This window comes from Pectobacterium jejuense (assembly GCF_026800125.1).
In the GTDB taxonomy this organism is placed as follows: Bacteria; Pseudomonadota; Gammaproteobacteria; order Enterobacterales; family Enterobacteriaceae; genus Pectobacterium; species Pectobacterium jejuense.
The window spans coordinates 1-115,343 of record NZ_JAPQKX010000001.1; the positions used below are offsets into that span (position 1 = coordinate 1).

Annotated in this window: 88 protein-coding genes, 1 tRNA gene and 2 pseudogenes; 37 read left to right on the forward strand and 54 right to left on the reverse strand. The window is 53.0% G+C overall.

Going from position 1 to position 115,343, the window contains the following annotated elements; genetic code table 11:
- Positions 1-5,084 (reverse strand): non-ribosomal peptide synthetase (locus NXT09_RS00005; RefSeq protein WP_268578421.1); only part of this gene is annotated, 5,084 nt, incomplete at its 3' end.
- Positions 5,085-5,731: 647 nt separating this feature from the next.
- On the reverse strand, positions 5,732-6,355 hold the full coding sequence (gene dsbA, locus NXT09_RS00010) for a thiol:disulfide interchange protein DsbA (RefSeq protein ID WP_268578422.1): 624 nt from the start codon (positions 6,353-6,355) through the stop codon (positions 5,732-5,734).
- A 218-nt stretch (positions 6,356-6,573) separates the two neighbouring features.
- On the opposite strand from dsbA, the gene NXT09_RS00015 reads away from it, so the two are divergent.
- The 3 genes from NXT09_RS00015 (at position 6,574) to NXT09_RS00025 (ending at position 9,454) form a co-directional block, all read left to right on the forward strand.
- The gene (locus NXT09_RS00015) at positions 6,574-7,983 is read left to right on the forward strand and encodes an MATE family efflux transporter (RefSeq protein WP_268578423.1); all 1,410 of its coding nucleotides are present in this window, start codon (positions 6,574-6,576) and stop codon (positions 7,981-7,983) included.
- 92 nt (positions 7,984-8,075) lie between these two features.
- Entirely contained in the window at positions 8,076-8,678 is a 603-nt protein-coding gene (locus NXT09_RS00020) for a TetR/AcrR family transcriptional regulator (RefSeq protein ID WP_268578424.1), read from the forward strand.
- Positions 8,679-8,737: 59 nt separating this feature from the next.
- Positions 8,738-9,454, forward strand: coding sequence for an SDR family oxidoreductase (locus tag NXT09_RS00025; RefSeq protein WP_268578425.1), 717 nt, complete (start codon positions 8,738-8,740; stop codon positions 9,452-9,454).
- A gap of 356 nt (positions 9,455-9,810) precedes the next feature.
- On the opposite strand, the gene NXT09_RS00030 is transcribed toward NXT09_RS00025, so the two are convergent.
- Entirely contained in the window at positions 9,811-10,332 is a 522-nt protein-coding gene (locus NXT09_RS00030) for an NAD(P)H-dependent oxidoreductase (RefSeq protein ID WP_268578426.1), read from the reverse strand.
- 26 nt (positions 10,333-10,358) lie between these two features.
- Complete coding sequence (locus NXT09_RS00035; RefSeq protein WP_268578427.1) at positions 10,359-11,267, reverse strand: nuclear transport factor 2 family protein; 909 nt, start codon at positions 11,265-11,267, stop codon at positions 10,359-10,361.
- A 207-nt stretch (positions 11,268-11,474) separates the two neighbouring features.
- On the opposite strand from NXT09_RS00035, the gene NXT09_RS00040 reads away from it, so the two are divergent.
- From NXT09_RS00040 to brnQ, 6 genes are all read left to right on the forward strand, one after another.
- Positions 11,475-12,392: a LysR family transcriptional regulator gene (locus tag NXT09_RS00040; protein WP_268578428.1), complete on the forward strand. Its 918-nt coding sequence runs from the start codon at positions 11,475-11,477 to the stop codon at positions 12,390-12,392.
- Positions 12,393-12,568: 176 nt separating this feature from the next.
- Positions 12,569-13,726, forward strand: coding sequence for an NADH-dependent flavin oxidoreductase (locus NXT09_RS00045; protein WP_268578429.1), 1,158 nt, complete (start codon positions 12,569-12,571; stop codon positions 13,724-13,726).
- A 152-nt stretch (positions 13,727-13,878) separates the two neighbouring features.
- A complete protein-coding gene (locus NXT09_RS00050; RefSeq protein WP_205551283.1) occupies positions 13,879-14,868 on the forward strand; it encodes an LLM class oxidoreductase in 990 nt (329 codons plus the stop codon).
- A 198-nt stretch (positions 14,869-15,066) separates the two neighbouring features.
- A complete protein-coding gene (locus NXT09_RS00055; protein WP_268578430.1) occupies positions 15,067-15,798 on the forward strand; it encodes an AzlC family ABC transporter permease in 732 nt (243 codons plus the stop codon).
- Positions 15,795-16,085, forward strand: a complete 291-nt coding sequence (locus NXT09_RS00060) for an AzlD family protein (protein WP_240584903.1) — start codon at positions 15,795-15,797, stop codon at positions 16,083-16,085. Before NXT09_RS00055 ends, NXT09_RS00060 begins: the two co-directional genes overlap by 4 nt.
- 36 nt (positions 16,086-16,121) lie before the next feature.
- On the forward strand, positions 16,122-17,438 hold the full coding sequence (gene brnQ, locus NXT09_RS00065; protein ID WP_268578431.1) for a branched-chain amino acid transport system II carrier protein: 1,317 nt from the start codon (positions 16,122-16,124) through the stop codon (positions 17,436-17,438).
- A gap of 325 nt (positions 17,439-17,763) precedes the next feature.
- Here the strand turns inward: brnQ and NXT09_RS00070 are convergent, their stop codons facing one another.
- Complete coding sequence (locus NXT09_RS00070) at positions 17,764-18,219, reverse strand: Lrp/AsnC family transcriptional regulator (protein ID WP_268578432.1); 456 nt, start codon at positions 18,217-18,219, stop codon at positions 17,764-17,766.
- A 423-nt stretch (positions 18,220-18,642) separates the two neighbouring features.
- Positions 18,643-19,539, reverse strand: a complete 897-nt coding sequence (locus NXT09_RS00075; protein WP_268578433.1) for a LysR family transcriptional regulator — start codon at positions 19,537-19,539, stop codon at positions 18,643-18,645.
- A gap of 99 nt (positions 19,540-19,638) precedes the next feature.
- Between NXT09_RS00075 and NXT09_RS00080 the strand changes: the two genes are divergently transcribed.
- Positions 19,639-20,820, forward strand: a complete 1,182-nt coding sequence (locus NXT09_RS00080) for an MFS transporter (RefSeq protein ID WP_268578434.1) — start codon at positions 19,639-19,641, stop codon at positions 20,818-20,820.
- A gap of 118 nt (positions 20,821-20,938) precedes the next feature.
- Here the strand turns inward: NXT09_RS00080 and NXT09_RS00085 are convergent, their stop codons facing one another.
- A complete protein-coding gene (locus tag NXT09_RS00085) occupies positions 20,939-21,547 on the reverse strand; it encodes a short chain dehydrogenase (RefSeq protein WP_268578435.1) in 609 nt (202 codons plus the stop codon).
- 97 nt (positions 21,548-21,644) lie between these two features.
- Between NXT09_RS00085 and NXT09_RS00090 the strand changes: the two genes are divergently transcribed.
- Entirely contained in the window at positions 21,645-22,523 is an 879-nt protein-coding gene (locus NXT09_RS00090; RefSeq protein ID WP_268578436.1) for a LysR family transcriptional regulator, read from the forward strand.
- Positions 22,524-22,848: 325 nt separating this feature from the next.
- On the opposite strand, the gene NXT09_RS00095 is transcribed toward NXT09_RS00090, so the two are convergent.
- The 11 genes from NXT09_RS00095 to NXT09_RS00145 form a co-directional block, all read right to left on the reverse strand.
- The gene (locus tag NXT09_RS00095; RefSeq protein ID WP_268578437.1) at positions 22,849-24,132 is read right to left on the reverse strand and encodes a tyrosine-type recombinase/integrase; all 1,284 of its coding nucleotides are present in this window, start codon (positions 24,130-24,132) and stop codon (positions 22,849-22,851) included.
- Positions 24,133-24,293: 161 nt separating this feature from the next.
- A tRNA-Asn gene (locus tag NXT09_RS00100) sits at positions 24,294-24,369 on the reverse strand.
- Positions 24,370-24,511: 142 nt separating this feature from the next.
- A complete protein-coding gene (locus NXT09_RS00105; RefSeq protein WP_205551275.1) occupies positions 24,512-25,774 on the reverse strand; it encodes an MFS transporter in 1,263 nt (420 codons plus the stop codon).
- A 260-nt stretch (positions 25,775-26,034) separates the two neighbouring features.
- A complete protein-coding gene (locus tag NXT09_RS00110) occupies positions 26,035-29,166 on the reverse strand; it encodes a beta-galactosidase (protein ID WP_268578438.1) in 3,132 nt (1,043 codons plus the stop codon).
- Positions 29,167-29,513: 347 nt separating this feature from the next.
- Positions 29,514-30,590 (reverse strand): LacI family DNA-binding transcriptional regulator, encoded by a 1,077-nt coding sequence (locus tag NXT09_RS00115; RefSeq protein WP_268578439.1) that lies wholly within the window; start codon positions 30,588-30,590, stop codon positions 29,514-29,516.
- A gap of 277 nt (positions 30,591-30,867) precedes the next feature.
- The gene (fbpC, locus tag NXT09_RS00120) at positions 30,868-31,926 is read right to left on the reverse strand and encodes a ferric ABC transporter ATP-binding protein (RefSeq protein ID WP_174435808.1); all 1,059 of its coding nucleotides are present in this window, start codon (positions 31,924-31,926) and stop codon (positions 30,868-30,870) included.
- 5 nt (positions 31,927-31,931) lie between these two features.
- Complete coding sequence (locus NXT09_RS00125; RefSeq protein WP_268578440.1) at positions 31,932-34,010, reverse strand: ABC transporter permease; 2,079 nt, start codon at positions 34,008-34,010, stop codon at positions 31,932-31,934.
- 193 nt (positions 34,011-34,203) lie between these two features.
- Positions 34,204-35,238 carry an ABC transporter substrate-binding protein gene (locus NXT09_RS00130; RefSeq protein WP_268578441.1) on the reverse strand — a complete coding sequence of 345 codons (1,035 nt, stop codon included), beginning with the start codon at positions 35,236-35,238 and terminating at the stop codon, positions 34,204-34,206.
- Positions 35,239-35,274: 36 nt separating this feature from the next.
- The gene (gene uhpC / locus NXT09_RS00135; protein ID WP_014914787.1) at positions 35,275-36,600 is read right to left on the reverse strand and encodes an MFS transporter family glucose-6-phosphate receptor UhpC; all 1,326 of its coding nucleotides are present in this window, start codon (positions 36,598-36,600) and stop codon (positions 35,275-35,277) included.
- An 89-nt stretch (positions 36,601-36,689) separates the two neighbouring features.
- Positions 36,690-38,267 (reverse strand): MASE1 domain-containing sensor histidine kinase, encoded by a 1,578-nt coding sequence (locus NXT09_RS00140; protein WP_174871221.1) that lies wholly within the window; start codon positions 38,265-38,267, stop codon positions 36,690-36,692.
- Positions 38,268-38,270: 3 nt separating this feature from the next.
- Positions 38,271-38,900, reverse strand: coding sequence for a response regulator transcription factor (locus tag NXT09_RS00145; protein WP_010285873.1), 630 nt, complete (start codon positions 38,898-38,900; stop codon positions 38,271-38,273).
- Positions 38,901-39,285: 385 nt separating this feature from the next.
- On the opposite strand from NXT09_RS00145, the gene NXT09_RS00150 reads away from it, so the two are divergent.
- Positions 39,286-40,101, forward strand: a complete 816-nt coding sequence (locus NXT09_RS00150; RefSeq protein ID WP_268578442.1) for a MetQ/NlpA family lipoprotein — start codon at positions 39,286-39,288, stop codon at positions 40,099-40,101.
- 224 nt (positions 40,102-40,325) lie between these two features.
- Positions 40,326-41,270, forward strand: a complete 945-nt coding sequence (locus NXT09_RS00155; protein WP_205551263.1) for a pectate lyase family protein — start codon at positions 40,326-40,328, stop codon at positions 41,268-41,270.
- Between the two features lie 155 nt (positions 41,271-41,425).
- Here NXT09_RS00155 and cuyB (NXT09_RS00160) read toward each other — a convergent pair whose 3' ends face one another.
- Positions 41,426-42,142, reverse strand: a complete 717-nt coding sequence (gene cuyB, locus NXT09_RS00160; protein ID WP_268578443.1) for a cysteate racemase — start codon at positions 42,140-42,142, stop codon at positions 41,426-41,428.
- Positions 42,143-42,363: 221 nt separating this feature from the next.
- On the opposite strand from cuyB (NXT09_RS00160), the gene hypT reads away from it, so the two are divergent.
- On the forward strand, positions 42,364-43,263 hold the full coding sequence (hypT, locus tag NXT09_RS00165) for a hypochlorite stress DNA-binding transcriptional regulator HypT (RefSeq protein ID WP_240584940.1): 900 nt from the start codon (positions 42,364-42,366) through the stop codon (positions 43,261-43,263).
- Positions 43,264-43,350: 87 nt separating this feature from the next.
- Here the strand turns inward: hypT and NXT09_RS00170 are convergent, their stop codons facing one another.
- The 4 genes from NXT09_RS00170 to fdhF form a co-directional block, all read right to left on the reverse strand.
- On the reverse strand, positions 43,351-44,661 hold the full coding sequence (locus NXT09_RS00170; protein WP_268578444.1) for a dicarboxylate/amino acid:cation symporter: 1,311 nt from the start codon (positions 44,659-44,661) through the stop codon (positions 43,351-43,353).
- A 661-nt stretch (positions 44,662-45,322) separates the two neighbouring features.
- On the reverse strand, positions 45,323-46,216 hold the full coding sequence (locus NXT09_RS00175) for a GntR family transcriptional regulator (RefSeq protein WP_205551256.1): 894 nt from the start codon (positions 46,214-46,216) through the stop codon (positions 45,323-45,325).
- A 108-nt stretch (positions 46,217-46,324) separates the two neighbouring features.
- Positions 46,325-47,638 (reverse strand): CitMHS family transporter, encoded by a 1,314-nt coding sequence (locus NXT09_RS00180; RefSeq protein WP_268578445.1) that lies wholly within the window; start codon positions 47,636-47,638, stop codon positions 46,325-46,327.
- 815 nt (positions 47,639-48,453) lie between these two features.
- On the reverse strand, positions 48,454-50,604 hold the full coding sequence (gene fdhF, locus NXT09_RS00185) for a formate dehydrogenase subunit alpha (RefSeq protein WP_268578446.1): 2,151 nt from the start codon (positions 50,602-50,604) through the stop codon (positions 48,454-48,456).
- A 532-nt stretch (positions 50,605-51,136) separates the two neighbouring features.
- Here fdhF and NXT09_RS00190 point away from each other — a divergent pair.
- From NXT09_RS00190 to NXT09_RS00225, 8 genes are all read left to right on the forward strand, one after another.
- Entirely contained in the window at positions 51,137-52,816 is a 1,680-nt protein-coding gene (locus NXT09_RS00190) for a methyl-accepting chemotaxis protein (protein WP_268578447.1), read from the forward strand.
- Positions 52,817-53,359: 543 nt separating this feature from the next.
- Positions 53,360-55,264: an FTR1 family iron permease gene (locus NXT09_RS00195; protein WP_268578448.1), complete on the forward strand. Its 1,905-nt coding sequence runs from the start codon at positions 53,360-53,362 to the stop codon at positions 55,262-55,264.
- A 120-nt stretch (positions 55,265-55,384) separates the two neighbouring features.
- The gene (locus tag NXT09_RS00200; RefSeq protein WP_010285198.1) at positions 55,385-55,912 is read left to right on the forward strand and encodes an iron transporter; all 528 of its coding nucleotides are present in this window, start codon (positions 55,385-55,387) and stop codon (positions 55,910-55,912) included.
- Between the two features lie 154 nt (positions 55,913-56,066).
- A complete protein-coding gene (locus NXT09_RS00205; protein WP_268578876.1) occupies positions 56,067-57,464 on the forward strand; it encodes a Fe-S-containing protein in 1,398 nt (465 codons plus the stop codon).
- Positions 57,465-57,466: 2 nt separating this feature from the next.
- Positions 57,467-58,756, forward strand: a complete 1,290-nt coding sequence (locus NXT09_RS00210; RefSeq protein ID WP_268578449.1) for an ABC transporter permease — start codon at positions 57,467-57,469, stop codon at positions 58,754-58,756.
- Positions 58,746-59,885: an ABC transporter permease gene (locus tag NXT09_RS00215; protein ID WP_306417416.1), complete on the forward strand. Its 1,140-nt coding sequence runs from the start codon at positions 58,746-58,748 to the stop codon at positions 59,883-59,885. Before NXT09_RS00210 ends, NXT09_RS00215 begins: the two co-directional genes overlap by 11 nt.
- A gap of 4 nt (positions 59,886-59,889) precedes the next feature.
- Complete coding sequence (locus NXT09_RS00220) at positions 59,890-60,606, forward strand: ABC transporter ATP-binding protein (protein WP_268578450.1); 717 nt, start codon at positions 59,890-59,892, stop codon at positions 60,604-60,606.
- The gene (locus NXT09_RS00225; protein ID WP_174869314.1) at positions 60,593-61,090 is read left to right on the forward strand and encodes a TlpA family protein disulfide reductase; all 498 of its coding nucleotides are present in this window, start codon (positions 60,593-60,595) and stop codon (positions 61,088-61,090) included. Before NXT09_RS00220 ends, NXT09_RS00225 begins: the two co-directional genes overlap by 14 nt.
- A 36-nt stretch (positions 61,091-61,126) precedes the next feature.
- Here the strand turns inward: NXT09_RS00225 and NXT09_RS00230 are convergent, their stop codons facing one another.
- On the reverse strand, positions 61,127-62,122 hold the full coding sequence (locus tag NXT09_RS00230) for a DMT family transporter (protein ID WP_268578451.1): 996 nt from the start codon (positions 62,120-62,122) through the stop codon (positions 61,127-61,129).
- 248 nt (positions 62,123-62,370) lie between these two features.
- Complete coding sequence (locus NXT09_RS00235; RefSeq protein ID WP_268578877.1) at positions 62,371-63,204, reverse strand: AraC family transcriptional regulator; 834 nt, start codon at positions 63,202-63,204, stop codon at positions 62,371-62,373.
- A gap of 486 nt (positions 63,205-63,690) precedes the next feature.
- Between NXT09_RS00235 and cbl the strand changes: the two genes are divergently transcribed.
- A complete protein-coding gene (gene cbl / locus NXT09_RS00240) occupies positions 63,691-64,644 on the forward strand; it encodes an HTH-type transcriptional regulator Cbl (RefSeq protein WP_010285215.1) in 954 nt (317 codons plus the stop codon).
- On the opposite strand, the gene NXT09_RS00245 is transcribed toward cbl, so the two are convergent.
- Positions 64,632-64,838 (reverse strand): hypothetical protein, encoded by a 207-nt coding sequence (locus NXT09_RS00245; protein WP_268578452.1) that lies wholly within the window; start codon positions 64,836-64,838, stop codon positions 64,632-64,634. The two genes, cbl and NXT09_RS00245, sit on opposite strands and share 13 nt — an antisense overlap.
- A 300-nt stretch (positions 64,839-65,138) precedes the next feature.
- On the opposite strand from NXT09_RS00245, the gene gltP reads away from it, so the two are divergent.
- A complete protein-coding gene (gltP, locus tag NXT09_RS00250) occupies positions 65,139-66,455 on the forward strand; it encodes a glutamate/aspartate:proton symporter GltP (RefSeq protein WP_039287555.1) in 1,317 nt (438 codons plus the stop codon).
- A 75-nt stretch (positions 66,456-66,530) separates the two neighbouring features.
- On the opposite strand, the gene NXT09_RS00255 is transcribed toward gltP, so the two are convergent.
- The 4 genes from NXT09_RS00255 to NXT09_RS00270 form a co-directional block, all read right to left on the reverse strand.
- Positions 66,531-67,634 (reverse strand): iron-containing alcohol dehydrogenase family protein, encoded by a 1,104-nt coding sequence (locus tag NXT09_RS00255; protein ID WP_268578453.1) that lies wholly within the window; start codon positions 67,632-67,634, stop codon positions 66,531-66,533.
- Positions 67,635-67,751: 117 nt separating this feature from the next.
- The gene (locus NXT09_RS00260) at positions 67,752-68,618 is read right to left on the reverse strand and encodes an ABC transporter permease (RefSeq protein WP_268578454.1); all 867 of its coding nucleotides are present in this window, start codon (positions 68,616-68,618) and stop codon (positions 67,752-67,754) included.
- Positions 68,578-69,444 carry an ABC transporter ATP-binding protein gene (locus NXT09_RS00265; protein ID WP_268578455.1) on the reverse strand — a complete coding sequence of 289 codons (867 nt, stop codon included), beginning with the start codon at positions 69,442-69,444 and terminating at the stop codon, positions 68,578-68,580. The genes NXT09_RS00260 and NXT09_RS00265 overlap by 41 nt, the downstream gene beginning before the upstream one ends.
- A gap of 54 nt (positions 69,445-69,498) precedes the next feature.
- Positions 69,499-70,521, reverse strand: coding sequence for an ABC transporter substrate-binding protein (locus NXT09_RS00270; RefSeq protein WP_240585697.1), 1,023 nt, complete (start codon positions 70,519-70,521; stop codon positions 69,499-69,501).
- A gap of 319 nt (positions 70,522-70,840) precedes the next feature.
- Here NXT09_RS00270 and NXT09_RS00275 point away from each other — a divergent pair, with 319 nt between their 5' ends.
- The 6 genes and pseudogenes from NXT09_RS00275 to cuyB (NXT09_RS00300) all read left to right on the forward strand — a co-directional run bounded on the left by NXT09_RS00275 (position 70,841) and on the right by cuyB (NXT09_RS00300) (position 76,282).
- Positions 70,841-71,863 carry a malate/lactate/ureidoglycolate dehydrogenase gene (locus NXT09_RS00275; RefSeq protein ID WP_268578456.1) on the forward strand — a complete coding sequence of 341 codons (1,023 nt, stop codon included), beginning with the start codon at positions 70,841-70,843 and terminating at the stop codon, positions 71,861-71,863.
- Positions 71,864-71,927: 64 nt separating this feature from the next.
- Positions 71,928-72,941, forward strand: a complete 1,014-nt coding sequence (locus NXT09_RS00280; RefSeq protein WP_268578457.1) for a taurine ABC transporter substrate-binding protein — start codon at positions 71,928-71,930, stop codon at positions 72,939-72,941.
- A 6-nt stretch (positions 72,942-72,947) separates the two neighbouring features.
- Positions 72,948-73,721: an ABC transporter permease gene (locus NXT09_RS00285; protein ID WP_268578458.1), complete on the forward strand. Its 774-nt coding sequence runs from the start codon at positions 72,948-72,950 to the stop codon at positions 73,719-73,721.
- On the forward strand, positions 73,718-74,521 hold the full coding sequence (locus NXT09_RS00290) for an ABC transporter ATP-binding protein (protein WP_240584954.1): 804 nt from the start codon (positions 73,718-73,720) through the stop codon (positions 74,519-74,521). Before NXT09_RS00285 ends, NXT09_RS00290 begins: the two co-directional genes overlap by 4 nt.
- Positions 74,522-74,542: 21 nt before the next feature.
- Positions 74,543-75,556 (forward strand): D-cysteate sulfo-lyase, encoded by a 1,014-nt coding sequence (cuyA, locus tag NXT09_RS00295; protein ID WP_268578459.1) that lies wholly within the window; start codon positions 74,543-74,545, stop codon positions 75,554-75,556.
- Positions 75,553-76,282, forward strand: a pseudogene (gene cuyB, locus NXT09_RS00300) (cysteate racemase). The gene cuyA and the pseudogene cuyB (NXT09_RS00300) overlap by 4 nt, the downstream one beginning before the upstream one ends.
- A gap of 119 nt (positions 76,283-76,401) precedes the next feature.
- On the opposite strand, the gene NXT09_RS00305 reads toward cuyB (NXT09_RS00300), so the two are convergent.
- The 4 genes from NXT09_RS00305 to NXT09_RS00320 form a co-directional block, all read right to left on the reverse strand.
- Positions 76,402-77,742, reverse strand: coding sequence for an anaerobic C4-dicarboxylate transporter (locus NXT09_RS00305; protein WP_039516117.1), 1,341 nt, complete (start codon positions 77,740-77,742; stop codon positions 76,402-76,404).
- A 740-nt stretch (positions 77,743-78,482) separates the two neighbouring features.
- Positions 78,483-79,838: a TolC family outer membrane protein gene (locus NXT09_RS00310; protein ID WP_268578460.1), complete on the reverse strand. Its 1,356-nt coding sequence runs from the start codon at positions 79,836-79,838 to the stop codon at positions 78,483-78,485.
- A 2-nt stretch (positions 79,839-79,840) separates the two neighbouring features.
- Complete coding sequence (locus NXT09_RS00315; RefSeq protein WP_268578461.1) at positions 79,841-81,199, reverse strand: HlyD family type I secretion periplasmic adaptor subunit; 1,359 nt, start codon at positions 81,197-81,199, stop codon at positions 79,841-79,843.
- Positions 81,200-81,263: 64 nt separating this feature from the next.
- Complete coding sequence (locus tag NXT09_RS00320; protein ID WP_268578462.1) at positions 81,264-83,123, reverse strand: type I secretion system permease/ATPase; 1,860 nt, start codon at positions 83,121-83,123, stop codon at positions 81,264-81,266.
- On the opposite strand from NXT09_RS00320, the gene NXT09_RS00325 reads away from it, so the two are divergent.
- The gene (locus NXT09_RS00325; RefSeq protein WP_256462096.1) at positions 83,122-83,250 is read left to right on the forward strand and encodes a hypothetical protein; all 129 of its coding nucleotides are present in this window, start codon (positions 83,122-83,124) and stop codon (positions 83,248-83,250) included. The genes NXT09_RS00320 and NXT09_RS00325 overlap by 2 nt on opposite strands.
- An 81-nt stretch (positions 83,251-83,331) precedes the next feature.
- Here NXT09_RS00325 and NXT09_RS00330 read toward each other — a convergent pair whose 3' ends face one another.
- The 4 genes from NXT09_RS00330 to NXT09_RS00345 all read right to left on the reverse strand — a co-directional run bounded on the left by NXT09_RS00330 (position 83,332) and on the right by NXT09_RS00345 (position 88,568).
- Positions 83,332-83,949, reverse strand: a complete 618-nt coding sequence (locus NXT09_RS00330; protein WP_240584960.1) for a heme acquisition protein HasA — start codon at positions 83,947-83,949, stop codon at positions 83,332-83,334.
- A 117-nt stretch (positions 83,950-84,066) separates the two neighbouring features.
- Positions 84,067-86,745: a TonB-dependent receptor gene (locus NXT09_RS00335; protein ID WP_268578463.1), complete on the reverse strand. Its 2,679-nt coding sequence runs from the start codon at positions 86,743-86,745 to the stop codon at positions 84,067-84,069.
- A 260-nt stretch (positions 86,746-87,005) separates the two neighbouring features.
- Positions 87,006-87,959: a FecR family protein gene (locus tag NXT09_RS00340; protein WP_268578464.1), complete on the reverse strand. Its 954-nt coding sequence runs from the start codon at positions 87,957-87,959 to the stop codon at positions 87,006-87,008.
- A 99-nt stretch (positions 87,960-88,058) separates the two neighbouring features.
- Positions 88,059-88,568 (reverse strand): RNA polymerase sigma factor, encoded by a 510-nt coding sequence (locus NXT09_RS00345; protein ID WP_268578465.1) that lies wholly within the window; start codon positions 88,566-88,568, stop codon positions 88,059-88,061.
- Positions 88,569-88,825: 257 nt separating this feature from the next.
- Between NXT09_RS00345 and NXT09_RS00350 the strand changes: the two genes are divergently transcribed.
- The 3 genes from NXT09_RS00350 (at position 88,826) to ygjG (ending at position 92,275) form a co-directional block, all read left to right on the forward strand.
- The gene (locus NXT09_RS00350; protein WP_205551207.1) at positions 88,826-88,996 is read left to right on the forward strand and encodes a hypothetical protein; all 171 of its coding nucleotides are present in this window, start codon (positions 88,826-88,828) and stop codon (positions 88,994-88,996) included.
- 120 nt (positions 88,997-89,116) lie between these two features.
- On the forward strand, positions 89,117-90,541 hold the full coding sequence (patD, locus tag NXT09_RS00355; RefSeq protein WP_268578466.1) for an aminobutyraldehyde dehydrogenase: 1,425 nt from the start codon (positions 89,117-89,119) through the stop codon (positions 90,539-90,541).
- A gap of 327 nt (positions 90,542-90,868) precedes the next feature.
- Entirely contained in the window at positions 90,869-92,275 is a 1,407-nt protein-coding gene (ygjG, locus tag NXT09_RS00360) for a putrescine aminotransferase (protein ID WP_205551203.1), read from the forward strand.
- 137 nt (positions 92,276-92,412) lie between these two features.
- Here ygjG and NXT09_RS00365 read toward each other — a convergent pair whose 3' ends face one another.
- Entirely contained in the window at positions 92,413-93,957 is a 1,545-nt protein-coding gene (locus tag NXT09_RS00365) for a carboxylesterase/lipase family protein (protein WP_268578467.1), read from the reverse strand.
- 340 nt (positions 93,958-94,297) lie between these two features.
- Positions 94,298-95,284: a class I SAM-dependent methyltransferase gene (locus NXT09_RS00370; protein ID WP_268578468.1), complete on the reverse strand. Its 987-nt coding sequence runs from the start codon at positions 95,282-95,284 to the stop codon at positions 94,298-94,300.
- A gap of 66 nt (positions 95,285-95,350) precedes the next feature.
- On the opposite strand from NXT09_RS00370, the gene NXT09_RS00375 reads away from it, so the two are divergent.
- Both NXT09_RS00375 and proP read left to right on the forward strand, forming a co-directional pair.
- Positions 95,351-96,343, forward strand: a complete 993-nt coding sequence (locus NXT09_RS00375; protein WP_306417417.1) for an AraC family transcriptional regulator — start codon at positions 95,351-95,353, stop codon at positions 96,341-96,343.
- 274 nt (positions 96,344-96,617) lie between these two features.
- Positions 96,618-98,120 carry a glycine betaine/L-proline transporter ProP gene (gene proP, locus NXT09_RS00380; protein ID WP_268578470.1) on the forward strand — a complete coding sequence of 501 codons (1,503 nt, stop codon included), beginning with the start codon at positions 96,618-96,620 and terminating at the stop codon, positions 98,118-98,120.
- 62 nt (positions 98,121-98,182) lie between these two features.
- On the opposite strand, the gene NXT09_RS00385 is transcribed toward proP, so the two are convergent.
- From NXT09_RS00385 to NXT09_RS00440, 12 genes and pseudogenes are all read right to left on the reverse strand, one after another.
- Positions 98,183-98,422 (reverse strand): hypothetical protein, encoded by a 240-nt coding sequence (locus NXT09_RS00385; RefSeq protein ID WP_127157699.1) that lies wholly within the window; start codon positions 98,420-98,422, stop codon positions 98,183-98,185.
- A gap of 107 nt (positions 98,423-98,529) precedes the next feature.
- Positions 98,530-99,990, reverse strand: coding sequence for an AMP nucleosidase (locus NXT09_RS00390; RefSeq protein ID WP_119889462.1), 1,461 nt, complete (start codon positions 99,988-99,990; stop codon positions 98,530-98,532).
- Positions 99,991-100,280: 290 nt separating this feature from the next.
- Positions 100,281-102,059 carry an ABC transporter permease subunit gene (locus tag NXT09_RS00395; protein WP_268578471.1) on the reverse strand — a complete coding sequence of 593 codons (1,779 nt, stop codon included), beginning with the start codon at positions 102,057-102,059 and terminating at the stop codon, positions 100,281-100,283.
- Positions 102,060-102,096: 37 nt separating this feature from the next.
- A complete protein-coding gene (locus tag NXT09_RS00400) occupies positions 102,097-103,608 on the reverse strand; it encodes an ABC transporter substrate-binding protein (RefSeq protein WP_268578472.1) in 1,512 nt (503 codons plus the stop codon).
- A 10-nt stretch (positions 103,609-103,618) separates the two neighbouring features.
- Positions 103,619-104,866, reverse strand: coding sequence for an MDR family MFS transporter (locus NXT09_RS00405; RefSeq protein ID WP_039508944.1), 1,248 nt, complete (start codon positions 104,864-104,866; stop codon positions 103,619-103,621).
- 83 nt (positions 104,867-104,949) lie between these two features.
- Complete coding sequence (locus NXT09_RS00410; protein ID WP_268578473.1) at positions 104,950-105,786, reverse strand: ABC transporter ATP-binding protein; 837 nt, start codon at positions 105,784-105,786, stop codon at positions 104,950-104,952.
- A complete protein-coding gene (locus tag NXT09_RS00415; RefSeq protein ID WP_268578474.1) occupies positions 105,783-106,616 on the reverse strand; it encodes an ATP-binding cassette domain-containing protein in 834 nt (277 codons plus the stop codon). Before NXT09_RS00415 ends, NXT09_RS00410 begins: the two co-directional genes overlap by 4 nt.
- Before the next feature lie 183 nt (positions 106,617-106,799).
- Positions 106,800-107,168: pseudogene (locus tag NXT09_RS00420) on the reverse strand (Rpn/YhgA-type helix-turn-helix domain-containing protein); the annotation flags it as partial.
- Positions 107,169-107,280: 112 nt separating this feature from the next.
- Positions 107,281-107,448 (reverse strand): hypothetical protein, encoded by a 168-nt coding sequence (locus NXT09_RS00425; protein WP_268578475.1) that lies wholly within the window; start codon positions 107,446-107,448, stop codon positions 107,281-107,283.
- Positions 107,449-107,557: 109 nt separating this feature from the next.
- Entirely contained in the window at positions 107,558-109,351 is a 1,794-nt protein-coding gene (locus NXT09_RS00430; protein WP_268578476.1) for an aryl-sulfate sulfotransferase, read from the reverse strand.
- Positions 109,352-109,367: 16 nt separating this feature from the next.
- Positions 109,368-110,177 (reverse strand): ABC transporter ATP-binding protein, encoded by an 810-nt coding sequence (locus tag NXT09_RS00435; RefSeq protein WP_268578477.1) that lies wholly within the window; start codon positions 110,175-110,177, stop codon positions 109,368-109,370.
- Entirely contained in the window at positions 110,174-111,787 is a 1,614-nt protein-coding gene (locus NXT09_RS00440) for an ABC transporter permease (RefSeq protein ID WP_268578478.1), read from the reverse strand. The genes NXT09_RS00435 and NXT09_RS00440 overlap by 4 nt, the downstream gene beginning before the upstream one ends.
- Before the next feature lie 237 nt (positions 111,788-112,024).
- Here NXT09_RS00440 and NXT09_RS00445 point away from each other — a divergent pair, with 237 nt between their 5' ends.
- Positions 112,025-113,161, forward strand: coding sequence for an ABC transporter substrate-binding protein (locus NXT09_RS00445; protein ID WP_268578479.1), 1,137 nt, complete (start codon positions 112,025-112,027; stop codon positions 113,159-113,161).
- A 12-nt stretch (positions 113,162-113,173) separates the two neighbouring features.
- On the opposite strand, the gene NXT09_RS00450 is transcribed toward NXT09_RS00445, so the two are convergent.
- Together NXT09_RS00450 and NXT09_RS00455 are read right to left on the reverse strand one after the other, a co-directional pair.
- Positions 113,174-114,112, reverse strand: a complete 939-nt coding sequence (locus NXT09_RS00450; protein WP_039320420.1) for a LysR family transcriptional regulator — start codon at positions 114,110-114,112, stop codon at positions 113,174-113,176.
- A 331-nt stretch (positions 114,113-114,443) separates the two neighbouring features.
- On the reverse strand, positions 114,444-115,196 hold the full coding sequence (locus NXT09_RS00455) for a CDP-diacylglycerol diphosphatase (RefSeq protein ID WP_268578480.1): 753 nt from the start codon (positions 115,194-115,196) through the stop codon (positions 114,444-114,446).
- Positions 115,197-115,343 lie beyond the last annotated feature (147 nt).

Consider the following 115,343-nt stretch of genomic DNA (forward strand, 5'->3'; position numbering starts at 1 on the left):
CCCTGACCCCGAGGATTGGTCTCCGGGCAGGCGTCGAACAGGGCGGCGTTATCCAGCATCACGACTGGCAGCGAGTGTCGGAAAGCGTCACGCAGTGATGAGTGGGTCAGGAGCACAACCGGGGCGGCATCATCGAGCATATAGGCGAGGCGCTCGGCAGGGTAGCCGGGGTCCATCGGAACGTAGGCGGCGCCGGCCTTGAGGATACCGAGCAGGCCGATGACCATGTCAGGGCTGCGCTCGAGGCAGAGGGCGATGCGGTCATCGGGTTTGACGCCGAGTGAAAGCAGATGGTGTGCCAGCCGGTTGGCGCGGCGGTTGAGTTCCGCGTAGCTGAGCGACTGTGCTTCGAACACGACAGCGGTGGCATCAGGGGTCTGTGCGACCTGTTGTTCGAAGAGTTGGTGAATCAGCGTCTGTGGCAGGTCGACATCGGTGGCGTTGAAATCGACCAGCAGTCTTTGGCGTTCTTCTTCAGGTAAAATCGATACGCTGAGGATCGGGCGCTGCGGATCGGATTCCAGAGCGTCAACCAGTCCATGCAGAGCCGTTTCCAGATACCGGGCTATACGTGCGGGATCGACGTCTGCGATGGTCTGAGACAGTATCTCAATACCGTCACCTTGATCGTCCACAGAAAGATTAAAGGGATAGGTCGTGCGTCGGCTTTCAGCCAACAGCGTCATACCTGCCCACGTTGTCGCCGCCGTATTTGCCTGAGTTCGACGATAGTTGAGAAGAGTGCTGAAAAGCGGCATGGGAGGGGCGACACCGCTACAGCGTTGAGCGAGCGCCAAAGGTGCCTGCTCATGTTCCAGCAAGGACAAAAGCTCATTATTAGTGCTATGTACGATGTCTAACACGCTGCGATCGTCAAGGGTAATGCGCAACGGTAACGTGTTGACGAACATCCCCATTACACGATCGGCACCGCTGAAGCCTTGCAGGCGACCCAGCAGTACTGAACCGAAGACAACATCGCTACTGTCGCTGATGTGTGCCAAAACCTGCGCCCAGGCAACATGGAACAACACACCAGGGCTGACGCTGCATTGGCGGGCGTGGTGGTAAATAGCTTCTACTAAGCTGTGATCCAGAGAGAGTGTGGCTTCAGCCATTTCTCCGTCATAGTCCTGAACCTGTGCCAGGCCAAAGGGGATCGTGGGGGTGTCGACGTCGGCAAGACGAGCATGGAAATATTGTTCGTGAACGGCATTGGGGATGCTAAGAACATGAGCAATAAAGTTACGATAAGGCTGAGGTATCGGGAGTTCATCCGTTCTCCCCCACAGCATAAGGCGGACTTCCGCGATAATCAGGTCAAGCGTCATATGGTCGCTGACGAGATGATGGACTCTTAATGCCATCAGCCACTCACTGCGTGACGGATCGTAGACGATATCAGCGGCAAGCAACGGCGCCTGATTCAGATCGAGGCTGCGTGTCTGAGGGGAGATGTAAGCCCGTAATTGAGCGGCAATGTTCTCTGGCGATTCTGGTTCGAAAGTGTTCACCGGCAGCGGTGCATGACGCCAGACTACCTGTACTGGCTGGCTCAGACCTTGCCAGCAGATCGCGGTACGAAGGATATCGTGACGGTCGATAACTTTTTGCAACGTGTTCAGAAAGATATCGAGACGTTCTCGGGTATCGAAGGCAACTAACAGGTCTAACTGGTAAATATCGCCCGTTTGCTGATATAGCCGATGAAAGAAAATGCCTTCCTGTAACGGGGCGAGTGGGTAGATATCTTGTACATTGGTGACGCCACCCGGTACCGTGCTGGTGATAGTGTCTATTTCAAATTGCGAAAGTGCGATCAGAGGCAACTGATCCGGTGTAATGGTGGTGCAATCCTGACGAATGAGGTTAGGAGGAATGACCAAAACCGCGTCGCCTTGGTGTACCTGTATCGCCCGTGCCATTTCATACAATACTGGTGATGAGAACGCGCTGCGAACATCGAGTGTTTTCCCTTGATTACGCAGCCGTTCAATCAGGCTAACCACCATCAGTGAGTGACCACCGAGTTCGAAGAAATGGTCATAGCGGCTAATGCGATCCACCCCCAACAACGCTTGCCAGATAGTGGCCAGCATCGTTTCCATTTCTCCCTGCGGGGCTTCGTAGCGGCGTGTGACCATCGCTGACTGATCGGGTTCGGGGAGCGCCTTGCGGTCGAGTTTACCGTTGGGCGTTAGCGGGAACGTATCCAGTGCGACAAAGGCACTGGGGATCATGTATTCCGCTAACCGTTGTGAGAGCTGTAAACGCAGGTCGGCCGGCGTCGGTTGGGTATCCGGCTGAGCCTGAAAATAGGCCACCAGACGTTTATCACCGGGTATATCTTCGCGAACGATGACGACCGCTTCCTGAACCTCTGGGTGTTGCAGGAGGATTGATTCGATTTCACCGAGTTCAAGACGGAAGCCGCGCAGTTTGACTTGAAAATCATTACGTCCCAGATAGGCGATACTACCGTCATATTGCCAGCGGCCAAGGTCGCCTGTTTTGTAAAGTCTGGCATCCTGCTCATCGACAAAAGGATTGGCAATAAAGCGCTCTGCGGATAGTTCTGGGCGATTGAGGTAGCCGCGTGCTACGCCAGCTCCACCAATGTAGATTTCTCCGATCGCACCGATAGGAACAGGTTGGCCCTGTGCATCCAGAATATATATCTTCGTATTGGTGAGAGGGCGACCGATAGTCGGGGTCGGTTGCGAGGTATCGACAAGGCAGGCGGTAGCGTCGACGGTACATTCTGTCGGTCCATACACGTTGATAAATCGGGTCTCGGTAAGCTGCTGCAAGCGGGACCAGACCCCCTGTGAAATGGCATCCCCGCCGATTAAAACCTGTGCGGGTTGATAGTCAGGATCGGTGCCGAGGCCAGCGTCCAGCAACCATTGCAGTTGGACAGGGGTACAATCAAACAAATCCACGGCATGGTGGGAAAAATAGTGCCAGAGCTGTCGTGCATCGGTACGGATCGCCTCTGGGACGATCACAAGCGTGTGGCCTGACAGTATTTGGATCCAGTTTTTCACTGAGGCATCAAACACAATGCTGGCATTGAGGGCGATGCGGTTGGGGCGCTCGAACGCTAGCAGCGTTTTCAGACTGGTGGCGAGGTGGAGCACGTTTTTGTGTGCGACCATCACGCCTTTGGGCTTACCCGTGGAGCCGGAGGTATAAATTACATAGGCCAGATGTGTTGATGTGACACCCAGCGCCTGAGCGTCAGGATTCGAGGTGGGGTAAGCGTCAAATGTGTCCGTATCAAGCATGATTACCGGAATATCTGTGGTCTGGATTGCTATCTGGTTCGCTTGGGTCAGCAACGCCACAGGTTTGGCATCATCGATCATGTAGGCCAGTCGCTCAACTGGATAGGTCGGATCGAGCGGCACATAAGCGGCACCCGATTTCAGTATCCCCATCAGGCCAACGACCATTTCCAGACCGCGTTCAACGCACAGCGCTACCCGGTCATCTGGCTTAATACCTAAAGTAAGCAGGCGGTGCGCTAACTGGTTCGCACAACGGTTGAGCTCCGCATAGCTGAGTGACTGTTCTTCAAAGACAACCGCGATGGCATCAGGTGTTTGTTCAACCTGTTGCTCGAAACGCTCATGTATCAAGGTGTGTTGCGGGAACTCGGCATCGGTGGCATTGAAATCCACAAGTATTTGCTGGCGTTCTGTTGGCGGCAGGATAGGAGCATTCTCAACCGTCATATCCAAAGAAGTAATAGCTGCATCAACCAGCAGAGCCAGACGTGACTGGATGGCCATCACGTCTTCACGACTCAGGTAGCGAGTATCGAAATTGAACTCTACGGTAACGGGGCTGTTTTTATCTTCAAAATTATACTGATAAATACTGATAGCGAGAGGGAACTGCGTCGCGCGATGTGGTGTCAGGAAGGTGGTGTTAGTCCCTTCCATATGTACGTTAAACTCAAACCATTCAAGCGATAACGTAATATCAAAAAGCTGAGCGCGACCTGTTTTTTGTCTGATTCGTGTGTTCTGGTTAATTTCTGTGATGGGTAATCGCTGGTGTTTATAGCAACGGCGTAGTTCTGCCGCCACGTTACGCATGATATCAAGGAAAGAATCTTCTTTCTTAATACTTACACCGATAGGAATGACGGACGAAAACATCCCTATTGTATTCTTTTGTTTTGCATTTCTACGATTATGAATCGGAATGCCAATAACAATGTCTTCTGTTTCTGTCGTGCGGGAAAAATAACAGGCCAGAATGGCGTACATAAAATGGAGAACTGAGAGCCCTTGCTCCGCCGCAATATTTTCAATTTTATGAAAATACTCGCTTTTTAATTGCCAAAGATGAGGAGCAGGAAGCTCACTGGTAAGTTCCTGATCTTGGTTTGAGAGGGGAATCAGTGCTGGCGGTAGAGTGCTATAACGATCTAACCAGAATTTCAGGTCAGATTGATAATGTCTGGAATCAAGATAAATCAAATCCTCGGCGATATAATCAAGGTAGGCTGGAGCGACTTCACCTGAATTATCGCTTTTTTTCAATTGGTTGTAGGTAGCGACAAGTTCATTGACCAGTAATTTCAAACTCCATCCATCGGCTATCAGATGATGGCAGCAGAATTGCCAATAGCGGTGTGTATCGCTGACCCTCAAAAGATCGGAAGACCATAGCTTTCCACGGAGATCAAACGGACGCATAAATGTGGCATGGATATGCTGCTGTGCGCGTTCCTCAGCGTCATCATAGTGAGAAAAATCGTACACGTTTATTGATGTGGAGGAGGCATCCGTCAGCGCCTGTAAGGGGAGGCCGTTAGTGTGAATTAACTGCAAATGTAATGCATCATGACGCGAGACAAGCATTTCAAAAGCCTGACTAAAAAGCGTTTCATCCAGATGTTCATCGATACGCAGCCATGTACCAATGTTGTAATTAGGTGAGTCTGGATTAAGCGTCTGATCGAGCCAGACAACCTGCTGAGTGGAACTAAGGGGTAACTTGTTAGAGTCGGAGGAATGGTCGCTATTTAAGACGGATGGGTTTTTCAGAGAATTGTTTTGAATAGATGACATTGAGGCGCTCCAATTCTGATTCACTTAGGCTGTGTTTTTACTAAGTTCGCATTCCAACTAAATTTTTTATGACTTAATTTGCCTGCTATTAATTAATTTAATTAATATTTTATTTTTTGAGCATAGGTCGGCTAAGCGAAATAATTTCGCTCATTCTTTTGTGTTGATGTCATTAATTTGGTGGATTTTTATCTGTTTAAAATCAAATGTTACAGAATGTTTTTTGAGGGTTTGGGTTAAATATAGACGTGGATTTTGGTTTATCAATTAAAAATATTAATTAATTATCCGGGGTGAAAAAGTAATACGCAAAATATGAACCATCACGATGGATGGTATGACTTGCTCAGGATATGGAGAATCATGTGAGGCGCAGAGAGTAGAAGGTTTAACAGAAGGCTTGAGGGGGCGGATTTTGGCATCGTTAAGAAACATTTGGGGGTCACTCCGTCATCGAACCAATGTGACCCCGAATCTGACCACCAGAATGACCACTAATAGTGGCAGAGCAAATAAATCTGGTTCGAGCAACTCTCGGCTTATGGGGACCATGACTAAAGTGTTAATTGAAAAGAAGTCCTGACCGGATTGAGTACACTCACTATTTTAAGGTGTACCTTAAAATAGTGAGTGCAGACCTTGCTGCGCTACTTCGACTCTACAAGGTAACTAACTGTTGCCGAGTACTCTTTGACAAAATTATCAAGAGAGCTTGTATCCATACCCTGTGAGTTGAGCTGATACTGACCCTTGACAAACATAGCCGGCACCCCACTGAGTTCAACATCCGCAGCCGCTTTCTCCTGCTTAGCCACAAGGGCTTTAACTGCGAAACTGCTCCACGCACCGTCAAAGTCTTCTGCTTTAACGCCGGCACTAATAAAGACGCCACGGATATCATCAATACTCTGGATACGCCGTTCTTTTTGAACTGCCTCAAACATCGGAGATGTGATTTTATCTTCAACACCCAACGCCATTGCTACCGCCCACGCCTGTGTCAGCTCTTTACCTAACGGCGGAAGAAATTCGACGTGATACTTAACTATCTTTGTATTTTCCGGTAGTTTTTCAGCGACTTTTTCTGAAACGTGAATTACCTGCTCAAACTGGTAGCAATGCGGGCAGTTGAACGAAAAAAACTCCATTAACTCAGGAGCATCAGGCACCGTTTTGTTCAAAGCAACGTACTGTTTACCTTCATTAAACTGCGTTGCATTAGCGCTGGCTGTCAGAAAAGCCCATGTAAAAGCTGCGAATAAAATCTTCATGATGCGTAACCTCCCGTTCATAGTGTTGCAAAATAAAAATAATTCTCATTAAATTTCATAGTCATACAAGGTATTTCGGAGATCAGTAGCGATGAGGTTTCATAAAGCGCTTCCCTTTTTTCATCTCATAGTATTATGATCATAATATAAAGGAGCACGCTGGCGCAACTATGTCGAGCCAGCGTGCTTCTGAGTGTTCAAAGGCTCTGGAGATTTAGATGAAACCTGACAGTCGCGAGGCGGCCAAATTATCCCGGCAGGAAGCGATTCTCAACGGACCGGTGTTTACCACGATGATGCAACTCGCTCTACCAACGACTCTCGTCCTGATAGCACAAACGTTAGTCAACGTTGCTGAAACGTATTACGTCTCTTTTTTAGGAACGTCGGCGTTGATTGGTGTAGCTCTTGTTTTCCCGGTATGGATGTTGATGACCATGATGGCTGCCGGGGGAATTGGTGGCGGCGTGGCTTCAGCTGTAGCGCGCGCAACGGGAGCCGGTAAACATGATGATGTTAACGCGCTGATCCTGCACTCGGTTGTCGTGAGCATTGTCTTTGGGCTGGCTTTTACCGTTTTCTTTATCGGGTTCGGTGAGCACATCTATGCGGCTATGGGCGGGTCTGGTGAGGCACTGAGCGCAGCACATGAATATTCTGTCTATGTTTTTTTTGCATCAGTACCTATCTGGATTGTGAATCTTCTCTCTGCCGTACTGCGAGGTATTGGGAATGTCAAAGTGCCGGCTGCCGTCACGCTTATCGGAGCTTTGGTGCTCATCCCACTTTCACCGCTGCTGATTTTTGGTCTCGGACCTATTAAGGGCTTTGGACTGGCGGGAGCCGGTCTTGCGATCAACCTATTTTACTGGGTTGCTGCATTCGCTATGTTGCGTTACATGTCTAGCGGACATGCCGGCATCCGAATGACGTTAGTTCGTTTACGCTGGCCTCTTTTCCGCGAAATTCTTAAGGTGGGTCTGCTTGCGGCGCTGGGGACTATTCAGCTCAATGTGATGGTCCTTTTGGTCACCGGAGCTGTGGGTGTGTTTGGTGTCGATGCAATCGGTGGTTTTGGCACAGCCTCACGTCTTGACTATGTCCTGATACCGGTTCTGTTCGGTATCGGTACGGCGATTGTGACAATGGTGGGGATAAACGTTGGTGCTCGCCAGATAGACAGAGCGAAGCGTATTACCTGGGTCGGAGTTGCTGTCAGCGTAATATTCACTGAAGTTGTCGGCCTGTTTGTCGCAGTATTCCCTGACGTCTGGCTTGGTCTGTTCACACATGATGAGAGTGTTCGGGTTACTGGCGAACTGTATCTGCAGATTGTCGCCCCTTTCTATGCTGCTAACGGGATCTTATTCGCCCTCGGATTTGCTGCTCAGGGTAGTGGTTATATGTGGAGAATGTTCCTGGCCGGAACTGTTCGTTTGATCCTTGCAGCCGGTGGCGGATGGGTTGCCGTCGAGTTCTTCGGTGTAGGCCAGGCCGGACTGTTTGTTATCGTCATGGCCGCGATGGTGATTGCCGCAATCATGAGTATCGCGATAGATCGCTCAGGGGCAATGTGGCCCAAATACAGTAAGCTGAGCTCGTCAACGATCAGGACTACCCGATCTTAAGCGGACAGGTTAAAGGTAGGCATCTTAATCTTTGCCCTGAATAGCATTATGGTAATAATGCTATTCAGGAAATACAGGATGAGGACTTTAACATGAGATATTCCAAAGACCATAAAGAAGAGACGCGTAAAAGAATCGTTGATGCTGCCTCAAAAAGATTTCGTACAGAAGGAATTGAAAAAGTCGGTGTGGCGACCCTGATGGCTGATGCCAAGCTTACGGTAGGTGGGTTTTATAGCCACTTTAAGTCTAAAGAAGAGCTGATAAAAGAAGCGGTAGACCTTGCGGCAGATGAAACATTTTGCGCTGCATTCGGTGATCCGAAAGACGGTGAAGACCTCAGTATTGAACAGATACTGGACAGATATCTCAGCCCCGAACATCGGGATTCACCGGAGTTTGGATGCGTCATCGCGGCGCTCGCTTCTGAACTGAGGAACCGGCCGGAAGATACACGCGACCTGATGTCAGACAAGATAACCAGGATCATTGAGCGTATTTCAGACAGTCTTTCCAAAGAAGCAGATTCTGCAATACGCATGCGCGTTGCCGGATCTATCTGGGCTGCCATGATGGGAACATTGCAACTTGCACGGATAATCCCGGATAAGGAATTGTCTGCTCAGTTGCTTCGTGATGGCAAAGCAAACGCATTAATGCTTGCCGAAAAAATGGCCATACAGGAACACAGGTAAATATATCCCTAAGTGGATACATTTTCTGATGGTGAATCAACTAACTGGTAGGTAATAAAATGAATACTCAGGGTAAGACAATTTTAGTAACAGGTGCCAATCGCGGTATTGGTGCAGAACTGGTTCATGCTCTCATTTTGAATGGTGCAGGGAGAATTTATGCCGGCACCCGAGAATTGAGTAATTTACCGGATTTCGGTGATGACCGAGTTACTTTTATCAAACTTGATATTACTAAAACTGAAGATATCGCCGCAGCTGTTGAAAAAATTGGTGCGATTGATATTTTAGTGAATAATGCAGGTGCAATGCTGTCTAATAATATCGTCACTGCTACACAGGAAGAATTAGCTTCGGACCTTGATGTTAACTATTTTGGTACCATTAAAGTTATGCAGGCCTTTATTCCTGTGATGGAAAAAAATGGTGGCGGCGTTATTGCAAACGTACTGAGCGTGCTGGCTCTGGCACCAATGTCATTCACCGCAGGTTATGCAGCATCTAAAGCAGCGATGCACTCAGCAACACAGGCCGCAAGGGGCCTTCTTAAGACAAAGAATATCAAAGTTGTGGGTATTTATCCTGGCCCGATAGACACCCGACTTTCTTCTGAACTCATGGTTGATAAAACCCCGGCAAATGTTGCTGCAGAAGAAATAGTAAAAGGCCTCATTAACGATCTGGAAGATATTTATCCTGACCCTACTTCACAGCAAGTATCCGGCTTCTGGGGAAGTGATCCAAAAGGTCTGGAACATCATTTTTCCAATTTTTAGATAATCGCTTTTAGTTTTGTAGTTACTCTTAGACAAAACCAAGTAAATCTAATCTAATTAGAGCTGCATGGCTGTATTTTTTCAATCTCTCAGCAGTTTTTATACAACCATGCAGGATATGGTCATTGAATTTATAAGAGTGACATTACGATCCCTATTGAGATGGGTATTTCTATTAAAAATGCGATATCAGAGACACCTATACCCGAAACAGGCAGTCATGAGCAATCCATTTCAGCAGCATTAGTTGGAGATAATAAAATGGCGAATGCTCCTTAAGGATGGATTGCATTGACTGTCTGCTGAGCATAAATTTACCTTCGTATCTGTTCCTAAATTGTTGGCTTGATCTGGAATCAATGAACCAGCGCTTTTAATTCATCAACTGCGCGAAACATTCTCGTTTCAAATTCTCGGGAAGGTTGATGGCCATCAAAATCATTTGCAGTGGCAAACAGCGTTGTTGTCGCGACACGCGTGCGCAAATAGGTAAATAATGGCCGCAATTGATACTCGGGCATTAACGCGTGACGATCGGAGCCTCCCGTTGCGGATAATATTACGGGTTTATCGACCATGGCATCTGGAGGAATAAGATCGAACAAATGTTTGAACATTCCCGGATAACCCGCGTTCCAGGTGGGGACGCCGATGATAAGTGCGTCCGCATTCACAATATCATCAACAAAACTTCGTGCTTTCTGGTCGAGATCCTCGAGGGTTTTTGCTAATGGCAGACTCTCACCAAAGTCATTCAGGTTGATGAAAGAACGCGCATACCCAGTTTGTGAAACGAACGCTTCTGTTAAATGACTAACCAGTCCCTCGGTCCTTGAGGGAGTGGTTAAAACGCCAGTTAAACCTATTATCTTATTCATGATAGATACCCCTGCATAATGCAAGATTAACCCTTGTTTTTAACGGTGAACCATCCAGATAAATAATCCATGCGCGACATCCTCCATTCGCCATCTTCTTTTTTCAGCTCAATTTTATAATGCGCGCCGTACAAGGCTTCGCCGTCAGCCGTTTTATCTTGCTCCGGAATAATGCGGCCAAGTAAAAGCGAAGCAGACTGGCGATCTTCAGCGATGTCGATTTGCAATGGAACACCGTAATGCTGAATCCAGGGCCAGGGCATTCTGAAGGCCTTTAGCGTTGAGACCAGCATGCGACGCCCCTTTAGTTTTCCCATAGGTGGTAAGTCTGCATTCGCATCGTCGGAAAACGCGCCTTTAAACAAGCTAAAATCTGCCATATCCAGCGCCCATGCGTACTGGAACCAGGCTTCTGCAATCGCGTCTTCATCACTTAAAGGTGTGTGCGCTTGCTTGTAAGCGTGCCACGGAGCGTCAATTTCGCTGATCAGGGGAGAAACGCTGTCACCTGGTTGCCATTGGCGTTCATAGGGGAAGTGCCAGTGATGCACCATATTCTTGTTACCTTTTAGCCAGTTCAAATGAACGCGTACGCGTTCGACAGAACCGCTAAGGGTATTAATCACGATCATTCCGCCAAAATTGACGCTGTCGTTGTTCTGCAACCGAATATCCGCTGTATCCCCATAGAAATAGGCGGCGATAGTACTGGATTGGCTTTGTGATCTGACAACTTTATTGGTGGTGCTGACATGGACGGTCATTCCACCGGGAAAGTTATCTTCAAACAGTTGCCTGACGGCAAATTCTCCTGTAGCACTTCCCTGGTGATTACTTTCGTAAACGACATTATCACCCATAAATGTTGGCCAGTGGCATTTGCCCGCCCATGCGGTAATTACTTCATCAAGAATGACATTGGAATCTATTAACATAATGAATTTTATCACTTTATTGATATTTCTTCGCCACAATTATTGTGGGAAGTGTGTTAGTCAAACGTGCTGCATAGCAGATGTACGAAAAATAAAGCTTCTCTGTTAATGGCTTGTTGTTAAGCTAATGCGAAGAGTAATCGAAAATTTGGGGAATGTGATTCCCATATCACGGGAAGTAGACGCTTCCATGAAGAGAGTGAGCTGATGGAACTGAACCGTATTGGTGATATTGCCGCCTTCGTCGCGGCTGTTGACTCGGGAAGTTACACCCGTGCGTCGTCAAGCGTTGGCCTTTCACGGTCGGCTATTGGCAAGAGTATTACGCGACTGGAAGCGCAACTGGGGGTACGCCTTCTTAACAGGACAACACGACAGCTCAGCCTGACGGAGGAAGGGCGGATTATGTATGACCGGTGTAAACAGATTCTGGAAGATCTGGAAGAGGTCGATGCCACTATGGCGCTGCGGCGGGAAAAACCGACGGGCACGCTTCGCCTTACCGCGCCACTGTCTCTTGGGCAGCGGCATATACTCCCGGTTATCGACAGGTTCTTGAAAAAATGGCCAGAATTACGAGCCGATATCGTGTTCAGCGATCGCTATGTTGATTTGATCGAGGAGGGATTCGATATCGCCATTCGAATAGGTGAACCAAAAGATGACTCCAGAATATTAACCCGAACCATTGCCACCCAGCACATGGTGACCTGCGCGTCACCCGAATACCTCTCTTTACGCGGCGTACCCGTCATGCCCGAAGACCTCTCCAGGCATGACACCATCTTTTTCCGCAGCGCGGATAAACGACGGGTCTGGCGGTATCAAACACCTGATGGGTACTACCTCTACGACGGGCCTGGGCGAATGGATATCGATAGCTCAGAAGCAATGCTTTCTTCTGCGATTGCCGGGTTTGGCATTATTCAGTTGCCTGATTATCTGGCGTTCCAGTCACTGGAGCGCGGTGAATTGATCGCCATTCTGACGGAATTTAAAGTTGACCCTGAACCCGTGAGAATTATTTATCCCAGTAAACGCCATTTATCACCCAGAATACGCGGGTTTGTCGATATGATTGCCGAAGACTGGACGGAAAATGGCGTTCCCTGGAAGAAGCCATAAAACTAAACCTCGCGCTGTTATTTAAATCTTCAGATATTAATATTTAGCGTTAATGCCTGAGCTTAATCTGTGCCAGTGCTTCCCTGATGATGGGAAGCACTTTCCCGAATATTTACTCTAGTATGTGAAAACTTGATAAATCACGTTGTTGTTTTCACATTCATTCTGGAGTTGAAATGAAGGATTATCGTTTTTTAAAACCTTTCACGTTGCCTAATGGTGTCGTCATTAAAAACCGTGTTGTACTACCGCCAATGACTGAACAAATGTCATTTGAAGATGGGACGGTGACTCTCGAAGAAATTAATTATATGCAGCAGCGGGCAGGTGGCGTTGGGTTATTTATTACACCAGTGGCCTATATTAATAAAGAAGGGAAAGGCTTTGAAGGGCAATTAGGTGCCGATGACGACAGCAAAATCCCGGGACTTGCGAAGCTTGCCCATGCGATTAAAGCGCGCGGAGCTAAAGCCATTTTGCAAATTTTCAGTGCGGGTCGTATGACTAACCCATGGATCACCCGTGGCCTTCAGCCGGTAAGTGCCAGTGCTGTTGCTGCACCGCGTAATGGGGCGGCAATACCGCGAGAATTAAGTGCAGATGAAGTGGTAAACCTCATTAAAGATTTCGCCCAGGCTACACGCCGTGCCATCGAGGCCGGATTTGATGGCATCGAACTCCATGGCGCAAACACCTACCTGTTACAGCAGTTTGTCTCTCCACACTCAAATCGTCGTACCGATGAATGGGGTGGCAGCCTGGATAAAAGACTCAATCTGCCATTGGCGGTGATTGACGAAGTGATGAAAGTAAAAAATAAATACGCTTCACCGTCATTTATTGTCGGGTATCGTTTGTCGCCGGAAGAGCTGGAAGAACCGGGTATTACGCTGGATGACACTAAATATTTCATTGGCGAGTTACAAAAGACTGAGCTTGATTATATCCACGTTTCTATGGGATCGGTATGGCGTACATCGATGCGTGATAAAGAAAACATTGAGCCGATTATTACCCTGTGGAAAAAAGTCAGTCCGAAAAAGCCGATCATTGCAGTCGGCAATGTCCGCACGCCTCAGCAAGCCGAGGAGGTGTTACAGGCTGATATTGATTTTGTTGCGCTGGGGCACCAGCTTATTATTGAGCCTAACTGGGTGGAAAAAGTGATTTCCGGTGATGAAGATGCTATTCGTTATCAACTTCACGCCGCTGATCTAGATGATTTAGGGATTAAGCCACCATTCCTTGAATTCATACGCGACATGCCAGGGTTTGATATTCTTGGCCTCAATGACGATTCAAAACGGCAGATAGATAACGTCACTTATCTTTGATTATCAGTCCACTGAGCCCGCTCCAGTAGCGGGCTTTTTATTGCCCATTTATCCACTGAATAAATTCGTCCCGACACATGGGAAGCACATTCCCGAATATTTGTTTTATTGTACTGCAACAGACTTAATTAAATTGATCAGCAGGAATTAAAATGACTCAACTCACATTACCCTCGCATCTGCAACAGCATACCGCCTTCAAACGCGTATTCCAGCCCGGGAAACTGACCTTTGGGCTTATTGCACCGTTTAAGGGTTATCCTGAAGGTCCTATCCCGAATATGGACGATCACCGTGAATTAGCTCAAATGGCGGATGAAGGCGGAATTTCAGCCTTGTGGTTGCGAGATGTCCCGTTCTACGATCCCAACTTTGGTGATGCAGGCCAGGTATATGATCCGATGGTTGATTTAGGCTACCTCGCTGGCGTGACCAAAAATATTGCTCTGGGTACTGCCGGGATAGTTTCACCGCTGAGAAATCCGGTACTCACGGCAAAACAGGCGGCAAGTGTGGATCGCTTGTCTGGTGGCCGCCTGCTGTTGGGAATGTCGAGCGGTGACCGCCCGGTAGAGTACCCGGCGTTTGGTTATGAGTTTAACAATCGTGCCGAACGCTTCAGGGAAGCGTGGGATGTGATTCGCTTGCTCACAGAGAACAGTTTTCCTAAAGGCACGACGGAATATTACGGCAATTTCAACGGCGGGATTGATCTGGTGCCAAAACCCGCTGTTCCGCGTCTGCCAATGATCACTATTGGCCGTGCCCGTCAGGATATGTCCTGGATTGCGAATCACTCCGATGCCTGGATTTGGCACGGTGTTGATCCTAAACGCTCCGGCGATATCGTGAAGGAAATTGCTGAACTGGGTGATGGTCAAACCTGGCATCCCTTTGGCTACGCAAACTTCCTGGAGCTGAGTGAAAATCCGAATGAGCCTTTACGCCTGTTCAACAATATTTTCATGCGTGCTGGGCGTAACACATTGATGGAATTCTGGAAGCAGCAGGAGAGCGTGGGCGTTTCGCATATCACGCTTAACCTCAAGCCAAGCCAGCGCCCGGCGAAAGAGGTGTTACAGGAATTAATTGAGGATGTTCTGCCCTCGTTCTCCGCAACCTCGGATAATGCGGCATCTTAACGTTATGGAAGGAGAGAACGGACAGTGACTCGTTCTCCCACCAGCGCATTATCTATAGATTCGGCCATTGATAACACTGAATTTCATAAATGAGTCAGTTATTAAAATTCAGTGCCAAATAAGGTGCTTATCACGACAAGCACGCATCCCGATGCCAGTCCCGAAGACTTATAATACGCCTTCTTAAAAGGAGTATTTATGTTCGATAGTCTTTCCTTCTTTTTTCGATCAGCTAATCGTCACGAAATCAGCCGCGGGGCTATGGCTGCTGTCCCCGTCATGATTGGTTTTATTCCCTTTGGATTGTTGTTGGGCACGCAGGCTGCGCAAAAAGGGATGACGGCCCCGGAACTAATGTTAATGACCGGGCTCAACTTTGGCGGCGGTTCGGAGTTTGCTGCTTTGTCGCTCTGGACCTCACCACCTCATGTCCTGACCATTGTTCTCGTCAGCCTTCTCGTGAACTGCCGGCATTTGTTGATGGGAGCTTCACTTGCGCCTTTTTTAGCGCATCTTCCACGCAGACAGGCATTTCTCGCGCTGTTCTTTATGTGTGATGAAAGTTGGGCAATGGGGATTGCCGATGAAGCAAAGCGCAGGCAGCAAGGTATTTCGGGTTTTAGTATGGGGTTCTACGCTGGCGTAGCCCTCTCTCTCTGGCTTATTTGGGTTCTGTCTACAGGCATTGGCGTTGTCGTTGGCCCGGTTCTGGGTGACATCACGGCTTGGGGATTCGATATGGCATTTCCGGCCGTATTCCTGGTGTTATTGAAAGGGATGTGGAAAGGACTTCGGCCAGCAATTCCCTGGCTGGTGAGTCTTGTCTGTGCAGGCCTGACGTGGCATTTGTGGCCGGGAGCCGCCTATGTCCCCGTCGGTGCACTCTCAGGGATTGTTGCTATCTTGCTGATGAATGGGAGAAACCGATGAGCCTGACGTTGCTGACCATTTTATTGATGGCGTTGACGACCTATCTGACGCGCATTCTCGGTTATGCAGTGCTACATGGGCGACAACCTGGCCCGAGGCTGAAGGCCGTTCTGGAAGCGGCTCCTGGCTGTGTGTTGATTACCGTTATTGCACCACATTTTGTCACCACCAATGTAGCCGATCAGCTGGCGCTGGTTATTGCGCTGCTGGCAGCCATGCGGTTTTCGCTGCTGCCGGTGGTGCTGATCAGTGTACTGGCTACTGCCTTACTCCGTTTTTTGCTTTAACCGATTTTCCCCAACAAACACAACGCTGATATAAAAATGAAAACACTTCGTATCACAGACATTATCGTTTTAGGTTTTATGAACTTTGCGCTCTTCGTCGGTGCCGGGAATATTATTTTTCCGCCTTTTATTGGCTTGCAGGCTGGGACATCCGTTTGGTCCGCCGCGCTTGGATTCTTAATGACCGGGGTTGGGCTTCCTGTTATTACCACCATTGCAATGGCGCGTGCAGCCGGTTCGATGGCGTTAATTACCCAGCCTGTCGGCAAGCGGGTGGGGCTGCTGCTGGTCATTGTATGCTATCTCTGCATTGGGCCGCTTTTTGCCACACCACGAACGGCAACCGTTTCGTATGAGCTTGCACTTCAACCTTTTGTTAAGAGTGAAAAGTGGCTGTTCGCCTGGAGCGTTATCTATTTCGGGGTTGTGGCACTGGTCTCGTTGTACCCAGGAAAATTGCTGGATACGGTCGGTAAAGTTCTTTCTCCCATAAAGGTCGCCGCTCTGATTGTGCTTGCTGTGACAGTGCTGGTGCTACCGGCAGGAACAGCACAACTGCCTGTGGGGGCTTACGCGACATCCGCTTTTTCACAGGGATTGACCAATGGTTATCTGACTATGGATACGCTCGCTGCACTGGCTTTTGGCCTGGTCATGGTGAATGCCATTAAATCGAGAGGCGTAAGCTCTCCCGGGTTAATCACGCGCTATGCAGTGCTATCTGGTTTGATCGCGGGCGTAGGGTTGATGCTGGTTTATCTGAGCCTCTTCCGTCTGGGAATGGGGAGCGGGGGATTGGTGAGCAATGCAACGAATGGTGCTGAAGTGCTCCGTGCCTATGTTGCCTTTAGTTATGGCGACGCCGGTTCTGTTTTCCTCGGTGTGCTCATCACCGTTGCCTGTCTGGTCACAGCGATAGGGTTAACCTGCGCCTGTGCGAGTTATTTCACTGCTCTTGTACCGGTAAGCTATGCCGTACTGGTCTGGATTTTTGCTTTATTTTCCATGGCGGTATCTAACCTGGGGCTGACGGCGCTGATTAATGTCTCCGTACCAGCACTTACTGCTATCTACCCTGTTTTTGTCGTGTTGATTTTAACCTGGTTTGTTCGCGCAAAATTTCACTCTCCAGGTAGAGTCATTGCTCCGGCAGCCTTCATCTCCTTTGTATTTGGTATAGCTGATGCTCTTGATGCAGTGGGTTTCAATGTCTGGCCACTATCACTTCTGCGGCTGATGCCGTTAACTAATTTGGGGCTGGGCTGGTTGATGCCTGTTTTGGTGGTGACGGTTGTCGCGTCACTGTTTGACAGAAGAAAATCAGCTAGTCGTGAAACCTCATGGCAACAATAATGGGTATGACACGGATTCAGAGAGCGGTTTTTATCCTTGCGTGTGCAGCATGTTTCTGGTGATCGCATGTTGCGCAGAAGGCTTGATATGGCGCTGGTCTGACAGCTATCCGTCTATGCTTTCGCAAACGCGCTACGTTGATAACGTGAAGTATCTGACGCCTCAGTCTATCAAGACGATATGCCGTCAGCCGCTCACGCGACCTGAGCTTACCCCGAAGCGTAATGGGCTCTACCTGAGGTGTGGAATTCCAGGTATCGAGGGCGTATACAGAATCGAAATTTACGCTAAATAGTGATTTGGCGGGCATGAGCCCGCGGCTAGCCTAACGGATGGGGAGTTCGGTGGTGTGTTTAATTGTCTGCATTGGCAGTTCTGTTTTCATGCTTTGAACCCCCTTGATGCGTGCCAAATGTTTGATCTGAAATTGCCGGTACGCATTCAGGTCTGCTGCTACGACCCGCAATAAAAAATCGCAGTCTCCCACCATCAGGTGGCACTCTACGACCTCAGGCAGTAGCCTGATCTCACGGCAGAAATGCTCCACGGTCTCTTCACCCTGACTATCGAGCCAGATACGAACGAAGATTGATAAATTGATCCCCAACGTGGCCGGGTTGATGATAGCGACATACCGTTCGATGGCGCCGCTTTCCTCGAGTTGTTTCACCCGACGCAGGCAAGGGGAGGGAGATAGACCTACTTTTTCAGCCAGCACATTATTGGGAATGCGCCCGTCTTTTTGTAATTCCCGCAAAATGCGGTTATCAATCTCATCCATTTTTGATGTTGAATTTTAACCATGGACAAATAATAGGTACATTATGCCACATTAGTGATGAAACCTGACATTTTCGGTGTCAAAACTAAGTTCAGATCTCTGAGGTGGGTAAAATTCAAATGCCCGCTCTGTGCTTTGAGTTCAACGGGTCGATCGTAGCGGTTAAATCAGTATGATCGGAAGATCTCTAAAAGTGAATGGTTCGTTTTGCCGGGGATACTTACACGTGGACTTCATCTCGTTCAGCTATTACAACAGCGGCGATGGCGATTATGCAAGGTATCCAAAGGATAGTTTTTACTGGTTTCGGGATGTCATTACTACGAACGGGAAAACCCTAATCCCTTTCCGGTGTCGTTGATTACAGTCCAAGATTTACCGGGTAGCACTTTCTATTATTTATGATGATATCAGATAAAGTATTTATTCCGAGGGCAACACTAAACTTTCCGCGAGGAACTCTACAAATGATGAGGTTCTTGATGGAAGAACAATGTTTTTATAATAAACCGCATTGAGTGGTTCACGGACACGTAGTTTCTCTTTTATATCAAGATTGACAAGATCACCCTTTGTAATATCATTTTTCACATACGGTTCTGGCAGGCAAGCAATACCCGACGAGTGAATGGCCAGCTGTCTTATAATCTCACTGTTTGAAGCGACAATGGACGGCTGAATTTTATAATAGTGTTCTTCGCCCGCATCCAGGGGCCAGTCATTCATTAAGGAGTTTTGTTTATAACCTATCAGCCTATGGCTTTTTAAAGCTTCAACTCGATGAGGCATACCATGCTCTGCAATGTATCGCGGAGAGGCGACAAACATCATCTGGCACAGCCCAAGTATCTTCGCATGTAAGCCGGAATCTTTGAGTTTTCCGATGCAAACAGCAACATCACTTCTGTGTTCAAGCAAATCATAAACATTGTCATTTGAAATTATTTCAATCTCTATCTCAGGATAGAATTTCTGATATCGATGCAGAACCGGAGTAATAACGTGCAGTACAAGAGACGTGGACGCAATGATCCGAATCTTCCCGGATGGATGACGACGTTTCATGGTGACATGTTCTTCTGCATCCTCTACTGAAGCAATGATTTGTTTGGCATATTCCAGGAATGTCCTTCCTTCTTCAGTGGATTCCAGTCTCCGCGTTGAGCGTCTGACCAGTACGGTATCTAATTTCTCCTCCAGTCGTCGAAGCGCTCTGCTAACAGCTGATACGGTAAGATCCAGCTCATACGCAGCTCGTGATAATGTCCCTGTTTCTATGACAGCAATAAATATCTGCATTTCTGCTAAAGTTGTTTTCATCTTTGCCTTTGAGTCAAAAGTGTTTTAACGGCATAAATCTGTTCTTATTCACAGAGATATTTCAGTATTAATCCTTACATTTATCGATTAAGGATTTTTATGCCAATAGCACTCTTCGCTTTGACGATCAGCGCTTATGCTATCGGGACAGCTGAATTTGTTCTTGTTGGAATCATTCCCATCATTTCAGCTGATTTATCAGTTTCATTACCGTCAGCGGGTCTGCTTGTCAGTCTCTATGCGCTGGGGGTGGCAGTGGGTGCACCTCTTTTAACTGCAGCCACAGGAAAAATGTCCCGCAAAACGCTTCTTCTGTGCCTGATGGCCGTTTTTACTCTAAGCAATCTGTATGCCTGGCAAGCTCCCGGGTTCGTTTCGCTGATTGTGGCGAGGATCATCACCGGCATGGCACACGGCGTGTTCTATTCCATTGCTTCAACCATCGCTGCCAGCCTTGTTCCAAGAGATAAAGCCACGAGTGCAATAGCTATCATGTTCACCGGGCTGACCGTTGCTCTGGTCACTGGTGTTCCTCTGGGTACTTTCATCGCTCAGCACCTTGGCTGGAGATCCACATTTTTGTCAGTGTCTGTTCTCGGGATGATCGCCTTTGCAGGCAGCTTGTTACTGATCCCCCGCGGTATAAAAAAATCTGAACCCGCGCCAGTAAGATTTCTACTCAGGGTTCTGACAAACCCCCAACTGATACTGGCATATTCCCTGACCGCAGTCGGGTATGGGGGATCGTTTATAACGTTTACCTACCTTGCCTCTACTCTTGAGGAAATATCCGGATTTTCACCCGCTGCTGTAAGCGGTGTCATGCTGGTATACGGTTTTGCAGCTGCACTGGGTAATCTGTATGGCGGACGGATCTCTGACAGACATGGCCCTATTAATGCCTTGAAAATTATATTTTTATTACTATCCTTGGTGTTGTTCGCTTTATATCTGACAGCATCTAATTCATGGCTGATGCTGGTCACTACATTTGTCTGGGGTGCTGCCGCATTTGCAAACGTCCCTGTACTGCAATATCTGGCTGTCAGGCAGGCTGAGAAATTCGTTCCTGAAGCTGTGGATGTGGCATCAGGGCTGAATATATCGGCCTTCAATATCGGTATCGCTGGCGGAACCTGGATAGGTGGCCTGGTCGTAATCCATTTCGGTCTCCTGCATACCACATGGCTTGCCGGTGTGGTCGTTTTCTTCGCTTTCCTGCTCAGTATTTTCGCGGGAGCGCTAGAAAAAAGGGAAAGAAGCACTGAAGCTGCGTACTGAAAACCGTCGTGAGCATCACTCTGAAATTCATTTAGTTCCCAACGCATATAGCCTGAGTCCGGAGTTATGCTCCTCCTCAGGCTATAGCAGTTACGCTGAATAACAGACCGACTGGTAGTTAGGCATCGACAAAGAGAACTTTACCGTTGATAAATCCGTCAACAGAACGCTGGAACGCTTTTCCGACCAGTTTGCCCGGAACTGGTTGGAACCCTGGCAGCATAGGGCCATAAACATCCCAGGCTTCTTCCAGTACAGTTGGGTTCACTACATTGATACGGATCCCGCGGGGCAGTTCGTTAGCCACACACTGTACAAATGTGTCGATAGCACCGCTGGTTGTCGCGTCCGCAATAGAGCCGGGGATAGGTTTCACATTATGAATGCCGGAAATTAAAGTGAATGAGCCGCGGTCGTTGATGTACTCAAGGCCTATTTTAACGACATTGATCTGACCCAGCATTTTGCTCTGGACAGTGAGCTCCCACTGCTCAGCCGTCATATCGACAAAACTGGCATACTCGCAGTGGCCAACTGCGTTAACAACAGCGTCAAAGGCGCCGACGTTTTTGAAAAGTGCTCTCAGGGATTCATGACTGGTAATATCTACCTGATAGTCCGTACCTTTTCCTGAGCGACTGGCGGTAATCACTTTGTGATCGCCCAAACCGGTTAGCGCCGCTTTGCCCATTTTCCCCTGAGCACCAATCAGTATTACAGTTTTCATTATTTACCTCGGATATGTTTATGAAAGACAGGAGAAATCATATATGGGTTATGATACAATTTAAATAAAGCAATAATTGTATTAGGTACAACTAAAATTGGATTATATCGATATCAAACACATGCGTGTATTTTTACTGCTGGTTAAAGAACTCAATGTCTCAAGGGTAGCTTCAAAGCTGGATATCTCTCAGCAGGCGGTCAGTGCATATCTTAAAAGACTCAGAGCCTATTTCGGAACCGAGCTGTTTCTACGCAGGAATGCAGGACTGGAGGCGACCGACTATGCCCTTTCTCTAGTGCCTAGAGTAGAAAAAATCCTAGATGAGGTTAGCTATCTTCGTTCACCCCAGGAATTTGATCCAAACATTCAGGATTTCAGTGTCAGCATAATGGCAAACGAATATGCTCAGCTTACTATCATCCCGTCCTTACTGAAGACACTTCATGCGCTGGCACCGCGGGCCAGCATTGAAATCAAAGACTTCAATGCCAGCCACCACGTTGAATGTCTTAATTCTGGCGATATCGATCTGGTGCTGGGTTTTTCGAATCATATTGATCCCGGACTGATACGCAAAAACATCCTGCGTGAACAGTACTGCTGTGTGGTAAGACATGGCTCAGCTATTCCTGGAAAACTTGAAATGAACATGTCCTTCTCAGACATTCCCGCCGTTAAGTTTGCCCCGAGTGCTGGTAACATTGAAAATCTGGTTGATGATTTTTTTAACAAAGCCGGAATGAAAAATAATGTCATCGCTACGTTACCGTGTTACACGACGCTCAGCGCTTTTTTCACTGCGAATGACGCTATTGCATTTATTCCATCAGCAATTGGTGCCCTAGGTAATTATTTTAAAATTGATACTAAAGAGACAATGACCCAATTTGATGTCACAGTTGCATGGCATCGCAAAAGTAACGATAACCCACTTCGAATATGGCTGACTAATATTCTTGAAACACTCGACTGAACACTAGGCAAGTTAAGTGTTTATCGTCTAGGCCTAGGCCAGTAAAAGGTCTCAAAATAGACAGCGCAAAGATGATAACGGAACCGTTATCTTGCGGTTGAGATGGTAATGTTAGATGTAAGCTTTGCGATTCAGTGAGTTCTTATGATTATGCGAGATTTTTTGGCGTTAGATCCCATGTAAGAGTTCCTAAATTGTTGAACTGAATGACATCCAATCTGGCCTCAATAACCCTTTTATTTATAACAGATGTATGAAAGGAACTGTGAGAACAGAGAGCAGGGGCTTAATCCCCGCTCTAAAATTAAAAGTTGGTACCAAACTGCTAAGAGTTGTATAGCGTATTCATAGAGTAATTATGTTTCCTGGCACATATCCATGGCGCAATATATTTTTCACAGCATTCATCCAGATAATCCGACCACCATTGCATCATCGCTTTACGGGCATCGAGATATTCAGCTTTATGGATGTAGGCCGCTCGAACGCTATTGTGTTCTTGATGGCTCATCTGCCGTTCAACCGCATCCTGCGCCCACAGTCCAGATTCCATCAGCGCACTACAGGCCATTGCTCGGAATCCGTGACCGCAGATTTCATCTTTTGTGTCATAACCCATCACACGCAAAGCCTTGTTGACCGTGTTTTCGCACATTGGTTTATACCGATTATGATCACCGGGAAATATTAGTTCCTGATGCCCGGAAATTTCCCGTATCTGTTTCAGAATAGCGATGGACTGACGAGAGAGGGGAACGATATGCGGCGTGCGCATTTTCGCGCCACGCCCTGAGTAGCGGACACCGGGGATAGCTTCGCGTGTGGCTGGAATGGTCCAGATTTTGTTTCTGAAATCGATCTCAGACCAACGGGCAAAACGCAGTTCGCTGGAACGGATGAACAGGTGCAGGGTGAGTGAGACTGCCAAGCGGGTTAATTCTCTCCCTTGCTTGTAGTCCTCAATGCTAGCCAACAGCTCCGGCAGTTGTTCCAACGGAAGGGCAGGGTAGTGGCGTTTAACGGGAGGGGCGATTATACCGTCCAGATTGGCCGCCGGATTATGCTCTATCAACTCCTGATGCACGGCATGACGCATGATGTTGTACATATGCTGCCGAGTGCGTGCCGCCACTTCCAGCAGACCTTTTTTCTCAATCCCTTTCAGCAGCTCGATGAAGTGGCGAGTTTTCAGTTCTGTGACCGGCAGGTGTCCAATTATTGGGAAGATATGGTTATTCATGCTAGCGAGCAGACGGGCGGCATGGTTCTCCGACCAGGTTCGGTTGCTTTTATGCCAGCTCAATGCCACTGTCTTGAAACTCTTTGCAGGTGAACGAGCCGCCTTTTCAGCGGCGCGTTGCTGTGTCGGGTTGATATTTTGCGCCAGCAGTTTACGGAGTTCGTCACGTTTCTGGCGTGCTTCTGACAGACTGATTAACGGATAAGCACCCAACGCTATGCGGGTCTCTTTGCCAAAAAAATAGTATCTGAAGTACCAGAGACGCGAACCAGTAGGTTTAACGTGAAGATACAGGCCGTGTGAATCGGACAGTTTTATGGGGGTAACAGGTGGTTTTAAGTTTCGGATTTTAGTGTCATTAAGGGACATATGCGGGTCACTCCATTATCGAACCGGAAAGACCCCAAATCTGACCACCAAATTCTCCCGATGCGGAGGGTAAACTGAAAATGCATCGGGAAGACTTTTCACATTAACTTATTGAATCTAAATCATATAGGGATTCGCAAAGAGACATGAAAACAAGAATTTGGCTCCTCTGACTGGACTCGAACCAGTGACATACGGATTAACAGTCCGCCGTTCTACCGACTGAACTACAGAGGAATCGTGTGAACGGGGCGCATAATAACGGCGTGTGCCGCGCATGTCAAAGGCGTAAACCACAAAATTGCACTGTTCGGTGAGAGAATGTGCAATCTGCCGATATTTTTGGCAAATACCGGCATTTTATCGTGTCCTGTCATCGCTAGAGGGTATTCAGCGGTGCTTTTTGTTTATCAGAAAACGCATACAGCGGCCCTTTTCCTGACAGCGTAAATAGGGATATCGCGGTAAAGGAGAGGGCGATGCCGCCTAAAATCAGGTAAGTGCCATGAAAACCGATGCTGTCATACATATTGCCAGCAAAGATCGACATGAAAATGATCGATACTTGTTTAAAGAAGCAGAAGCACACCAGATAAATTGTCGCGGAAAAGCGGACTTCAAAGACCGTAGTAATGTATTTGAAGCAGCCGACAATCAGGAACGGTACTTCAAACATGTGCAGCGTTTTCAGCACAATCACTTCCAGTACGGAACTGGCAAAGGCCGAACCAATAATGCGTACGGACATAATCGTCCCGGCGATGAGGAGGGCGTTTTTACCACCGATACGGTTCACAATCAGCGGTGCAAAAAACATGATAGTGGCATTAAGCAATTCACCCAGCGTGGTGACGTAGCCAAATACTCGCGTCCCTTCCTGTCGGGTCTCGAAAAACGAGGTGAAGAAGTTGGCAAACTGCTGATCGAACACATCATAGGTGCAAGAAACGCCGACGACATAGAGAGTCAGGAACCAGATTTTGCGTTCTTTTAGCAGTTCGGCCGCCATTTTCAGGCTAAAGGGTTTTTGGTTGGAACCTACCTGATCGGCAACGAGAGCGCTCGAAGAGGCCTCTGGCTTTGCCAGTAGCAACAGGATGGCGAGGATGACGGCGCAACCGGAACCCAGCCAAAAAACAAACTGGTTATTGATGGTAAACATAATACCGACGATAGATGCACAGAGCGCCCAGCCGAGACAGCCGAACAGACGCGCACGGCCAAATTCAAACTGGCTACGGCGGCTGACTTTCTCGATATAGGCCTCAATAGCTGGTGCACCGCCGTTGTTGATGAACCCCAGGTAAATCCCGCCGACGATAGAACCTAAAACGATGTTGTATTTTAATAATGGGCCGAAAACATAAATGAAGAACGGAGCAAAAAACACCAGCATAATGGTAATAATCCATAGCAGGTGTTTTCTCAATCCCAATTTATCGGAGAGTAAGCCAAATATCGGTTGAAATAACAGGGCGAAAAAGGAAATGCAGGCGAAGATAATTCCCGTATCGCTTTTGCTTATTTGGTTAATATCATGAAGCCAAATAGGGAAGAAAGGGAAGTAAGCCCCCATGATGAAGAAATAGAAAAAGAAAAACAGGCCGAATATCCAGAAATTCTTATTATGTAGATAGTACATGTTGCGTTCTCCGATATGCATAATATCCGCAACGTTTATTTTGATGGCGGATATATACTTGCCTGATACCATCAGGATGGAAAGAGGCGGTATACCTGTCATACTTCAAGCCGCAGGTGTGTTGGCTACGCTCAGTTACCCGAATCACTTACTTGAGTAAGCTCATCGGGATGCCTTCTCTTGCCGCCTGCCTGCAACTCGAATTATTTAGGGTAGATACCCGCGCTCTTTCGTTGTTTTTTTAATACTGTTTTTTCATATCAATACGGTTGGTGATGTTGCATGGCGACGCGATAGTGATAATGCGTGGCCGTGAGTAAATCATCGCGATGAACGCTAGGGCTCCAGGAGTCATCGCCACCAATTCCCATGTGGAAGCCATCCAGATTGAGCCAAACGCCTTTTTCCTTTTCTAATAAATGATGGTGGGTACACGTCATCAATTGCGTTAACCCGTAGCGGCTTAACCCAAAGTGGAAGTTGCCGGCGATCGTCCATTTGCCATACGTCAGCGTGCGTGTATTGCAGCGCAGCCCGTTTTCCGTCGGGAAAATGTAAGGCGTGTGAAGATCATCCAGCGGCAGATTCCAGTGCCCATGCTGTGCTGCGAGCTGTCGGTCTGGGTAATTTTCATGAGGCCCAAGTCCGACCCAACTGACCTGAGGCGCGACGTCGGCTAACTGGCAACTCAAGCCTACTCTGGCCAGTGACGGCAGCACGGTCGCGACATCAACATCGACATCCACGGTCATCACGCCATGTGCATCAATCTGCCAGCGCTTTTTACTTCGTAGCAGGATCTGTCCGGCATGGCGGAATACGTGCTCGGTGACAATGTGTACGGCATCGGCGAGTTGGTCAGCCTGAATCGCAACACACTGCGTCTGCAGTTGATAAAGTCCGGCCGATTTCCAACGTTCGGCCCATGCGCGTGGATCGATGCGATCGACCTCGCTGATACCAATGTCGTTATCTAACGGTGCCCGAACAAACTGATCCTGCAAGGGAGTTAATAGCGTTGGCGCATCCGCCGTCCACCACTGTTCCAGCCAGCCGCTCTGGCGGTTAAAGCGCCAATGCTGTTCGCCCTGAACGATGTCAAAGTACGCATCGGACGATCGCAGAACGGGGGGATTCTTCTGTCCAGAACACGGTGCCTCGGGAAGATAAAGCGGTGCAGGAAGTTGCCACTGATCCCAGGCGCAGCGGTGATTGGCTTCTGACCAGGCGGTGGCTTTAGGCTGTACAACTTCAACATTGAGCCAAAGCTCTCCTGCACGATCAACTGTGGGAAGGGCTTCCAGCAGCGTCAGTGTCTGGGTAGTCTGCGGAGCGAGCGTCAGCGGCAGCGAACCTTCTGCGAGCGTCTTATCATTCAGCGTAATGCACCAGTTCAACAGCTCATTGTCCGTATGGCGAAACAGGTATTCGCTGGTGACACGCAGCTCACACGGCGATTCAGCCTGCCAGGCGAATTGAATGTGCTGCTGTGCCCGCTGGGCTTCATACAGGCTGGGATGCGGGGTGCGATCGGGAAAAAGCAGGCCATTCAGACAGAACTGGCGATCGTTAGGTTTGTCGCCAAAATCTCCGCCGTACGCCCAATAGGTATTGCCTTGTTCGTCACGCCGGGTCAGCGCTTGATCGACCCAGTCCCAGACGAATCCGCCCTGTAACCGAGGATATTGGCGGAATGCCTGCCAATAGCGCGCGAATCCCCCCAGACTGTTGCCCATCGCGTGTGCATACTCGCAGAGGATGAGAGGCCGATGCTCGTCTGGCATGCTGACCCATTTGGTGATCGACCATTTAGGTACGCTGGGGAAGGGCTGATCTTCATCAACACGGGCGTACATTGGGCACACAATGTCGGTCGCCCGGCTATTCGCGCCGCCACCTTCGTAATGCACAGGGCGAGTGGGATCGTGGCGTTTGATCCACTGGTAGAGCGCATCATGGTTTGCACCGTAGCCGGATTCGTTCCCCAATGACCAGATAATGATGCAGGGATGATTGCGGTCGCGCTGCACCATCCTTGACACGCGTTCGCTGTAGGCTGGCAGCCAGACGGGATCGTCCGACAGACGATTCATCGGCTGCATGCCGTGCGTTTCAATGTTTGCTTCATCCACAACATACAGGCCGTAGCGATCGCACAGCCGATACCACAGCGGATGGTTGGGATAATGTGAGCAGCGTACGGCGTTAAAGTTATGCTGCTTCATCAGCATGATATCGCGCCGCATGGTGTCTTCATCCATGACCTGACCGTGCTGTGGATGGTGTTCGTGATGGTTAACCCCGCGGATCAGCAGCGGTTGACCGTTCAGCAGCAGCAGGCCGCTGCGGATTTCAACTTTTCTGAAACCGACATCATAGGCTTCCGCTTCGATTAGCTCGCCTTCCTCCGTTTCCAGTGCGACAACAGCGCGATACAGGTGCGGCAGCTCGGCGCTCCACAGGTCGGGCTGTGGCACGTCAATGCGGAGAAAAGATTTATCGTGATAGGCACCGCGTTCATCGACAATATTGCTGCCGAACGCCTGCCGTGTACCACCGATGAGCTTACTACCACGCCAAAGCTGTGCGTGGACGCGATGGTTTTTGGCCTCAGCTTCAGAGAGCGTTGCCTTCACCTGAATATCCAGCGTGCCGTGGCGGAAATCGGCGCTGAGCGGCGTAGTGAGCTGGATATCGCTAAGGTGAACCGTCGGTTTGTGCAGAAGTGTGACGTCGCGGAAAATGCCGCTCATACGCCACATGTCCTGATCTTCCAGATAGCTGCCGTCAGACCAGCGTAGCACCATCACCGCCAGCCGATTCTCACCGGTCGTCAGATAGCGACCGATATCAAACTCCGCAGGCAGGCGACTATCCTGCGAATATCCCACCCAGTGGCCGTTACACCAGAGATAAAACGCGGAGTTAACGCCATCAAAAATAATCCGGGTTTGTCCGCTATTGATCCAGTCTTGATTGATCTTAAAAGTGAGCGAGTAACAACCTGTGGGATTGTCTTCTGGCACATAGGGTGGGTTGACGGGGATAGGGTATTTTACGTTGGTGTAAATTGGCGCGTCATAGCCCTGTAACTGCCAGTTCGAAGGAACCGGAATGGTATCTGAATCAGGCAGATCCTGCTGTAACCAGCTTTCCGGTACGGCTTCCGGGCGGGTGAAATAACTAAACGTCCATTCACCATTCAGGCGACGCAGCCGCTGAGAAGGCTCATCTTGCTGTGCGGCAGCCACGCTGCGCCAGCTGTTGAACGGTGGGTGAGCTGGGAGCCGCTGATAGTGAGTACAGGCTGGGTTTTCCCAATCACGTCGGGCAAGGATCTCTTGCAGTGTGGCGCGATGGCGTGCTGGATACGGTAAAACGGTATCGCTCATGATGGCTTGGCTCCTGAACGTCTTAAGTCTGTTTCCGTGATTGGATATTTAAATTGTTACTCGCTCACAATTGTGCTTCTCATAACATATCGACTCGTCAGGGCGAGTAAAGTGGAACGTGACAATAAAGTGGAAGCGATCACAAAGATCGTTTGTAAAATGAGTGGCGATATATCGGATTTGGAAAGCGCTACGCAGTAAATTAACAAGAGATGATAAATAACTTATTGTTTATCATCTTATTTTGTTAGGGTTTGGCGGTGATGGTGAAAAAGGTGCTGTTGTGTAAAGGATTACAAATAGTGTAAAGGGTTACAAAGAGTGTAAGGGGTTACAAACATAAAGGGTTACAGCCTTTGTAGCTGGCGTGTAATGTCCAACAGGTTTTTGGTGAGTTCTTGCAAGGAGGCGTGGGTTGATGAATGTACGGCGGTGCTATGGCGTACGATCAGTTCGGTGGGTAACAGCAGCGATGTGCTTTGGGTAGGATCGCGCAGCGTCTCGAGCAAACGAGTGACGCCTTCTTTACCTAATAGCCTGAAATCCTGGCGAATGGTTGTCAGTGGCGGAGTGTAATACGCGCTGTCCTGAGTATCGTCAAAACCGATCACTGACATCTGCTCCGGTACGCGCAGGCCATACTCGTGCAGCGCACGCAGGACGCCAAGCGCCATTTGATCGTTCGCGACAACAATGGCAGAGACGCGCAGGGATTCTCCCAACAGGGCCAGCGTCTGGTGGTAACCGGATGCGGCGCTCCAGTCACCGTGTAGCACCGAAGCAGGGGAGAGCTGCTGTTTTTCCAGCTCGGCGAGCCAGCCTTCATAACGCAGGCGGGCGGAGATCGACGTCATTGGTCCGGTCAACAGGGCGATGTGTTGATGCCCCAGCTGTACCAGATGCGTGATGGCTAAACGTGCGCCGTGATCGGGGTCGAACATGACGTTGAGTATGTCGGTATGCGGATCGGCATCCATAAACAGGACAGGCGTGTCGGCACAGGTCTGGCTAATGTGGGCGACTTCATCCGTGGATAGCGGAACATTCACGATAACGCCGCTGACACGCTGAGAAAGCAGGTCGTTCACGGCGTTATTGCAGGTATTGACGTCTGGGCTGCTCAGCATAGACATCACGATGTTAATACCTAGCTGACTGGCGGTGGTCTTAATCGCTGCGGCAATTTGTGACGGTGCGTGCAGTGAAAGATCGGTAGTGACCAGCCCCAGCGTGGTGATGGTTTTCCCTGCCAGCTGCTGTGCAACGCGGTTTGGCGTGTAGTTAAGCGCCGCCATCGCCTGTTCCACTTTACTGCGAGTACGGGATGAAACATGAGGCGCTTGGTTCAGCACGCGGGAAACCGTCTGATAGGAAACCCCAGCGTACTCGGCGACATCGTTTAAGGTTATGGGCTTCTGTTTCATAGCGGCTATTCCGTGCGTGATTCTATGCGTAAAAGAGCATCATCATAACAAATCGCACAGGGAATCCGTAACAGGCGTATGTATTCCGACACAATCAAAATAGACCGAAGAAAAGCTGACGTTCGTAGGCGTTTTTAGATGTTTGTAAAAAGTAAAACCGGGAACTGACACTAACGCTCAGACTGATAACAAACCTATTTGCAGAATGAAAATGACGACTTTTGTTCTTAAACCGGGAGCAAGTGCTCCCGGTTTAAGGTTGATGGTTACCCGATGTTTACTGCTCGGACAACACAAACATGCCGTAAGGGTGGATTTGCAGATAGTAGCTGTCGCCCGGATTCGGCTGAAGCTGGGTCGCGTTAACCTGCAACAGCATCGACTGCCCATGCCAGTCCACCTGCACTTCGTACTGCGGCCCCATGTAGGCGACCTGCGTGATGGTGCAGCGCTGGCTTTCGTCACCCTGATGGCTGAGCGTAATGGCTTCCGGGCGAATACCGACGGTCGATTCGCTTAAGCCGGCGGCAAAGCCCTGTGGACGCGGAATGAGGTAGCCGTAGATATTCACGCTGTCTGCCGTGAAGGTGGCAGGGAAAATATTGGCATCCCCCATAAAACTGGCCATGAAGCGGGATGCCGGCTGGCGATAAAGCTCCTGCGGCGCACCCAACTGCATGATTTTGCCTTTGTTCATCACGAGAACCATATCGGACACCGCGAAGGCTTCGCTCTGATCGTGCGTAACATACAGCGAGGTGATGTTGAACTGCTGCTGAAGCTCACGGATTTTCTCACGCATGCTGCGGCGCAGGTTGGCATCAAGGTTACTCAGCGGCTCATCGAACAGCAGGACTTTAGGTTTGAGGATCAGCGCACGCGCCAGCGCGACACGCTGCTGCTGTCCACCAGAAATCTGGTCGACGTAACGATCTTCAAATCCTGCCAGGTCGACCAGCGCCAGCGCTTCTTTTACACGCTGATTGATTTCTGCCTTCGGACGACCGAGCATTTTCAGCCCGTAGCCGATGTTTTCTCCCAGCGACATATGCGGGAAGAGGGCGTAAGACTGGAACACCATGCAGATATCGCGCTGTTGAATGGAGCGCTCGGTGACGTCTTCGCCATCGATGAAAATCTGGCCTTCTGTCGGCTTTTCCAGACCGGCAACGGCCCGCAGTACCGTGGTTTTACCGCAGCCAGACGGCCCCAGCAGCGTGACCATTTTTCCCTGAGGGATCGCCAGATTCAAATCATCAATGACGGTGTTGTTGCCGAAGCGTTTAGTGATGTGCTTCAGTTCGACAAAGCTTTTTTCAGTATTCAAGGTAATCACTCCGCTTAGGCATTATTCTTGGCTTTGGTGCGAGAAACCCGCGCTTCACCGACCAGATAATCGAACAGGAAAATAATGGCCAGCATGACCACAATCAGGATGGAACCGTAGGCAATCGCCATACCGTATTCACCGTCTTCCACGCGGTTAAGAATGTAAGACGTGGCGACGCGAGTATCTGGTGTAACCAGGAAGATAATGGCGCTGACGGTAGTAATGGCGCGCACGAAGCTGTAAATCAGCGCAGACAAAATGGCCGGACGCAGCAGCGGGAGCAGAATATAGAACACCGTGCGCATCGAACCCGCACGCAGGCTGAGTGACGCCTCATCGAGCGATTTATCCAACTGTCCCAGTCCGGCAATACCCGCACGGATACCAACCGGCACGTTACGCATCACCATCGACATGATGACGATCACCGCCGTTCCCGTTAAGTAAACTGGCGCGCTGTTAAAGGCCAGGATGTAAGACACACCGGCAACCGTACCCGGCACCGCAAAGCACAGCATGGTGGTGAACTCGATAGCCTTCTTGCCGTAGAACTGCTGGCGCACCACGATGTAGGCGATAAGTAGCCCGAACAGTGCCGTAATCGGTGCTGCGATACCTGCGAACAACAGTGTATCCAGCAGGGAAGGCCAGGCGCCGTCGCTAAAGCCTTGCCCGAACAGCTTGCTGAAGTTTGCCAGCGTCAGGGTGTAATCCACGCCCCAGTTAACGGTAAAGCTGCCGTAGAAAATGCTGCCGTACAGCAGGACGTTAAAGGCAATCCAGACATAGAGAAGGATGCTGACGATCCACACCAGCGAAACGGGTAGCGGCTGTACATCACCCCGAGAGGATTTACCAGAAATCGTCACGTAGGAGCGTTTACCGATCCACAGATATTGCACGCAGAACACGGCCAGTGAGAACACCAGCAGGACAACGCCGAGCGTACTGGCTGACTGGTAATCCAGCTGTGCCCCGGTAATGTAGAAGTAAATCTGGGTGGCGAGTACGTCGAAGTTACCGCCCAGCACCAGTGGGTTACTGAAGTCGGCCAGCGACTGGACGATCACGATCAGGAACGAGTTGGCGAGTGCCGGTTTCAGCAAGGGCAGGAAAACCCGCTGAAAGGTTTGATAACGGTTGGCACGCAGGGTGTACGACGCTTCTTCCAGCGACGGATGAATGGTCTTCATCGCGCCTTCCAGAATCATAAATGACATTGGTGTGAAGGCGAGCACCTGCGCCAGCCAGATGCCGGTAAAACCGTACAGCCAGTTGGTGTTCGTCAGCCCGAACCAATCCACCATCAGCTCGGTCATGTAACCGGAGCGGCCCATCATCAGCGTCACGCCTAACCCGACGACAAACGGTGGCGTAACGATAGGCAGAATGGAGAAAATGCGGCCGATAATCGCAGAACGGCGGGCGATGCGCGAGGTGTAGATCGCCAGCACCATACCGAAGAAAGTACAGCCGATACCGACGGCAACCGACAGCAGGAATGAGTTCCAGATCACCCGTAAAATGTGCGTCTGACCCAGAACCTGCATAAATGCCAGCGGCGCGAATTCACCGCTGTCGTTGGTGAACATCGGGATGAAGATAGCGATGCTGGGGTAAAGAATAAAGACGCCAATCAGCGCGATGATGCTGATGAGCGAGCCGATGACGAAGCGATCGCCACCCAGCCAGTCCAGCCGCGACAGCGCCAGCGTAATAATCGCACTCAGCGCGACAAACAGCGCGATGGTGCCGTAGCCCATTCCGCGACCTTCAACCGTGGCACTGATGACCACGAAAAGGGCACAGAACAACGCGTAAGCCGCATCAAAACGGTGGCGGCCACGCTGTTCCCGACCGGGCGTAAGCAGCGGACGTGCCAGCAACCCTACTGGGAGCAGGAACCACAGCAGGCTGATATTCAGGTTCGACCAGCTGTAGGCCGCCAGCAGTTCATCGCGTGAGGCATCCAGCAGGCCGTAATCCAGGCTCCACGCTGGCAGCAGCAAAAATGTTGCTGCAATCAGCGCCAGCCACAGGAAAACGGGATCCCGCTTAGGCGTCGGTGAAAGAGTTAGTGTGTGTGACATAGGGTTCCCTGGTGCTTTATAGCGTTGTTTTATAAGATTGAATCGTCACAGGTATTAGGTGGTGAATAATATTGAGTAATGGTTAATCAGCGATGCTGAGAACACGGCGTTAAGCGAAACGCGAGCTTACCGCTGTGTTCCCGTTGTTTTTGCAATCAATAAAGGTCAATGCATCAAGGGCAATGAATCGAGATTATTGGCCCATTTTGACTTCGTTAACCCACTTGGAAATCAGCTCTTTACGCACGTCTGCCGCGCCGTATTTGTCCATGTCGTAGTTGATCAGTTTCAGATCCTGCAACTTCAGCGACAGCGGAGAGGCTTCGGCGGTGGTGTTGGTCAGAATCTGGTAGGACTGGCCTTTCTTCCAGGAGAGTTCCTGTGCTTCTTTTGACAGCGCCCAGTCAACGAACAGCTTGGCGTTATCCATATTGCGCGCGCCTTTCAGGATGCTGACGCCGCCAATTTCATAGCCGGTACCTTCACATGGAGAGATCAGCGTCAGCGGGGCGCCTTTCTCTTTTTCCAGCGAGTAGTCATGCAGGAAACCGATACCGATAGCGGTTTCGCCACGTGCGGCGTTACGTGCCGGGGCAATACCGGATTTGGTGTACTGCGACACGTTGGTATTCAGTTTTTTCAGGTAATCAAAGGCCTGATCCTGCCCCCAGAGCTGGGAGAAAGTTGCCAGTGCGGTATAGGCCGTACCGGAACTTTGTGGATCGGCAATCTGGATCTCGCCTTTGTAGATCGGATTGGTCAGATCTTTCCAGCACTGTGGAACGGGCAGGTTTTTCTCTTTCAGGCGGTCGGTGTTGACGCCGAAGCCGAGGATACCAACGTAAACGGCAGACGAGTAGTTGCCTTTACGTTTGGCAGGATCGCGGAACTGCGGCATGATCTGCTCAAGGTTTTTAGACTGATAAGGTTCCAGCAGATCCATTTCTCCCGCTTGAGACTGCGGATCCAGCGTGCCGCCGTACCAGACGTCAGCCTGTGGGTTTTTCTTCTCTGCATCAACTTTCGCCAGCGTACTGCCAGAGCCGTTGCGGATAAAAGAAGTTTTAACGTTGTATTTTTCACCGAAGGCCTTGGCTTCTTCCTCGCAGAAGGAGTTGGTGGCGCTACAGTAAATGACCAGGCGACCTTCGGCACGCGCGGTGGTGGTGGTAACGGCAGCAACGGTCAGTCCAGCGGCGATGAGGGTAGTTAAGGTACTCAGTTTCATGATGTTTTCCTTATAGGTGTCTATCTGTTGTTATTGCTATTTTGATGTCATCAAACGTTCCCGGCGGCTGACACCTGCCATCAGCAGCGGCATCAGTAACAATCCGATGCAGGCTGAAGCCAACGCCAGCAGAGTAAAAAATCCCGACCATCCGTAGTGTTGCAGCACCTGTGCTAGCGGCCAGCCCGCCAGCGCTGCCCCCAGATAGGCAAACAACGCCAGAAAACCTGTCACTGTGCCTGCGGCATCCTTATGGCTGTATTCCGTCGCAGCCAGACCAATCAACATCTGTGGTCCAAAAACAAAAAAGCCGATACTGAAGAAACAGGCCGCGAGCAGTGAATAGTGGTGAATCGGTGCCAGCCACAGCGCGGTCATGGTTAAAAACAGCCCTAGTGCAAACAGCAAAATCATCGGTGCGCGTTGACCACGAAACAGCAGGTCTGAACCCCAACCGGCAAACAGCGCCCCCATCAATCCGCCTAGTTCAAACAGCGACAGCGTGGCGTTCGCGCTGAGCAGGTTGAAACCGTGGCTCTCCGACAGCCAGATGTTCCCCCAGTCATTCAGTGCGATACGAATCAGGTACACCAGAATGTAGGAAAACCCGAGTAACCAGATGGTACGGTTACGTAAAATCGCATCGCGCAGAATCTGGCGCATCGGCATCGGCGGGCTCTGTTGCTCCTGACGAAGCTCCAGCGCATCGCGCCGCCACTCGCCGACGCTGGGCAATCCCTGCTGCTGCGGTTTGTCACACAGCTGCCAGCACAGCCACAGACCAATCACAATGCCGATGATGCCCGGCACCAGCAGCGCCGCCTGCCATCCCCATTCGGAGGCCAGATAGCCCGCGAGCAGGGGAACCGCCGCACCGCCGATATTGATCGAGGTATTCCAGCATCCCCACCAGAGGCCGCGCTCGTTGCGCGAATACCAACTGCTCAGCAATCTTGCGCAAGGCGGCCATCCCCAGCCCTGAAAGAACCCATTCAGCGCCCAGACAATCAATAACCCCGTGAGTGACTGGCAGTACATGAACAGAATGTTCAGCACGCCGGTAATCATCAGTCCGACGCCCATAAACCAGCGTACCTGGCTGCGATCGCACACGATGCCGGAAATAAACTTGGATGCGCCATAACAGAGATAAAACAGCGTCCCCAGCAGACCGATATCGCCTTTGCTTAACCCTAATTCCAACTGCATCACCGGCATGACGAAGTTGATGCTTTTACGCGTCAGGTAAAACGTGGCGTACCCGATGACCATGGAAATCAGCAACCGTGGTCGCCAGTAGCGATAACGCTGACTGATTTGTGTGGGTGAAAGCTGTCCCGCTGGAAACATGGGTGCCTGCATGGGGTTCTCCGTCGCGTTGAGAGAAGAGTAGGGGGATGTGAATTAAAAAGGATGAGACAAGGTTTTAGGTGGCTAGGAATAATTCCTAGCTAATCGTCTTTTTGTTTAAATTTTGTGGGCAAGTTAACAATTATGTGCGTACCGCGCGGCGTGGCAGAGTCGCCACTGGTGGCAGCTTTCACTAGCCAATTACCGCCCAACGCCTGTACGCGCTCCTCGATGCCCCGCAGGCCGAAGCCGCCGCCTGTCGGATGCGAGCTGTCTTTTTGTGCGATGCCCACGCCGTTATCAATGACGTCGAGTGTAATCAGGTCATCCTGCTGGGAAAGGCGAACGGTAATCTGCGTGGCGCTGGCGTGTTTGTTGATGTTGTTGAGCAACTCCTGCACCAACCGATAAAGGGTGAAAACCACCACGTCATCATGCGGAGGAGTGGGGAGCTGATAATCCAGCTGAAACTGGATACCGCGAGCCGAGAAGGCAAATTCATCCGCCAGATGATGCAGCGCTTTATCCAACACCATTTCATCCAGCACCGGTGGGCGCAACTGGCGCAGAAGCTGGCGGGTGGTGTGGTGGATGCGCCGCGACAGCTCGCTGATTTGTCCGGCGGCGTGTTGAGCGGCGTCGGCTGGCGCGCTGTGTTTCACTAGCATGGCCTGAATCTGAATGGCGGTGATGTTTTGGCCGATGTCATCGTGCAATTCGCGCGCGATATCTTTGCGTACGGCCTCTTCGGTATGGATGATGCGCTCCATGAGCCGTCGCCGGGTTTTCAACTCCTGCTCCAACTGATGGCGATAGCGCTGGAGCCGCTGTGCCAGCTGTTGCTGACGGCTTATCGCGATCCCCAGCCCAATGCCGAGCAGCGCCTGCGTAGAGAGAAAGAGTTCCAGCTCGCGCAGATCGTCGAAAGCACCGCTCACCTGACGCGTGACGGCAATCATCAGGCTACCGAGTACGGCGGAGAGTACGCCGCCTTGCCAGCCGAATTTATACGCCATGACCACGTTAGGCAGAAAAACGAAAATCAGCAGCAGGCGTTCCATCTCAGGCGTGAACGTCATTTGCAGGCAAACGCCGATAGAAAAAAACAGCGAGCACCAAATCAGCAGCGAGGTGCGCAGAGGCGGATCGGGGATCTCCTGTGCCAGCAGCGTCTGCAAATGCTGTTGTTTGATGTATTCGTACAGCAGATAGATGAACGGGATCAGCAGGACGCCGCCGGTAAACGTCGCCAGCAGCGTTTGTGTCAGCTGCGAGTGTAACCAGGGGCCGATAGCGATGCCGTGCAGAACGGTATTGAGCGTCAGCGCTGCCAGCAATAGCAGGAGTCGCTGCCAATAAAGCGTATAGCGATGCCAGATTTTATGCGTGATGATGGCCGGAATCAGACTGAGGAACGGGGAAAGTAGCAGCAGCGACCGCGTTATGAGCTGCTCGCTGATAAGCCAGCTCTGGATGGCGATTTCTGCAAGCAGCAAGGTCGGCCAGTACTTTCTAGGCAGCAAAATCATCAACGCCAGCCGCAGCCCTTGCGGCAACAGCAGCGCCGCCTGCTGGCCGTTGTTGCTCAAATAGAAACTGATAGTCCACAGCGCCAGCCAAATCAGGCTATAGAAAAAGGCCAGAAACAGCGTCATGCCGATGACGTGCAGGCGGCGCATGATTTACTTCCCAGCCAGTAGTTGGTGTTGCAGTGCAAAGTGCACCAGCTCTACCGTGGATTCGCACTGTAATTTACTGAGAATATTGGCGCGGTGAACGTGAACGGTCTTATGGCTGAGCTCGAGCTGTTCAGCGATGCTTTTCACACTAATCCCGTTGATCAGCAGGCTGAATATTTCCCGCTCGCGCGGGGTTAGCGCCAGCAGCTCTTTCGGTGGCTGCTGCTGATGGCGAATGGCGTGTAGTGCATCGGCACACAGGTAAAGGCCACCGCTGCTGACCACGCGAACCGCCTGCACTAACTCTTCCGGGCCACAGCGCTTCGTGAGATAGCCGCCTGCACCTGCATCCAGCGCGCTTTGTACAAATGCGGTGGTGTCATAGATGCTTAGAATAATGGCGCGAAAATTGGGGCGTTGCTGACGCAGGCGGGTTAATAGCGACAGGCCGCTTTCATCCGGCATGGCAATATCAATCACGGCAACGTCAATCGGCTGTTTGAGTAGATGGGGCCACGCCTGCGCCGCCGAAGCATATTGTCCAACGACCTGAATGTCATTTTCTAATGTCAGAAGCTGTGCAAAGCCAGACCGTACAACGATGTGATCGTCAACCAAAGCCACATTAATCATGGTTTCGCCGTGTGAATTCAAGGTCATCAAAACGTCATAATGCGGGGGAATCAAGAGGCGAGCAATAGCAGATAGGTAAAATGGAATCGGCTTAACAGATATATCCGTCATACTTCAAGCTGCTTGTTCGTTGGCTGCCCTTACTCACCCCAGTCACTTACTTGAGTAAGCTCCTGGGGATTCGTGCGGTTGCCGCCTTCACGCAACTCGAATTATTTAGGATATATATCACTCTTTATTGACCGAATGATGAAAAGCATATTGATAGAACGCGGAGTTATTTGACTCGGTTAATCGAGAGACATACTGTTTTTCTCTTTAACTCCATGTAGTTATAAAACAGTGTAGCTACAAATCAATGTAGTTACGATGTCAGGGAATCGGAATGATGAAGAAATGGCGTATAGCGCTGGTGGCGGGAATGGTCACGGCGGCGATGGCGTTGACCGCATGCGATAGCGCAAGCAATTCTGCCAACCACATTAAAGTCGGCGTGATTAACGGTGCGGAACAGGACGTCGCCGACGTCGCGAAGAAAGTGGCAAAAGAGAAATATGGCCTAGATGTCGAGCTGGTGGGTTTCAGCGGTTCGCTATTGCCGAACGAGGCGACGGATAAAAGTGATTTGGACGCGAACGTCTTTCAACATCGTCCTTTTCTGGAACAGCAAAACCGCGAACACGCTTATAAGCTGGTGGCGGTAGGAAATACCTTCGTTTTCCCGATGGCGGGTTATTCGAAGAAGATTAAAAATATCAACGATCTGAAAGCTGGCGACACTATCGCGATACCTTTCGATCCTACAAATCTGGGACGCGCGCTGTTATTACTGGAGAAAACCGGATTAATTACGCTGAAGCCTGATACAGGCTTATTGCCGACGGTACTGGATATTACGACCAATACGCACAACCTACGTATTATGGAAGTGGAAGGGGCGCAGTTGCCACGTTTATTAGACGACCCGAAAGTGACGGTGGCGATCATTAGCACGACCTATATTCAGCAAACGGGCTTAACGCCAACGAAAGACGGTATTTTTATTGAGGATAAAGAGTCACCGTATGTGAATATTATTGTGACTCGTGAAAATAATAAAGAGGCGGAAAACGTCAAAAAATTTATTCAGGCCTATCAGTCTGATGAAGTTGAACAGGCTGCGAACCGTATTTTTAATGCTGGCGCAGTAAAAGGATGGTAGCGATAATAATTTGAAGGCTATGATGCAGTCACCTTTATTAATAAGGTGGCTGCAAATTAATTAAATAAGAAACTATTCGCAAGGTTCTTTTTTTATTAAACTCGATTAATAAGCGTAATGAATTCTCTTATATACACTCTGTAATTGTCGAAGGCGTGTTATTTATTTTGTTAATTAACACCTCAAATGACATTACTATTCACTCATTGTAAAAAGGAAAATTTATGGCTTATCCAACAACGAATCTTACTGGGATTATTGGTTTTGCAAAAGCGGCGAATGTTACCGGAGGGACTGGCGGTAAAGTTGTTACGGTAAATTCTCTGGCCGATTTTAAATCAGCCGTGAGCGGTTCCACAAAAACGATTGTGGTGCTGGGCGCATCGCTGAAAACATCTGCACTAACCAAGGTGGTATTTGGCAGTAATAAAACCATCGTTGGTTCTTTCGGTGGCGCTAATGTACTGACCAATATCCACCTGCGTGCTGAGAGCAATTCATCCAACGTCATTTTCCAGAATCTGGTTTTTAAACATGATGTTGGCATCAAAGATAATGATGATATCCAGCTGTATTTGAACTACGGTAAGGGGTATTGGGTGGATCACTGTTCATGGCCTGGGCATACGTGGAGTGATAACGACGGTAGCCTCGATAAACTGATTTATATCGGTGAGAAGGCGGATTACATCACGATCAGTAACTGCTTATTCTCAAACCATAAATATGGTTGCATCTTCGGCCATCCGGCAGATGATAATAACAGCGCCTACAATGGCTATCCGCGTTTGACTATCTGCCATAACTATTACGAAAATATTCAGGTTCGTGCACCCGGCCTGATGCGTTATGGTTATTTCCACGTCTTCAACAACTATGTCAATAAATTCAACCTGGCCTTTACGGTTGCGCAGAATGCCAATGTACTTTCTGAACGTAACGTATTCGGTACCGGCGCGGAAAAGAAAGGGATGGTTGACGATAAAGGCAATGGTTCAACCTTTACGGATAATGGCAGTTCACCGGCTGCCGTGGCGAGTAAATCGCCTGCGGCTAAATGGACGGCGTCATCTAACTATTCATACAGTTTGATGACCACGTCAGCGGCGAAATCCTGGGTGGTTTCTAATTCCGGCGCGCAAAATAGTGCGCTGAAATTCCCGTCGTAATCGTTGATTTACGTTCCTGTGTTCACAGTATTTTATTGTGAAGTGAAATGCATTAAATACTGAGTTTGTCTCACTATGCCACTCGGCGAATTCATTTATGCCGAGTGGCATAGTTATTTTTTTATTCAACGAAATATAATAGACTCGTTAAGAAATTAAGCAGCGATATCATTTCTCGGACTGTGAGTGAAATACCACTCGACCGTTTTCTTAATTAACTCTTCCGTCGCATCCACATAGTGTTGCGGTGATGTTCTGACTTCCTGCTCCAGAATCAGAGGAAGCTCGGTACAACCCAGAATAATTTTCTTAACGCCAGCCTGCAACAGGCGATCTTTTACTGGTGACAGCATGCTATAGGCGCCGGCGATATCACCGGATTTATAAGCGTAGATGCTTTCCATTACCTGGTGTTGGTCTGCATCATCTGGCGTGTAGCACTCAATATTATCGGTAATCAGGTTGTCCTGATAAATTCTCGCTTTGACCGTCGCCGTCGTCGCCAACAGGCCGACGCGTGTAGTGTTGGCATGTTTAATCGCCTGACAGGTCACATCAATAATGCTGATCATTTCTGCACGGCACTGCTTTTTTAAGTCATTAAACCAATAGTGCGCGGTATTGCACGGGATAATGATGCATTCAGCGCCCGCGTTTTCGAGAATTTTCATATATTGCAGCATTTTATCCAGCGGTGACGCGCTGTGCTGGAGAATGCATTTCGTTCTGTCAGGGATATCAGGAATAGAAACCGCAATCATCGGAATATGGTCTTGATCCCGATACGCTGGCGTGTTTTTGATCAGTTTTTGCATCGCATCGACGGTAGCACCCGGCCCCATACCACCAAGAATTCCCACGAGACTGTTCATGCTGTTAACCCTGTAGCATTATGAAATTAAAAGGATAATCGCACACTGGCGGGCAATGTGAATTGCTAAATTCCCATCTGCTATGTATGATTTGCATAACTATTGGCATCCCTATGCTTTTATTGGTTTTAACCGCGTTCGGTGGGAAGCCTCTTTATTGGCGATACGAACGTTGGCATAGAGAGCGAAAACATGACGCTGAGCGTTTTGAGTGAGGGACGATGCTGAATAATATCGAAACCAAGTGGCTGTATGATTTTATCGTGCTGGAAGAGCACCGGAGTTTTACGCTGGCGGCCGAGAAGCGGAATATCTCTCAATCTTCATTCAGTCGGCGAATTCAGGCGCTGGAAGCGGCGGTTGGCTTTGATATTTTCGACCGCAGCGCGTTGCCGCTACAGTTAACCGAGCAGGGGCGCGTGTTCCACGCCTATATCCGCAATACGCTGGATGACTTGGAGTATCAACTCAATAAGCTGCACGGCGGGGACAATTACAAGAATAAGATCACCATCGCCGCGGCGCATTCGCTGTCGGTATTCATCATGCCTGAGCTGTTAAAAGACGTGCCGGATCCGCAGGAAAAAATCTTCTATGTCGAATCGATCGATGTGGATGAAGCGGTACTGAATCTCAAAGAAGGGCGCAGTGACTTCATTTTCTCATTCTACAATGAGGATCTGATGGGAGAGCCCTTCATGCACGAGAAGATACTGGAATCACGGCTTTATCCGGTCTGTGCGTGTGATAGCACAGGGAAGCCGCTGTTTGATGTCAGCGCCTCATCGGTGCCGCTACTCAACTATACCGAGACGAGCTACATGGGGCGTCAGGTCAGCCGCTACTTATCCAGCGTCGACAGCGATAAGTTTACGGTCAATTTCGTTTCTTCCATGAGCGACTTGCTCAAACGTATGACGAAGAAAGGTTATGGTATCGCCTGGCTGCCGGACTATTCCATTCAGGAAGAGCTGAAAAACAAAGAGCTGACGATCCTGAGCATGGAAAATGCCGTGATCCGCATGGGCGTTTATCTCTATCGTCTCGATGCGCGGTTGAACGTGGCTTCTGAGAAATTCTGGCGCTACATGAAAGGGCTGTCATCAGCATCTGGACTCTAAACGTCGTCACTGCGTTGGCAGTGCAACGAGAGATAAAAAAATAGCGGCCCGAAGGCCGCTATAGATGAACGATTCACTCACTCAGCATTAGCTATTTTGCGTAGCCTGCTGAGGTTCCTTGTAGGCGACGACTTCGTCGGTAACCTCTTCATTCTCATCATCATCGTGGATGTCTTTTTCCAGACTGGCCACAACAGCGGTAGAGATACTGTTACCGATGACGTTAGTTGCAGTACGGCCCATATCCAGGAACTGGTCGATACCGATGATCAGCAGGATACCGGCTTCCGGCAGGCTGAACATCGGCAGCGTTGCGGCAACCACTACGATAGAAGCACGCGCTACGCCCGCCATTCCTTTACTGGTAATCATCAGCGTCAGCAGAATCAGGATTTGCTCAGTAACACTCAGGTCGATGTTGTAAGCCTGTGCGATAAACAGAATCGCAAAGGACTGGTACATCATAGAACCGTCGAGGTTGAACGAGTAACCGAGCGGCAGCACAAAGCTGGTGACTTTTTTCGGCACGCCGAATTTGGTCAGTGCTTCCATGGTTTTCGGGTAGGCAGATTCACTGCTCGCCGTTGCGAAAGCCAGCATGGTAGGTTCACGAATCAGCTTCGCCAGTCTAACGATGCCTTTGCCCAGGAACAGGTAGCCAACCAGGAACAGAACGCCCCACAGTACGCCCAGACCGAGGTAGAACTCACCGATCAGTTTACCGAAGTCGTAAAGCAGGCCCAGACCTTGTGTGGTAATCGCGGAAGCGATTGCGGCAAAGACAGCAATAGGAGCCAGCGCCATCACGTAGTCGGTCACGCGGAACATCACTTTGGTCAGTTCTTCGATCATGGAGATGATCGTGGTCGCGTGCTTGTTTTTGCCTTTTACATAGGCAAGCGCGGAGCCGAAGAACAGAGAGAACACCAGAATTTGCAGGATCTCATTGTTCGCCATCGCTTCGACGATACTTTTCGGGAAGATATGGCTGATGAAGCTCTTAAGCGTAAAGCTATCGGTGTTCAGACCTGTTGCAATATGCTGTGCAGGGATTTCGAGATTCATGCCTCCGCCAGGTTGGAACAGGTTGGCGAAGACCATACCGATGAGCAGGGAAATGAACGAGGCGCTGACAAACCAGATCATCGCTTTCATACCGATACGACCAACGGCAGAAGAGTTTCCTCCCATGCTTGCCAAGCCGGAAACCAGCGTAGCGAAGACCAGTGGCGCGATGATCATTTTGATCAGGCGCAGGAAGATATCGGTAACCATGTTGAAATAAGATGCAACTTCTTTTGCTCGACTGCCGTCAAGATATTGATGGCAAGCCCAGCCGATTAATATTCCCAGGACGATAGCCAAGACTATCTGTACAAGTAACTTCTGCCTTTGCATATAAACCTCATGTTGATGAATTGATTCAGACAACACAATATTATTGCCGCGTGATGGCTGGTGCTTTCCCTGAATACACCAATCCCTCACCCGAACCTGTTATTGGGGTGTTGTGTCTGCCCGCCGATATTACAACGATTCTTGCTTTTTACATTTTTTTTCTGCGGATTGTTATGTAATTGTGATCTTTGTCATGCGAAAAATGCATGTCCTTGTCGCTTGTAATGATAAATGGGGATGTGATGCGCAGATCGCGTAAATCGTGATGTTTTTATTAATTCATTATTAAACAATGGGTTAAATTGATTTTTTGCAGGTAAAAGCAGATGGTTCAAGGTGTTGAAGTAGTGTTGCTAATGATATGTGGCGATACATCAATAAAACAGATGGTGAATTACTTAAAGATTAAGTAAAAATAAAAGAACAATTAACGAAAACTTTATATACATGATATTTTATAAAAAAATTAATTTTTTAATTATTTAAATCGTGACTTTGTTTTTGTGTTATTGGCTTCATTCTTTTGTTATGAAGTTTGAGTTTAATTATTGTTCTATGTGTTTCTATTTGTAACTGCTCGGGCATTTAGAGTGTTTAAAATGGTGTTTTTTATTTTTTAAACATATGTTACTGATGATTTGAGACCTCGCTGTTGGTTATTTCACCGAAAAAGATCGATGCTGACTTTATCGTGGCACGCTTTTTCCAGATGCTTTTTCATCCAGTCTGCCGCTGTTTCGATCTCTCCCCGTTGCAGGAAATCCAGAATCGTCAGATGCTCTGCAATCTGTTCCAACCGCTTAGGATTGAAGGCTGGACTCCCTTGTCGATATTCCACCAGACGCCGTAACTGATTGATTCGTTGCAAGCTATGGTGGGCGAAGCGGTTGCCGCTACAGGCAAGCAGCGTTTCATGAAAGTGCGTATTGGCATCGAACATTTCATGCGGTGTGAGCGTCAGGTAACCGCCATTGAGAATGTCTTCCTGCTGCTTACGACAGGCGTTGAGCGTGTGTTGATCGATACGAAACTGCGGCGACAGCAGACTGAGCGGCTCGACCAGCAATCGGAACGTAAAACTTTCCTCATAGGCCGTGACGGAATCGATAATCGGCGTGGTTCGCCAGCCCTGACCGGTGCGGAACTCCAGCCAACCTTCCTGTTGAATACGCGTCAGAACGTTACGCAGTACGGAGCGGGACACCTGACATTCTCGCATCAGATCCACTTCTGAAAACTGCTCCGGCAACCGACGGGAGAGGCGCATATCGACAATCTTCCGGTAGAGAGGCTCTTCGCTGCTGGCGGCTAACTCTGTGACCAGATCCCCCAGTTCATGGGCATGGCGATCGAGGTAAAACCCCCGGTTGCGGTGGTAATGCAGCATGCCTTTTTCCGTCAGATACAGCAGCGCGACCTTGACCGGCGTGCGCGAGGCGTTCAATACCTGCGCCAGCGACGATTCGATCAGATGAGCGCCGGGCGGCAACTGCTCGCGGCGAATATAGGCGACAATCTGTCTGACAATCCTTGTCTGTAGGGGAGTTAAAGCCATGGCTATCCTGCTATGTCGTTTAGGGTGTTACGAGGAATCTTTATGTTCTTGTCAGTACGGCTCGCCTGCCAGCAGGGAACGCTCCGGCCAGGCCGGAGCAATCCTGTTTTACTGGTGATAGAACGGAAATGCGCCGAAGACAATACCACCGACCAGCAGCGACAGGCTGACAAAAATCGCCCATTTGATTGCAAAGCGTTGGTGATCGCCGATGTCCACTTTTGCCAGGCTGACCAGCAGGTAAAGCGACGGCACTAGCGGGCTGAGCAGGTGGAACGGCTGGCCGACAATCGACGCACGGGCGATCTCCTCTGGGGTAATACCATAGTTGACCGCCGTCTGGGCGATAACCGGTAAGATTCCGAAATAGAACGCGTCGTTGGACATCAAAAAAGTAAACGGCAGGCTAATAAGCGCGGTGAACACCGCAAGATACGGGCCGAAACTTTCTGGTATCACCTGCAACAGGCTCTTCGCCATGGCATCCACCATGCCCGTACCGGATAAAATCCCGGTGAAAATCCCAGCGGCGAAAATAAGTGATGTCACCGCGAGCACGTTAGCAGCGTGTGAGCCGATCCGCGCTTTTTGCTCCTCCAACTTGGGATAGTTGAGCATGACGGCGATAGCGAAGCCGACCATAAACAGCACCTGAATAGGCAGAATGCCGATCACCAAAAACACCAGAAGCAGGGTGGTCAGAATAAAGTTAGGCCAGAACATTTTAGGGCGGCGGTTGGCGTCGCTTTCTTCGTCGCTGCCGTTGCCCAGATTGATCGATGCATTCTGGAAGCTGCTGACATCAATGATCCCCAGCCGTTTGCGCTCCTGTAGACCCAGAAACACGGCCACGCCGACCAGCGTCAGGCTGGCTAAAACAATCGCCGGGAGCATGGGAAGGAAAACGTCCAGTGCATCAACGCGCAATGCGGCAGCGGCACGCGCCGTCGGGCCACCCCAAGGGGAAAGGTTCATCACGCCGCTGGCGATGTTAACCAGACAGGTCAACCCGAGCACGCTCATACCTAATCGCTGATAGAGCGGCAGGAAGGCGGCAATCGCGATCATATAGGTCGTCGTGCTGTCGCCGTCCAGCGCGACCATCAAGGTTAATACGGCGGTGCCGACCAACACCTTCAGCGGATCGCCTTTAACCAGACGGAGAATGAAACGTACTAGCGGATCGAACAGTCCGGCATCGATCATGATGCCGAAGTAGAGAATAGAGAACGTCAGCATAACGCCGGTTGGTGCCAGCGTCTTGATGCCGTCCAGCATCATCGCTCCCAGCCCCTGATAGAAACCTGCGGCCAGTGCGAACAGAGTAGGGACAAGAATCAGCGCGATTAGCGCAGACATCCGCTTGGTCATGATCAGGTACATAAAGCAGATGACCATAGAGAAACCGAGAATAGTGAGCACAGTGAATCTCCTGTTTTTTATTATATTCTGAATAACTTACTGCCTTTCTTTCGGCGAGTTTGGGGTACAAAAAGCCGTACAGTTTTTTATAACTGCATATCGAAAGGGATGAAATTAGGTTATTTCCCGACGTCAGCGACGTTCAGAAGAATACGAATGAAAGGCGGGGATTAGCTTCCAGGGTCGATACGAATAATAAAGGACAGATAATGAGGGAGCGATAAGATAACGGTAATCGGTAACATAAACGACCTCTATGCGAGCAATAATAATATTCCTTTTATCCCCGCCAGCGTCCATCTAACCGATTGTTTAGTAATTATTTTAATCGACTTGATAACAGCCGCTACAAGGGGCTCTTTTTGTTAAAAACAAATTAAAGCATTGTAAAATGAAACGCAAATTGCGCTAAATTGGAATAAAAAACAATTGGGCGAAGGGAAGTGCGGTGATAGCCAACATAATTTTAAAAGATAAACAGAGGTGTGAAAATTTAAGTTGTGCGTAGAAATTTATTATCGATTAACGGAAATTTATCCGTTTTCATTAATGAAATTTTACAAGATGAGGTGGGGAATAAAGGCATTATCGGTGAGGAAGGTTAAACGGTGTCTAAACCATCTATACTCGTCATACTTCAAGTTACATGTGCGTTGGCTACGTTCAGTCACCCGAATCACTTACCTGAGTAAGCTCATCGGGATTCCTTCGCTTGCCGCCTTCCTGAAACTCGAATTATTTAGAGTATGTATTTTCCTAAGCCGCCACGGCTTTTACCTGACGGCTTAGGTTCGCGGCGGCTTAGGTCAGGGTGATTAACTGACGTTTTCTGCGGTGCTGCGCAGCCGATCTTTCAACTGGCTGTATTCCTGCTGTACATAATTCTCTGCTGCCTGCTGATCGTCGATGGCTTCCAGCTTCACGGCGCAGTGTTTGTATTCCGGCGTTTTGGATACCGGATCGAGATGATCCAGCGTCAATTCATTGCAGGCACCGATCCACCACTGGTAGGTCATGTAGACGGCACCTTTATTGATGCGCTCGCTGACGGCAACGCGAGAGATCACCTTGCCGCGTCGTGACGAAATCCAGGCTAGCTGCTGATCGCGGATGCCTAAACGCTCAGCGTCATAGGGGCTAACCTGCACGTAGCCCGGTTCATCCGCCAGAGTTTGTAATGCGGTGCAGTTGCCCGTCATGGAACGGCAGGAGTAATGGCCAACTTCGCGCACGGTGCACAAGACCAGCGGGTAATCTTCATCCACCAGTTCCATCGGCGGTCGCCATTCTGCGGTGAGCAGCAGGCCTTTCCCGCCGGGACGATCGAAGTGATTACCGGCATACAGCCACGGTGTGCCGGGGCTGTCCTCCGTTGGGCACGGCCACGGCACATAGCCCAGTCCTGCCATTTTCTCGTAGGTCGCGCCGTAATACAGCGGGCAGAGTTCTCGCAGCTCGTCCCAGATCTCCTGCGTATTGTTATAGTGCATCGGATAACCGAGCGCCGTTGCCATCAGGCTGATGATTTCCCAGTCGGGTTTGACATCGCCCTGCGGCTCCACAGCTTTATAAAAGCGCTGGAAGCCTCGGTCGGCGGCGGTATAAACCCCTTCGTGCTCGCCCCAGGAGGTTGCGGGTAAAATCACATCGGCAATCGCGGCGGTCTTGGTCATGAAAATGTCCTGGACGATCAGCAACTCCAGCTCGTTGAACGCATTGCGCAGCATCGACAGATCCGGCTCGGTTTGCAGCGGATCTTCGCCCATCACGTAGTTGGCTCGGATCTTCCCTTCTTTTATCTTGTGCGGGAGATCGGTCAGCGAGTAGCCAATTTTGTCGGAGAGTTCAGGCACGCCCCAGGCATCGGCAAATTTCGCCAGTACCGCTTTATCCGTGACGTTTTGATAACCGGGGAACATATTGGGCAGCGCCCCCATATCGCAGGCACCCTGTACATTGTTTTGCCCACGCACTGGCCCGACGCCAACGTTTGGACGCCCCAGATTCCCGGTCAGCAGGGCCAGGCCGGACAGCCCTTTGACTACATCCACACCTTGGCCCCACTGCGTCACGCCCATTCCCCATAGAATGGTGGCGGACGGCGCCGCGGCATAGATCCGCATCGCGTCGCGAATCAATTTCGGCGACAGTCCGGTGATGTCAGCGACATACTCCGGCGTGTATTTCGCGACGGTCTTGCTGAATTCTTCGAAGCCTTCGGTATGGCGGGCGACGTACGCTTTATCGTAGTGGCCTTCGTTAATCAGCACGTTAGCGAACGCGTTGACCAATGCCATGTTGGAACCATTTTTCAACGGCAGCCACAAATCGGCGATGCGGGCGGTTTCAATATGGCGCGGATCGCACACGATGATTTTTGCTCCGCGCGCTTTGGCTTTCAGGATCCGACGTGCCACGATGGGGTGTGAGTCTGCGGCGTTGTAGCCAAAAATCAGGATGCAGTCGGTTTTTTCGATTTCGCAGATAGAGTTGCTCATTGCGCCATTGCCCAGCGTAACCTGTAGCCCGGCAACCGAAGGGCCGTGGCAGAGTCGGGCGCAGCAGTCGACGTTATTATTCCCGGTGACCGCCCGGGCAAATTTCTGCATCACATAATTGGTTTCATTACCGGGACCGCGTGACGAGCCGGTGTGCATAATCGACTCGGCACCGTACTTCTCTTTAATCGCCTTCAGACGGGAGCTGGCGAAACCGATAGCTTCATCCCAGGATACAGCCTCAAAGGGGGCACCTTTCTGACGTCGAATCAGCGGCTGCTTTAAACGCGGCGTCAGAATTTTCGTGTCGTTAAGAAAATCCCAGCCGTAATAGCCTTTCAGGCATAGTTCACCTTCATTGGTGACGCCGTTTGCCCCTTCCGCACCAACCACTTTGCCGTTCTCTACCAGCAGGTTAATTTTGCAGCCTGACCCGCAATACGGGCAGACGGTAAGCACTTTCTGCATGATTATTCTCCAAAGCCAAGTCTTGGATCGTAAGAACTGCATTTCTGCGGCAGGCTGTTGATGCAGTCATCTAACCTTCGATAATCACCGATAAAGAAAATTAATTTACTGATCGTGGTCATGCTCAGGGCGATGATAAATCGTCCTAACGCGTTGAGTGCTGCGACCTTTTTCCATAGGACATTCGTCTGGAAAATAACCTGACAGCGTATTCATCCTCTTTATCCGTTAATGCCTATACTGTTTTTGACGATATTAACTCTATGTGCCACCGATTGGGCTGGGGTAGTCATGCCTGTCGGCTGTTTAAAACAACGGAAATTGGTATCTCAAGGAAGATAACGCATTCTATTCGTTAATTTTTTTAGCTTAGTTTCCCATCTAATGGGGCATGAATCAGGGAATTCCAGAACGTCTGTTAGCTCGCGTGGGATAAGGGCGCGAGACAACGGGCGGCACCGTCATGGGTAAAAAGTAAATACTTTTCCGACAGAGCGTGCGGGCGGTATTTGTTAACGTCGCGGAGTGCATTATGGAATTTCTAAGAAATGTCAGCATAAAATTAATGGTGCTGATCATAGTGGCTTCCCTGTTAGTGGCATGGGGAGTGGCATCAGGATTCAGTCTTTACTCGCTTTATCAGGTTACGAATTTGCTTGATAAAAGTGAGACTCAGCGAAAAACGTATTCCCATCTGGTCTATGGCGCCGATCAATATTTTCGGGCTGTAACTCGTATGGAAAGAACCATGGATTATTTGCAGCGCAATGAGCCAGAAAACGCCAAACAGACGTTGGAAATGGCACAGAGTGCGATCAAAAACACCAAAGAAGCGCTGGATAAGTTCCAGACAGCGGAGCACGTTGGTGTCGATCAGGCAACGGTTGATGCGGTGAAGAATACCTGGAACACACTGATCTCTTCTTCTATCGATCCGATGAATGCGGCGCTGCAACGCAACGATCCCGAAGCATTCCGACAAATTTTCCGCTCAGTTTATCCTCCTGTCAGCCTGACGTTTGGAGAGAATATCAAGCGATATTCGGACGGTATTACCGCCTCTTCGTTGATTCCAAGTGTGAATGAACACAATGATAAAAACCGCAATGCACTTATTGCAGGGATGTTCATTGGGATCATTGTGCTGATTTTCACCGAGTATTACCTGAGAAACTATTTGGTGATACCGATTGCCGTACTGAAATCGCACCTGTCGCAGCTGACTGCGGGCCGCTTAGGCTGTGAACTGGCGGAATTCGGCAAGAACTGTGCAGGGCGGTTGATTCCCGATATCAAGCGGTTGCAGAAAAGTTTGCGTGATACGGTGACCGTCATCCGGCAAAGTACGACGGAAATCAACAACGGGACGTCGAACATTAAGGATGGCAATGATGATCTTTCCAGCCGTACGGAGCAGCAGGCTGCGGCACTGCAGCAGACGGCTGCGAGTATGGAAGAGATTAGTTCGACGGTGCGTCAAACCACCGATCACGTACATCAGGCACGTAAGCTGGCGCAGGACGCCGCCGACATGGCGAAAAAAGGTGGGGATATCAGCACCAATGTGATGACGACGATGGAAGGGATCAGTGCCAGTTCCCGGCAAATTTCCGATATCACCTCGGTGATTAATAGCATCGCATTCCAGACCAATATTTTGGCGCTGAACGCGGCGGTTGAAGCGGCGCGTGCGGGTGAACAAGGACGAGGGTTTGCCGTGGTGGCGGGTGAGGTTCGAACTCTGGCGCAGCGCAGTGCGCAGGCGGCGAAAGAGATTGAGGCGCTGATTGCGGAATCGGTTTCGCGGGTAGAAACTGGCGCGGGACAGGTGAAACAATCCGGCGAAGCAATGACGTCAATTATCACCGCTATCGCCCACGTGAACGATCTGATTAGCGAAATCGCAGCGGCAACGGATGAACAAACGCGCGGTATTACGCAAATTAGCCAGGCAGTGCATGAAATGGATAGCGTCACGCAGCAAAATGCACTGTTGGTGACCCAATCGGCGGAAGCGGCCGCCCGTCTGGATGAACAATCCAGTGAGCTATCTGCCGTGGTGGATGTGTTCGATCTGGATTCAGATTGCGATCCGACAATGTCTTTTTCCCGTCAGGCGGTCTCCGCCCCCGTCCATCGCGCGGTTGGGCAGAGTGCTACGCCGCTACTGTCGGCACAGGGTCGCAACGGTGAAGGATGGGAAAAATTCTGATCCGTAGCGGGTTAACTACGCGACAGACGTTGAACGTAAGATAGCCCACGAGGCGGGTTGCGAGCCGGGCGGAAAGGAATCTGCTCGGTTCTGTTGATCGCGGGTTATCGCTTGAACGTCAGGTTGACTTGAATAGCAGTGTCATCGCCTAAAAATAATCGGTGAAGCGCGTTAGCCGTGACGCGTGTAATGCGTTGGATTACTGAGGGAAAATGGCGTTTTTCTCTGTAAATCTGACTGTGTTAATGTAAAGAAATGCCATTTTAAGACGGGTGTATCTAGCGTTTGGATGGCTTATTTAAAATAGTGGCATAGTTATTGCTATATTTAATTGGTGGTTTTTTGTCGTTTTTGAGATTAAAAAGCTGTGTTTTTCTGGGGTTATAGAAATAAAACGGAATTTATTGGCATTCAGTTAAATTTGAAATTATTTGTTACACACTAAAGTGGTTGTTGCTCATGTTTTCGTGACGTAAATCAAGACAGATGGCGGCTTCAAAGTGATAATAAGAATAAATATCATTTGTGCTTCATCACTCGCTTATGTCTATCTGGCAAAAAACGCTTCTCGTGTTGTGTTGGCTGTTGAGTTGTTCAGTGGCAGTTGCCGCGACCGATTACGCCTCATTTATTCAAGATATCGAAACCCGGCTGGATAAAACGGCTCAGCTCTATGAGCAACAAAAGCCGGATGATGCCCGCACCGAAGTTCAGATGGCCTATTTCGAGGTGTTTGAAAACCTTGAAGGCTCCATCCGTATCAACATTTCCGCGCAGAAAAGCTATCAGTTGGAAGCGACCTTCGGTGAAATCCGCCGCATGATTGGCGAAGGAAAACCGCAGGCCGAGGTGCAGGCCAAAATTTCCTGGCTGAAGGGCGAACTGGATGCCGTTCTGCCGGTGCTGTCGGAAGGACACAAGCTGGTCGCACAGGAGCAGCACGGTGCCTATGACAATGCTGAGATCGCGCCGTACTGGCAGCAGAGTTTCAAAATCATCGATGACCAGCTCGCGCAGGCCGTGACCGAATATCAGGCTGGCGATTACAAAAAGGCCAGCCAGAGCGTGCAGCAGGCGCACTATCAGGGTTTTAAAAACTCTGAAATGGAGATGTCGGTCAGACAGAATCGCTCAGCGCAGCAGGCCGCCTCCATTAATCAACAATTCTCCGCGCTGATTACCCTAGCCAGTCAACCCGATCAACTGACGGATGTCGCCTATCGGGTCACCACGCTGTTGCAGGATATCGAAGATGTCCTGCCGGGATTGCCAACAACGCGAGACAGCCAGCAGGCCACGGCAACACCTGCCGCGAACGCCGATACGGGTGCCGTGCCGGACGCAAACTGGGCGAAAGTCGCCGATGATATCAATCAGGCCATTGCCGTGGCGATCGCGCAGTACCGTCAGGGTCAGGTCAAACCTGCCATCATGGCGGTGCAGGACACCTATTTCGATCTGTTTGAAGCCACCGGCATGGAGAACAAAATTGGTTCTCGCGATGCGGCGTTCAAATCGACGCTGGAAGGGTATTTCACCCGTCTGGTGAGCCTGATGAACGCCAAACAGCCTGCGGAGCAGCTGCAAGGGCAGGCCGATGCGTTGCAGCAGGAACTGGCGAAGGCGGTGACCATGCTGGGCGACGGCGGCGAAACACACTGGAGCCTGTTGATCTACAGCCTGCTGATTATTGTGCGCGAAGGGCTGGAAGCCTTGCTGATTGTGGCGGCGATCGTGGCCTATCTGGTGAAAAACAATCAGCAGGACAAGCTGCCGCTGATTCGCCAGTCGGTTTACGTCGCACTGCTGTGTAGCGTGATTACCGCTGTCATTTTCCAACTCGTGTTCACCAATTCCGGTGCCAGCCGTGAGCTGCTGGAAGGCATTACGATGCTGATTGCCGTCGTGATGCTGTTCTTCATGAGCTACTGGCTGTTGTCCAAAGTGGAAGCACGGCATTGGAAGGCCTATCTGGAAGGTAAACTGTCCCATTCGCTAAGCAGCGGCTCAATGATTGGCCTGTGGCTCACCAGCTTTCTGGCCGTGTACCGCGAAGGCGCGGAGACGGTGCTGTTCTATTACGCGCTGGTCGGTGATGCCAGCAACATGGCGGGGCACCTCTCCATTCTGGCCGGGTTTGCCATCGGCTGTGTGATCCTGCTGATCGCCTACTTCGTGATGCGCTACACCATCGTCAAACTGCCGCTGAAGCCGTTCTTCATGTTTACCGGCTGCTTTATGTACCTGATGGCGTTTGTGTTCGCGGGTAAAGGCGTGCTGGAACTGATCGAAGGCAAGCTGTTTGAACCAACGCTGCTGACCGGCGTGCCGGAAATCAGCGGGTTGGGGATTTATCCTTATGTGGAAACGCTGATTCCACAAGGGGTGCTGGTGGTCGCGGCGTTAATCGCCCTGTGGGTGATGCGGCGCAGGGCGTCTGCCGTCTGATAAAGCAAGCATCCGACGTTAATTTACTACTGAAAGCAATAAGAGCAGCAAATAACCATAACAACCCCAATCGCTTGGCGAATTAAGCGAGGAGGGACGACTGAGATGAGGATGGGTTTGATGAATATGCAAAAAAGTCTGATTGCGGGTGCAGTTATTGCCGGTATTTTCACTGCGCCTGCCGCGCTGGCGTTTAAAGAATACCCAGCAGGTGAGCCTGTTTCCATGAACGAAATGGAAATTGCCGCTGTTTATCTGCAACCTATCGATATGGAACCGCGTGGGATGGGCCTGCCTGCTGCGAAAGCGGACATCCATCTGGAAGCTGATATTCACGCCGCTGAAGGCAACAAGAATGGTTTCGGTGCCGGCGAGTGGATGCCGTTCCTGACCATCGCTTACACCCTGACTAACACCGATACCGGTGCGAAGCAGGAAGGTACATTCATGCCGATGGTGGCCAGCGATGGCCCGCACTACGGCGCGAACATCAAAATGATGGGCGTGGGTAACTACAAAGTGACTTACCACATCGATCCGCCATCAAAAGCCGGTATGCACCGCCACACCGATGGTGAAACGGGCGTAGGCCGCTGGTGGAAACCGTTTGATGTCAGCTTTGACTTCAAATACGTCGGCTTAGAATAAGGTCTTCTGTCCGCGATGTTCTGTCGCGGCCATGTTCACGCCTCTGTGGGTCGTTATCGTGGCTCGCAGAGGCGGCGATTTTTCGGTTCGTGTACTGATGCCACCCAGCATCACGCTCAACCAACGCACCTGCAACGTGAAGTATGACGAGAATATGAGTTATTTCTTTATCACGACACTTCAATCCTTCCTGCCGATAGCGCTATTGCTGGGGCTGAACTGGAGCCATCGTTCCACGCCGACGGTTAGATCGCTGGGTTGGACCACGCTGCTGGCGCTGTTCGCCGGTACGTTTATTGGCGTGCATTTTCCTAACGGACAGGCGTTTCTGCTGGGCTTTACGGCGCTTCAAGCGCTGGCCTTGACCCTGTTTCTTGCCTGTCAGTGTTTTTCCCACCCGCGTATTGGCTATCTGTGGCAGGCGCTGCTGGTGGCGGGCGCGGCGGTGCATTGGGGCAACGATCCCAATCTGACCGCGCTGACGACTATCCATGTGGTGAATACCGATCTGCTGCTGAATTTCAGCGCCGTGGTGCTGGCGTTTGGCTGGCTGGTGTTCTGTGCCGCGCTGTGCGGCATGATCGTGCGCCGCATTCGTATACTGCGCTGGCCATTGCTGGCGCTGCTGGTCGCACTTCTGCTGTTGCCGATAAGCGGCAACCTGCTACTGCTGTTGATGAAATTACAGGTGCTGGGGCTCACCAAGCCGCGCTTGAGCTATGTGGCACACGTCACCAACAGCGCGTATTTATTAAATTACCTCAGTGCATTGTTCATGGCTGCGCTGGCTGTCGGGCTGGTTTGGCCGCTACTTCATGCGCGTCGCCAGATGCTGGCCACGCATGAGGCGATTGAAAAGCGTAAAGCGACGGCAGGCTATCGCACGCTGCGCCGCACGCTGTTGGCGACGGTCACGGCGCTGTTGGTGGTAGTGCTGGCCCAGCTCTATTGGGACAAGGTCGCGTCGCAGCCGCCTCGTCTGTCGGAAGCACAGCCGGTGACGCTGGCGGCCGATGGCAAAGTGCATATTCCGATTGAGCAAGTGCGTGATGGCAAGCTGCATCGCTTCGTGTGGATTGCCGATGACGGCAAGGCCGTGCGCTTCTTCATCATTAACCGCTATCCCGATCGCCTGCGTCTGGGCGTGGTGTTTGATGCCTGTTTGCTGTGCGGCGATCAGGGCTATGTGATGGAAGGCAATCAGGTGATTTGTGTCGCCTGCGGCGTGCATATCTTCATTCCTTCTATTGGGAAGGCGGGCGGCTGTAATCCGGTGCCGATCGAAGGGTGGAGCAACGACGATAACGAACTGGTGATTGAACGGGCGTCACTGGCGGCAGGTACTAATTACTTCTCGACGGTGGTGTCGATGGAAGTTATCGACCCGGTTGATGGCTCCAAACTGACTAACGTGAGTGCGGAACATAAATATCGCTACGGCGGTAAAACGTACTTCTTCTCGTCGGAGGCCAACTACAACCGCTTCCGCGAAAGTCCCGCGAAATTTGCCACTGCCAAAGTGGCGGCTGGCGAGCAGGCTGAGGGGGAATAATCATGCTGTGGCGACTGTTACGTCAGTCCTGGCGCAGAAATATCCGGCGTAAATCGCTGGCGGTGCTGACCGTGTTTTTGGCAGCGGGACTGATCTCCGCGCTGCTGGCGGTGTCTATCGACATCGGCGACAAAATGGCGCGCGAGCTGAAGTCTTACGGCGCGAATATTTTGATTGAGCCAGCAGGGCAAGCGGCGCTACCCGCGCTGTTTGGCGAGCGCAGTAACCCGCTGGAAGGGCAGGATTTTCTGGATGAAGCCGAGCTGCCGAACATCAAAGATATCTTCTGGCGCAACAACATTGTCGGCTTTGCGCCGCTGCTGAGCGGTGATGTTGAGATCAAGGGACAGCCGATTGCCGTGCTGGGCACCTTCTTTTCTCAGCCTGTTGCGGTGCCGGATGAAGAAGACTATCGCACGGGACAAATGACCGTTAGCCCTTACTGGCAGGTGGCCGGGCAGTGGCCGCAGGAACCGGTGACGACGGACAATGTGGTGCAAACGCTGGTGGGAAAACAGCTGGCGGCACAAACAGGCTGGAAAGTCGGGGATAAACTCGCGCTGCACGGCGCAAAAGGCGACGCAACGGTAGAGGTGAGCGGTATTCTGAGCAGCGGCGGTGATGAAGAAAGCCGCCTGGTGATGCCGCTGGCAACGGTGCAATCGCTACTGGGGTTGGCCGGTAAAATTCAGGCGATTCGCGTATCGGCGCTGACCGTGCCGGAAAACGAACTGTCACGGCGGGCGCGGGAAAATCTGGAAGCGCTGAACGCCGAAGAGTATGACCTCTGGTACTGCACCGCTTATGTCTCTTCGATTGCGCACCAGTTGGAAGAAGCCATTTCTGGCTCGGTGGTGCGGCCTATCTGGCAGGTCGCCGCCTCGGAAGGCGTGGTGATCGACAAGATCCAGCTGCTTCTGGCGGTGGTGACCTTCGCCGCGTTGGTGGCGGCAGCGATGGGGATTGCCTCGCTGATGACCAGCACCATCATGGAACGGGCCAAAGAGATCGGGCTGATGAAAGCGCTGGGTGCACGTCAGTGGCAGATCATGCTGCTGTTTTATCTCGAAGCGGCGTTGAGCGGGCTGGCTGGCGGAATTGCGGGCTGCGTCGCCGGCTGGGGGCTGGCGAAGGCCATTGGCCTGATGCTGTTCGGCGTACCGTTGAGTTTCGCGTGGATTGTTATTCCTTGTGTGCTAGTGATCTCGATGCTGATCGCCATCATCGGAACGTGGTTCCCGGCGCGCCGGATCGCCAAACTGTATCCGGTGGAGGTGCTGTATGGGCGCTAATGGCTGGATGAACAGTATGTTCTGGCGGCTGGTGTTCCGCGCGCTGCGGCTGCGTATGCAGCGCGTCAGCGTGGTGTTCGCGGCGCTGATGGTCGGAGCGGCGATTGTGACGGCGATGTCTGCCGTCTATTTCGATATTAACGCCAAGATGAGTCAGGAGCTGCGCACCTTCGGGGCGAATTTTTACATCGGTCCGGCGCGGGGCAATACGATCCCACAGAGTACGTTTCAACCGATTATCGACAACGCACCGGCTGGGTTAATCAATGCGTCCAGCCCTTATCTGTACGGTATGGCGCGTACGGAGCTGGAGAAAGTGGTGCTGATGGGCGTGTGGTTCGAATCGCTGCGACAGCTGGCACCGTACTGGCAGGTCACGGGTAACTGGATTGGCGTCAGCTTCGATGACCGTAATGCCATGATCGGGGTGAAGCTGGCGGAGCGGCTGAACGTCAAAGTTGGCGACAGCATCACGTTGGTGGGCGACGGCGGGAAGCAGCGGTTGCAGATCAAAGGCATCGTGGAATCCGGCGATGCGACGGACAACATGCTGATCGTGAATCTGGAGCTGGCGCAAAAGTGGCTGGATAAAGAAGGTGCGATCAGTAATGCGCTGCTGAGCGTCAGCAACGATCTGGGGCAGGTCGATCGCTTTGCGGCACAGCTCCAGCAGCAGTATCCGCAGTTGGAGATCCGCCCGATCCTGAAAGTGTCGGCGTCGGAAGGTCAGGTACTGAATAAAATCAAGGGGCTGATGGGGCTGGTATCGGCGGTGATCCTCGTGCTGTCTTCGCTGTGTGTGAACACGACGCTGATGGCGATTGTCGGCGAACGCGCCCGCGAATTCGCGCTACAGAAAGCGCTGGGGGCAAGCGGGCGAGACATCATCCGGCAGATGCTGGCGGAAACCGGCATTATCGCGCTGGCGGCCGTGTTATGCGGTTTGCTATTGGGCTATCTGCTGGCACAGGTGCTGGGGATGGCCGTATTCAACGCGACGATCTCGCTGCGTTTACCGGTGTTCCCGCTCACGCTGGCGCTGTCTCTGCTGGTTGCTGCCGTTGCGGCGGTGGTTCCTACTCGGCGGGCGATCTACGTCGAACCAGCCAAAGTCTTGAAAGGAGAGTAGTTCGATGTCTGTAGAGGTGAACGCGCAGGAAAGGGCGCAGGCCGCGGAGGCGGTGATTGAAACTCGCCAGCTCTATAAACGCTTTGGTCAGATTACTGCGCTGGAGAACATCAATATCCGCATCGCGCGCGGCGAGTTCGTCGCCATCATGGGCGCGTCCGGTTCGGGTAAAACCACGCTGATGAATATTCTCACCTGTCTGGATACGGTGAGTGAAGGACAGGTATTGCTGGACGGTGTCGATGCCGCTGGGCTGGATGAAGAAGGGCGACGCCAGTTTCGGGCCGATAAGATTGGGCTGGTATTCCAGCAGTTCCACCTGATTCCATTTTTGACCGCATTGGAAAACGTGATGCTGGCGCAGCATTACCACAGCGTGGTGGATGAAGCGGCGGCGCAGCGCGTGCTGGAACAGGTTGGGCTGGCGCATCGCGTCGATCACTTACCGAGCCAGCTTTCCGGCGGTGAGCATCAGCGCGTGTGTATCGCCCGTGCGCTGGTGAATGAGCCTCCGGTGATTTTCGCCGATGAACCGACGGGGAATCTGGATGAAGAGAATGAACGGCGGGTGCTGGATCTACTGAAAGATCTGCATCGGCAGGGGCGCACCATTGTGATGGTGACGCACAATCCTGAGCTGGGACGGTTTGCTGACCGCATTATCCGCCTGCAACACGGCAAGTATTTCGGTGAAGAGGTGAATCATCATGAAATGGCGTAACGGGATTACCGCACTGTGCCTGCTGGGCGCAGTGGCGCTGAGCGGCTGTAAGGAAGAACAGGTTAGCGTCGGGGCGCAGGCACCGGCGCTGGCGGCCTACGATCTGGCGGGGCAGCAGGTAGAACTGTCGCGCTGGCAGGGGAAAAGCGTGTACCTGAATTTCTGGTCGTCGGGCTGTGGCGGCTGCATGGTGGAAATGGGCGCGCTGGAGAAGCTGAGTAAGGAGTATGGCGATAAAGTGGTGGTGGTGGCGGTTAACACCGACCCTGACGGCGTAGACATCACCTCGATGCTGGCACACCACAAGGTGACCTATCCGGTGGTGCGCGATCAGTTGGGCATTACCAAAGAGCGCTATCAGGTCAGTGGCACGCCAACCTCGTTTATTATTGATGCCAACGGCAAGGTGACCGATCAGCATCAGGGGGCGAGAGATGAAGCACAGCTGACCGCGCTGTTTCAGAAGCTGGCAAGCCGGACATAAAGACCGGCTTATTTCCACAGCCTCTTAGGCGTGCGTTTATTCGGTTCGTGAAGCCGGCATCGGGACTTCTACCACCGTTGATTTTTTCACAACGACAGGTTCCGGTTTCACCCGCATAGCGTAGATCACCCCGACAATCAGGCAGGTGATGCCGCAGAGCGTTAGCAGCGGCGGCCAGGATTGCCGGATGATGAAGGCATAGGTCAGCCCCGCCAGCGTTTCAAACACAATCAGCGGCCCTACCAGTACCGTCGGCAGGCGCTGGCTGGCTTCGTTCCAGAACAGCGTACCGATCCACGAACAAAACAGCCCAATCGCTAGCATCAGCGGGATAAAAACCTCAGGCCGTGGGCCGAACGGCTGCGTAAAGGTGCTGTCCGTTAGCGCCAGATGGCCGCACACCAGCAGATAACCCAAGAGCGCCAGCGGTAGCGTGACCAGCCCCTGCGCTGTAGCCCAGGTGGTCGGCGTATTGCCTTTGTGGTCGCGTAGCCAGCGGGCGTTACGCAGCGGATACCAAGTCCAGCAAACCACGGCGAGAAACGCCATCGCAATGCCGCTGGCGTAACGCCATAAATCGAATTCGACGGTGGTTCCTTTCAGTTCCGCAATATTGACGCAAACTAGCCCAGCCGCAATCAGCAGCAGCGAAGGCAGCAGCCGACGCCAGGCCACGCGGCCATCGTGCTTGCTGTACAACATATTGGCGGTAACGGAAATCACCACGGGCAGGGTGCCGATAATCATCGTTGAAATCGGTGCGCCCGTGCGCTGAATCGCGCTGGCGAGCAGGAAGTAGTACAGCAGATTACCGATGATGGTGAGCTTCGTAGCCTCCAGCCAGTCGCTGCGGGTTAACTGGCGCAGACGACGGCGATCGAGCCACGCCAGCGGTAAGGCAATCAGCCCAAAAGCCAGATAGCGTCCGGTGGACTGCAAAGCCGCAGAGTAGTCCGGTACGATCAATGGCCCAACGAAAATCAGCCCCCACATCAGTCCGGCGGCAAGCGCAAATAAAACCCCTATCAGCATGATAAACCCGTTTGTTCACAATAGTGCATCGCGCCAGTCTAGGGAGAGTCGGTGTCGAATGATTGTAGGATATTGCTGTTTATTCCCGTCATACTTCAAGCTGCTTGTGCGTTGGCTGCCCTTACTCACCCCAGTCACTTACTTGTGTAAGCTCCTGGGGATTCGCTCGGTTGCCGCCTTCACGCAACTCGAATTATTTAGGGTATATCATCTGTGGGGTAACGATGACGGCATGCGTGCTGAAAGCGTTAGCGCTGAGCCGGATACACCTGCTTTTGGTAGCGAATGGGCGTGACGCCATAGCGTTGGGCGAAGGTACGGGTCAGATGCGCCTGATCGGTCAGCCCGACGGCGGCGGCGATATGCGCGGCAGCCATGCCACGTGTCAGCATCTGTTTGGCTTCATACAGCCGAATTGCCATCAGCATCTGGTGTGGCGTGACGTGAAACTGGGCTTTGAACTGGCGCAGGAAATGATACGGACTCAGGGAAACCAGCGCCGCCAGCTCTTTTAAGGTAATCGTGTGGGCGAAATTCTCCCGCAGATAGGCTTTCACCACATCAAAGCGGTGCAGCGGCTCAATCCTCTGGCGTTGGGCAATGTGCGCGTGAGGCCGGAAAAGCGCAATCAGCGACAGCAGCAGGCTTTCACTCGCCAAGGGATCGGTCGTCTGCCACAGCGCGGCCAGCGTCATCGCCAGCTGGCGTGCAGTTGCGGGATCGTGGCGTACGACGTCGGTAAACCACCAGCCTTTCTCGCCGGAGACGCTCTCCAGCACATCGGGTGGAATGTAGATCATGCGATAGCGCCAACCGTCTTCCGTCGCGGATTCCCCCGTATGTAGCTCATCAGGGTTCATCAACACTAACGAATCGACAGGCGCAATATGCTTGGCTCCACGATAGCGGAATCGCTCCGCACCGTCGTCGATGGTGCCGATGCCAAACGCCTCATGCGTGTGCGGCTCAAAGGCATAACGGCAGATATGCGCGTGGTAAAGCTCAATGCCGGGCAGAGTCGGCAAATGCCGGAACTGGGCATAGTCTCTTTCATCGGTAAAGTGTTCCGGTACGCCCTGCATGCTGCTACCCCGTCGCTGATCCTGACCTTCATCATAGCAGTGATATACCCGTAATACTTCAAGTTGCATGTGCGTTGGCTACGTTCACTCACCCGAATCACTTACTTGTGTAAGCTCATCGGGATTCCCTCTCTTGCCGCCTTCCTGAAACTCGAATTATTTGGGGTATAGCACGTCAGCTTGAAGTCGTGCGTTCTATTTAGCGTGTACGGAAATAGCGAAAACAGAGAATAAAAGCGCTGAGATAAATAGACCAGAAAGGCATAAATCATAGCGAAATGGTTGATTAACGGTGTGCGCGTGGCAATGGTGATTTTTTATAACTAGTTGATTCTACTATTTATCTCTATTCCTTGTTAGATAAGATAGCGCGACAGACATACCGTTAGTATAAAAAAATATAATCAACTCCATTTGCTTATTTGTTCTGGCTCTCATTACTTGCATCAATATTGCTATCTGTAATAAAGGACAAGGGAGTGAAAGGTGAACTTTCAGCAACTGAAGATTATTCGTGAATCAGCACGGTGCAATTACAACCTGACCGAGGTGGCGAATACGCTGTTTACCTCTCAATCCGGCGTGAGCCGCCACATCCGTGAGCTGGAAGAAGAGCTGGGGATTGAGATCTTCATCCGTCGCGGCAAACGCCTGTTAGGCATGACCGAACCAGGAAAAGAGCTGCTGGTAGTGGCTGAGCGCATCCTGAATGACGCCAGCAATATTCGGCGGTTGGCGAATGTCTTCACCAATAACGACACCGGCCAGTTGGTGATCGCGACCACGCATACGCAGGCGCGTTACAGCCTGCCGCCGGTGATTAAAGCCTTCCGCTCTCTGTATCCGCAGGTGCGTCTGGTGCTGAATCAGGGCACGCCGGATGAAATCGTGGCGATGCTCCATTCCGGTGAGGCCGATATCGGTATTGCCAGTGAGCAGTTGATTAACGATCCCTCGCTGGCGGCGTTCTCCTACTATCGCTGGCACCATTCGGTAATTGTGCCGGAGCACCATCCGCTGACGCAGGAGCCGGTGATTACGCTGGAAATGCTCAATGCGGAGCCGTTAATCACCTATCGTCAGGGAATTACCGGTCGTTCGCGTCTGGATCGCGCGTTTCAGGCGGTGGGTATGTCGCCGGATATTACGCTGAGCGCACAGGATTCGGATGTGATTAAAACCTATGTCGAGCTGGGGCTTGGGGTGGGGATTGTGGCCGATATGTCATTCGATCCAGTGCGAGACAAAGGTCTGGTACGGTTGAATGCCGAGCATTTGTTTGAAGCGAACACGGTCTGGCTGGGGTTAAAAAAGGGTCAGTTACAGCGTAACTATGCCTGGAAATTTATTCAGCTGTGTAATACAGAACTGTCGCTGGATGACATTAAAGATAAGGTGTTCTCGGATAACGATGAAGCGGTTATTGATTACCAAATCTGACGGATAGCGCGCTTTCCTAACCCGATGCCCAGCCAGCGTTTTTCTGACTGGGCAGGTGTTTTTCTTTCGATTTTGTCGCGATTTTTTGTATCGCGATACCCGCCGTTTTCTGTGCTCGATTCAGCATAAATATGGTTTATCGTGCCGATAATCTGCTTGATCTGATCGTGCTGCAATAGTAGTATTCCCGCCATAACAATAACTTATGTCTGAATTTTTGTTAATCGATACAAATACTTGTGCGTTTTTATTGAATAATTATGTTAATGATTTTGGTATCGCACTAGAACATTTACCCTAAATAATTCGAGTGGCAGGACAAAACGTGTGCGTTTTGAATAGCGCGCATGCAGCTTGAAGTATGACGGGGTAATCCATCAGACATCCTTCTCACTAGTCAGTCACCTCCACGTTGATTTTTTCGGTTCGTATTGCGCCGGAGTCGCGCTAGCGCCATGTTTGTGATGGCGGGGAGTTTAAAACGGAAAATGACGATGAAAACACAAAAAATCAGCCTTGCCTGGCAAATCCTTATCGCGTTGGTTCTGGGTATTGCACTCGGTGCCGTACTGCATGAACAGCAAGAAAGCCGCCAGTGGCTTATCAGCAATATTCTTAGCCCCGCGGGCGACATCTTTATCCGCCTGATTAAAATGATTGTTGTCCCGATTGTCATCGCCACGTTGATTGTCGGGATTGCGGGCGTAGGGGATGCCAAGAAGCTCGGGCGTATCGGCTTCAAAACCATCCTCTATTTTGAAATCATCACGACGGTAGCGATTATCCTTGGCATCACGCTGGCGAATGTCTTCCAGCCGGGTCACGGCATCGACATGTCGACGCTGACCGCTGTTGATATCTCGCAGTATCAAAAGACCACCGAGCAGGTGCAGAGCGGTTCGCACAGTCTGGTGGGGACGGTGCTGTCGCTGATTCCTCCGAATATCTTCGCCGCGATGGCACACGGTGACATGCTGCCGATTATCTTCTTCTCGGTATTGTTTGGTTTAGGGCTATCTTCGTTGCCGAAAGATCACCGCGAACCACTGCTGAATGTCTTCCGCGGCGTGTCGGAAACCATGTTCAAGGTGACACACATGATCATGCGTTATGCGCCTGTTGGGGTGTTTGCGCTGATTTCCGTCACGGTGGCCAACTTCGGTTTTGCGTCGCTGTGGCCGTTAGCCAAGCTGGTTATGCTGGTGTACGCCGCGATTTTCTTCTTCGCGCTGGTGGTGCTCGGTATCGTCGCGCGTCTGTGTAAGCTGCGTATCACCATCTTGATCCGTATTCTCAAAGATGAACTGATCCTCGCGTACTCCACCGCCAGTTCCGAAACCGTGCTGCCGCGCATCATCGAAAAAATGGAAGCCTATGGCGCGCCGAAGTCGATTACCAGCTTTGTGGTGCCGACCGGTTACTCCTTTAACCTCGATGGTTCTACGCTGTACCAGAGCATTGCGGCGATCTTCATCGCGCAGCTGTACGGCATTGAACTGTCGATTGGGCAGGAAATCGTGCTGGTACTGACGCTGATGCTGACGTCTAAAGGTATTGCCGGCGTACCGGGCGTGTCGTTTGTCGTACTGCTGGCTACGCTGGGCAGTGTCGGTATTCCGTTGGAAGGTCTGGCATTTATTGCTGGCGTTGACCGTATCCTCGACATGGCGCGTACCGCGCTGAATGTAGTAGGGAATGCACTGGCGGTGCTGGTCATTGCCAAGTGGGAAAACCAGTTCGATGAGCAGAAAGCGCGGGCCTATGAGCGTGAGCTTAAAGGGATAAGCACGCAGCCTGCCCAACAGGGATAATCCCAAACCCTTTCAAGTAACCTATGCAGCGGGCGCATCGAGTGATCGAGGCGCCCGTTTTTTCTTAATCCACCGTCATGCCGCATGGCTATCTATCACGTGGGTTTCTAGCGTTTGCGTGCGCCACAGCGCCTGTTGGATTCGTTCGGCATCCGTGGCGAAAGGCAGACGTGAAGCAATTTTCGGTGCGATTTTCACGTGCTGCGCGATGCTTTCAACCAGCTGTGGGCGTTCATTCAGACCGAGGGCGCTTAGCGTTATCGGGCTACCGTAGCGGCGCAGTTGGGTGAAGAGTTCTTCGCGATCAGCGTCGCTATCGTGTTCCAGAAAGGCCTGTGCGGCCAGACCAAAACCTACTTTCTCACCATGCAGCCAGTCGTGTAGTTCCGGCAGACGCGTCATGCTGTTGTGAATGGCATGGGCAACGCCGATGCGTGGCACCTCATCTTTCATGCTGTTCGCGACGCCCGCTAGCGCGATAACGGCATCGATCACACGGCGCAGCGCCGGCGTGACCAGACCTTGTTCGTTATCCGCGATGGCCTGTTCGCCATACGTATTAAATGTTTCCACAGCCAGTTTCGCCGCCTGTGCTTTAAGCGCTAACGCCAGCCCATCATCGCCGTGACGCAAATAAGGTTGGAATTCATACCACTTCGCCAGCGCATCCACGATACCGGCTTTGAGATAACGTGAAGGGCTGTGAGCGATGATCTCGCTGTCCACCAGTACCCACACCGGTAACCGCGTTAGCGCAAAGGGGCCGTTGTGCGCACCACTATCGCTGTATATTACGCTGATCGGTGACCAAGCGGCGCAGGTAGCGGCAATGGTGGGCACGGCAATGACGGGCAACTGTCCCAAAATGTCGCCGACGGCTTTGGCGACATCCAGCACGCGCCCGCCGCCAATGCCTAAAATCAGTTCCACGTTGAAGGCACGCGCCTGTGCAGTCATCGCTTCTATTGCGGGTTTGGTGCAATCACCCGGCAAAAATTCGATCTGATAGTGTAAACCGTGCTCATTGAGGCTGCGTTCGACAGCATCTGCCGTCGTTTTCCATGCCTGTGGACTGGTAATAATCAGTATTGTGCTGGCGTAAGGTGCCGCATAGTCGCCGACAGAACGAATGACGCCGTCACGATTCAGATAGGTTTGTGGCGCTTGTATTGCAATCATGGTCGCGATCTCTCATCTCTGTGGGAAAAGATAAATCAGTTGTAACAGCGATATCGAGTGCCGCAAAAGAACAATTCTGGCTATCAATGGCTAGATTTCGCATAACCAGAATGACCTTTAGCGCTGCATTCCCCAGCGTTTCACCGTGACCTTTTCGATGGTGGAAAACACCAGCCCTTCAACCAGTAGTCCGATGATGATGACGGATGCCAGTCCGGCGAAAACGCGGTCGGTGTAAAGCTCGTTACGGTTCTGGAAGATGTACCAGCCCAAACCGCCATTGCCGCTGGAGGCGCCGAAGACCAGCTCAGCGGCTATCAGGGTGCGCCAGGCAAACGCCCAGCCGATCTTCAGGCCGGAGAGAATAGACGGCAGCGCCGCAGGAATCAGGATGGCATTGATGTAGCGAAAGCCTGTCAGGCCGTAGTTGCGGCCCGCCATACGCAGCGTTTCCGAAACGCCGAGAAAGCCGGAATAGGTATTCAACGCCATCGGCCACATCACGGAGTGGACGAGAACGAATACCAGACTCTTTTCTCCCAGTCCAAACCACAGCAGCGCTAACGGCAGTAACGCAATAGCAGGGAGCGGGTTGAACATGGAGGTTAAGGTGCCTAAGAGGTCGCGTCCGAAACGGGTGGATACCGCCAACGCGCTGAGGGCCAGTGCCAACAGGCTGCCAATGACATAGCCTTTTAGCAATGTGCCGAGGGAAACCACCATTTTATGTGGCAGTTCGCCGCTGGCGAGATCGTCGCGAAATGCCTGAAAGGTTTGCAGGAAACCCGGCAGCATCAGATCGTTGTTTTGCCAGCGTGCGGCGAATTCCCACAGCAATAGCAGCCCTGCCAACAGTATAAGCTTGCGAATCCAGGTCTGATTCCACAGGCGCGTGGTCAGCGGCAGAGGCTGGGTGAGTGTGAAGTCTTTCAGCGGCGCCAGTTCACGCTGATACTCGGGCCGCACGGGGGGCTGGATGCTCATAAGATTTACCTTGCGTAGAGGTGACGGGTGAAGGCACGTCAGTATCCGTTGGAAAAAGAAGATGGTGAATACGCTGTGCGGTGGTTTGAAAAGCTTCACTGCCTTGATCGCTCAGCGCGAACTGATGGCAGTTGATTTCCGCTCGCACACGACCTGGATGCGGTGAGAGCAGCAAAATCCGGCTGCCGACGATCAGCGCTTCCTCTATCGAGTGGGTGACAAACAGCAGCGTGAAGCGCACCTCTTCCCACAGCGCCAGCAGTTCTTCCTGCATTTTGCGTCGGGTCAGCGCATCCAGCGCGGCGAACGGCTCATCCATGAGCAGCACTTTAGGCTGCATGGTCAGCGCCCGCGCGATGGCGACGCGTTGCTTCATTCCACCGGATAACGTATGCGGATAGGCATCGGTAAATTTCGCCAGCCCAACTTTATCGAGAAAATAGCGTGCACGTTCCTCGGCTTCGGCTCGCGTTGCCTGACGGCTGGCAACCAGCGGAAACAGCGTATTTTCCAGCACGGTTTTCCACGGCGGCAGTTGATCAAATTCCTGAAAGACCATGATGCGATCCGGGCCCGGACGTGTGACTGGCTGACCCTCAAGGCGGATTTCGCCGTCTACCGGAGACAAAAAACCGCCGATGGATTTGAGCAAGCTGGATTTACCACAGCCTGAAGGCCCTAAGAGTACAAAGCGCTCGGCGGGAAAGACGTCGAAACTCACATCATGGGTGGCGCGAACCAAACTGCGACGGGTTCGGTATTCCAGTCCGACGCCATCAACCTGCAACAGTGGCTGGGCGACGGTATCGAGGGAGCGGTGTGTCATATTGTTCTCCTGCGTAGCGACGAGATGCTTGTCGAATGGGGTCGTGCTGACCGCTTAGCTACCCGGTTGGTCGTGGATTTCAGCAAAGAAATAGTCTTTCCAGGAGGCAGCTTTGTTTTTCAGCACGCCAAGCTGCTGCAACTTTTCGGCATAAACGTAGGTGCGTTCTGGCGTGATAGTGAAATCGATTTCGGGATCGGCGACGATGCGTTTGACCAGTTCAGGATCCAGCTTCGATTTTTCTACCCGAATATAGGTTTCTGCCGCTGCGGCTTTATCTGCTTTGATAATCTGGGACGCTTCTTTCAGCGCCTCATAGAAGGCGCGGTAGGTTTTTGGGTTTTCATCATGGAATTTCTGCGTGGTGTAGAGCACGTTGAACGTTGCCTGACCGCCCAGCACGTCATAAGAGCTTAGAATCTTGTGCACATTGGCATGTTCCAGCGCCTGATATTGGAACGGTGGACTGGAAAAGTGAGCATTGATTTCGGAACCGCCGGCGATAAGCGCCGCGCTGGCATCGGGATGTGGCAGGCTGACAGAAATCTTATCGAAACGTTTGAAATCTTCCGCGCCGTAGAGCTTCGCGGTTTCGATTTGCAGCGTGCGGGACTGGAAACCTACGCCTGCCGCAGGCACGGCGATGCGGTCTTTATCGCTCAGATCGCGGATAGACTTCACCGCTGGGTTATTGCTGAGTAAATAGTTGGGCATGGAGCCGAGCGAGGCGATGGCTTTCACATTTTGGCGACCCTGCGTGCGATCCCATACGGTCAGCATTGGAGGAACCCCCGCGGAGGCCACATCCAGCGCGCCGGATAGCAGCGCCTCGTTAATCGCCGTCGCACCAGAAAGTGTGCGCCAGTCTACCTTGATATCCAGGCCCTGCTGCTTACCGTGCTTTTCTATCAGATTCTGGTCGCGCACCACATCCAGAATCAGGTAGCCAATGCCAAACTGCTGCGCAATGCTGATTGTGCCTTCCGCACTGGCGCCAAAGGCCGTTAGCGTCAGGCCGAACAGGGCAGCAAGGTGTGTGAAACGTGTCGATTTTTTCGCGGGGAGTGAGTGATTCATCATTGTTGTCTCATTTTTAATAGTAATAGAATCGGTAATAAAGTAGCTCAGAGCCATCATTTATTATTTCAATAAATAATGCGTAATAAAGGTGGTGTGAAAGAAGGCATCCTATTTTCTTGGTGCGTCACTGATAAAGTGTTTTTTGGAATAAGTTAGAAGAAAGGTGTTTTTAATTGGTGATGAATAAGGGAAAACAAGTAAATAACCACCTTAGCTAAATATTCGCTATAGATAGTCTTATTTGTCAGTTATGGATAAAAATCGGCGCGTTATAGTGGCGTTAGTGTTAATTGTCATTTTTTATACCGAGAAAAATATGCCTGTCTTTACTCATCATTATTTACGCGATTATTTACGTGACCGCCTGACAGAGAATGACGTTGATGCATCAATTGCAGAAACGGTGGCGGATAATCTCGTTGAGTCCAGCCTGAAAGGGCATGACTCGCACGGCGTCAGTATGTTGCCGCGCTATATCGACGCCATGCGGGAAGGCGGGCTTTCGCCTCACGCACTGGCGGAGAAAACGCTGGATTTCGGTCCGCTGATTTCGTTTGACGGGCAGCAGGGCTTCGGGCAGGTGGTCGCGAAGCAGGCATTGACGGAAGGCATTGCGCGTGCGCAAACACACGGTCTGGCGGTGGTAAGTTTAGCTAATGCACACCATTTGGGGCGTATCGGCGCGTGGGCGGAACAGGCCGCAGAAGTCGGGTTGGTCTCGCTGCATTTCGCCAACGTGTATACCAAACCGGTGGTGCTGCCGTGGCAGGGTCAGCAGGCGCGCTTCGGGACGAACCCGTTCTGTGCCGGGATTCCGGTTGAACATGACGATCCGATAATTCTGGATTTTGCTACCAGCGTGATTGCGGGTAATAAAGCGCGTATCGCCTGGAATGAGGGCAAATCGGTCGCGCCCGGCTGTATCGTCGATAACGAAGGTAACCCGACGGTCGATCCCCGCTGGCTGATGGAACAGCCTTTGGGCGCGCTGTTGCCGTTTGGCGAGCATAAAGGATCGGGGCTCTCGTTGGTTTGCTCTTTACTGGGGGCGGCGCTGACCGGTGGGAAAACTGAGCGTACGGCGAAAGGCGAGGGCAAGCAGATTATTAACAGTATGCTGTCGATTTTAATCGATCCGCAGAAATTAGGCGGGGCGGCCACCTATCAGCAGGAAATACCTGCGTTATTAGAATGGGTGCGTCAGTCCCGTGATGATGATGAATTATTATTGCCGGGCGATAAAGAAAAGCAAATCTATCGCCAGCGGCAGGAGAACGGTATTTTTGTCGATGATGTCAGTTGGGGGCAACTCTCTTATTTAAATAAAAAAGTGGCCTGAAGGATTAATTAATAATTTATTAACTTATTTAACTGGTTGTTTATTTAACTCCATAGGGGAAATAATGAAAAATAAATTGAGTGTTGTCGGCGTCAGTGGATTGTTATTAATCACGACATCTGTACTGGCGGCGGAAAAACATCCTGATGAAGTGCGCGTGGCCTACAGTGGCGGTTCGCAGGTATTAGTCTTAGCCAAAGCCGATGGTTCGCTGCAAAAAGCATTGGGTGCGCCAGTAAAGTGGGTGCAGTTTGCTTCTGGTGCTGATGCACTGAATTATTTCGCCAGTAGTGCAATAGATATCGCCAACTTTGGTTCCAGCCCAGCGACAGCCGGTATTGTCAGGAAACTGCCGGTGGAGATCGTCGGTGTATCTGGCGTGATCGCCACGTACGAGCGTCTGATTGCCAAGTCTGGTATCGCCACGCTGAAAGATATCGAAGGTAGGCGTGTCGCCTATCCGCCAAATTCCACAGCGCAGTACGCGCTGGAAGCGGCCATCGCGGTGAATAAACTCGACCGCAGCAAGATTACCCTTATTCCGCTACGTCCGGCTGAGATGGTGGCGGCATGGAAGCGTGGCGACATTGATGCAGGCTACGTCTGGGCACCATTCGCGCAGGAGCTGGAAGCCTCCGCCGGGCATGCGATTTTTGCGACCAAAGATCTGCAAAAAGATGGCTATCTCATTTACAACAACTATGTAGTCAGAAAGGCTTTTGCCCAGCAGTACCCTGAAACGGTGGCGCGCTTCCTGCGGGTACACCAGTTGAAAGTGGATGAGTTCCGTCAGGACCCGGAAAAAGCGGCGGCGATTGTGGCAAAAGAAGTCGGTGCGCCCGTTACGACGGCAACCAATACGCTGTCAGGGCTGGAATACCCGACGCTGGAACAGCAGGCGACAGCACAGTGGCTGGGTGACGGTAGCAACACCGATCGCAGCGGTATCGGTCAGGCAGTCGCAAAAACGGCGCATTTTCTGGAGAGTATCGGCGAAGTTCGCCAACGCGATATTCCTGCATCGTTCGCCGACTCCATTAATTCCTCTTATTTGAAGCAGGCTGCGAAAGGGAATTAACGGGTCGTGAAAAGAACGTCTTATGTATTATTGAGTATCACGTCTGTGGCGGCGGTGCTCGCGTTGTGGCAAGTGGCAGGCGCGCAGCAGTGGGTCGATCCGCTGCTGCTACCGCCACTGTCAGACATCATCCTGACCGCTGGGGAACTGGCGCAGGATGGCTATCGGCAGGTGCCGCTATGGGAACATATTGCCGTCAGCGTCGCTCGGGCGCTAGGCGCTTTCAGCGTCGCCATTATTCTTGGTGTCCCGCTTGGCCTGTTGATGGGGCTATCGCCTCCGATTGCTGCCGTTTTTAATCCTTTCGTTCAGTTTCTCCGGCCACTGCCTAAAATCGCACTGATCCCGCTGGCGGTAGTGTGGTTGGGCATTGGTGAGGCATCCAAATTTTTCCTGATCTTTATCGCGACTTTTCTCAGCGTCGTGGTGGGGGCTTGTGCCGCTGTTGAGCGCGTGGATCGTTCCCGTATCCGCGTCGCACAAACGCTCGGTGCCAGTCGCCGACAGATCTTTTTCCACGTCGTTTTGCCCGATACGCTGCCGGAATTGTTCACCACGGTGCGACTGGCTATTGGTATCGGTTGGACGTCCTTGATTGCGGCGGAAATGGTTGCTGCCACTTCGGGGATTGGCTGGATGGTCATGAACGCCAGCGCTTATCTGCGTACCGATATTGTTATGTTGGGCATTTTATTATTAGGCGGCATTGGCTATGTGCTCGATCTGTTATTGGTTGGTGCGCAGCGCGTCTTCGTGCCGTGGGCGGGTAAATCATCATGACAGAACCTTCTCAGCCCGTTGCGCCACACATTGTTGTGGAGCACGTTAGCCTCACATTTCCGTCACAACGCGGCCCGCTAACGGTGCTGGATGACGTTTCTCTCCAGATCGCCAAAGGTGAATTCGTGGTGTTGCTGGGTCCTTCTGGCTGCGGAAAATCAACCATTCTCAACATGATCGCTGGTTTTGACGCTGCGGATAAGGGGCGCGTGCTGTGCGGTGATGAAGTTGTTCGTCGTCCAGGCCCCTCGCGCGGCATGGTATTTCAGCAGGCCAACTTATTTCCCTGGCTCACCGTGCTGGAAAACGTGACGTTTGGACCACGGATGCAGGGCGCAAATAAAGCCCAGCTCCAGCGTGAAGCAGAAAATTATCTGGCGCTGGTCGGGCTGGAAGGATTCCAACAGCACTACCCCTGGCAACTCTCTGGTGGAATGAAACAGCGGGTTGCGCTGGCTCGTGCCTGGCTTCCAAATCCCGAGGCGTTGCTGATGGACGAGCCGTTTGGCGCGTTGGATGCACAAACCCGTTTGATGATGCAGGAACTGCTGCTATCTGCCTGGCAAAAAACCGGCACCACGCTGTTATTTGTCACGCATGACGTGGACGAAGCGCTGTTCTTGGCTGACCGGGTATTGGTGATGTCCGCGCGTCCCGGTCGTATTGCAGAAGCGATCCCGCTGCCATTTGGCCGCGAAAGAGACATTGAGACGCTGGCACGGCATCCTGACTACGCCGCATTGAAGCAGCGTATTTTACATCGCGTTCGTGAAGAAGCGCGTCGTCACCTTAATCTGTAATCCGAATTTCAGGAGAATATTATGCACCTTGCCCGATTCCCCCGTTTGTCTCTGGGCCATTTTCCCACGCCGCTGGAGGCATTGCCGAATCTGTCTGCCTATCTGGGCGGCCCGACGATTTATATCAAACGCGACGATGCTACAGGGCTGGCAACGGGTGGGAATAAAACCCGCAAACTGGAATTCCTGCTCGCCGATGCGCAACAGCAGGGCGCGGATATCATTATCACGCAGGGCGCGACGCAGTCTAACCATGTACGACAAACCATTGCGGCGGCGACAAAGCTGGGGCTGAAAACCAAAGTACTGCTGGAAAAGCGCGTAGAGGACTACGGCGAAGACTACCAGCGTTCCGGCAACGTGCTGCTGGATCATCTGCTTGGTGGTGAAATTGTCGATCATCTGCCCGCTGGAACGGACATGCAGCAGGCGATGGAAACGCTGGCAGAATCACTGCGTAAAGAAGGATTGAAACCTTATGTCATTCCCGGCGGCGGCTCCAGTCCGGTAGGCGCACTAGGCTATGTCGCCTGCGCGGAAGAGTTGTTGTTTCAGTCCAGCCAGCAGCGTCTGCGCATCGATCATATTGTCCATGCGACGGGTAGCACGGGAACACAGGCGGGATTGGTGACTGGACTGACGGCAACACACAGCCAGATTCCCTTGTTAGGCATCAGCGTCAGAGCGCCGAAAGCGAAGCAGGAAGAAAATGTTTACGCATTAGCGCAGCGCACCTGGCAACTGCTCGGTATTCCGGGCGAACTGCCGCGCAGTGCTGTGCAGGTGAACAGTGACTACGTCGGCAAAGGATACGGTATTCCAACCGAGGGAACGCTGGAGGCGCTCAGGCTGCTGGCGCAACTGGAAGGGATTCTGCTCGATCCTGTCTATTCCGGCAAAGGCATGGCGGGGTTGATCGACCTGATTCGTCAGGGACATTTTCGCGTCGATGAAAACATCGTCTTCATCCATACCGGCGGGTCGGCTGGGCTGTTTGGTTACCGTCAACTGTTCGAACAAACGGCCGCACAATGAGTTCGCCGCTGATTGGTGTGCTAGGTGGTATGGGGCCGCTGGCGACGGTCGATCTGCTGCATAAAATCATTGAAGAAACACCAGCCAGCCGCGATCAGGATCATGTGCCAGTGGTTGCCTGGAATGTGCCGCAGATTCCAGATCGCCAACAGGCACTGGCAGGAACGGGCGAATCCCCATTGCCGATGCTTTTGCATGCCGTTCGGCAGCTTAATCGCTTGTCAGTCAGCCATATCGTGGTGCCGTGCAATACGGCACACCACTGGTTTGATGCGCTGGCGGAGGAAAGCCATGCACCGCTGGTACATATTGCTGATGCCACGTTACACGCCATCACACTGCCTGCGGAGGCAAAGAAAGCACCGCGTAAAATCGGGCTGATTGCGACTCACGGGACGCTAAATGCCAGATGGTATCAGCAGCGTTTTGCCGCGCAGTTAGGGGCTGAAACCGTGGTACCGAACGAGCAGGAAATGGCGACGCTCTTCGTGCCGGGATGCTATGCGGTAAAACGCGGAGAGTTACAGCACGGCGGACGCTTGCTGGATCAGCTTGCTGGATCAGCTTGCTGCGCAACTGGTAGCACGAGGTGCGGAACGTCTGGTGCTGGCCTGCACGGAAGTTCCTCCTGCACTGGAGACGGTATCATCACGCTGGCGAGGTATCAGCATCGATCCGACACGAGCACTGGCACAGGCCTGCGTTCGTATTTGGCTGCAAAGATAAAAAAACTCATAGTGCGTTTTTCAACGTCGCTTGAGACGACCCGTGAGGGGGGCGTGCCGCAGGGCACGCCATGAAAAAGCCGCCCATTGCTGGACGGCGTTTAGGGATAGTGAACCGAATTACAGGAAGCCGTACATCGCTGCGAACACCCATCCAAAGACGCAGGATGTGCTCACACCGATCAGGCCCGGCAGAATGAAGCTGTGGTTGATAACGAAACGACCGATTTTGGTAGTGCCGGAGCGGTCAAACTGGATAGCCGCCAGATCGCTTGGGTAGGTCGGCAGAATGTAGTAACCATAACAGGCTGGTGCAGACGCCACGATATACGCCGGATCCACCCCGATAGCCAGCGCAACGGGGACAATGGCTGCCAGTGCCGCTGCCTGCGAGTTAACAAACTTCGATACAATCAACAGGATAATGGCGTAAGCCCAAGGGTAGACTTTCACCAGTGAACCGAGCGTGCCTTTGATTTCTTCCAGATGCGCGCCAAACATGGTTTCCGCCATCCAGGCGATACCGTATACCGCGACGATGGCAATCATCCCTGAACGGAATACCTCATTCTTCGAGATTGATGACGGATTGGTTTTGGTCGCAATAATGATGATGGCACCAGACAGCAGCATAAACATCTGAATGACCAGCACCATCGACAGCGGTTTACCAGCAAAGACCGGACGCAGTTCTTCAACGGCACCCAGAATCGCTACCGCTGCGATGGTTGCCAGAAAGATCCACATGGCGATCCAGTTACTGCGTGGCAGTTTTCTGTCGAGTAGCGTGGCGGTATCGCCATACACATACTGTTTGTTTTCTGGATCGGCGATGAATGTCTGAAAGTCTTCATCTTTGTCCAGATCCTTGCCGCGGAACCAGCTGAAAATCCCAATCGCCAGAATACCCAGCAGGGTAGAGGGGATAGTAATAGACAGTAGGTCGAGGAATCCCAGATGTTTACCCTGGAACGTGAAATTAGCCAGCATGGCAACCAGCGACACCACCGCAACAGAGACCGGGCTGGCGATAATCCCCATCTGAGCGCCTATCGAACTGGCGGCCATCGGTCTTTCAGGACGGATATTATTCTTGATGGCGACATCATAAATAATTGGCAGAATGGTATACACCACGTGGCCGGTACCGCACAGGATAGTCAGAATACAGGTGACGAACGGCGCGATAATTGAAACGTATTTCGGGTTACGCCGCAGCATACGCTCTGCGATTTGCAGCATCACATCCAGCCCGCCTGATGCCTGAAGCGTTGCCGACGCCGCCACCACGGCGATGATGACCAGCATAACGTCGACGGGCGGTTTACCTGGTTGCAGTTTAAAAATAAAGACCAAAATAACAAGTCCAATCCCGCCTAATAAACCCAGCGCGATCCCGCCTTTTCTTGCCCCGTAAAAAAGGCAGATCAGGACAATGACTAATTGAATGATGAAGTCCATAGTAGCCCCATTGCATTGCTCAATATAATGAACTGATTAGTTAGAATTAAAATAAGTGAGTTTTTACTGTGGGTACTATATGGACGGGTTGTTATTTATTTTCTTGATCTAAATCTATTAATTTTTACCTTTGCCTGCTTTCCTGAAAATAAAAGATCTCGCTCGCAATAATTATGCTTTTCTGGTTTCTTTAGTTATTTAAGTGTAATTTTAACTTATTAATATCTAGGTCGGGATCTGGCTGGTGAGGTTGTTAATGATTGGGTGGGAATTTTTAAAAGTGATTAAATTTTCGTTCTTATTTTGTTGCGTTCAATGTGATTCTATTTTTTATTTTCGTTAATGATTGCCATAAAAAACCCTACCTTAATGTCATTCCAGATACCCCTAATGAGGTATTTTTGCATATTGTGTTGTTTTTAAATGATTACTTTAAAAATGATAAAATGAATCCCTTTTTGATAATGAAGTCAACGTCAGGCTACTGGAGAATAGCCGGAAAATAAAAAGAGCAGCCGCGACATCATTATTCACATCAGGAATATAGCTGACTGGATTTCTGCTATTTTTACATTGAATGCGAAGAGGGAGACTCTTTATAGTGTGATTGGTTATTAATATGAAATTTTTATAAATTTTTTAGAATATATGGATGTCAGTTATTTTCCTTTCTAAACTGAACGTGGCCGAATACCGGCCACATTCGCTTTATCGCTATATCGCTTTCCGAACTTATGTCGCTAGGTATGTACGAAATAGGTCGCTAACTGACGCAGCGTCTGTTCATCCAGCGTACCAGCGTAGTAACGCAGCTGTAGCCAGGCCGTCAGCCAGGTATAACGCGCTTCGGTGAGATCGCGTCGTGCGCCATAGAGTTGCTGTTCGGCATTCAGCACGTCAAGATTCACGCGTTCTCCGCCCTGAACGCTCTTCTGTGTGGCGGTGACCAGCGCCAGCGCAGACTTTTCCGTCAGTTCATAGGCGCGGATTTTCGCCTGACTGCTGGTGACCAGATTAAACTGGCGACGCAGTTCCGTCTGGATTGTCGCCGTCTGTTCGTCCTTTTCCCGCGCGGTTTGCTGATAGCGCTCTTTTGCCTGACGCGTTGCGGCAGAGACGCCGCCGCCGGCAAAAATCGGTACGCTGACGCGGATACCAATCGACCGCGTATCGTATTTCTGGTTGTAGCTGTTTTCGGTATCTGACTGCGTATTACGTGTGCTGGCGACCAGCGTGACCTGTGGCAGGTGACCTGCTCGATTACGCTCAATGCCGTATTTCGCTACGGCCAGCGACTGGTTTAGCGCTAATAGCTGTGCGTTGTGGCGCAGCGCCAGCGATTGCCAGTGCTGATAGCCCGCAGGCTGAAGCGGCTGCGGCGTGAAGCGTGGCGTTAGCGCCGCAAGCTGATCCACGCCAACGGGCATCCCCAGCAGCGTTTCCAGTTCACGCAGGCTGATATCCAGATTGTCCTGCGCTTCGATGAGCTGCGCCTCCGTCAGATTAACCCGCGCTTCGGTTTCCAGCATATCGGTGCGAGTGCCTTCTCCCTGCTGGAAGAGGCGTTGATTCAACTGATATTGCTCGCGATAAGCGCGCTGCTGTGCCTGAACCAGCGCAATCTGCTCGCGGCTAAACAGCACGTTAGTGTAGGCCTGAAACAGACGCACCAATAGCTGCTGGCTGGCATCGCGCAGCTGCTCGTCTGCCAGTACGGCGCTGGCTTCGCCCTGCTGATAGCGCGACCATGCCGCATAGTCGATCAGCGGCTGTTGCAGAGAAAAACTGGAAGCGCGGCTGGTGTAATCCCGCTCCGACTGTTGCCCACCCGCCGTCACCGTAGAGTCGTTACGGGACTGGCTGTAGTCATAGGTGACTTTTGGCAGCAGCCCGGCGCGCCCGATGTTCTTCTCTTCGCTGTCGGCATTGCGAGCGTGCACGGCGGCCTGAAAGGCTGGATCGTGCGTCAGCGCCTGCTGCCAGGCTTCCATTAATCCCAATGCCTGACTCGGTGCGCTGTAGATCAGCGAGAGAAAAAGCGGGATGGCATAGCTGGAGCGGATCGCCGCGCGATAAACGGATGAAAGGCGCAGCATGATTACTCCTCGGTCAACGCCAGATGCAGGCGGTCGGAAAGCGGTTTGAACAGGTAGTTGAGCAGGGAGCGCTCACCGGTACGAATAAAGGCTTGCACCGGCATGCCGGGACGCACGTCCAGCCCAGCGAGCTGTTGCTTACCTTGTTCATCAACGTGAATACGCAGTGCGTAATAGGGTTTTCCGGTCTGCTGCTCGACGAGCTGGTCGGCACCGATCAGCGCGACAACGCCGGAAATACGTGGGGTCGTGCTTTGGTTAAAGGCAGAAAACAGCAGCTCGACCGGCAGCCCGTTGCTGACTCTGTCCACCAGTTCGATAGGCAGCTGTGCGTCAATCAATAACGGTTGCCCCTCGGGAACAATCTCCATCAGCATCTGCCCGCTATTCACTACGCCGCCTTCGGTGTGCAGCGCCAGCCCGACCACCGTGCCGCTGGCAGGGGCGCGAATGTGCGTGTGCTGAAGTTCATACTCCGCCGTTTTCAGCCGTTGAGTGAGATCCTGAATGGAACGCTGGGTATCGGCGAGCTGGGCGCGTACCTCTTTCTGGTACTCGTTCTGACGCTGTTGGATCTTTTGCTCCAGTTCGACGACCTGCTGCTGGAGCTGTACCTGATTATTTCGCTCCTGCGCGATCGCGCCTGCCAGTTGGGCAGCCTGTCGCTCGACGTCCAGCAGACGATTACGAGCGATATAGCCTTCCTGCGCCAGCGGACGCAGCCCATTCAGCTGTTCGCTGATAATCTGGAATTGCGTTTGGCTGCTGGCCAGCAGCGCCTGTGAACCCTGCGACTGCGCTTTTGCCCCGATGATGGCGGCCTGTATCGCGGCGCGTTCCTGCTGCAGCGCTGCGCGGCGGCTGATGAAGAGCTGTTGCTGGGCAATCTGAATTTGTTGCGTGACGGTGCTGTGTTGCTCAGTGGGGGCAGGGAAGGCGATCGTATTCAGATCGTCGCGTTCCGCCAGCAGACGTGCTTCGCCCGCGTACGCTTCCTGAAGCTGCGTAACAAGATTGTCGCGCTGTGCCTGAGCGGGCGTTTGATCCAACGTGGCAAGGACTTGCCCAGCCTGCACGTGGTCGCCGTCTCGCACGGTGAGCGAGGCGATACGTCCGCTACTGACGGGCTGCACCGCTTTGCGGTTATCCGCGACGATGACCCGACCGGATACGCCGACGCCTTTATCCAGCGGCGCCATGCCGGCCCACAGCAGCAGACCACCAAAGCCGATAAGCACCAGCCAGAGACCGTATTTCAAATAGCGTCCGGCGTCGGTGTGTAACGGCATCGCCGCGACGTTATCCGCCACCGGATGGACGGGAGTTGTCGGCTGTGATGTGACTTCGCGTAACGCGGACATGGTTATCCTCTTCTTTCCATGATGCTGTTCTGACGGCAGGCGTGCGTTATCAATGCGCTGAGCCTCATTTATCCGGTGCGGCGCGGCGCGGCGTTGGCGCGCTGTACACCATACTCAGCCCGGATGAACCGGGTTCTTTTGGGGTAAAGGCATTTGCGGCGTCGGCTGTTTTAACCGGCGCGGGTTTGGCGCTGGCGGGGGGCGTCATCGGTTTGGTAAGAGAAGCATTGGCAGGCTTGGCGCGCTGTAGTTCTTTTAACACCTGCTCGGTTGGGCCGAAATACTGGATCTGTCCGGCGCGCAGGACTAACAGCTTGTTGGCACAGGACAACAGAGCAGGCTTATGCGTGATCAGTATCTGCGTGCTTTTGGCTTCCTGTTGGGCGGCAATCGCGGCCAATAAGGCTTTCTCGCCGTCGTCATCCAGACTGGCATTGGGTTCATCCATCACAATCAGGCGCGGTTGGTTGTAAATGGCTCTGGCAAGGGCGACGCGCTGCTTTTGACCGCCGGACAGCCCGGCACCACCTTCACCGAGTGGCGTATCGTAGCCCTGCGGCAGCCGCAGAATCATCTCGTGAACGCCTGCCGTGACGGCGGCGGCAACGATCTTTTCTGCATCCGGCTGAGTGAAACGAGCGATGTTTTCGGCAATCGTCCCGCTGAAAAGCTGGACGTCCTGCGGCAGATAGCCGACGAATCGGCCTAAATCACCTTTGTCCCACTGGTGCATGTCTGCGCCGTCCAGCCTGACCTTGCCACCAAGAGCGGGCATGGCGGCAACCAGCAGGCGGGCGAGGGTGGATTTACCGGAACCCGACGGGCCTAAAACGCCGAGTACATCGCCGGGAGCCAGTTCAAACGTGATATTCGCGAGTATGGGCGTGCGTGTGTTGGGCGCGTTAGCGCTGAGCTGTTCCACCTGAAGTTTACCTTCCGGGGCGGGCAGCGCCATGCCAGCAGGGCGCGCAGGGTGGTTGTCGAGCAAAATATTGACACGCTGCCAGGCGAGGCGCGCCTGCATCCATTGTTTCCAGACGCCAATGATCTGATCGATCGGGCTGAGTACGCGGCTCACCAGTATGGATCCAGCAATCATCATGCCGGGCGTGATATCGCCGTTGACGGCCAGCAGCGCGCCCAGCCCCAGCATCAGCGACTGGAGCGCCAGTCGGGTGCTTTTCGTCAGCGAGGTAATGTTGGCGCTTTTTTCGCTGGCAACGTTCTGATAATAGAGGAACGCGTTATGCTGCGTCAGCCAGCGTTCACGCATGGCGGGCAGCATTCCCATCGCTTCAATGGCATCGGCGTTACGCAGGTTAGCGTTAGCCTGCTGCGTTGCCTGAACGGTGTTTTGTGCGGCTAAGGCCAAGGGTTCGCGCGTGAGTTTTTGATTCAGCCAGGCCAGCACAATCAGTATGATAGCCCCCGCCAGTGCCATTACGCCCAGCCAGGGATGAAGTAAGAAGATCACCAGAAGATAAACCGGAAACCATGGCGCATCAAAGAAGGCGAACAGCGCGTTACCGGTGGCGAACTGGCGCAGGGCGGTCAGATCGTTTAAGGCTTGCCCGGCTCCGGCCGTGCCGTTCTTGAGATTGCTTTCAAACGCGGCATTGTAGATACGTTGATTCAGTCGCATATCCATCTGCGTACCGAGGCGGATCACCACGGCGCTGCGTATCCATTCCAGTAATCCCATCAGTAAAAACAGGCCCAGCATAATGATCGTCAGCATCGCCAGCGTCATGGTGCTGCTGGAAGGCAGTACGCGGTCATAAACCTGGAGCATATAAATCGCCGGTGCCAGCATCAGCAGGTTGATGACGGCGCTGAACAGGCCAATTCCCCAAAATCCCTGACGGTAGGCGGCCAGCGCGTCAATAATCTCCCGGCCTGATGAAGCCGGATGGGATGCGGACATGGGATGTTCCTTCTTCAATAAAGTCGCCATCGTTCCATCGTGGTGTACCCACAAGGTGGAAGAGGGGGAAAAGCGGTTAGCCGTACCGCTATTGACGCGGTTTGCCAACGGTTATTACACTCACTAGACCGTCGCGGTTCAGATGTTCTCTCCGTACCGCGACGGTGTTCACTCAAACGGCTAAAAGCGTCATCTTTTAGCCGTTTTCTTATGCCGCCAGCAGATCGGCCGTTTCTGCGACGCCAACGACGTCAACCACGGTATCGGCAGAAAGCGCGGCATCGGAGGTTGCCGTGGCGAAGCTCAGGCTATCCAGGCTCGCGTTAATATCGATACCCGCATTAGCCAGTGCATCCAGCAGCGGCTGAACCTGACCGCCCATCAGACCGTAAATCACGTCATGCACCACGCCGCGATCGCTAACGGTCAGGTTGGCAACATCCGTGGAGAGATCCAGTCCGCTGAAGGTCACTTCCGGCTCAACGAGTGAGTACGTGGTGCCTGCGGTGGTACCGCCTTGCAGGAGGTTCCCGAAGGACAGGGTGTCCAGATCGCCGTACAGCGTGTGGGCCGGTGGGGTGAAGAGGCTATAGGTCAGATCGCCGCCTGCAATAAGTGCAGAGACGTCGTTCTGCGTACTCGTGATCGCATATTGAGTACCGTCTATAAAGGTGTCGCCGCCGTAAAAGCCCCCGGTATTATTGCCACCGACTTGTGTATTACCCGCGGTATGATTAACGTCGCCAAATGCTGCAGACCATTCAGTCAGGTAGCTGGCAATGCTGTAATTGGCATAGTAGGCATCGTAGGTAATTGCAAAACTCATAATAGATTCCTCATTAACTAACGATCTACAGGCACGGTCATCCGTGTCTGTCGTGAAAGAGGATGAGCCATCCCATCCCCTTTGTTTTCCTGCCTCCCGTATTGGGAAACAGAGAAATTAGAATCGATACTCCACGCCAGCCTGCACCGTTCTTCCCCGGCTTGGCGTGTAACCCAGTGATTCGCCATAGCTCACGATGTAAGTACGGTTAGCGATATTCTCGACGGAACCACGCACCGTCAGGCTGTCAGTCAGACGATAGCTGGCGTACAGATCGTAAACTTCATACTTGGGCCAGTCGGCTAAATAGGCGGAGTTGGCCGGTGCGGCAGCATCCTGATAGCCGGGAGCAAAACGCATCGTGACGCCCATATCCAGCTTACGGTCAAAGACGCGCGTCCCCAGCGTGACGGAACCGCGGTCACCCGGCAGATAGGCGGCGTTGCTGAATAGCAGCGTTTTCTGGCAAGAGGCATCGCTGGCCGTGGTATCAACAGGCGTGGAGTAGTAGTTGCCTCGAGAACCGCCGACGGTCGTGACGCCGCCCATCCAGGCCACCGGCGCACAGAAATCGTTATTGCCGATCATGTGGGTGTAGGTGGCATCGACATACAGAAAGCCCGCGTCGTAATTAAGCTGGTATTCCATGCCGCGGAAGCGGCTCTTCGCCAGATTGTTCTGGAACACGGAGTTGCTGAGGGAGTAGCCGTTATAGCCCGGCTTATTGCGCGCGCCGTTCAGGCTGATGTAGTTGTTGATTCGGGTGTCAAAATAGGACACCTTGCTGACCAGTCTGTCGCCATCGACGAGCAGGTTGGGCTGCTGAATATTGAACCCGACCTCCCAGGCGCGGGAACGCTCCGGCTTAAGGTTGGGGTTCGGATACAGGTAATAGTTGCCCGCGCTGTAGGTGCCGTTGGCAAAGGTTTCGCTAACTGACGGTGGGCGCCAGGACAGGCCGTAGCTGGTGTACAGCTGTAACCATTCAACGCCGGGGCGGACGCCAGCAAACAGCGTGGGGGACAGCTTGCCGTGCTCGTCATCGACATTCCAATCCTGCGTGGTGGTCACGAACGGCGGGCAGAGTGCGATCGACCGTGCAGTACAGGGGTTCGTGACGGTATAGGGGATTTCCCGATAGCTGATGCTGGTGGTGCCGCGTAACCGATAGCGATCGTAGCGCAGGCCACCTTGCAGCGTTACCCACTCGTCGTACGCGTAATTCAGATTCGCGAACAGGCTGGCCATTGCACGGTTCCCTTCCGGGGTCGCGTTACTGGCGGTGCTATTGGCGCTGTCCGTGGTGATCTTGTCGTAATAGAAATCCAGCCCGTAGTCGGCTTTCAGATCGTGCGGACCCTGCTGCCACAGCGTCGAGGTGTTTTGCGCTTGCGCCCCGTAGGTACGTAACCGCGTGCTCTCGTGATACGCGCTGGTATTGGAAACAGCATAATTCTCAGTGTCGTTATTGGTATCGGCGTAATAAATCTTGGCCTTAAAATCCAGCCAGCGCTGGTTGTCCGGTTTCAGGCTGTAATCCAGCGCGGTACTGCGCGCCATAATTTCGCTGTGCCCGCTAGCCTTCCAACCCAGTTCGGTATTGGAAAGGTTGGACAACGTCCCGACATTTTCAGAAGAGGTTTGCGTTTGCATATAGCTGAGCTGGAAGCGCTGATTAGCAGGCAGATTCCAGCCGATTTTCGCCAGCCGTGAGCGCATGGTGTAAGCCGCGCTGGTCACTTTCTGGTGCTTTAAGTTATTGGCCCACTCTTCATAATTACTTGAATTGCCGGGGATACGGATATTACCGAGGTTGCCATCATTTCCCGGCCAGTAGTCGCCCAGATGACGCTCGCTGGCACCGACAAGAATGTCGCCAGTTTCGTTACCCAGTGCGAGCACGCCGCTGCCGATAAAATGCGTTCCGTTGTCGCCCGTGCTGGCATGCAGTTTTCCGCCCAGCTCTTTACCCGGAGCCAGAAAGTCTTGAGCGCTGACGGTGTTAAATGTCGCGACGCCGCCCAACGTACCTGCGCTGCCCATCACGTTTGTCGCGCCTTTTTCAATCGTTGCGCCGGAGAGCAGCTCCGAATCGATATACATCTGTCCATTGCGCTGGCCGTAGCCGGTTTTTTGAAAATTCTGCCGTACGCCGTCGATGTTCATATTCACGCGACCGAAGTCTTGTATGCCGCGAATGTTGACCGACAGCGACGGGTCCTGCTGGCTGACGCTGGAGTAAACGCCAGCGGACTGCTCCAGCAGATCGGCGGCGTGGCGGGAAGGGCGGTTATCCATCTGCTCGCGTGAAATAACGCTAATGGCGCGCGGCTGTTCGTAGATCCAGTCGCCGGGATTGGCGACGGTAAATGCGCGAACCGTCATCACGTCGTCTATTTTTGCCGTATCGACATTGACTGAACGAGGGCGCAGGGTAATGACGCCATTGCTGCCGATTTGGAAATCGACCGGATTAGTGCCGATCAGCCTGCGCAGCCCTTGTTCTGGCGTGAAGCGCCCTTGAAGCGCAACGGCCTGCATATTTTCCAGTTTAACGTCGGCAAAAAAGACCTGTAACCCCGCCTGTTCGGCGAAACGCAGCAACGCGCTGCTCAACGGCTGCGCACCGATGGAAAAGGCGGAGCTTTGACGAGCCGCCTCCTGAACGCTGGCGGCCTGCGTTTCTGCTTGCGCATAGTGGAGCGAGCCAGACAACGACAGTGCGATGCCGACGGCAAGAGAAAGTGGATTACGTTGTAACAAGCGGCTGTCTTGCTGTTGTGTTCTTTTAAACATTTTTCGCCTGGTCTGCCATCGGTTAAATCATCAATAAGCATTAATAAACAAAGGGATAATTAGCCCTCTCTTTCTTAATGAAAATGATAATAAAAATCATTACCTAAATATGAAGACGGCTGAGATGACAGAACCCGTAAAAAAATATTTAAATTTTTTTCTCCGGCGCGTTGCGGCCTTGTGAACGTAAAGGGAATGTATGCGTGATTACCACGCCTGAGCGGCGTGGCAAGAGTGGGGAAGACAGGTGGGAGAAAGGATTAGTACAGAACCGTGACGCCGGGGAGTGAAACGGTTTTGGCACCCAGTTCGGTGGCAATGGTTTGCAGCGCGCCATCCAGCTCGTTCAGCGAAAAAATGCCGCTAACCTGACGCTGACGCAGGGCTGATGTAGGGATGACGATCGTCCCCGATCGATACTGATTGATACGTGCGATCACGATAGCCAGAGGTTGTTGATCGAAGATCAGCAGCCCGCGTCGCCAGTCGCCGCGCTCGCGGCTATTCCAGCCGGGGAGGCGAGTCATCCCTTGTTCGGTGTAGCGTGCCGCCTGTTGCTCATCAAGCCGCAGTGTTTGCCCGTTTGCCGTGACCTGAACGCTGTGCTCCACCACGCCGACGGTCGTGGTCTGTGAGGAGTTTTGCACGATGAACTGCGTGCCCAGCGCCTGTGTGGTGCCCGATGCAGCATCAACCAGGAAAGGGCGCTTTTCCTGTGCGGTCGTTGGGGCGACGGTGAACCAGGCTGAACCTTGCAGCAGCGTGACGCGTCGTTCTTGCGGCGTATAGGCGAGCGAAATGGCGCTGCCCGCATCCATATCGACTTCACTGCCGTCCGGCAGCGTAACGTGTTTGACCTGATGCGCCGCATGATAATCCGAGCGCAGCAGGAGGATGCCGTCGGAAATCCACGTCGCGCCGAGACTGAAACCCAGCAGCAGCAAGGCGGCGATTTTCCACTGAGTTGCACGATTAACGCGCCTGATGAGAAAGGTTGCTGGCGGTTGTGGTTGCAGCACCTGCTGTTGCTCGCTGCTGAGCGACCCAAGCCCATGCCAGAGCATCCCTGCCTGTTCCAACGCGTGGCGATGGCTCGGATCCTGTGCCAGCCAGTGTTGGAATGCCAGTTCCTGTTCATCGTCCAGCGGCGCTTCGGCCAAACGGATGGCCCAACGTGCTGCCTGCTGTTGGATTTCAGGGGGATAATCGTTCATGTTGTAGGCCTGGAGTGTGTAGGGTCTCTAAATAGGTAGACGTCTGACGGCAATAAACCCGTAAATAATTTGTGATTATTTCACGCTGGGCGATGCGTTTCACGAGGCGCGGATCGTCATCATCGCGTTCAGTGTCATGGCAAGATGCTTCTCAACGGTGCTGAGGGAAATCTCCAACTGCTGAGCAATTTGCGCCTGCGTCATGTGTTCAAACCGGTGCAGATGAAATATCAGCTGCGTGCGTTCAGGCAGCGTCGCCAGTACGTTTGCCAGACGCTCCAACGCCTGCTGGGCGATGGCCGTTTGATCGAGCTGGGGCGCAGCATCCGGCAGGTATTCCAGCGTCGCCTCCGCGTCGTCAACGGACGTCGCCATCTGCCAGCGCTGCTGGTGGCGGACATGATCAAGCAGCAAATTATTTGCTGTCTTATAGAGATACGCCTTCTTGTCGTCTACATCATCTTGCTGTTCCAGCCGTTGTGCCAACCGTAAAAAACTCTCTTGCACCAGATCTGCTGCTGCCTGAGGGTCGCGCAGTTTATGATTGAGATAGCGTTCTAACCGCTCTGCATAGTGGTTGAACAGCATTCTGAGTTCAGACTCTGACATGCCAACGTCCCGTCAGGTGACCTTCCCGCCGACTCTGCGGCAACAGAACCCCTTTCCCTTGTCACGGCGCTATCCATAGCAATGCACGGCACTGTCCGTTACGGGGTAAGGCCCTGAATAATAAATATGTGTAATTGATAATTATTATCACATATGCCGAACAGAAAAGCAGAGTTAAATCTTCTTCAGATTGGCGGATTTTTGTCATCGACTACACTTATCTTTGCTGGCTTATTATTTGATCAGGAGGTGCAGCAATGACTACGAAGGACTCAGCGCAGGATCCTAAAGAGGTGACAGTCAGCGAAGGGCTGGCAAAGGTGCATGAGGCGTCAGATCAGTTGACGGAGGAAGAGATCGAGGCGTTGGCGGAGGAGGCCAGACAGGCCGCTACGCAGACGCAGAAAGAGTCGGGCAACGCGCCCTAGTGTAATGCCGCGGGTTGCAGAACGGAGCGACAGGTAAGCGCAACGTGGCAGGTTTTTTGCACAGACATTTTGCAGATAGTGATGAAAAACAAGACGGTTTTCTCTCTGTAAGGAAAATGTATGCACGATAAATTACTCATAGAAGGCAAGCTGGTCGCGGGGAAAGGCGAGGCGTTAGCGGTATTTAATCCTGCCACAGGAGAGCAAATTGCCGCCATTGCGCAGGCCGACCTGCACCAGGTTGATGCAGCCGTGCTGGCCGCGGAGTCCGCGTTTGCACACTGGGGACAGACCACGCCGAAAACGCGCGCGACGCTGCTGCTACAGATTGCCGATGCCATCGAGGAAAACGCCGAGACGTTTGCCGAGCTTGAATCGCTGAACTGCGGTAAGCCCTACCATGCGGCGCTGAATGATGAAGTGCCTGCGGTCGCTGATGTGTTTCGCTTTTTTGCCGGCGCGGCGCGCTGCCTGAGCGGTTCGGCGGCAGGAGAGTATCTTGAAGGGCACACCTCGATGATCCGGCGCGATCCAGTTGGCGTGGTGGCGTCCATCGCCCCGTGGAATTACCCGCTGATGATGGCGTCGTGGAAACTGGCACCGGCGCTGGCGGCGGGAAACTGCGTGGTGCTGAAGCCGGCGGAGCAAACCCCGCTGACTACGTTCTATCTGGCACATCTGCTGGCGGAGATACTGCCCGCTGGCGTGGTGAATATCGTGTTCGGGCGCGGGGCGGATATCGGTGATGCGCTGACGGGGCATGAGAAAGTGAACATGGTGTCGCTGACCGGTTCGATTGCGACCGGTGCGCATATTCTGTCGCATACCGCCGCGAGCGTAAAACGGACGCATATGGAGCTGGGTGGTAAAGCGCCAGTGATTGTCTTCGACGATGCTGATATCGATCAGGTGGTGGATGGGATCCGCAGTTTCGGTTTTTACAATGCGGGGCAGGACTGTACCGCGGCGTGTCGGCTGTATGTCCAGCGTGCGGTTTACGATGAGGTCGTAGAGGCATTAGGAAAAGCGGTGGCGACGCTGAAAATCGGCGATCCACATGATGAAACCACCGAGCTGGGGCCGCTGATTACCGAGCCGCAACTGGAACGTGTGATTGGCTTTGTCGAACGCGCCAAAGCGCTACCGCACATTACGGTGGTGACCGGCGGCGAGCGGGTGAAAGGGCAGGGGTTCTACTTCCAGCCCACGGTGCTGGCGGGGGCAAAGCAGGAAGACGAAATCGTCCAGAAAGAGGTGTTTGGCCCCGTTATCTCCATCACGCCGTTTGACGATGAAGCGCAGGTGATTGGCTGGGCGAATGCCTCGCATTACGGGCTGGCCTCGTCGGTCTGGACGCGCGATATCGGGCGGGCACACCGTCTGGCCGCATGTCTTCAATATGGCTGTACCTGGGTGAACACCCACTTCATGCTGGTGAGCGAAATGCCGCACGGTGGGCAGAAGCTGTCTGGCTATGGCAAGGATATGTCGATGTACGGTCTGGAGGATTACACCATCGTGCGTCATATCATGATCCGGCACTGAGGATCTTCTGCCTGCTTAGGGATTCTGTTTGTCCTGCATGAGAAGCGGATAATGACATAGCGCGTTTGTCCAGCCCCGGCGTACCCCAAAAAAGGGCACGCTGGGCAAAATCGGGGCATCACACGTTGCGTTGATTTTCTTCATACTGGAATTTGCCATTCTTGTTGGTTATTAATTCCACCTATTCGTATTTGGTTCAAATCATCTGCTGAATTTTTGGATTAGATCGCGTTTTTGTATTTTATTCTGATTTGGAGCGGGCGACTGGCGTGTTATGTGCATTAATTAAAGTGGCATCGCGTGATGTCCGTTTTCAAGGAGCGCATTTTGTCCAGATTAAACGCCCACCTTAACCCGCTAGAGTGTACTCAGCAGGCACTGCACTGGATTCATAGTGACACGCTATCCCACGATGACATGGCGGCACTGAATCGAGAAGTTTTGAGCTGTTTTCGTGAATACGTCAACCCAGGTTTTCTGGAGTACCGAAAATCTGTCACCACCGGCGGCGATTACGGCGCAGTCGAATGGCGCGCCAGCGGCCCGAATACGCTGATTGATACCCAAGGGAATGAATATCTGGACTGCCTCGGCGGTTACGGCATTTTTAACGTCGGGCATCGTAACCCTAACGTCATTGCTGCCGTTGAGCGCCAGCTCGCCAGACAACCGCTGCACAGTCAGGAACTGCTCGATCCGCTGCGGGGATTACTGGCAAAAACGCTGGCGGCGCTGACGCCGGGCGATCTGAAATACAGCTTCTTCTGTAATAGCGGAACGGAATCGGTTGAGGCGGCTTTAAAGCTGGCGAAGGCCTACCAGTCACCGCGCGGCAAATATACCTTTATCGCCGCGACAGGCGCATTCCACGGGAAATCGCTGGGCGCACTTTCTGCTACCGCCAAACCCGCGTTTCGCCGTCCTTTCATGCCGCTGTTACCCGGCTTCCATCATGTTGCTTTTGGCGACATCAACGCCATGCGCAAGCAGGTTGAGCAATGCCAGAAGACTGGCGATGACGTGGCTGCCATCATCCTTGAGCCGATTCAGGGAGAAGGCGGCGTGATTGTGCCACCGGAAAATTACTTGCCTGCGGTCAGAGCGTTATGCGATGAGGTTGGGGCATTGCTGATTCTGGATGAGGTGCAAACCGGCATGGGTCGCACGGGCAAGATGTTCGCCTGCGAGCATTATGGCGTGCAGCCTGACATTCTGTGTCTGGCGAAGGCGCTGGGCGGCGGTGTGATGCCGATCGGTGCCACGGTGGCGACGGAAGAGGTATTCTCCGTGCTGTTTGAAAATCCGTTCCTGCATACCACTACGTTTGGCGGCAATCCGCTGGCCTGCGCGGCGGCATTGGCGACCGTCAATGAGTTGCTGACGAAGAATCTGCCGGAACAGGCGGCGATACAAGGGGCATTTTTGTTACAGGGCTTACAGCAACTGGCAGCCGAGTATCCTCAATTGATTATCGAAGCGAGAGGAATGGGGCTGTTGCAGGCTATCGAGTTCAGGAAAAACGAGATTGGGTATGCCTTCGCGAAGGAGCTGTTTCAACGTAATGTTCTGGTTGCGGGCACCTTGAATAATGCCAAGTCGGTCAGGATTGAGCCACCGCTTACCATCACGCGCGAGCAATGTGCCCGAGTGCTGAAAGAAGCGAAGGAAGTGCTCAAGAAGCTCAATGGCACAATGCCTGACGAAAATAAAATGAAGGAATATGCGGTAGAGTGAAAAACGAGACGGAAACACGCAGCACCCCATTATGTTCATTCCGAAAGCCAGTCAGCCCTTACTGACTGGCTTTTTTTATGTCGGCGATCCGCATTTCGCAAACGCCTTTGCAATGGCTTCACGCCGGATAATGTACGCTATGGCGCACCGCTCTCTGCCAGTTTCTCGACCAGATCAAGACGCGTTTTCCACGGATCGGCGATATCGCGAGTCTGTTCTGCACCTGCCGCAGGGATAAACAGAATGTTGTCTTTCTGGCTGCTATAGGCGTTCCATGTCGGTAAACCGCTGGCGTTAGGGTTACCGGTGCGGGCAAAGTTCACCCAGTACTGATTCATCTGCTGGGCAACGGCACGATCCTGCGGCGTGGTTTTCTCGCCATAGCGTGCGGTTACCGTGTTAAAGACATACGGAATTTCACTGGCGTGAACGGCGGCAGGCCACTGCGCGCGCATGCTGTCGGCAACGTAACCAAAACGGAACTGCCAGACGGGCAGCGCGGCTTTTTCCCAAATACGTGCGACAAAACGCGCCGGTTCCACCATGAAACGGTCGCTCGAAACGGCCTTTGCTATCTCCAGCGGTGACATACCGTGGTAAGCCTGAAGAGCCTGCTGCCGATCGCTGGCAGGGAAAATGACAACGGCATCGTCTGACGTCGTGACCTTCGGCGGGAAACTGATATCTGCATCCGTAGCGCCAATCATCAGCGGCACGCGCTGGAAGTTGCCCTTACGGTAGCTATCCTGAGGCTCTGAGGCGATCGCTTTGCCATCGAACATCGGGCCAGAGTAATCCGGTGCATTCATCGAGGCCATATTCAGGCCGTTAACCACCTTATCTGCGGGAATTTGCCGCAGCGCCGTCAGGGCTTCCGCATCGTGACCGCTAATGCCATTTGCGCTGGCAAAGGCGAGGCCAGCCTGTTCTGCTTTTTGCCAGCTTTGGTTAGGCACGATGTTTTGTCTGCCGGAACCGGATTGAATAATCGCTTTCTGGAATAATCCCTGAGATAGCTCGCTGGTCAGCAGCGATCCGACGGCAAAGCCGCCTGCGGATTCACCAAACAGGGTGACGTTTTGTGGATCGCCATGAAAAGCGGCGATGTTTTTCTGCACCCACTTCAGCGCGGCAATCTGATCCATCAGACCGTAGTTGCCACGCTGCGGCTGGTCGGCCAGCGCCGGATGAGCAAAAAAGCCAAAGCGGCCGACGCGATAGTTGAAGCTGACGAACACGACGCCTTGACGTGCAAATTCCTGCCCAGAATAAATCTCGGGCGATGCACCGCCGTTGACGAAACCACCGCCATAGATCCACACCATCACAGGCAGCGGGCCTGTGGCGTTAGCTGGCCGCCACACGTTGACGGTCAGGCAATCTTCACTGAACCCAACACCGAGCGGCGCGGCATCACCGGGAAAAGGATTCTGCATGCAATCCTTGCCGTATGCCGTTGCTGGGAAAATATCGCTCCAGCTTTGCACCGGCTGCGGCGGCTGCCAGCGCAGTTCGCCGATGGGAGGTGCGGCAAAGGGAATGCCTTTAAAGGCGTCGACGCCTTGTGTCTCGGTCCCGCTGATGCGGCCGCTGTCTAGCGTAACCTGCGGATCGTTTGCCAGAGCCGGTTGGCTGGCGGCAGCCATCAGTAATATCAGACTGGCAGTGATTTTTTTATCCATGCGTTTTTCCTTAGGGATGAAAACAAAAAAACCTGCCAGGCGTGATGTGTCCATCACGCCTGGCAGGTTCGCCTTTTACCTCGTTATACTTCAAGTTACATGTGCGTTAGCAGCGTTCAGTCACCCGAATCACTTACTTGAGTAAGTTCATCGGGATTCCTTCTCTTGCCGCCTTCCTGAAACTTGAATTATTTAGAGTTTCTCAATCAGTCACGCCCTGTAATGTCATTTATAGGCGCTTTGCGCCGGGCTGACAACCTTAGGTACGCAGAAATATGATAATCATCAACATGATGCAGCAACGGTGCTGTCAGCGCCTGCGGGTACGAAGTCTGTGCGGTTATCGGTGTTTGCGGGCGATCAGCACATTCAGCGGTGCCATGGGAAATGCCTGATGACGGTGGGTTTCGACAGAGCTAAAGCCGGCAGCCAGTAGCCACTGTGCCAGTTGCCCCTCTCGTGTGACGTGGCGTCCACTCATTTGCATCGGAAGATAGAATGGTAGAACCGGTGCGGCATCCTCTGGCGCTTCGGCAATTTCCGCCTGTGCCAGAACCAGCGTGCCCTCCGGTGCCAGCGTATCGTGGAGTGTCGTCAGCATAGCGGGAATGTCTTCGACAAAATGCAGGAACGAGGAACTCCAGATCAGATCATATTTTTCGCTGGGAAACGTGCCGCTTTGCGCCGACAGCCGTGCGGATAATCCGGCAGCATCGATATTGCGTTGTGCCACGGCGGCGGTCTGCGGCAGGTCGTACACCGTACCGGAGATCTGAGCATGACGCAGCGCCAGCGTAATCGCCACCCAGCCGGGACCGCCGCCCAGATCGAGAACGTGTTTGATTTGCGGGAAATCCGGCAGGCTGGCGATCAACTGCTCGGCACGGTCGGCCGTTATCGCCCGCTGCTCTTGTGCGATCTGCTGCTCCGCGGCGTTGGCCCACGCGGCATCACGCGGTAACTCGCTCAACTGCGTTTGCAACGGCTGACACATACCGTCACCGAGCCCCTGACCAAACTGACGCAGGCTGGTCAGGCGAAAGCGCCAGGCGTCGCCCAGAAAACGCGAACTGCTGTGACAGAGCACGGCGGCGCAGGCCGGAGCGGTGCGATAGCCGTCGTGATGGCGCGTTAATAGCTGCATGCTCCACAGCAGCTCAAGCAGAAACCCGGTTTTCTCCGGTTGCCAGCCCAGCGCTTCCGCCAGCTGTTGCGGCGTGGTGGTTTCTTCCAGCCTGTCGAAAATCTGCTGTTCCAGCGTCAGATGTAAGGCGTCCGCCTTCACGCTGCTGGCGGCAAGCTGCCATAACGTCTCTAATGGATTCATACGTGGTTTTTCCCATTGATGGTCAGTCGATAGGGAATATGCTATCTATAAATGAGAATCGTTATTATGTTCATTGTTATGCGAGACGGCGTTTTTCATATGCGAAACGGCGGGGGGAAGATGGCGCAAAGACAGCAGCAGATGCGAGAGGGACTACCGTCAGGCGATCGGTGCCGGATGAGTGAGGTGAATCGTTCTGATTCGCGTCGAATACTGCCGGACGGCATTGGCGAATGCTGGTCGGATTTCAGCCGTATTGATGCAGACCTGTCGCTGGCTCGTTCGCAATATCGCCCGCGTCGTGCCTTGGTGGAAGAAACGCAGAACCCGCATTCGCAGCCGATGCTGGTTATGACATTTGCGCTGGCAGGAGAGTCTGTCTATTACGATTGCAGCGGTTCATCGATCTGGTTTCGCCAGCAGCATGTCACGATTACGACGTTTGGTGCCAGCGTGGGCGAACGCCATTATCAGGCTCAACAGCAGGTCGATCAGCTACGGCTGCTGATAGGGAAAACAGCGGCGGCTCGCTATTTTGGCGCGGACGGTGCCGAGCAGTTGTTCAACGATGATGGGGTACAGCAGCGCGTATTTATGCCCGTCTCTGCGGCCAGTCAGGTTCATGTTAACGCCCTGTGCGCTGATGGCGATCCGCTGAATCGCCATATCCATGCCTTAAGCCTGCTGGCTCAGTATCGGCACTTTCTACAACCGGAAGAAAGACACGGCGGTATTCATCCACAGGAAAGTCAGCAATTGGATCAAGTATGCCGCTGGATGCGTGAACATTTGGCGGAACCGCTGACGCTGGCCTGCATTGCGGCTCAGGCTGGAATGAGTGAATCCAGACTCAAACTCGGGTTTCATCGCTGCTTTGCGACCACGCCGGGTCAGATGCTATTGCGGATGCGGATGGAGCGGGCGCATCAGCTACTGGAACAGGGATTTCAGGTGGCACAGACTGCCTGGCAAGTTGGCTATCGACATCCCGCTAATTTTAGTCTGGCATTTACGCGCTATTTTAACCGTAACCCGAAAATGATTACTTCGCGTAAGTAAAAATACCCTACTGACATTAATGTCATGATTTTGTCATAACTATTTACCATTATTTTCCTTTGATTATATTTCCGTGCGTTATTTCGGCATGCAGTAACTGAATCCGAGCTTTTGTCCAAATTCTTCTATACTTCATCCAGCAGTATCAACGTGTAATGAATATTGCGGCCAATAAGCTGTTCATTTCTCAGCGTGCAGTCGGGTGGTTCCCTGTGCATGAAAGAGAGCGTTTTATTTTTAATAAATGGTCGCTTTTTAAGCAAAGGAAAAAAGGATGAGATTAAAAAAGAAAAAAGTCGAACCGATGAAAATTCAGGACATTACCATTATTGATAATGCCAGACTTAAAAAAGCCATTACCGCTGCCGCATTGGGTAATGCGATGGAATGGTTTGATTTTGGTGTATATGGCTTTGTGGCGTATGCGCTCGGACAGGTCTTTTTCCCCGGAGCCGATCCCGGCATACAAATGATTGCCGCGCTGGCAACGTTTTCGGTCCCCTTCTTGGTTCGGCCACTCGGCGGGATATTCTTTGGTGCAATGGGGGATAAATTTGGTCGCCAGAAAGTCTTGTCGATCACCATTATTATCATGTCGGTGAGTACATTCTGTATCGGCTTGATTCCGTCCTATGAATCGATTGGTATCTGGGCGCCGATATTACTCCTGTTGGCGAAACTGGCGCAGGGATTCTCCGTTGGGGGCGAATATACCGGCGCGGCGATTTTCGTTGCCGAATATTCTCCGGACAGACGACGCGGCTTTTTAGGGAGCTGGCTGGATTTCGGCTCTATTGCCGGGTTCGTGATGGGGGCGGGCGTCGTCGTGCTCATTTCCTCCATCGTGGGAGAAGAAAGTTTTCTGGACTGGGGATGGCGTATTCCGTTCTTTATTGCTGCGCCGCTCGGGTTAATTGGGATTTATTTGCGCCATGCGTTGGAAGAAACGCCGACGTTCCAACAGCACGTTGACAATATTGATAAAGAATCAAAAGACAGCATCCAATCCCCGCCGAAGATCTCCCTGCGTGAAATTGTGACCAAGCAATGGAAAGGTCTGCTGATTTGTATCGGGATAGTGATTACCACCAATGTCACCTATTACATGCTGCTGACCTACATGCCGAGCTACCTTTCACACAGCCTGAATTATTCGGAAGATCACGGCGTGATGATTATTATTGCCGTCATGATCGGGATGCTGTTTGTGCAGCCGGTGATGGGGCTGATGAGCGACCGCTATGGGCGTAAGCCGTTTATTATTTGCGGCAGTATTGGGCTGTTGCTGCTGTCGGTGCCCAGCTTTATCTTGATCAACAGCGATGTGATTGGGCTGATTTTCTGCGGATTACTGATGCTGGCCGTACTGCTGAACTCCTTTACGGGCGTGATGGCTTCAACGCTTCCCGCCCTGTTCCCCACGCATATTCGCTATAGCGCACTGGCGACCTCATTTAACGTTTCCGTGCTGATTGCGGGCTTTACGCCAACGGCGGCGGCGTGGCTGGTGGAATCGACCAGCAACTTGTATATGCCAGCGTATTACCTGATGGTGATTGGGCTGATCGGTCTGATTACCGGGATGTCGATGCGTGAAACCGCTAACCAGCCGCTGAAAGGCGCCACGCCAGCGGCATCGGATCGGACGGAAGCCAAAGAGCTGTTGCAGGAACAGTACGACAATATTGAGCAGAAAATAGAAGAGATTGATGAGCAAATTGTCGAACTGGAGAAGAAAAGAAAACGGCTGACCGAACAGCACCCTGAGATTAATTAGTCTCATCTTCCTGTGTGAGAAAAGCGTCACGAATGTGGCGCTTTTGCTATGCCACCTACAACCTAGCGACCAATGAGTCGCAGCTGGGTGCAAAACGGGCAACCGCAGCCGTTAACGGAGGTCGCATCGCACTGGCCGGGGTGAATGGTTTCCAGCCCCATTGGCGTAAAGCCAGAAAAGGTGCGCTTAGCCTCATCGATATTGCGCAATCCGGTCTCAGTAGACTGAGCTATTTTGGCCTGAAACGCCGAGGCTTGTGTCGCAACGAGGGAAAGAAACAGAACTGACAGACCTTTTTTCATCGGGCTTATCCGCTATGGAGTTTGGTCTGTTATAACATAACGTATTTAGCCGCGCCAGAGCAGCCGACCGCCCGAATGGGGCCGGCTGTCTGAACAGCGCTATTTGATTAACGGAACGGTGGTTCGTTAAAGGTGCGCAGTTTACGCGAGTGTAGCTTGTCGCTTTCCGCCCGCAGCAGATCGATAGCGCAGATGCCAATCTGCAAATGCTCCGAAATCGCCCCTTCATAGAAACGGTTCGCCTGTCCCGGCAGCTTGATTTCACCGTGCAACGGCTTATCCGAAACGCACAGCAGCGTGCCGTAAGGGACACGGAAGCGATATCCCTGCGCGGCAATTGTCGCACTTTCCATATCTACCGCGACGGCGCGGCTGAGGTTAAACCGCAGGGCAGAGGCCGCATAGCGTAGCTCCCAGTTGCGGTCATCGGTAGTGACAACCGTGCCGGTACGCAGGCGCTGCTTAACTTCTTCCCCCGGCATACCGCTGACCATCTTGGTGGCGTCATACAGCGCGCGCTGCACCTCGGCGATGCTGGGAATCGGGATATCTGGCGGCAGCACGGCGTCCAGTACGTGATCGTCACGCAGATAAGCGTGCGCCAGCACATAATCACCGATGGATTGGCTTTCGCGCAGGCCGCCGCAGTGGCCGATCATCAGCCAGGCATGCGGACGCATCACCGCGAGGTGATCGCAGATAGTTTTGGCGTTGGATGGCCCGACGCCAATGTTGACCATCGTAATCCCTTTCCCCTGACGGGGAATCAGATGATAGGCCGGCATCTGGTGGTTCTTCCATGCCAGATCGGACACCGTCTGCTCGGGGTTAGGTGTATCCGCGGTGATGTAAATACCGCCTGCGCAGGATAGCGCCTCATACGGGCTATCGGGATCGGCAATCTGCGCACAGGCCCAGCGCACAAACTCATCGACATAGCGCGTGTAGTTGGTGAAGAGGATGAAAGGCTGAATATGTTCTACCGGCGTGCCGGTGTAGTGGCGAAGCCGCGCCAGCGAGAAATCGGTGCGCAGCGCGTCGAAGTGCGACAGCGGTGACGTGGTGGTGGCGTGAAACAGCCCATCTGCCGTCTCGTCCCCAATCTGCGACAGCTCTGTCGTGGGGAAATGCTTGGCGATACCGGCACTCATCGACCGGTCAAGAATCAGGTCGGAACCGTCGAGCACGTAGGGGAACGGGATTTCCTGCTGTGACGGGCTAACCTCGATGGTGACGTCATAATCACCTTCCAGCAGCGCCAGCTGTTCCGCCAGATAAGCGCGCAGAAATGCCGGGCGGGTAACGGTGGTGGAGTAGCTGCCGGGATGGGTAAAACGCCCATAGGCGCGATGGCGTGGATGGCCGGTCGAATTACCACTCCAGCTAACGCGTAGGGCAGGGTAGGCAAATAGCCCCGCTGCGCGCGCGTTGGCATCAGGCAGCGTGCCATCATTGATGAAGTCCCCGATGGCATCGCGCAGTGCCGAGACGGCCTCATCATACAGCGCTTCCAGTTTATCCAGAGTCTGAGTGACGGTAAGACTGACGTGGGATCCGCTGTTGTGCATATTCTCTCCTTTAATCACGCTCTACACCATACCCGTCATACTTCAAGTTGCATGTGCGTTGGCTACGTTCAGTCACCCGAATCACTTACCTGAGTAAGCTCATCGGGATGCCTTCCCTTGCCGCCTTCCTGAAACTCGAATTATTTAGGGTATATTCAATTTTGTACTTCGGCAGAGGTTAGCCCACAGCGTAACTGAAGATGCGCAGCCCCGCCATCGTGAAATCTGGCGGAGCTGTAAACGTGGAGAGAAGCGGGTGCTTAAGATGTATTCTGAGATAACGCGATAGATTAGTGCTTGTGGCGACCGGAGAGGTTCGCTGCGCTCACCGCGAGTATCGACAGCACGCCGAGTGCAGCCGCCGGTGCCAGCACGCCCCAGAAGGCGCGTTCGATATACGGCATCCCTTCAGCCAGCACGCGTCCCCATTCCGGCGTCGGCGGTGGCGCGCCCAGACCTAAAAAGCCGAGCGAGGCCAGCGCCAGCGCGATGCCAGGCAGTTTCAGCATTGCGTGACGGAAAAGCGGGCCAATCAGCGCGGGCAGAATATAGAACAAGCTGCGCCGTATCGGGCCGACGCCGAGAATCGGCAGCATCCGAATATAGGGGCGCGCATTGATTTCGGCCACCAGCGCCGCCGTATGGGCCGCAAGCGGTGCCCAACTGACGGCAATGATGGCAATCGCCGCGCCCGTTGCCGTCGGGCCATTGACCGCAGCGACTAGCAGTCCGGCAATGACTGGCGGCAGGGCGTTAGTCACTTCAATCGGGCCGGTGAACAGGCGTGGGAACAGCCCAACGAACAGACCAATCGCCAGGCAGGCCAGCGAGACCGCCAGCGCCAGCAGACAAGTATTTAACGTACCGTGGGCGACGCGTGCCAGCAAATCACGCCCCATCGCATCCGCGCCAAAAGGCAGCAGGAACGACGGCGGTTGCAGACGCAGAAAGGCCGACGTATAGGGATCGCGCGGCAGGCCAGCCAGCAACAACAGCGCCAGCAGCAGCACGCAGATAATTGGCAGCCAGATAGCATGACGAGACGCAGGGCTACCGCGCTCTTCCGGCACGGGCATTGCTCCGCTTCGCAGCGCGCGTCCGAGAATCAGCAGCCGCACGCCGCTGGCGGCGATGCCAGCCAGCGAGGCGATGAGTAAGATAATCAGCACGCCGACCTGCAAGGCGGGCAGATCCTGTGCGGCCGCCGCCCCCAGCGTTGCACGTCCCAGACCGGGAATCGCGAATACTTTTTCGACGGCGATGGCACCGCCGGTTAACGAGACCAGCACCAGCCCGACTAGCGGCATTACGCTGGGCAACGTGCGTTTCAGTACGGCCAGCGCGATATGACGACGGCTCACGCCCGCTACGCTCCAGGTGGTGAGCCAGTTTTCGCTGAAGGTGGCGGAGAGCGCGTCGGCAATAATCCGGCCAAGGTAACCGCCAGCAGGAATACCGAGCGCCAGCGACGGCAGCACCGCGTAGTGCAGGCCTAGCCAGCCATAAGGGGGAAACCACTGTAGCCAGACGGCACCGACGATCAGTAGAAACGACGCCAGCAGGAATTCGGGCAGTGCGGTAAATAAGGCGGCAAACAGACCGCCTGAACGATGAACCTGACCGCGCAACCCCTGCCGAAAGGTAGGGGCGCACAGCACGGCGGCTAGCGTGAAGGCCACCAGCGCTGAGGAGGCCATCAGCGTGAGCGAGACGCCCGCCGCTTGCAGCATCCCCGGAAGAACCGGTCGGCCAGAAACCCATGAATTGCCCGCATCGCCGTGCAACAGGCCAGTCAGCCAGTTCAACAGCAATTGCAGCGGGCCTTGATCCAGTCCGAGAGAGTGACGAATCGCGTTTAGCGTTTCCGACGTCGCTTCCTGATCGCCGGAACGGGCGCGCAACAGCGCCAGCGCCGGATCCTGACCGGATAACCACGGCAGCATACCAATCAGCACCACAATCCCCGCCAGCGTCAGCAGCCGCGAAAACAGCGGGATCAGCACGCCGTATCGCGGGCGTTGCGTCTGGTTGATGGTCGCACAGGTGCGGCAATACAGCGATTCGCTCATAAACTCGTCATCTTTCTGGTTGCGGGTGCGCTATCCGTTACTTCGCGCCGGTAACAATATGCGTGGCTGAGTTAATCAGCGTGCGTTCACGCGGGTCGCGCAGCGCGTCTTTTACCTGTGCGCTTTCACCTTGAATCACACGCTCATGCAGCATTGGGATCGCGGCATCGCTGGCAAGGATCAGGTTTTCTGCCTGCATGATGGCCTGACGGCGTGCAACACCCGCAGGAATCGCCGCGGCTTTTTGCAGCGCCTGATCGATTTCCGGGCGGCACAGTTGGGCGATATTGAACGACCCTTCGCAGGCGAAGTCGCTGTACAGATAAGCGACCGGATCGCCGGAATCCAGCACCGTCGCGCGCGATAAGATAAAGGCATCAAACTTACCTGCCAGCGCGTCGGATTCGATCTGCGAATATTCACGCACCACCTGCTTCACCGTAAACCCAGCAGCAGTGAGCTGCTGTGCCAGATAAACTGCCACTTCAGGCAGTTCGGCGCGATCGCTGAAGGTGGCCAGCGTAATGGTGGCGCCCGCAGGCGTACCAGCTTTGACCGGGTTCGCCACCGGCTGACGCAGTTCTGCCGCCCACGGCAACGCGGGACCTAACAGACCCTGCGCGATATCGGCGCGCTTCTCATACACGTTATCCACCAGCTGTTGGCGATTAATCGCATCGCGCACGGCAGCACGCATCGCAGGATCTTGCATCACGCCATGACGTGTATTCAGATACAGCGTATTGGTGCGCGGCATTGGCACTTCATGCACCAGCGATTGATCCAGCAGCGGTGCCTGAGAAACCGGAATGGCTTCGACAATGTCTGCCGTGCCGGTACGTAATGCCGCAGCACGCGCCGCGCCGTCGGAGACAAAGCTGACGTCGATACCGCTGGCCTGTGCTTTCTCACCCCAGTAACCGTCGAATCGATCTAATACCGCGCTGCTGGTGCCAGTGACAGTACGCAGAACGAACGGGCCGCTTCCGGTGTTGATCGGATTAACGACGCCATTTTTGCCGTATGCCGCGGTGGAGAGTATCGCCAACTGCGGGCTGGATAACCGCTGTGGCAGCAGCGGATCCGGTTTAGCCGTGGAGACAATCACAGCGTTATCGCCATCGGCTTTTACCGTTAGCTGCACGCCGTCCAGAATGCGCGGTTTGGGAGCGGCGGTGGAGGCCACGGTGAGCGCATTCACTACCGTGGCGGCGTTTAAGGCGGTGTTATCGTGAAAATGGACGTTCGGGCGCAGTTCAAAACGCCAGGATTTATCATCGATCTGCTGCCATTTTGTCGCCAGCGCGGGCTGGGCTTCGCCGAGTTTGTCGAGTACCACCAGCGTTTCTGCGGTGCTCCAACGCGACAGCTTAAAGGCATCATCGCTGAGCGGCGTTAAGCCGGAACGCGGCGGCTGAAGCATCGCCAGTTTGATTCGACCGTCATGATGCGAGGTGTGGTTTTCCTCTGGCTCGTTGAAGCAGCCTGAAAGCAGCAGCGTGGCTGATAGCAGGCCAGAAACGGGCCACAGGCGATTACGCATATTCATCAGTCTGTCCTTATTCATTCACGGTTGAAGCGGATTTAAACGGGCGGCAGATGACCATCATGGCCAGTGAACTGCACAACGGCACGGCGGCGAGCAGCACCCACGGAATGGCGGCCTGTGGCGACGGCGTCAGCGCGCGGTCAAGCTGGCTGCCGAGTATAAAGTTGCCGACGAGAACAGCGATGCCACCCATCGACGCCAGTGCGCCATAGTGCGCACCCAGATTCTGGTTGTTGGCAAAGCGCGGGATAAGGTCCATCCCGACCGGAACGATCAGCATCTGCCCCAGCGTCAGCAGGGTAATCAGCGAGATAGCCGGAAGCAGGCGCTGCCAGCCTTCAGGCGGCGTACTGGAAGCAAACAGCGCGACGCTAAAGAACGAGGCAGCTAGCAGCGCAAAGCCCAGTGGCAGCATGCGTGCCGCGCCAACCCGGCGGGCAAAACGCGCCAGCGGGAGCTGCAACCCGATCACCAGCAGGGAGGCTAGTACAAACAGCGGACCGAGATCTTTCTCGCTGCTGCCGGAGCGATGCAGCTCAACCGGCAGCGCCAGATAGAGCTGGTTGTAGCTGAACAGGTAAGCGCTGTAGGCAATGATGAACGCGACAAAGCGGCGTTGGCGGAAGGTCTCCCACCATGGAGCAATCTGTAATTCGCCCCGATTGCGCTGCGTTGGCGGCAGGCTGAAAAACAGGATGATAAGTGCAATCACAAACACGCCCGCACCGGCTAGCGCCACGCGCTGGAATCCGTATCCCGCCAGCACCGAACCGAGCAACGGCCCCAGCACCGCGCCTAACTCGCCGCAAATGGCAAACAGGGCGAACCATTCGGAGCGGCTGCGTTTTCCCTCTTTTTCACTTTGCGTACCGGCCTGTGCCATCAGCGCTTCAATGGCGGGAGAGAACAGGGCACCGCCGACACCGGTCAGACAGGCTCCGAGGATGATCGGCCACAGCGAGTCGCCTAACGCTAGCAGGAGATAACCGCTGATGCGCACGACACAGCCGCACAGGATGATCACGCGCGCCCCGAAGCGATCAGCCAGCGCACCGCCGACTAAAAACATGCCCTGTTGAGAGAAGGTGCGTAAGCCAATTACCAGTCCGATGGCCCAGCCGGAAAGCAGCATATCGTCACGCAGGAAAATGGCCAGAAACGGCACGACGGCATAAAAGCCAATGTTGAAAACCAGCTGGCTACCCAGAAGTAACGGGGGATAAGGCCGTGGGGCGCGGTTGGCGGTAAGGTCTGACATGTCATGATCCGTTATAAAAAGCCCGTTACGGGGAATGTGTTATTGATGCGATATTTTATGGTAAAAAGCGCGTTTTCAGCGAGCTAATAGCCTGACGTCGATAGCGCGGGTACGGCCTGCAACAAACGGGCTGTGTGCGCCTGCTGCGGCGAAGCCAGCACTTCTGCGGTGGGGCGATCTTCAATAATGCGACCGCCGTCCATGACCAGCATTCTGTCGCACAGCCCGGCGAGCATGGAAATGTCGTGCGACACCATCAGCAAACCCATCTTGTTTTGTTCGGTGACCTGTTGAAGCAGGGCTTTAATCTGTTCGCGCAGCGGCAAATCCAGACCGCTGACGGGCTCGTCCGCCAGTAAGAATTCGGGTCGAACGATCAGCGCTCGCGCCAGCGCAACGCGCTGTGCCTGTCCTCCGGAAAGCTGTCCGGCGACCTTATCCAGAAGTGTGACGCTAAGCCCCACCTGATCCATGACTTCATGCAGGCGGGCTGAATTACTTTTATTAGTGCGACGGTTCTCATCGGGGCGGAGTCGCTTCAGCGGCTCGATGAGGAGATCGGCGACGCGCTGACGCGGCGCGAGCGAACCTGCCGGATCCTGCGGAATGTACTGAACGCGGCGGCGATACCAGAGCAGTGAACGCACCGAACCGGGCGTAATCAGGTTGCCGTCGCAGTACACTGCGCCGCTCTCCGTCGCTTCAAGCGCGAGCAGGGTTTTTAGCAACGTGGATTTACCACAGCCGGACGCACCAACCAGCCCGACGCGTTCGTGCTGTTGCAGGCCCAGCGACAGGTCGTGAAAAATCGCACTGGCGGGATCGGCCTTCTGCCACGGCAAACGTGACGTCTGGCGATAGCGGCTGACGCGCTCAAGGCTTAAAAACGGTGAGGGAACCGCATGCAGGTGGTGGTTCATCCAGCGAGCGCTCCGGCAACGGGTAACATCTTGTCGGATAACAGTGTGTCAGATAAAAGTGTGTCAGCGCGACGCGCGGCAGCGACCAGACTGCGGGTATAGGGCTGCTGTGGTGCATTCAGTAGTTGCTGCATGCTGCCAGATTCAATGACTCGCCCGTTTTCCATCACCAGACCACGTTGGCAGAGCTGGGCAGCAACGGCGATATCATGCGTAATAAACAGCAGGGCAGGCGCATCCGGCTGCGTGCTACGTTCCTGTAAAACCTGCAATACCTGCTGCTGAGTCATGACATCGAGTGCGGTTGTGGGTTCGTCGGCCACCAGCAGGCGCGTCTTGCCGAGTAGGGCGAGAGTAATACAAATGCGCTGGCGCTGACCGCCGGACAGCTCGGCAGGATAGCGTTGCAGCAGGTTGGGAATATCATCCAGCTTCATAGCAGCCAGAAGGGCAGAAAGTTCAGCGGAAGAGGTGGCTTTCAACGCCAGAGACAGCTGTTTTCCCAACGGCATGAGGGGATTGAGCGCCGTTGCCGAGTCCTGGAACACGGCAGAGACGCGGTTGGCCTTCGGACGTGCCAGTGCTTTTAACTGACCGACCTCTTCGCCATTCACCCGAATACTGCCGCGAACCTGACAGCCCGATGGCGGTGTGCCGATTACCGCTTTGGCGGTGAGGGATTTACCTGAACCGGATGCACCGAGTAAACAGACACGTTCACCCGCGAACAGCGTAAAGCTGATATCACTGACTTTGGTTTCACCACCAATAGACAAGCTCAGGTTTTCTACCTGAAGAATGGCGTCTGTGTGTCTGTTCCAGTTAATCATGGCTAACGTATAGGGTCAGTGTAAATCGATATGTAATAACATAACAAATTACGACGAAGTGATGCAAAGGAAATGTGATCCAGAGCGTATAAATTGGCGCATCGACGTGCTCTTAGCCGACCACGTCGATGATGAGACAGGGAGGGGAGAATAATTGCAGGGAGTGCGGGCTATCTTTAGAGCCTAGTCATTCGATGAGTCAACCAGCTGTGCCAGTTCCGCCGCGCTCAACTGAGTAATCTGACAAACCTGAGCCGGTTCCATGCCGCTAAGCAGAAGCTGACGAGCAATGTTTCGAGCACTGGCTTTCATACCTTGTTGCATGCCATGCTTGATGCCTTTTTCAAATCCGATTTTCTCAAGCTGCTGTGCGATGGTCATGATCGCCTCCCGATCCGTTGACAGAGACTGCGCGACGGCTTCAATAAACTCTGCTGGCCTTGAGGTGTTGCCGCTCCGCGCGATGTAAAACAGTATCGCTCTTTTTTGCGGCAGTGGTACTTGCCAGCGCTCAAATAATAGCCCGATATCCTGCGCCAATTCCAGCATATCGAGTCGTATGGCTACCGCTTAGCCACATTCCCATGAAGATTCAGAGGTCGTTTCGTGCGCTGCACTGTCGTTATTCATCTGTGATACCGAACATGCGCCCGACTCAGGGCGCTCAGTTGCCGTCGCCCTGAGAACCCTGGCTTCCGGCTAAATTATGCCGCTGTGCGGTTCCATCGGTGCCCATGACCGCTAGTCGAGCCGCCAGTGACGCGCTCCCAGCGCGGCACAGGCTTTCGCGGCGTCCATGCCGCTCACTCGGCGGCCACGCCCACCGCTGCATAATTTTTTAAGCCGGATATAAACCACCGCAAGTTGAGGCATTTGTGTAAGAGGCAGTGTACAGATAGACGCGATCTCACCGGGAGCGAGATCGCGTTAAGGTGTGAGGTTTAGCTCTGTTGTGCGGCCAGCCACTGGCGCAGGCGTTCGGGTTGCTGTGCGCCGCTCAGGCGAGCCTGTTCTTCACCATTGACGAGCCATAGTAGGGTCGGTAGCGTCCTGACCGCCAATTGCTCCGTCAGCGCAATGTGATGATCGGCGTCCAGATAATGACTTGGCAGTTGTCGGTATTCCTCGTTACCCAGAATCGCTTCTAACTGGCGATAGAGGCTTTTGCAGTGTACGCAGCGTTCAGCGCCAACTAACAGCAGCTGTGGACCACGTTGGGCTGCCAGTTCAGGCCAGTCGTCGTCGGTAAGTGGAGCAAAACGCTCGCGGTTGACGGCAAAGAGCTTCGGGCTGCGCTTGAGGTCTTCGCTGTCGGTCGCGACGCACAGGGCATCGCCGCCTTTTTTATAGGGGCGCGTGCCGTCGATACGAACCACGCTGGCGAAGCCGGGGGCGGCGGCACCGGGTTGACGTAGCTGGGTGTTGTCCGGGGCGATCACCGGAGTTTCCTGTGGGCGCGGTAGCTGGGGCACCCACTCGTAAGGTACGCGGTAAGCGCGGTACAGCATGTTGGTGTTCACCGTCTTGCCCCAGTAGGGGGAAATAAACTCCCAGACAATCTCGTGATCGACGGTCACTTCAAACAGCCGACCATTTGCCCCTTCGTTAATCAGCGTATTGCCGTTCGGCAGACGTTGGATATTGCTGATATACGGGCTGTAAAAACGGAAGGCGTCGGTCGGGTGCGGGATGCCCGCTTCGTACGGCGAATAGCGCCAGACAATATCCAGCGTTATCGGGTTGATTTCCAGCACGCGGGAATAGTCACGCCAGGCGTTTTTCACGCCGTCGGCCGATGCTGGGTTGGGTGCACCGTAGCCTGCCCAGCCGCCGTTATCAAACACCAGAATATTGCCCGCGCCCGGCAAGCCCGCGGGGATCATATGCGCGTGATGCTGACCGATAATCCAGCCGATGTGTTTGAGTTCAGGCGTGTTGTAATTCGGACCAAGCTGCCAGACGATATTGCCGCTCTGCTTGTCGATGATGGCGATGATGTTGGATTCGCGCGCGTCCCAGATGATGTTATCCGGGTGGAAACGGTTATCGCCCTGATCGAACCACGGATTGGGGCCGAGTGCTGACATGGAGTTGATGTGCATCCAGTCGCCCATCCCGCCGCCGCTTTTGCGCAGATTAGGATTGTTGTACAGCGCAGTTTTCGCGTCGTCATCAAAGCCCAGTTCATCGAAATGGTCGCTGCAACGCCATTCCCACAAAATGTTGCCCTCCCAGTCCACTTCGATGATGGTGTCGTCGAGCAGCAGCTTGTCGCTAATGCGTTCATTGTGCAGGTTGGTATGCGCCAGCAATAGCGTGTTGCCGCCGATCGACTGCGGTTCCTGACCCGGCGCGTAGTAGCCTACCGGATTACCGCTGCGCTGGTAGTCATGATGGACGCGCGCCATCCATTCTGGCGGAAGATCGGGATCGGTAATATGCTCATAGCCGTTGAATTTCCACACGACGTTGCCGTCCCAGTCCACCTGAATCAGATCGACCATGTCCTGCATGCCGTAGCGCGAGTCGCGTTCGCCGCTGTGCCCGAGGATGTAACCGCCGGGCAGGATCTTGTTGGGGAAGCCGTGCAGGCCTTCCCACAGGCGCAGTTCGGTGCCATTCATATCCACCAGTACCGCGCCACGTTCCAGCGCCTGAAAGACGGTGTAGCCGCTCCAAGCTTTTTCCGGGTTGTAAATCGTTGTGCCGGTCGGGTAGACGGAAGGGTGTCCCATAGTTGTGCTCCAGTATTTACGTGTTCAGAGAAGAGAAGTCGGCAGCCGTATCGGCAGGCTGCGTCAGCAAGGCGAGCAGCTCGCTGCACTGCTGATGAAAGGCCTGACTGTCTCGCTGGCGCGGATGCGGCAGCGAAATCGTCGCAATCTGGCGGATACGGCCCGGTCGCGGGGCCAGCACGACGACGCGATCGGCGAGATAGACTGCTTCCTCGACGTCGTGCGTGACCAGCAGCGTGGTGGTGCCTTCCGTTTGATGAATGCGGCGCAGCTCCTGTTGCATCTGCTGGCGGGTCAACGCGTCCAGTGCGCCAAAAGGCTCGTCCAGCATCAGAATGCGCGGATTGGCGACGAGCCCGCGTGCGATTGCCACACGCTGTGCCATGCCGCCGGAAAGCTGAGCAGGCAGGGCATCGGCAAAATCCTGCAAATGCACGAGCTGAATAAAGTGGTCGATCAGGCGCTTCCGTTCTTTGTCGTCGATGGCTTCATTCGCCAGCCCGAGCGCGATGTTTTGTCGCACCGTCAGCCACGGAAACAGGCGCGGTTCCTGAAACACCATGCCGCGCTCACGTCCGATACCGCGCACGGTTTTCCCTTCGACCAGCACGCGTCCCTGATAGTCGTTGTCCAGGCCGACCAGCATACGGAGCAGCGTGGATTTGCCGCAGCCGCTGCTGCCAACAATCGCCACCAGTTCACCGCTGTGAATCGACAGGGAAAAATCCTCAATCACCGTTAACGCCTCGCCCTGTACGCGAAACTGTTTACGAAGCCGATCGAACTGCACCACCGGCGGTGATTCGTCAAGGGTTGTGGATGTCATGCGATTTCTCCTGCGGAACGCCAGCGCGTCATCCGCTGTTCCAGACCTAATCCGACGCGGTCGAGCACCGCGCCCGTTAATCCAATCAACAGCATGCCGCTGATAATCAGGGGCATATCCAGTAGCTGCTGGGCGTTGATCATCAGGCTGCCGATCCCGGTGCCGGATGACATGAAATATTCTGCGCCGATGGTGCCAAGCCAGGCGTAAATCAGCGATAGACGTAAACCGGCGAAGATCGCAGGTGCGGCACCTGGCAGAATCAGCACCCGCAGGCGGGTCCAGAGACGGAGTTGCAATACCTGTGCGACTTCCTGTAACGCCTGAGAACGCAGGCGAATACCGCGATGACTGGCCACCAGCATGGGGAAGAATGAGGCCAGCGCGACAAACGTGATTTTCCCGGTTTCGTCGTTGCCAACCCAGGCAGTCAGCAGCGGTAGCCAGGCAAACAGCGCGATCTGGCGCAGCGTCGCGACCGTAGGAGTAAAGAGGGCATCGCTCGTGGCATTCAGCCCCAGCAGGACACCGCACATGAGGCCCGCGATAATGCCGCATACTGCACCGGCGAGCGCACGGGTCAGGCTGGCCTGCATCGCCTCGGTGAGCGAACCGTCACGGACGCCTTGCAGCAGCATGTGCCACACATCAGCGGGCGGTGGCAGCAGCAGCGGGTCGATCCAGCCAAAACGGCTGGCCTGTTGCCAGAGCAGCAGAAGCAGAAAGGGTAAAACCAGCGCGGATAAGCGGCGAGACGGTGCGGTAGTTAAGCGACTGAGCGGCGGGTGTGGCCAAAAGACCAGACGGCGTTCCAGTTGATTGATTGTCCACTCCATCGTCAGCCCTGCCAACCCAATCACGGCGATGCAGACAAACACAATATCCAGCTGAAACAGCTGACGTCCCCATACCAGCAGGTAGCCAATGCCCTGAGATGACGCCAGCAGTTCGACCACGATCAGCGACACCCACGCCTGCGAGAGCGCTAGCCGTAAGCCAGTTAACCAGGTGGGGAGCGCGGCGGGCAGCGTTAATTTGATGAGGCGCTGATGCCAAGGCAGGCGCAGCGTACGAGCGACTTCCTGTAGCGCATGCGGCACGTTACGCACGCCCGTTTGCGTATGCAGCGTCACCGGGATAATTACGGCCTTGATGATGACCGCGAGCTTTAAACCGTCATCAATGCCGAACAGCACCATAAACAGCGGGATCCAGCCCAGCGTTGGAATTTGTGCCAGCGCGTATACCGTCGGGTGCAGCAGGTATTCGGCACGACGCGAGGCGCCCATCAGTGCCCCAAGCAGCGTCCCCACCAGAACGCCTGCTAGCAGGCCGCTAGCCAACCGTTGCAGGCTGATAAAGAGCTGCGGCAGGAGATTGTTGTGCCAGAGTTCGACGGCAGTTTTAGCGACGACATCGGGAGCTGGGAGAATCTGGGCGGGCATCCAACCGTAGTGGGTGCTGATATACCACAGGGCCAGCAGCGCCAGCGGTACGATCAGTGGTACGACAAGCGACACGACTAGTGGCACGATAAGAGAATAGGCCCGAGTTATCGGCAGAGAAGGCCAGACGATCGTGGTTTTTTTCAGCGGTATCGACTTATTCATTTTATTCCCGAAAACCATCGCAGTTGGATGAATAGGGAATAAAAAACAGGTTTCGACGTTGAACGCCAATGCAATAAAGCGATGGTCGCCGTGCAATAAATGCATATGCGTAGCCCGAGCCCGCCATCCCTGATTTATGCTTTTTTCCGCTGAACAAACCTGTAAATGTTATTTAAGCCTGACGCCGACGGTTCGCTAGTTTCATGACAGATGAAACGAATTATTAAGGAAAACCGTATGCAACAAGCCACCCAGTTGATCACTGCCTCGCCGATAGCGGCATCTTCCCGCTGGCGCTGGGGGATGAAGCTATTAAGTACCGCCCTGTTGATGGGTGCTGCGCTCGTTTCCGCCGTTCAGGCAAACGACGCCGCCCCGCAGGATGCACAGAAGCCGACGGAGATTCGCATTGGTTTGCCGGATCAGAGTGCAGGCAGCAAACCCTTTATTCGCGGGCCGCTGGGGTTGGCGCACATTCGCCAGCAGTTGGAGAAGGAATTTGAGCCGCAGGGTATTAAAATTCACTGGTCGTTTTTTAAAGGGGCGGGCCCAGCGGTGAATGAGGCGCTGGCAAACAAGCAGCTGGATGTGGTGTATCTGGGCGATCTGGCGGCGATTATCGGTCGTTCGGGGAGTCTGCCAACGCGGGTGTTGGTCGGGTCACGCGGCTCTAATTCTTATCTGGCGGCGACACCGGAATCGGGCATTCAGCGTATTGAAGACCTACGCGGCAAGCGGATTGCGGTCTACAAGGGGACGGCCGATCAGCTGTCGTTTGAGCGTGCGATTAAAAGCGTCGGGCTGAACGAGCGCGATGTGCGGGTGATCAATCTGGACTGGACGGCGGGCAAGGCTGCACTGGCGGCCAGACGTGTGGATGCGGTGTGGGGCGGCGTCTCTCTGCTGGCGTTGCGTAAGCAGGGCATCAATATTGTGACCACCAGCCGGGCGCTGGGCTGGCCGAACACCACGCAGGCGGCGGTGCTGGCGACGCAGGACTTTATCGACCGCTATCCGGGCACGACGCAGCAGCTGGTGAATGTGCTGGTGGACAATGCGCAGTGGATCGGCGATGCGCAGCATCTGCCGGAATACACCGCGCTGATGTCCGAACAGAGTCAGATTCCGCAGGCGATTTTTCAGGAAGAGCTGAAAGCGGAAGATCTCCCTTTCCAAAGTTCGCCGCGTCTTGATCCATTCCTGCTCAGCAGCTTGCAGGACAGCATCGAACGGGCGAAAGCTGCCGGGCTGATTCGCAACACGTTCTCGGCCAGCGACTGGTTTGCCGGCCAGTTTGTTGACCGGGCGCTGAAAGCCAAAGGGCTGGAATCGAACTGGGCGGTGTATGACGCCAGCGGTAGTCCCACGAAATAATCACGAATGCGCTCACAGGGTCGGCAGCGCCGGAGCCGGTGAGCGCAGCCTGTCCTGCGCCAGTATGCTTTCGATCATCAGCTCAGCCAGCGGCGGCAGCGTTCTTTGCAAGCAGGTGACAATGCCGAAGCGGGTTTGCATATTCCCCCATTCCGGCGGCGTGCCCGTCAGCGGAATTTCTACCAACTGATGGCTTAATCGCCCCAGCGCAAAGCCATCTTCACTGGCGAAGCTGATGGCCTGCGTGTGCCGTAGGATGCTGAAGACGGAATAGATATGATCACACTGAATCTGTGGTCGATAATCGGGCTGGCGCGTTAACGCCGCCAGCACCTTGCGCATGCCAACGGGCATAAAAGGGGAGGCGAGCGGAAAGCGCAGGAGATCGTCCGGCGTCACGTTTGCCTGTTGCGCCAGCGGATGTGAGGAGTGGCAGATAAAGAAGCAGCGCTGCTGGCTTAATGGCTGTACGTGGAGGTTGGTTTCCATTTCGGCCTGCCAGGTATCGGCAACGATAAAAGGCCACTCGTCGGCCAGCAGCCGCTCACGCAGGGATTGCCAGTTATCTACGCTGTAGGTGACTCTGGCGCGCGGACGAAGGGCATGGAAATGCGCGACAGCTTTAGGGATCAGCGTGGTCGACGGTGCGGGGCCGCAGCCAAAGGTCAGCTCGCCTTCCTGCGCCTCGCTGATTTGCCTCATGTCGGTCATCAATTCCCAGGACAGCTCCTGCATACGCCGCGCAAACGGCAGCAGCGTATTGCCCTGCCACGTCAGCGCAAAACGGCGGCTCTGACGGTCGATAAGTGGATGTCCCATCGTTTGTTCCAGCGCCTGAATGCTGCGACTGAACGCCGATTGCGACAGGCAGACGGCCTCTGCGGCCTGTACAAAACTCCCATGTTCGGCCAGTGCAAGAAAATTGCGTAATTGCCGTAAATCCAGATGCATGTTGCAGCTACCTACCGTATCGATTTTCCCCACTTTTTAGGCGGAGGTCGGCTGGCAACGCAATGAACAAAACGTTATAACTTATAGCGAATAGATTGCTATACCCGTCATACTTCAAGTTGCATGCGCGTTGGCTTCACTCGGTCACCCGAATCACTTACTTGGGTAAGCTCATCGGGACTCCCTCACTTGCCGCGTTACGAGGCACATAAATGTACCTCGCCCTAAAGGGCCAACGCTTTGCGTTGTTCAAAACGCTGACGTTTTGTCCTGAAACTTGAATTCTTTAGGGTATATCGACCTTCAGGCCGCTGTCTGGCGCGGTCAGCGGCTATTTCGCCAGCGCACAGGAAAAATCCTGAATTTCTTCCACGGACCCGAGACTCATATTGAACACGTCAAGGTTGCTGGCGAGCAGTACCTTTTCGCCTGCTGGCGTGGAGACCATCGCGAGCCCGTATTTGCCGATAGATTCATCCCGCTGCTGGGCGTAGCGATCGAGAGTTTTGAACGGATCACTTTGCGTCAGTTCGTTCGCTGTGAGCGTTTTTGCCAGATAGACGTGCCCGTTGATTTTGACCGGCAGCGTTTTCCAGTCGCCAGACAGCGTCGGGAACTGCTGATTCAACGTTTGATAAATTTCCGGGCGCAGGCAGGCAATGTGGATATGCAGCTGGTTTTGCGTGCGGCCATAGCGTGAATTAATCGCCAGCGACAGATAGTCATCTCTGATCGGTTTACCTGCCTCGCTGGAGAGACGACCGCGTCGCGACCAGGCCTGCTCGAAGAAATTGGGTATACCTGGCTGCAAGAGTTCAGGGCTTTCGATGCCGCTGATTTTATCCGTTGGGAGCAGCAGATCGTGATAGGGACCGTTTCTGTCATCGAAGAGCACGTAGCCTTCTGCCAGATTGACTTCCAGACAGGGGGCCGGCTTGCCGTTGCGCTGCTGATTGGGCACGCATTGTTCGCTGACGATCTCCCACAGTGCATTGCTGTTTCCCCTCCCGAACGACCACCACAGCACGGCAATCAGCAAGACGACAACGGGAATCAGAAGGAGAAGGAGCTTATTACGCGTCATGATGGATCTCCGGCAGAATGCGGCTGGCGCAAAACATCAGGGTAAACGGATCATGAGAAAGTGGCGAGGGTCAGTATGGTGCAGGAGCGATGTCATTAATATGACCTAGCGGTAAAGGCAGAAGCCTAATCGGTAACGGATTGTAAG

Coding starts and splice junctions, on each gene's coding strand:
- dsbA (WP_268578422.1), bottom strand. CDS start 6,355: ATGAAGATTTTATTCGCAGCTTTTACATGGGCTTTTCTGACAGCCAGC.
- NXT09_RS00015 (WP_268578423.1), top strand. CDS start 6,574: ATGAAACCTGACAGTCGCGAGGCGGCCAAATTATCCCGGCAGGAAGCG.
- NXT09_RS00020 (WP_268578424.1), top strand. CDS start 8,076: ATGAGATATTCCAAAGACCATAAAGAAGAGACGCGTAAAAGAATCGTT.
- NXT09_RS00025 (WP_268578425.1), top strand. CDS start 8,738: ATGAATACTCAGGGTAAGACAATTTTAGTAACAGGTGCCAATCGCGGT.
- NXT09_RS00030 (WP_268578426.1), bottom strand. CDS start 10,332: ATGAATAAGATAATAGGTTTAACTGGCGTTTTAACCACTCCCTCAAGG.
- NXT09_RS00035 (WP_268578427.1), bottom strand. CDS start 11,267: ATGTTAATAGATTCCAATGTCATTCTTGATGAAGTAATTACCGCATGG.
- NXT09_RS00040 (WP_268578428.1), top strand. CDS start 11,475: ATGGAACTGAACCGTATTGGTGATATTGCCGCCTTCGTCGCGGCTGTT.
- NXT09_RS00045 (WP_268578429.1), top strand. CDS start 12,569: ATGAAGGATTATCGTTTTTTAAAACCTTTCACGTTGCCTAATGGTGTC.
- NXT09_RS00050 (WP_205551283.1), top strand. CDS start 13,879: ATGACTCAACTCACATTACCCTCGCATCTGCAACAGCATACCGCCTTC.
- NXT09_RS00055 (WP_268578430.1), top strand. CDS start 15,067: ATGTTCGATAGTCTTTCCTTCTTTTTTCGATCAGCTAATCGTCACGAA.
- NXT09_RS00060 (WP_240584903.1), top strand. CDS start 15,795: ATGAGCCTGACGTTGCTGACCATTTTATTGATGGCGTTGACGACCTAT.
- brnQ (WP_268578431.1), top strand. CDS start 16,122: ATGAAAACACTTCGTATCACAGACATTATCGTTTTAGGTTTTATGAAC.
- NXT09_RS00070 (WP_268578432.1), bottom strand. CDS start 18,219: ATGGATGAGATTGATAACCGCATTTTGCGGGAATTACAAAAAGACGGG.
- NXT09_RS00075 (WP_268578433.1), bottom strand. CDS start 19,539: ATGAAAACAACTTTAGCAGAAATGCAGATATTTATTGCTGTCATAGAA.
- NXT09_RS00080 (WP_268578434.1), top strand. CDS start 19,639: ATGCCAATAGCACTCTTCGCTTTGACGATCAGCGCTTATGCTATCGGG.
- NXT09_RS00085 (WP_268578435.1), bottom strand. CDS start 21,547: ATGAAAACTGTAATACTGATTGGTGCTCAGGGGAAAATGGGCAAAGCG.
- NXT09_RS00095 (WP_268578437.1), bottom strand. CDS start 24,132: ATGTCCCTTAATGACACTAAAATCCGAAACTTAAAACCACCTGTTACC.
- NXT09_RS00105 (WP_205551275.1), bottom strand. CDS start 25,774: ATGTACTATCTACATAATAAGAATTTCTGGATATTCGGCCTGTTTTTC.
- NXT09_RS00110 (WP_268578438.1), bottom strand. CDS start 29,166: ATGAGCGATACCGTTTTACCGTATCCAGCACGCCATCGCGCCACACTG.
- NXT09_RS00115 (WP_268578439.1), bottom strand. CDS start 30,590: ATGAAACAGAAGCCCATAACCTTAAACGATGTCGCCGAGTACGCTGGG.
- NXT09_RS00125 (WP_268578440.1), bottom strand. CDS start 34,010: ATGTCACACACACTAACTCTTTCACCGACGCCTAAGCGGGATCCCGTT.
- NXT09_RS00130 (WP_268578441.1), bottom strand. CDS start 35,238: ATGAAACTGAGTACCTTAACTACCCTCATCGCCGCTGGACTGACCGTT.
- uhpC (WP_014914787.1), bottom strand. CDS start 36,600: ATGCAGGCACCCATGTTTCCAGCGGGACAGCTTTCACCCACACAAATC.
- NXT09_RS00140 (WP_174871221.1), bottom strand. CDS start 38,267: ATGCGCCGCCTGCACGTCATCGGCATGACGCTGTTTCTGGCCTTTTTC.
- NXT09_RS00145 (WP_010285873.1), bottom strand. CDS start 38,900: ATGATTAATGTGGCTTTGGTTGACGATCACATCGTTGTACGGTCTGGC.
- NXT09_RS00150 (WP_268578442.1), top strand. CDS start 39,286: ATGATGAAGAAATGGCGTATAGCGCTGGTGGCGGGAATGGTCACGGCG.
- NXT09_RS00155 (WP_205551263.1), top strand. CDS start 40,326: ATGGCTTATCCAACAACGAATCTTACTGGGATTATTGGTTTTGCAAAA.
- cuyB (WP_268578443.1), bottom strand. CDS start 42,142: ATGAACAGTCTCGTGGGAATTCTTGGTGGTATGGGGCCGGGTGCTACC.
- hypT (WP_240584940.1), top strand. CDS start 42,364: ATGCTGAATAATATCGAAACCAAGTGGCTGTATGATTTTATCGTGCTG.
- NXT09_RS00170 (WP_268578444.1), bottom strand. CDS start 44,661: ATGCAAAGGCAGAAGTTACTTGTACAGATAGTCTTGGCTATCGTCCTG.
- NXT09_RS00175 (WP_205551256.1), bottom strand. CDS start 46,216: ATGGCTTTAACTCCCCTACAGACAAGGATTGTCAGACAGATTGTCGCC.
- fdhF (WP_268578446.1), bottom strand. CDS start 50,604: ATGCAGAAAGTGCTTACCGTCTGCCCGTATTGCGGGTCAGGCTGCAAA.
- NXT09_RS00190 (WP_268578447.1), top strand. CDS start 51,137: ATGGAATTTCTAAGAAATGTCAGCATAAAATTAATGGTGCTGATCATA.
- NXT09_RS00195 (WP_268578448.1), top strand. CDS start 53,360: ATGTCTATCTGGCAAAAAACGCTTCTCGTGTTGTGTTGGCTGTTGAGT.
- NXT09_RS00200 (WP_010285198.1), top strand. CDS start 55,385: ATGAATATGCAAAAAAGTCTGATTGCGGGTGCAGTTATTGCCGGTATT.
- NXT09_RS00205 (WP_268578876.1), top strand. CDS start 56,067: ATGAGTTATTTCTTTATCACGACACTTCAATCCTTCCTGCCGATAGCG.
- NXT09_RS00210 (WP_268578449.1), top strand. CDS start 57,467: ATGCTGTGGCGACTGTTACGTCAGTCCTGGCGCAGAAATATCCGGCGT.
- NXT09_RS00215 (WP_306417416.1), top strand. CDS start 58,746: ATGGGCGCTAATGGCTGGATGAACAGTATGTTCTGGCGGCTGGTGTTC.
- NXT09_RS00220 (WP_268578450.1), top strand. CDS start 59,890: ATGTCTGTAGAGGTGAACGCGCAGGAAAGGGCGCAGGCCGCGGAGGCG.
- NXT09_RS00225 (WP_174869314.1), top strand. CDS start 60,593: ATGAAATGGCGTAACGGGATTACCGCACTGTGCCTGCTGGGCGCAGTG.
- NXT09_RS00230 (WP_268578451.1), bottom strand. CDS start 62,122: ATGCTGATAGGGGTTTTATTTGCGCTTGCCGCCGGACTGATGTGGGGG.
- NXT09_RS00235 (WP_268578877.1), bottom strand. CDS start 63,204: ATGCAGGGCGTACCGGAACACTTTACCGATGAAAGAGACTATGCCCAG.
- NXT09_RS00245 (WP_268578452.1), bottom strand. CDS start 64,838: ATGGCGGGAATACTACTATTGCAGCACGATCAGATCAAGCAGATTATC.
- gltP (WP_039287555.1), top strand. CDS start 65,139: ATGAAAACACAAAAAATCAGCCTTGCCTGGCAAATCCTTATCGCGTTG.
- NXT09_RS00255 (WP_268578453.1), bottom strand. CDS start 67,634: ATGATTGCAATACAAGCGCCACAAACCTATCTGAATCGTGACGGCGTC.
- NXT09_RS00260 (WP_268578454.1), bottom strand. CDS start 68,618: ATGAGCATCCAGCCCCCCGTGCGGCCCGAGTATCAGCGTGAACTGGCG.
- NXT09_RS00265 (WP_268578455.1), bottom strand. CDS start 69,444: ATGACACACCGCTCCCTCGATACCGTCGCCCAGCCACTGTTGCAGGTT.
- NXT09_RS00270 (WP_240585697.1), bottom strand. CDS start 70,521: ATGAATCACTCACTCCCCGCGAAAAAATCGACACGTTTCACACACCTT.
- NXT09_RS00275 (WP_268578456.1), top strand. CDS start 70,841: ATGCCTGTCTTTACTCATCATTATTTACGCGATTATTTACGTGACCGC.
- NXT09_RS00280 (WP_268578457.1), top strand. CDS start 71,928: ATGAAAAATAAATTGAGTGTTGTCGGCGTCAGTGGATTGTTATTAATC.
- NXT09_RS00290 (WP_240584954.1), top strand. CDS start 73,718: ATGACAGAACCTTCTCAGCCCGTTGCGCCACACATTGTTGTGGAGCAC.
- cuyA (WP_268578459.1), top strand. CDS start 74,543: ATGCACCTTGCCCGATTCCCCCGTTTGTCTCTGGGCCATTTTCCCACG.
- NXT09_RS00305 (WP_039516117.1), bottom strand. CDS start 77,742: ATGGACTTCATCATTCAATTAGTCATTGTCCTGATCTGCCTTTTTTAC.
- NXT09_RS00310 (WP_268578460.1), bottom strand. CDS start 79,838: ATGCTGCGCCTTTCATCCGTTTATCGCGCGGCGATCCGCTCCAGCTAT.
- NXT09_RS00315 (WP_268578461.1), bottom strand. CDS start 81,199: ATGTCCGCGTTACGCGAAGTCACATCACAGCCGACAACTCCCGTCCAT.
- NXT09_RS00325 (WP_256462096.1), top strand. CDS start 83,122: ATGGGATGTTCCTTCTTCAATAAAGTCGCCATCGTTCCATCGTGGTGT.
- NXT09_RS00320 (WP_268578462.1), bottom strand. CDS start 83,123: ATGTCCGCATCCCATCCGGCTTCATCAGGCCGGGAGATTATTGACGCG.
- NXT09_RS00330 (WP_240584960.1), bottom strand. CDS start 83,949: ATGAGTTTTGCAATTACCTACGATGCCTACTATGCCAATTACAGCATT.
- NXT09_RS00335 (WP_268578463.1), bottom strand. CDS start 86,745: ATGTTTAAAAGAACACAACAGCAAGACAGCCGCTTGTTACAACGTAAT.
- NXT09_RS00340 (WP_268578464.1), bottom strand. CDS start 87,959: ATGAACGATTATCCCCCTGAAATCCAACAGCAGGCAGCACGTTGGGCC.
- NXT09_RS00345 (WP_268578465.1), bottom strand. CDS start 88,568: ATGTCAGAGTCTGAACTCAGAATGCTGTTCAACCACTATGCAGAGCGG.
- NXT09_RS00350 (WP_205551207.1), top strand. CDS start 88,826: ATGACTACGAAGGACTCAGCGCAGGATCCTAAAGAGGTGACAGTCAGC.
- patD (WP_268578466.1), top strand. CDS start 89,117: ATGCACGATAAATTACTCATAGAAGGCAAGCTGGTCGCGGGGAAAGGC.
- NXT09_RS00365 (WP_268578467.1), bottom strand. CDS start 93,957: ATGGATAAAAAAATCACTGCCAGTCTGATATTACTGATGGCTGCCGCC.
- NXT09_RS00370 (WP_268578468.1), bottom strand. CDS start 95,284: ATGAATCCATTAGAGACGTTATGGCAGCTTGCCGCCAGCAGCGTGAAG.
- NXT09_RS00375 (WP_306417417.1), top strand. CDS start 95,351: ATGTTCATTGTTATGCGAGACGGCGTTTTTCATATGCGAAACGGCGGG.
- proP (WP_268578470.1), top strand. CDS start 96,618: ATGAGATTAAAAAAGAAAAAAGTCGAACCGATGAAAATTCAGGACATT.
- NXT09_RS00385 (WP_127157699.1), bottom strand. CDS start 98,422: ATGAAAAAAGGTCTGTCAGTTCTGTTTCTTTCCCTCGTTGCGACACAA.
- NXT09_RS00390 (WP_119889462.1), bottom strand. CDS start 99,990: ATGCACAACAGCGGATCCCACGTCAGTCTTACCGTCACTCAGACTCTG.
- NXT09_RS00395 (WP_268578471.1), bottom strand. CDS start 102,059: ATGAGCGAATCGCTGTATTGCCGCACCTGTGCGACCATCAACCAGACG.
- NXT09_RS00400 (WP_268578472.1), bottom strand. CDS start 103,608: ATGAATATGCGTAATCGCCTGTGGCCCGTTTCTGGCCTGCTATCAGCC.
- NXT09_RS00405 (WP_039508944.1), bottom strand. CDS start 104,866: ATGTCAGACCTTACCGCCAACCGCGCCCCACGGCCTTATCCCCCGTTA.
- NXT09_RS00410 (WP_268578473.1), bottom strand. CDS start 105,786: ATGAACCACCACCTGCATGCGGTTCCCTCACCGTTTTTAAGCCTTGAG.
- NXT09_RS00415 (WP_268578474.1), bottom strand. CDS start 106,616: ATGATTAACTGGAACAGACACACAGACGCCATTCTTCAGGTAGAAAAC.
- NXT09_RS00425 (WP_268578475.1), bottom strand. CDS start 107,448: ATGCAGCGGTGGGCGTGGCCGCCGAGTGAGCGGCATGGACGCCGCGAA.
- NXT09_RS00430 (WP_268578476.1), bottom strand. CDS start 109,351: ATGGGACACCCTTCCGTCTACCCGACCGGCACAACGATTTACAACCCG.
- NXT09_RS00435 (WP_268578477.1), bottom strand. CDS start 110,177: ATGACATCCACAACCCTTGACGAATCACCGCCGGTGGTGCAGTTCGAT.
- NXT09_RS00440 (WP_268578478.1), bottom strand. CDS start 111,787: ATGAATAAGTCGATACCGCTGAAAAAAACCACGATCGTCTGGCCTTCT.
- NXT09_RS00445 (WP_268578479.1), top strand. CDS start 112,025: ATGCAACAAGCCACCCAGTTGATCACTGCCTCGCCGATAGCGGCATCT.
- NXT09_RS00450 (WP_039320420.1), bottom strand. CDS start 114,112: ATGCATCTGGATTTACGGCAATTACGCAATTTTCTTGCACTGGCCGAA.
- NXT09_RS00455 (WP_268578480.1), bottom strand. CDS start 115,196: ATGACGCGTAATAAGCTCCTTCTCCTTCTGATTCCCGTTGTCGTCTTG.